Source organism: Pseudoalteromonas obscura (assembly GCF_030135505.1).
In the GTDB taxonomy this organism is placed as follows: domain Bacteria; phylum Pseudomonadota; class Gammaproteobacteria; order Enterobacterales; family Alteromonadaceae; genus Pseudoalteromonas; species Pseudoalteromonas obscura.
Window position 1 is genome coordinate 173,014 of record NZ_JASJUT010000004.1, and the last position, 115,343, is coordinate 288,356.

The window sequence follows — 115,343 nt, forward strand, 5'->3', positions numbered from 1 at the left end:
TGTTTTGGTGTTTTGATTACGCTTATTGGTTTGACTGCTGCTGGGATGATGATGTGGTATCCAAGCATAAATTCAATTTTAACGGCGGTGCTTTAAATTGCTTTCAGTGCGCTGAACTAAGGTGGTCAGCGCCATTTTTGATTAAAGGATGATGCTGAAGCGACTGTTTGAAATAAGTCTAAAACTTTGGGTTTTATTTTTAACTAATTTAATACCTTGAGGGTGAGTTAGTCATTGAGCTAATTTGCGTTAAGGAATAGCGATAATGCTACAGTAAACTTGAAGCTTACAGCCATGAGGTGGGATAAGGTGATGCACTGCATCACCCTGACTTATTGTTATAATTTGCCGTCATTAACTAGCTTATGAAGCTCCTCCAATGAAGCCGCAATTTTCACACCTGGTACATTGGTGCCAATGGTGGCTTCAAATGAGCCCTCAACTTGAGAGCGGAAAGAGGTGAATGAGATACGATAAACCCCTCTGACTAAAGATTCAGTCGGGTTGTTTAAATTGGTTGTTTGTCTTAAGAGCGAGTTGTAATAAGCCCCACTGGGGTTTGCTGGTAATTCTCGTGTGTCATCGTTGTAACCCAATGGCTGCAATACTTTACCGCCTTGCGCAATTTTTTTGCTGTCGATGATATTCATACGATCAAACACGATGTAAGTATCAAAATACTTTGCTTGGTCTTTTTCCATCCCCGGAGCAAAGTTTGTGTGCACAAAGTCTTTGTCAGTTGGCTTTGACTCAACGGGTGACTGCATTGAGATACCAATTTCGTCAACAGCCGCAGGTACCCATGCGTACAAATAGTACGTATCTTTCCCTTTATATACGCCCTCTGGTTTGACGGTGGCGTCAACATAGCCATAGTAGTTGACGTAATTTGCATAGGGGGCTCTTACCTCAAGTGGACCAATCCCCTCAGAGAGAGAACTTTTTAAATAAGGTGATTGAGATGTGCTCATACAAGCGGTAAGGGTGGCAAGAGAAAGGACAGCTATTACCTTTCCTGTTGTTTTAAGCGTCATTAAATAACTCCTTGTCCTGATAGAATTCAAGGCAAGTCTAGCCGTGATCGCACACTTTGCAATGTGAAATGAATAGATTTTTTTTCATTATGCAATGTTGAAGACGCGGCAAACTCAGCGCTTTGTTGTGTCTGTGATTTTGGGTAGTATAACGAACGATAAAGGCTCTAGATTTGGACTGATATTCTTTGATCTTAATGAGTTAAAAACCAGCAATTTTGATACTGTAGTAGAAGTAAGGATAGGCAATGTCAAAAAAGGTAATTATATTAGGTGGCTATGGTAATTTTGGTCAGCGCATAGCGAAATCTTTAGCTAGCCATGATATTACCTTGATAATAGCAGGAAGAAACCAAGAAAAAGCTGAGCAATTTGTAGAACTGCTGAAAAAATCCTCTAATGCAACACTTGAAACGTGGCAGGTAGATTTGCATGCAGACGCATTTTCACAGCAATTGAAAGCACAAAAGCCATTTATGGTGATCCATACAGGAGGACCGTATCAAGGCCAAGGCTACACAGTACCAAAGGCCTGTATTGACGCCGGAGCCCATTATATTGATTTAGCTGATGACAGACAGTTTGTATGTGATATTGGCTGTTTAGATAAAATGGCGCGGGAAAATGGTGTGTTAGTCGTAAGTGGTGCCAGTTCGGTACCCGGGTTATCTTCGGCGGTGATCGATCACTTTTTACCTTTGTTTGAAAATATAGACAGTATTGATATCGCAATTGCACCTGGGAATAAAGCCCAAAGAGGCACTGCGACAATTGAAGCCATTCTTACCTACACAGGGCATCCCTTTTCGGTATTTAGGCAAGATCGCTGGCAACCAGCCTATGGTTGGATGGATGCTAAAAATCATGACTTTGGCGATATTGCAAAGCGCCGTTTATTAGCCAATGTAGATGTGCCAGATCTGGCCTTATTTCCCGAGCGGTATGGTGTTTCCGAGCGAGTGAGTTTTCAAGCTGGATTAGAATTGCCTTTATTACACTGGGGGATGGTCACAATGGCTGCTATTGCCAAGTGGAACATAGTCAAAAGCTGGGCTCCTTTAGCTAAGCAACTCGATACTTTGAGCAATTGTTTTCTTAAATTTGGCAGTGATATTGGCGCGATGGAAGTGTCGATTAAGGGACGAGATTTAAACGTCCAGCCTCAGACATTGACTTGGCGACTGTATGCTCCAGATGGTCACGGGCCTTATATTCCCACTTTTTCAGCAATAATTATTGCCAAAAAACTGCTATCAGATAGCATCGATCACCGAGGAGCCACAGCGTGTGTTGGTCTGTTGAAATTATCAGAGTTTTACGCGCACTTTAATGCGTTTGGCATATATCAAAAAGAGCAGGTATTGAAATGATGGAACCATATTTTATCGCCAAGTTTATTCATATTTTAGCGGCGATTGTGGTGATGGGGACAGGTGCGGGCATCGCGTTTTTTATGTTCATGGCAAACCGCTCTAATAACCCTCAAGCAATTTATGTGACCACGCAACATGTTGTATTAGGAGACTGGCTGTTTACTACACCGGCCGTTGTGACACAAATCGTAAGTGGCCTCTATCTAATGCATCTACTAGGCTACTCTTATCAATCTCCTTGGTTTTTAATGGTTGCAGGGCTTTTTGGATTAATCGGTCTCTGTTGGCTTCCAGTATTGAAAATACAATATAGACTACGTCGACTAGCCAAAGAATCTATCGATAAAGGGCATGTGACTGGCGAATTTAAAGCCTTAATGCGGCGTTGGACCCTGTTGGGGATCCCGGCTTTTATCGCTATTTTAGCGTTATTGGTGCTAATGGTCTTTAAGCCTCTATCAGTGGTATAAAGAATGCGTTTACAGCACAAGAGATTGTATCACTGCGCCTGCTTTAGCCTCGCGTTTGTCTGGATATTTACCGGCTTAACTTCGGTGTTTTTTGCGCCCCATATTGGTTTTGATATTCTTGCAGAAGCACAAATTTATGGCACCTTAGCCAAGCTCGCTGTCTATGGTGGTGGCGCATTGGATATCGGATTGGGGCTTTGGTTGTTAGCTCAGAAAAAAGTCAAATTGTGCTGTATGGTGCAGGTACTTACAATTGTTGTATATAGTGGGCTATTATCGTGGATTGATGGCAGTTTTTGGTTGCACCCGTTTGGGCCCGTTACTAAAAACTTGCCAATTATTGTGCTTATCTTATGGGTCTATCACACTGACTCACATCAACCATAGAGTCGGTGTTTTATGTATCAAGCGCTCGGTTATTTTGAATAATACGCGCTGCCTATCTATATTTTAGTTAACTTATTCGGTGGAGAGGTGATGTGCGAGCTGCTGAGGTAATTGCCTTACTTAGTCTTATTACAGGTACGGTTGTGGCCGCTCCACTGGACGATAAGCTCAAAGAAGCGGAGGATTATCTTCGTGTTGACCCTTCTCGAACACTGAAAATTCTCAATAATATTCCTACGCCTCACGCCTTGACAGATGTCCAGCAAATTAGGTGGCATATTGCTGCAATGCGGGCGTCCGTATTTACTGGTGAACTGAAGCAAATCATTGATTCTATAGAAGCGATTTTTCATCATCAAACACACCCTTACTTTATTGATAAGCTCGTAACAGTTACAAGTGGTACAGGTATTTGGCTGCGTAAACACGATTACATCATTGATGCGCAAATCAGCTTAGAGTGCTCGGTGAAGTATGCGATTAATGATAGGCAAAGACTGACCATTACAAATAGTTTGGCACTGCTTGCTCGGCAACTTGATGAGTTGGAAAAAGCGAAAGCGCTTTATAGCAAAGCACAGAAATTAGCAAAACTTGCCGATAGAAAAAACCTGCTGGCAATCATTGAGAATAACCAGGGTTTGATTGCACTTGAAGAAGGGCGTATTGAACGGGCTGAGCAACACTTTAGGGCGGCACTGGCAGGGTATCAAAATATTGACAAACGCTCGGGCCAGATCTCTGCGGGCGTAAATTTACTTTTTGTCTTTGCTTTGCAGCAACAATGGGTCAATTTTCAAAGATTATATAGCCCAACTGAAACCTTGACGTTGGCATTTCCTAATGAGGGCAAGCAAGCTTTGCTACTGTGGCTCAATACACGATTTAAGCATATGCATGGAGAGCCTTTAACGGTAAAAGAGAAGAAGCGGTTGCTCGACGCCTACACGCAGTTAGATGATGACAGGATCCGCAAATTGGTAAGTGAACACTTGTCAACAGGCATGGATATGATACTGCCAGGGTTTAAAAAGCCGGTAACAAAGCGCTTTAATCGCCCATGGTTTGAAAAAGTGAAACGATGTGACTGGTAATCGTTTAAACGGGCTACTGTTTCTTGTGGGCTTATCAATGACTAAAAGCGAATTATAACAATGAGTGAATTGCTACTTATCAATGCCGTACTACCTAGATCGGCATTAATATGGGGAACCTAGTACAGATTATTAGCCTTGACACCAACCTCTGGTATTACAACCTTTATACGGGGTTGTGATACAGGGTCCATTGGTCCAACATGGCATTTGACCAGATTGACACCAATAGTCTTTCGAGGCAATAGCACCACCGCCAACTTGTTTAGTGACATCTGAGTTAAGTCGTTTTTGGCTTAGCTGTTTAATGCCTTTTTTATTTAGCTTTAATTTCATGTTATATCCTTTTTGTTTGTTTTTTGTACTGCATACTCAGAGTCACAATTAACCTCGCGTTAGTCAATTGCATTTTTTTTATACTGTGATTGTGTGCCTTAATGGTATGGGCTTTGCAGGATTCAACGGCGGGTTTTCAGTGTGAAGTCGGTCATCTCTTACTACGGTAATTAGTCGCAGTTGTTTTGAATAGTCCATTTGTTTAAGGCATCTTAGCACTGAACTGATAATTGATATATTGTAACAATACTCATTGACATTTATGTCGGTACAAACCGTGATGTTAAGGCGATGAGTTCAATACTAAGAGTCTGAATATGAAAAATAAAAACAAGCTAGGTTTAACGCTGTTGGCAGCTCATATGATAGCGCTACCAGTGATGGCTAAAGATACTCATCCCAATAATACGTGGCAGTATGAGGATGTGTTCAATATTGAGTACGCGGCATCCCCGCAGGTTCACCCTGACGGTTATAAGGTTGTTTACGAGCGCAGAGCAATGGACATCATGTCTGATAGCACCCGCATTAACCTGTGGGAGGTGGATTTAAAAACCAATACCCATCAACCATTATTGTCTGGTAAAAATCAATTTCGCGGTGCTAAGTATTCACCAGATGGTAAGCGATTGGCATATTTAGCCAACGCAGAGGGTGATAACCAGCTGTATGTACGCTGGTTAGACTCTGGGCAAACGGCAAGAGTAACCAATGTGCATCAAAGTGTGGGCAATATAAGTTGGTCGCCAGATGGTAAGTGGATTGCGTTCACCATGTTTAAGCCAAAGAGTAAAAGTGGTCTTTTTAAAGATATGCCAAAGAAGCCAAAGGGGGCTCAGTGGGCGGGTAACGCCACATATATAGATGACATGCTGTACAAGCGTGATGGCGGTGGTTTTATCAAACATGGCTATCATCATATTTATGTGGTGCCGGCGGAAGGAGGAACACCTCGACAGTTGACGCAAGGGGATTTTCATCACCGCTCGTCATTAACTTGGAGTAAAGATGGTAAAGCGCTTTATTTCAATGCAGATCGTCATGATGACTGGCAAAATAGGCCTCGCCAATCAGATATTTATCGTATCAATGTCGCTGATAGTCAAGTTACTCAAATCACCGATAACAATGGTCCTGAATATCGCCCTAAACTGAATCAGCAAAGAGATAAAATTGCCTATCTCCACTATGAAGATAAGCGCTTATCGAGCCAAAACTTTGATATTTACATGATGGACCCAGATGGCAAAAACCAGATCAATCTCACCGAGTCATTGGATCGCCCAATTAGTGCCCATCAATGGGATAAAAAAGGACGTGGACTTTACTTTAGCTATGTAGATCATGGCCAGCAGTATGTGGGCCATGTCACTTTAAAAGGCAAAGTGACAGAGAAAGTTGCTGAGCTGGGAGGCTTGTCACTTGGACGTCCGTATACTTCGGGCCATTTTGCTGTAGCTGGCAGTGGCCGCTTAGTGGTCACTACTGCTGATACACAGCGACCTGCAGACCTCGCATTGGTGGATAAAAGAAGAAAGTCGGTTCAACTTACAGACTTAAATGAAGATTTGTTAGGGCACAAAAAGACCGCTGAGGTAAAAGCTATCACCGTTAAGTCTTCAGTCGATGGCAGGGACATTCAAGCTTGGTATGCCTTACCGCCTAACTTTGACGGCTCTAAGAAATATCCCATGATTTTGGAGATCCACGGTGGTCCACACACCGCATATGGCCCGAATTACAGTACAGAAGTGCAATTGATGGCGTCAAAAGGGTATGTGGTGGTCTGGGCTAATCCAAGGGGTAGTACGTCTTATGGGCAGGAATTTGCAAATCTCATCCACCATGATTATCCATCAAAGGATTACAACGACCTTATTGATGTCGTCGATGGTATGGTGGCGAAAAAGTTTGTTGATGAAGATAACTTGTTTGTTACTGGCGGTTCAGGTGGTGGTGTATTAACAGCTTGGATCATTGGCAACACAGATCGCTTTAAAGCCGCAGTTGTGGCAAAGCCTGTGATTAATTGGATTAGTTTTGCACTGACAGCAGATGCGTATAATTACTATGCAAAGTACTGGATGCCGGGCATGCCATGGGAAGCAACCGAGCATCTATGGAAGCACTCTCCACTGTCGCTGGTAGGCAATGTTAAAACACCAACTATGTTGCTAACGGGTGAAAATGATTACCGCACACCAATGAGTGAAACTGAGCAGTATTATCAAGCACTACAGCTACGCGGTATAGATACTGCTATGGTGCGCATTCCCAAAGCGGGGCACGGTATTGCCGCAAGGCCCAGTAACTTGATCCAAAAGGTGGGTCATATCGTGGCTTGGTTCGAGAAATATCGAGATACCGAAAAGTAAAATCAAAGAGTAGGCAGCTTTAGAGCTGCCTTTTCTTTTTTTAACAGAGGCTAACTTGAGGTTTCCCTTCCACTGAAATACTGCGCTTTGCCACCAGCCATAAGCTGACGGTAATGGTAATACTCATCATGACAAAAATAGCGAGCATGATCATAAGCTGATATTTAATTGCCACCATGGGGGATGCTCCGCCTAGTATTTGCCCTGTCATCATACCAGGAATGGTGACCAGTCCCGTTGTTGCCATTGTAGCGAGTATAGGGGACATGGCTTTTTGTAATGCCTCTTGTACAAACGGTCGAGTTGCAGCACTGGGAGAAGCGCCTAATGCCAGCGCTCCTTGATATTCAGGCCAGCGTTCTTGCAACGCGCTATGGTAGCTTTGTAAGCAAATAATATTCCCAGAAATGCTATTGCCAAGCAGCATGCCAGCTAAAGGGATAACATAGCGCGCGTGATAAAAAGGTTCTGGTTGAATAATGCCCAAAGAGAGGATCGTCATTAACGGCAACAGTCCGGCAACTAAGCTGAGCGCAACGGGTATCAATACAATGTGTCTTGGGAAATGAAGTTTGTTGATGATTGCACTACTGCCAACTAAGACCATAGCTAACATCCAGGCTAAGTTGACCCAAATACTATTGAGATCAAACAACAGCTCTAGATAAATGCCGATCAAAATCAACTGTAAGGTCATTCTAACCAAGCTTACGACAGTTTCTTTCAACAAGCCTAACTGGTAATGCATATTGATGTAATAAGGAACGATTAGCGTTAGGCTAAATACCGCCAGCTGCCACCATTGAATATTTATGACGCTTTGCATACTTCAAACTACTGTAATTGAGTGCGTAAAACTAGGATTGTTGTTTACGATTATGCTCACGCTATCACGGTGATATGACACTTTTATTGATAGCCATAAAATGCGCTAGGGGAAGATCAATTGGTGAAAATATATGGCCGCGTTATTGAAGTCATCTAAATGTAGCGCCCATTCAGCGAGGGCAGTTAAAGCAAATTAACACTGAATGGACAATACGTTTTGCAAGTCGACACTAAACTTTAGCAAGGACAATATCATATCGATACTGATTGGCTTTTGATGTTGTTTTAGCGGTCATCAAGGCTTGCTCTTGGCGTGTTTTGCTTCTAAATAGTCCATCCTTTTGATTCAAAGGGTGGTCTGGAAAGTACATTTGAGTCAGTAGCGAATGATAGCCTCTTTTCGAAACTTTCAAGTGAATGTGCGGTGTACGTTGTTGTGAAGCATTCAACGGGTAGGCGCCAGGAAAGACGGTTTTAAAGCGAAAGTGTCCCCCAGCTTTTGTTTGTATTATCGCCCATGCCTGAAAGTTTTCGTCAATGGGGGCATCGCTATTATCGTGTGGATGATGATATTTTCCGTAGCTGTTAGCTTGCCATAAATCTATAGTTGTATCTTCTAATGGTACTCCCTGGTTGTCGAAAACTTGTCCGTATATTTCTATCGCGATGCCCTTTGCTTTACCTTTTTTACCAACAACTTTAGTAAGGTCTGCATCTTGATCTTTTTGCGGTGTGATCGGGTAATAGGGGCCTTCCATTTCGCTGGGGGTGAGAGTACGTGCGTGCACGTGCGTGCCTATTAAGCCCACAAGAGAGCCGAGTGTAATGTTTTTAATAAAGTGACGGCGATGTAATTTCATTGTGATTCCTCATGCAAAATGTTAAATCGCACCACACAAGATCATATCGTACACGGCCTATAATTACGAATAGGCAGGGTGCTCGAACGCCTGAGTCAGCTTATGTGGTGACGTGATATGAGTCTTTAATATCACGCCCCTCTCTGTCTTAATGAATATCTATTAATTGCTCAATAGAGTTTTAATAGATGCCTAATTGTATGATTTATAGACTTATAATTATCTTTCATCTGTGGCTATAAGGTGTTTTTGATAATTGCTAAATGTGGTTTTAGATGTTTCTTCGATTTCAATAAAGAAGGAGAAGGTACCGCTCATTTCCATCGTGTTATATTTGGGTAGTACGGTATTGTCTATGGTCATAAACTGCATGTGTAGCTTAAAGTGATCAATGTCAGCCAACGCAACTGGGCTGAACTCCTCGGTATTGTGAACAGATATGTGGTCAATATTCAAATTGTGTTTGTCTATCTGTATGCGACCCACTAACTTGCCGAGGGCATCGTCGCCCAGATCGGAGAGTTCAACGGGATATGTGAAGGAGATGTACTCAGGGGTTTCTCTATCAAGAGTTAATGCATCTGTTTTTATCAATTCTTTTATGCTGACAGAAAACCCTTCATTTTGTCGTTTTCTAGCAAATTCATCAGCTTGTTTATTTGATGGCTTTTTACCATTGAGTTGCAACAGCTGCCAGCGCTTACCTGCGTCTACGTGAGGTGTGTGTTGTGCTTGCAACTCGGTTTTTTCCCCTTCTTCAACTTCTACACTGTGTACTTGATAGGACCAATGTTGTTTATTGGTTTGCGTAAAGCGTTCAACAGCTTGGTTGACCATGTTTTGGTGAGCAATCGATGCAGCCAAAGTGGGTATCGAAAGCAGAATAAACGAAGTAACAACAACGGTACGAATGTGACTAAACATAAAGCGGCCTCCTTTTTTGCACTACTTTGCAGGCGATGATGTGAAGCCAATGTGAAACCAAAGGAGCTTATATATTTTAAAATTCTAATTGAGGGTCAATATCCGCATTAAAGTCACGTAAGGCGAGTAAAATTTCTTGCCTGATAACTTGAGTCAATTTGCCGTTTGGGTAGTGGCCTGCTAAATGTCTATCAACGCTAGTTGATGCGTGGGGATCGTAGCAATTGTCGCCACCAGCTAGCTGGTAAAACTGATTGACGATGCCTGTCGTATCATGTGGATCGGCTTCAATCATGATCATGGCTTGTGCTAATACGGCGCGGTAAAGCCCCAATTCATTGGCTGGTGAAAGTGCTACTCGCTGAGCTGTACCTGTCACTTTGAGAGCATCAATATTGAGATTAAATCGACCGTCGCAATATGCACCGGGAGTTTCTCCATACTCACTCTGCAAGCCAAGGTTGCGCAGTGCGTTACGAATAGGCTCACACAAGGAGATATAGATAGCATCTAAATCTAAAGGCTGGTCTTTGGTCTGTGCAAAGATGAGTGAAAAATTTAAAATACCAGGGCCGTGAGGAACTGCAGTGCCGCCACTTTCTCTGACCGAAACAGGCCACCCCAGTTGAGCTAAGGTGTCACAGGCGCTGTCAAAATCTGCTAACCTGGCTTCTTTGCGACTGACAATCAATGATTGAGGGCATTCCCACAAACGTATTGTTGCAGGCTGTTCACCTTTGGCGACCTGCTTTAGAAGCGTCGAATCCAGCGCTAGAGCACGTTGTGTACAAGCTTCGATGGGATCATTGAGCACAGACCATTGGTGTGCACTGTAGAATTGCTCTGCAAGCTGTTTTTCATTCATGGTTGTCCCTAATAAAATTGCTGCACTATATAAGTATAGACGCCAAAGCTGCGTAGCGATTTACTGTTAATCGACCTCTGAGTTTTGTGTCGTTGGCATGATCATACTCTGGTATCTGAGTTCACCTAAAAAAGTCCTGGCAGCAGGTCCTAGGCTATCTCCGTCGACAAAAGTCAGGTGCAGCTGGGCTTGACGTGTTCGCCCTGATTGTAAATTGAGCGCAACTAATTCGCCATTTTGAAGCTCTTTTTCTATTAATGGCACTGGCAACCAAGCAAAGCCAAAACCACTTTTAATCATATCTATGGAGGTACGCATATGGCTGACTGTCCAGCGTTGGCTTGCCTGTAGCCATCCTGAATCATGGCTTTTTGATACGGCAGAATCTCGTACTACGATTTGTCGGTGTGATTTTAAATCTTCTAAAGTCAGTGCCCTGCCACTTTGATGAAGGGCATGTTGTGGGCTCGCAACGGCGAGAAACTCTATTTGGCAGAGCTCCTCACTAAATAAGCCTTCAAGGGTAAATGCGGAAACAGCGATGTCGACGTTGGCATTTTGTAGCTGCTCATTGGCACCATTGAGGACGGACTCAACCAGTTCAATGCGTAAAAATGGAAACTCATGGGAGACTTTATCGAGCACCCGATAAAGCAAATGTGCGGGGAATATCTCGTCAATGGCAATTCGCAATTTGGTTTCAATACCTTCTGCAAGGTTGGCACCTATGGTCTCTACCTTTGCGGCTTCCTCAAGTAAATATTCGACACGGCGTAACATAAGCTCACCAGCAGCAGTCAATATTGTTTTTCGGCCTTCAACACGAAATAGTTTGACGCCGAGCGCAGTTTCAATTTTATTGACCGCATTGTGGATACTAGATTGGCTTTTGTGGATCTGGGCAGACGCCTGATTAAAGCCGCCATGCTCAACGACGGCTTTAAACATACGCCATTGCTCGAGAGTGACTTTGAGCATATTACACCTGTGTACTTTAGTTACTTTGACGATAGAGATATCAGCATGATACACGAAATGCTAAGAGACTAGCATACTGTTGAAGCAAAGCTATGGAGCAAAATATGGGCGAGTGAATGCGCAAAAGGTTACGATCTAAATTTATATTATTCAGGTACAGTCAATATTTCCTTCGTTAAAGTACTTATTCCCAAGCAGTGAGGCTCATTCATTTCTGAATGGGCTTTTTTAATGCCCTTTTTACTGTACTAAATAGGCGCGGATCCCCAATCTCGTTTTTGTCCTTTTTGAGCAAGCTTTTTAGCACGTTTGAGTTCACTTTTACGAACATGTTTTGCTATCCACTTAATCATTTTAGGGGCAAGTTCGGGTGGTAGGTTATGACCCATACCTGGGACTATTTTGAGTTTGGATTTTCGGATCTGTTGAGCTGTTTTGATACCTTCTTGACTGGGGATAATGGGATCTGACTCTCCGTGGATCACTAACGTAGGCGCTTTTACCTTAGTCATTAATTCTTGGCGGCTGCCGCTGGCGGCCATTGCGGCGAATTGTCTTTGAAAAGCATGCGGGTTATAGGCGCGTTCAACGGTTTCAACTGCCTGAGCTTTTAAGGTTTGCTCGTCTTGAGGGTAAGCTGGGCTGCCAATTAATTGATTAAGCCGAATATTGTAGCGGACCGCAGCATCACGATTGGGTTTATCGGGGCGCAGTTTTGCGAGCTGTAAAAATACTTTTAAGTTGGCGTGAGTCAATTTAAGTGAGGACGAGGAAGACATGATGGAGGTTAAGCTCAAGACCTTTTTTTTCTGCTTTGCTGCTATCAGCTGTGCAATCATGCCGCCCATGGAAGCACCCACCAAGTGTGCTTTTTTTATTTTGAGCGCTTTCATTAATGCTAATGTGTCTTCTGCCATCTCTTCTAATGTATAGGGGGCTTGGCTGCGAAGTGGCAAACGGGCGCTTAACCAAGATTTGAACAGGCTGGGTCTCCCGTATTGCTCTAAATGGGTGGATAATCCGGCATCTCGATTGTCAAAGCGTACAACTCTAAAGCCCTGATCAACTAAGCCATAAAAAAGCGCGTCGGGCCATAAGGTCATTTGTGCACCAAGCCCCATGATTAAGATAATAGCCGGGTTATTTTTGTTTCCCACGTCTTGATAACTAATGGAAATATTGCCGCTAACAGAGATTGATTTCATACAAATTTGCGTCGCGTTTGCTCTTTATGCAGTTTAGGCATAAAAATAATAAATGCGTATGAAATCGAACATTTTATGGTTACAGGCTGGTTGTTGGCACTGTGGTACTTATTTGGTTCGGGTTTTTACTTGCAGAGCTGAGTATGACAATGAATAATAAGTGCTCACCTAATTATGTCAGACACAAAAGGTCAAACTATGAGTAAAAAAACACAGCAAACCTGTGAACATCATCGTGGGGAAATTAAAGAAAATGCGCTCAAAGCATTGGTTACAAGCCCTGTGTTTAAAAGTAAAGTTGAAAAAGCAAAGAAGGGTAAAGGCAGCTTTCGCAGAAAAGCAAAACACCAAGGCCAAGAGCCTTATTTTATGGCAGCATAACTGAAGATGTTGTGGCGAGTCATAAAATAGGGTTTTTAGGTGAGAAGCACTTAACAATACACATGGAGAAATTGATATGAAATGGAAGTGTTTACTTACTTTTTTACTTGCTTTTGGGTTGATAGGTTGTCAATCTGCCCCATTTACTTACAACCCCGAAGGGTTGGGCCAACTTCAATTGTCGCGCATTTTGGTTGACCAAGGAGCGCGTAAGTATGCCAGCGATTATCGGGTAGAAATAGAATACATCTGGAATGAGCAAGGGCGAGAGCTTAGTGGGCGATTACCCTATGTCAGTGCCAAGTATAATCACCTGACACTCTCTGCTGGGGTGTATCGTATTCAAGCCAATTGTGCCAACAAACAGCATTCAGGTAGCGTAGAGGGTATTTTCAACTTTAGTTCTGGGCATCACTATCGCTTGTACTGTGAGTTGAAAAAAGACCGTCATACACTCGGGTTTGCGGTCTCAACACATGTGGCTTTAAAGCTAGAAATGACTGAGCCCTAATCAGGGAGTCGGGCATACTCTGTGGAAGTAGGTTGGTTATCCTCTTTTATTCTGCGCTTACTCCAATAACTCGCGAGCATTGATCCGCTGATGTTGTGCCAAATTGAAAACAGTGTGCCTGCAATGGCAGCTGCTGGCGAGAAGAATTTCATGGCTAAAGCAACAGCCAAACCCGAGTTTTGCAGTCCGACCTCAAAGGCGATGGTTCTGCAGATCTCTTCACCAAACCCACACCACTTTGCTACCCAGTATCCGCTTAACAGCCCGATCCCATTGTGCATGATAACCGCGATTAGAATAATGGGACCTATCGCGGTGATATGTGACTTATTTAGGGCCACAATAATGGCAATGATTGAGACGATCGCGAACATAGATACCAAGGGCAGAATACGATGCACTTTGGCAACTTGATTTTGCAAAAAAGTGTTGATCAATAATCCCAAAACAACAGGTGCGAGGACGATTTTTAATAGGTTGATGATCATCGCTTGAGTCGGAATATCGATCAGCTGTTGGGCGTACAGTGAAATTAAAAATGGCGTGATAAGCACTCCTAGTAAAGTACTAATAGCTGTCATGGTAATGGACAAAGCCACATCTCCTTTGGCTAAAAAGCACATCACATTACTTGCCGTACCACCTGCGACGCACCCTACGAGGATTATGCCAAGGCTGAGTGAATCATCTAGTTGAAGCATAAATACAATAACCAGCGCCACTAAGGGCATAACCAAATATTGTAGCAGTACACCAAGCAAAATAGCCTTGGGGGCCTGCATAACTTTATTAAAATCAGACCAAGTCAATGTCAGCCCCATACTGAGCATGATCACAGTGAGTAAAGGGATAATGGCAGATTTAAACGGTGTAAAGTGCTCTGGCGTGAGGTATGCGATGGTGCTAAGAAGCAGTGCCCACAGCGGGAAGAGTTGTATCGTTCGGTTTAACATGATGCTCTCAGAATGATTGATAGTTTTGGTATTGAACCGCTAAATTGTGGAACGAATATGTTGTAGTGCAACTGTACACACATTTGTATGTTTTTCATTCTGTTGTTATGTTAACAAGCAGTAACACATAGTCAATATTGTGCAGCTTAAAGCCCTGTCCTGAAGTGACTTTTTAGCTGCAATGCATTTACAGGGTAAATTTATGGTTGAGCAGGGTGTCGCATATATCAATCAAGTACTGTGGGGAGAAGGCCAGCTTCTTATTTATGTTCTGTTATTTGCTGGTGGATGGTTTACCTATCAGTTACGCGCTATCCAACTGGTTGACTTCAAACATATGTTTGGGTTGGTGAGACATAGCGCGAGTTCGGATCCAAATGGGATTAGCTCTTTTCAAGCTTTGTGTACCGGGCTCAGTGCAAGAGTGGGTACTGGTAATTTAGCTGGTGTGGCGATGGCCATTTCTTTAGGTGGAAGTGGTGCGGTTTTCTGGATGTGGGTGATAGCGCTGCTAGGTATGGCGACAGGGTTTGCTGAAAGTGTGCTGGGCCAGCTATACAAAGTGAAAGATAGTCAAAAGGAGTTTCGAGGTGGGCCAGCGTACTACATTCGTGCGGGCCTAAACAAGAAATGGCTGGCTGTATTATTTTCAATCTGTTTATTTCTTGGCTACGGTGCAAGTTTTAGCGCTATGCAAGCCAATACCATGGCTGAAGCACTCAATAACACCTTTGCAGTTCCGACTTATCTCAGTGGTTTGATGATTGCGATAGTCGCAGGTGTCATTGTGCTTGGTGGACTCAAACGTATCGCGCGTTTTGCTGAGGTGGTTGTGCCTTGGATGGGCGCGGCGTTTGTGATAACTGCGATAATCATCAGTGTTGTAAACATGGCTCAATTACCAGGGTTAATTGCAGACATCGTACTTTCAGCATTCGGTTTAACAGAAGCATCAGCAGGAGCACTGGGTGCGGCGATTAAAAGTGGTATTCAACGCGGTATGTATTCCAATGAGGCTGGTGCGGGAAGCGTGCCCCATGCAGCAGCAGGAGCAGCCCCAAATCCTAATCACCCAGTTGTTCAGGGGTATATTCAAATGTTGGGGGTCTTTGTTGATACTATCGTATTGTGCAGCTGTACGGCTGTTATTGTGCTATTGGCTGGGATTGGTGCCAGTGGCGAAATGGCGGGGATCAGTGTGACTCAGCAGGCAATGGCGATTCATTTTGGCGAGTATGGTGACGACTTTATCGCGTTGGCAATTACGTTATTTGCCTTTACTTCTGTGGTTGCAAACTATGCCTATGCAGAGAGTAACCTGCACTTCTTTAAGCTGGACAATCGGCTGGGTAGGCTCAGCTATACAGGCATCTATTTGACGATGGTGGTGTGGGGGGCAAATGCAAGTTTACAACAGGTTTGGAACTTGGCTGATATGTCTCTTGGGCTGATGACGCTCGTTAATGTATATGCCATTGTTTTGCTCACGCCTACGATAAAAAATCTAACGCAAGACTATCGCAATAAAAAGCAAGCCGGGAACAGTTTGGAGTTTCGACACGCAGACGTAGCGATCCAAGGCAAAACAGCTGAGGGAGTTTGGGAGTAAAAGACCGCCAAACAATGAAAAAGTGGCCAAGTTAGCCACTTTTAATTGTTTATCATGAATTAAACCAAGTCTTTAGTTGTGTTTGATAGGGAGTAATATCCCCAATGTGATTCTTGACCCACTCGGGATTGTAGTAGGTATCTAAATAGCGCTCGCCACTATCACAAATCAAAGTGACGATGGCACCGCCCTTACCTTGGCTGTTCATTTTTTCAGCAGCACTGAGGGCACCCCATAAGTTAGTGCCAGTAGAGGGTCCGGCTTTGCGACCTGTAAATTCTTCGAGCCATAGCATGGCGGCAATACTCGCGGCGTCAGGGACTTGCATCATATGGTCGATGACATCAGGCTGAAAAGATTTTTCCACTTTTGGGCGGCCAATGCCTTCGATGCGGCTAGAGCGACCTGTGCATATAGTGTCGCTATTTTGAGTATACCCTTCGTAAAAAGCAGAAAACTCTGGGTCGACGACCATTAATTCAGTTTCGTACCCTTTATAAAGAATATAGCGGCCAAGAGTTGCAGAAGTACCGCCAGTCCCTGCTCCCATCACGACGAGGTTAGGGACGGGGTGGGGCTCGAACTTCATTTGATTAAAGATGCTTTCAGCAATGTTGTTGTTGCCCCGCCAATCTGTGGCACGTTCCGCATACATGAATTGATCCATGAAGTAGCCATCAAGCTGCTGGGCAAGCTCAACGGCAGTGTCGTGCATATTTGTAGCGCAATCGACAAAATGGCACTGGCCACCATAAAATTGAATTTGATCTATTTTACTTTGTGCCGTGGATGCAGGCATTACTGCGACAAAGGGGACACCTATCATTTGCGCAAAATAGGCTTCCGAGACAGCGGTACTGCCAGAAGATGCTTCTATAACTGGGGTATTCTCTTTGATTTTGCCATTACATAAAGCATATAAAAACAATGAACGTGCTAAACGATGTTTTAGGCTGCCTGTGGGGTGGGTGCTTTCATCTTTCAAGTAGAGATAAATATCATTAAATTGAGGGAGCTGAAATTTAAACAAATGTGTATCAGCCGAACGGTTTTGATCCGCTTCTATTTTTGCAATGCTTTGTTTTACCCAGCTTTTCATTTTCTATCGCTCCTCTTATATGATGCGAGTTCCACCATTGAGTTTATATTCTTTTTTGTTATAACTTATTCTATATGTAAATTGGAGATATTTTAAGCTTTATTTTTCGAGCTGAGATAACAAGCGCATCTGTCTTGTTACGTTTTGTAGCACTCTAATGACTTAAAACCCGAGCTGTGTACTTTTTATTGATTGCTTGAATATGGCACACTTACTCTATAAACAGCGCATTTTATTTAGCCATAGGCTGTGTGGAACAGCCATATAGGAACTAATTTGAGTAATTCAAACAATCAAAAACCACAAAAGGCAATTGCGAGTTTATTGCCGATTGTTTCCTTTGTTAAACCCTATAAATGGGTTGCGATGCTGGCCCTATTGGTGCTGTTAATTACCGCAGGGCTCAACCTTTCTATCGGGCAAGGCGTTAAGTTTGTTATTGATAGTGGTTTTATCGCAGGGTCCAAAGCGCAGTTAACGCAGGCAATCACAGGCTTGGTGGTGCTGATATCTTTGGTTGCAGTAGGCACTTTTTGTCGTTTTTACTTAATGAGTTGGCTAGGCGAGCGGGTAAGTGGTGATATTCGTAAAGCGGTATTCAACCAAATCGTTCATCTTCATCCCAGTTACTTTGAAGAAAACCGCAGCGGTGAGATGATGTCTAGGCTAACAACAGATACGACTTTATTGCAGTCTATTGTTGGTTCTTCGTTTTCCATGGCACTGCGCAGCTCTCTGGTACTAATTGGTGGGCTGATCATGTTATTGATCACCAATTTAAAACTGACCTTGTTGGTGATCACCTGTGTACCACTTACTTTGGTGCCGATCATGATATTTGGCAAACGGGTGCGAAAACTCTCTGAAAATAACCAAAGCGCCATTGCGGATATTAGTACGTATGCCGGTGAAATTATTCAGCATATTAAAGTAGTCCAAAGCTATACCCACGAAGAAAAAGAAAAGCAGGCATTTGGTGGCGAAGTTGAAAAAGCCTTTAATGTAGCCAGACAAAGTATCAAACAGCGCTCATTTTTAATTGCGGCGGTGATTTTTCTTACCTTTGGCGCAATTAGCATTATGTTGTGGGTCGGCGGCATGGATGTACTAGAAGGACGCATGACTGGTGGTGAGTTAGGCGCATTTATATTTTATGCCATTATGGTCGCAATGTCTGTGGCAACCATCGCTGAGGTGTATGGTGAGCTGCAGCGTGCAGCGGGGGCCGCAAGTCGATTGCTAGAGTTGTTACAAATTGACAGTGAAATAAAAAATGCCGCCAACCCAAAACCGATGCAGCATGGCAATGAGATCAGTATTGCTTTTAACCAAGTAGACTTTTATTACCCGTCAAGACCTGATTCCGCTGCGCTAAAGGGAATTAACCTGTCAATTCCAAAAGGTAAAATCGTCGCTTTGGTTGGTCCTTCAGGTGCCGGGAAAACCACTTTATTTGAGTTGTTACAGCGTTTTTATGATCCGCAAAAAGGCGACATAATGTTCAACAGTGAAGCGTTAACGCAGTTGGCACTGACTGACCTACGTCATTGTATGGGGATGGTACCCCAACACCCGGTGTTATTTAGCTCTAATGTCTGGCACAACATTCGCTATGGCAACCCTGATGCATCGGATGAACAGGTAATTGAGGCGGCAAAGCGCGCCCATGCCCATGATTTTATTGAGCAGCTACCAGAAGGGTATGATAGTTTTTTGGGTGAACAAGGTGTAAGGCTATCTGGTGGTCAAAAGCAGCGTATTGCTATTGCCCGTGCGATTTTAAAAGATCCAGAAGTATTATTATTGGATGAAGCAACCAGTGCATTGGATGCCCAAAGTGAATTTCATGTTCAAGCAGCGCTCAATGAGTTGATGCTACACAGAACGACTTTGATCATCGCACACCGTTTGGCGACCGTGACCCATGCAGATCTAATTGTGGTGATGGACAAAGGGAAAATTGTTGACTCAGGGACGCATCAGGACTTGCTGGCACAGTCTGAGCTTTATCAACGTCTATGTGAATTGCAGTTTGATAAAGCGCAGACTGTGAATGCGTCAACCGCTTAGAATTGATAAATCAAATTGACATTGGTTAAGGTGTCATTTTTGTTTCTATTAAACCAATTTGAGCGATTATGCACCAACTCTACTGAGCCTAAAAAGTGATTGGTAAACGCATACTCAAAGCTGACACTGAGGCCATAGGCAGAGCCATCATCTTCAAACTTGCCTACCGCGCATTCTGGAATATGTCTCCCATCGCAGCGAGTGAATATTGAGCTGTAGTATGTGCCGTCAATTTCACCGGTTTGATAAAATATACTGCCGTACAGTAATGCATCTGGAGAAAAGCGGTAGCCAGAGACCCAAGCGATATCAATCAGGTCATGGTCCAATTTCCAATCGCTTCTATCATCTTGGTAAGAAATCTCGGCATTTTTGAAATAGGTACCAGACTCTTCGTCAGAGAGATAGGCTAATGTGATAGCATGAGAGATATTGCCTTTCTGTGCTGATTCAGCGTGCTGTCCGGAAAACTGGTATATCAAAGCGGTTTTGAGCGCTTTACCCGTTTGTACTTTGGCTGCAAAGCCGCCGCCTAATGACACCTCTAAACTGGCATAGCCGTCGATATCATCGGACTCCCGTGAGGTATCACTAATGGTAATGGGTTGTCCCTCATCTAAGCCAATTGCCATCTTTACATTCAGAGGTTGGCCGTGAACTTCTGGGTTATCGAAACGTACCGAACCTATATCTGACTCCGGTGGTGTTGTGAAACAGCCTGTCAGTACCAGTGTAGAAGCAAGAGCAGCTGCGCACTTTTTCATATTTTTTAGTCCCATTTTATATTAAGTAATAATTACTATTAGTAAGGCGGGATGGTATCTATATTTCCTGTAATAGCAACAATATTGAGAAAAAACTAATTGCTCCATGAAACTTCTCATTCTTTACTATGGGGTTGTGGGACTTATGCGAAGGTGCTGTTGAAGCCATATGCTTACTGACATTTAATGAAAGGATAAAAAATGAAAAAATACATTGCGTTTGCTTCGGCACTGCTACTTGCTGGTTGCTCAGACAGTGAGACTGGTGATGTATCTCTGGGGTTATTTACGCTCAAAGATATAAAACTGGATTCAATGATTGATCCTGTAGTGGCGGGAGTGACTTGTCATGTGGCCAGTGTCGAGGCGGACCTGAGCTTATCAGATCCCAGTGATAGTTCTATTGCTTGTCGTCAAACAGGTGAGATAGCTCCTGCCATGATAGCTAAATTGACAAGCCAAAATCAGACGAAGTGGCGTTTAAAAAATCCAAAAGTATATTTTTAAAAGCGATGAAAGTGCATCGTATTTATGGTGCAAAAAGTAAAACAATCATGTGCTTATCTTATAGTACTAAAGAAACCTCAGGAAGCTTTAAACACAGCTTGTCGACAGTGCTATTGTGGGGGACGCAAGCTTATGTGAAGCCGCCGTTGTCGTCCAAATAACCATTTTTGGCCGAGTTTAGCTCGGCCCAAATTAATGTCGCTACTTTTCACCTAACACTTCAAATTCATCATATATCAGGCGCGCGAGACCGTCCTGCTCTACAATCCAATGCCGTTTGTGCACCACGCCGTACGCTTTATTCATAGTCCACGTAAAGGTCAAAATATAGCCACTTTGAGGTGAGGGTTGCCATTCGATATCTCTATAATCGACACTGTGAAAACCTTGATCTATGATACCTTGCTCTGATCTTGGCTCAGCGACATATCAGGACATGCTGACACACTCTGAGCTTTATCAACGTCGATGTGAATTGCAGTTTGATAAAGCACAGACTGTCAATGAATCAACCGCTTAGAATTGGTAAATCAAATTACCATTGACCAAGGTGTCATCTTCATTTCTATTAAACCAATTTGAGCGGCTATGCACCAGCTCTAGGGATCCCAAAAAGCTTTTGGTAAACGCATACTCGAAGCTGACACTGAGGCCATAGGCAGAACCATCGTCAGAAAAGGTACTCTGGGCACATTCTGGAGCATGTCTCTCAGCGCAGCCACCAAATGTTGAGCGGTAGTATGTGCCATCAATTTCACCGGTTTGATAAAATATACTGCCGTACAGTAACGCTTCTGGTGAAAGGCGGTAACCAGTGATCCAGGCGATATCGATGAGGTCATGGTCTAGCTTCCAGTCTCTTTTACTGTCTTCATTGATATACTCGCCTGTCTCGAAGTCTGTACCTGACTCTTCGTCGGTGAGATAGGCCAATGTGATTGCATGAGAGACATTGCCTGCCTGTGCGGATTCCGCGTGCTGTCCTGAAAACTGGTATTTTAAAGTGGTTTTGAGCGCTTTACCCGTTTGCACTTTGGCTGCAAAGCCGCCGCCTAATGACATTTCCAAGCTGGCATAGACGCCGGTATCATTGGAACCTAGGGGAGAGTCGCTAATGGGAATGGGCTGACCTTTATCTAAGCCAATTGCCATTTTTACTTTCATAGGTTGGCTATGGACTTCTGGACTATCTAAACGAACCGAACCTGTATCCGCTTCAGGTGTTGAAAAACAACCCGTCAACATCAGTGTAGAAGCAAGAGCAGCAGCGCATTTTTTCATGGTTTAATCCCTGTTTTAAATAAGATTATTACTATTTTTAGAAAAAAATGATGGTATCGTTATTTCCTATAATAGCAACAATTTATATCAAAAATTAATAGTTTCATGAATCTTTCTAACAACTATTATGGGATTGGGAACCCTGTGATATGGTGAATTCATATTGATACGCTTACAGACATTTAATTAAGGGATAAAAAATGAGAAAACACGTCGCTTTTGCAGCCATATTGTTGCTTTCAGGTTGCTCAGACAGTGAGGTTGGTGATGTCTCTCTGGGGTTGTTTACACTCAAGGATATTAAGCTAGATTCTATGGTTGATCCTGTGGTGACGGGCGTAACTTGTCATGTTGCCAGCATCGAGGCGGATTTGAGTTTGTCTGATCCCAGTGACAGTTCTATTTCTTGCCGACAAACAGGTGAAATTACCCCGGCCATGATAGCTAAAATTGACAAGTCAAAATCAGGCGAAGTGGTGTTTAAAAAATCCAAAAGTATATTTTTAAAAGCGATGAAAGTACGTCGTATTTATGATGCCAAAAGCCAAACAATCATGTACTTATCTTATAGTACTAAAGAAACCTCAGGGAGCTTTAAACACAGTTTGTCGACAGTGCCACTGTGGGGGACGCAAGCCTATGTGACGCCGTCGTTGTCGTCCAAATAACCTTTTTAGGCCGAGTTTATCTCGGCCTAAATATAGTGTCGTTATTTTTCACCTAACACTTCAAATTCGTCATATACCAGACGTGCAAGTCCATCCTGCTCTACAATCCAGTGTTCTCTATGAACGACACCATACGCTTTATTCATGGTCCATTTAGAGGTTAAGATAAAACCACCTTCAGGGGATGGCTGCCAATCAACATCACTGTAGTCAACACTGTGAAAGCCTTGATCTATGATGTCTTGCCAGAACTGGGCAATTTGTTCTCTGCCATGAAATACGCCAAATGGTTTTGCTTCCATAATAGCGTCTCGGGTGTATTGCATTGCACAGGCTTGTGCATCTTGGCGGTTAAACGCTTGTTGCCAAGCAGCGATGCCAGCTTTACATTGGGCTAATGGTGTTGGGTCCGTGTTCATGATGATGCTCCGCTAATTTAAACTTGTTTAAGCTTAGAGGTTTAATTAAATTAGAAAAACAACGTAAATAGAACAAATTGTTTAGCTGAGAAGAACAATCAATGAATAAATTGCGCCATATGTCACTATTTGCCCATATCGTCGAATGTGGCTCCATCACTGCCGCAGCCACTGATTTGGGGCTGTCTAAATCGGTGTTAAGTCAGCACTTAAAAGTACTTGAGCAGGAGTTGGGCGTGACTTTGCTCAAGCGTACGACCCGAAAACAAAGCTTGACCGCAGCGGGGGAGAGTTTTTATGCGCAGTGTAAATTAATCAATCAAACCGCCCAAGTGGCATGGCTTGAAGCGGCACAGTTTAATCAAGAAGTAAAAGGGAAGCTAAGGATCACAGCGCCAAATGTATTGATGACTACGTTGGTAGCACCTGCACTGGCTCAAATATGTGTTCACTATCCTGAATTGCAGTTAGAGTTGATTGCCGATGATCAACAGTTGGATCTGCAGGCGCAAAATATTGATTTGGCGATCCGCGTTGGACGATCTCAAAATAGCGATGCTAAACAACGAAAAATCGGTGAGTTTAGAGATGTCTTATGTGGCGCACCACAATTACTTTCGGCCAACCCACCGCAGCAACTGAGATATATCGCCAATGTTTGGCAGGGAACGGACATTGAACATGTGTTCACCTCTTCTGAGGGGAGTGAAAAAAGGTTTTCAGCCACACCAAGCTGTGTTGCCAATTCATTTGATACATGTATGACTCTGATTTGCCAAGGCGCGGGCATTGGTTTGATCCCAGCGTTTAAGTTATCTGAGTATGCTGCGCACTTAGCTGAAGTTTTTCCTCACTATAAATTGCCGCTCAACCCTGTGTTTGCTTTGCATACGTTCGACAAACAAGTACCACTGAGTGTAAAAGTGTGCTTAGAAGCAATAGAAAGTCAGCTTGCACACGGGATGGGTAAATAGATGGCCGCACTGTAAGTCGTGTGGCCATTCATATTTAATTTTCTGGATAAGTCTGTAAGTCACCTTGTGGTACATAAATGGTGTAATCACGACTTGGTGCGCTAAAATAGCCCCTGCCATCTTCATAGATAGTGACAATATCATCGGAGTCAAAGGCATTGACTAAGGTTTGCCCGGCTAAATTACTAAACCCAGTGGCGTGTGTAGTAACCCAAAGCCCTTTGCGCTGAGTATCATGGTTGTTTAACACCACAATGGCCCCTTGTTTTTGTCGTTTTCCGAACCGCCTTGCAACATATACATGTTGGGCATCACCATAAGGAGCACCAATTTGTGATAAAACTGCTAACCCACCATCCATATAGGTATTGCGAGCAAACATGAGTTTGTTGATGTCTTGCTTTAAGCCTGCGGGCGCTGTGATGGTTTTGTTTGGATCATGATAATCGTATTGCTTTACACCATAATAATGAGAGTAAAACACCGTTGGTTTGCCTTCATGGCTGAGGATGTAGGCATAGGCAAGTTTGTGGTCTTTGCTCACCCATTTATCATGCTCTTTTCCTGTATCATGGTTTTCGACAAAGGTGACCACTGACGTGCCCGGCAATTGGTGCCCTCGGTCATTTCTTACTAGCCCAGCATGATTGAGTGCACGCATGTCAAAATTTTGGTTTTGATTGGTCATTTGTGTAAGCACGGACTTTAAGGGGAAGTCAAATGCATCGACATCGGCGCCAGCAATTTTTACTGCATCTACCCAAGATTTTATGCTGCTGTCACCGCCCCAGTATTCAGCGACAACAAATGGCTGTTTGCCATTGTGCTTAGGTAGGTTATTCACCCATTTTGCGGCAAACTCTGGTTGAAAGCCGCGTACGAAATCTAGGCGAAAACCATCAAAATTGTGCTCGGTTTTAAGCCATTTTCCCCAGTCGATCAGCTTTTGCTGCACTCGAGGTGAAAAGGTGTTGGTATCATTGCCAAAAAACTTGGTATTGGTGATCACTTCGTCATTACCCATTTCACCAAGCCAATCATCGCCATCAACAGGGTGAAAATCATGATACCGCCAGCCGTCATCACTGTTTGGGTAGTTACCGTCAGCCTCGCGCTGAGGAGGGGCTATACGTGTATTGGTATAAGCAAATAAATTGCTGTGAGTGATATTTATAGCTGGGCTATTGGGTGTACTTTGTTGCCAGACCTCAATGGGTAAAAAGCCGTTAGTTTGCGGTGCATCAGTCCAACCTAGTTGGCTGCTAGGATCGCCTTGTTTGGCACTGAGGCTAAGATATAAACTCTGTTTTTCAGGTACGTCTAGCCAGTATTCGTCGATATCTGTTTGATCAAAAATTTGACCTCTTATGGTTGTATTCAATCCAGAAAATGCATTGCTTCCGGGCCTAATTGCGGAGAAGTGACCATCATTGGGCTCTTGTTCGCGATGGATCGCATTTGAGGTGACGGAGTTCTTGGCATCTGTAATAGATAGGGTATACCCTCTGCTGGTGAGGTTGTGCTGCCATGGCATTGTTGATCCATAGCCTTGAATTTTAATGAACACCCTCCCTTGTACATCTTTGAGCTGCCAGCTGATTTCATTACTCGGGTAGGCCACATATTGGTGCTGATGGGCCTTACCAAGTGCGTAGGCTTTTACCGCCGGGTTTATTTCACTATCTTGTTCGTTGCTATAAATATGGTTCAACACTACATCTGCATATACGTGAATGTTGTGCTGTTGCAGTTTACCTATCATATTGGTGAGTTCAGCTTGGCTGCCAAAGCGGGTTTCGATGCTGCCCTTTTGCAAGTAGCGGCCTAAGTCATAGTGGTCGTAAACACCATAACCCATGTCAATGATCCCCCAATTCCCTTTTGATGGAGGTGGGATCCAAATGCTGGAAAATCCAGCTTTTTCTAGTATAGGAGCCTGTTCAGCAAGGTGATCCCACCAAATACCATTTTTGTTTTTTTCATCTACTGGCACATCCCAATAAAACCCTTGTAGCATCACATCGTCAGTGGCGATGCATAAGTGGGAGACGAGGGATAACAGAGTACTAGTTATTATATGTCGGGTCTTGAAGCGGGTGTGAAGTCTGAGTGACTTATTGGTAATTTCGAGCATGACAGTTCCTTGCAAAACAATGGTTGAGTTTTATCAGCAATGAAAATAACTAAAGTAGCATCTTTGTAAAATTTTTGTTGTGAATACGTATGCATGAGTGTGTTTTTACCAAGGAATAAAGGGGGTAGCACGTATGTAGCTAATCGAGAGAGGTTTGTTATGTTATTTTGGTTATGTTATACCATATCTATTGGTGGTGTTGATAAAGGGACTAATTATGTATTTCGTCGCATTGTTGATTGTGCTTTCTAGTTTTCAGTTAATGGCATTAGAGGTAAAGGATTTGAGGATCCCAGTTCGTGATAAAACTGAGTTGGCTGCAACGATTTACACGCCTACTTCTTCACCCAATCGCGATAAAAAGTTTCCAGTTATTGTACAGTTTACACCCTATGGCAAAAGTGAAGCGCAGCAAAGAGGGCGCTACTTTAGTAAGCATGGCTATATCTTTGTCGCTGTGGATAGTCGGGGTTTAGGTGAATCAAACGGCGTATTTACCCCTTTTATCGACGAAGGCCGTGATGGTTACGATGTAATTGAGTACCTCGCAAAACTTCCAATGAGTAATGGACTAGTGGGCACATTGGGTGGCTCATATCGTGGCTTTGCGCAATGGGCGATACAAAAATATCGACCACCCTCATTACAGTCAATGATTGCCATTGCCTCAGTTTACCCTGGATATGACTTCCCAATGGGTAATAATATTTTTTCTGACTACACAATTTCATGGTTAGATTTTGTTTTGTCCAATGGCCAAAACAAACGTTATGGCAATGGAGATAGGTGGCAACAAACTTATTTACGACAAAAAAATAGCGGTACAAGATTCAAGGATTTCGATAAAAATGCGACGCATTTATCTGATGTATATCAGACTTGGCTTGCGCACCCAAGCTATGATGAGTATTGGCAGACAATGGTGCCTAAGCAACAAGATTATGCTGCTATAACTACACCTATATTGTCTATAACGGGTCACTATGATGGCGATCAACGAGGCACGTTGCGGTATTTTAAAAATCACCAACAGTGGGGCAATCAGTTAGCCCGCTCTGAGCATTATTTGATAGTCGGGCCGTGGGATCACAGTGGCACTCGCAAACCAAAAAGCCATGTGCATGAAGCGTATTTTCTCCCTCCCAGTATGCTCGACATGTTTAAAATTCACTTAGACTGGTTTAATTGGACGCTAAAAGGCGAGGCTAAGCCCGCCTATTTGGACTCGCTTGTGATGCACTATATCCAAGCTTCTGGGCTGTGGGTTGGACAGACACACTTGAAGTCGGGATCTGATGTCGAACACTTACCTTTGCAATCGTTACAGATTCAAGGGGAAGTGCAAACTGTGAGTAGGTATAGCTATGACCCGACTAAGCCAATAGCATTACCACTGTCGTTAGATATGACAGGCTCAGTTAACTTGCCCAGTGAGTACGAGGGGTATGTGATATTTGAAACCAAACCTTTGGACCGTAATAAGGTACTTTTCGGTCGTTTGGAAGCTGAGGTTTGGTTAACAATGAACGTGGCAGATAGTGATTTTTATCTTGATGCATTTGAGGTGTGTACAAACAGTCGCCCTCGGTTATTAAGTAAGGCACGTAAACGGGCAAAATATCGTGACAGTTTAACTAATCCCGTTTCAACGCCCAGTAATGTGCCTTTTTTGATTAAGTTTAAAGACTTTGATTGGGTGGCACGCAACATAGAAAAAGGGTGTAAATTGCAATTTGTTATACGCTCATCACAGTGGCATCGACAAAAGCATTTTAACAGCGCCTTACCCGTTGCATTTCAGACAATGAAACAAGCGCACGTTGCTGACATACAAATATTACATCAGCCGCAATATCCGAGTTATATTACAATACCTTGGTTAAAGCCGGGCGATGTAGGCAAACCTGTTGTCTTGCCTTTGAGTCTATAGCACCTAGGCGGTAGGTAAATTAACAAAGACAGAAGTGCCTATTTGTTCATCACTACGATACTCAATGTAACCCTTTTGCTGTTCTGCAAGTACTTTGGCTGTATAGGTGCCCAGACCTGAGCGCGTACCTTTACCGTATGAAACAAACTTATCAAAAAACTGGTTGCGTATCTGTTTAGCTATGGGGTCTGGGTTTTGGATTGTGATAGTGTGGAATTGGGCGTTATTTTCACTTTGTATACTGATGGAGACTTTTTTGTCTCGAGATGTTGCTTCTAAGGCGTTTTGAATTAAATGAGTAAACAAGGCAAATAAAAGCTGTTGCTCTCCCTTTACATGCAAATTGTTTGGCACTGTGTTGGCAATATTGATCTGATGCTCTGAGATAATGTGGCTCAGCCCCATTAGAACCTTCTCGAGCAGCTCATGCAGCGCATGGGGGGAGGGCTCAAACACATACTCATCACGTTCAATTTTTTGCAATGTTTGCATATTGTCCAAATGAAGTTGTAATTGTTGGCAGTTTTGTTGGATAAAATCTAAATATTGCTGTGCTTTTGACGGGTTATTTAAGTTATCAGACAATTGGTGGCTAGCAGTTTGAATTTCTTTGATTGGATTGATCACTTCCTGTTGGTTTACAGTATCAAACTGATCTCTGAGTTTGGCATTTTCCATCATGGTATCAATTTGGGAACGCATTAACCGATTTGAATCAATTGCACGGCAGTGCGCTTTGACTCTCGAGCGCACAATTGAGGGGTTTGCCGGCTTGGTTATATAGTCTACAGCTCCTAGCTCTAACCCTTTAACGATATGCTCTGTTTGCTCTAGGGCTGATAAAAATATCACGGTAATATGCTGAGTATTAGGGTCTGCTTTAAGTCGTTTACATACTTCAATGCCATCCATGTCTGGCATCATAATATCTAACAGTACCAAGTCAGGCTGGGGGTCCATCGCGCATATTTGCAACGCTTTTTTTCCATTTAAGGCTGCCTTTACTTTGTAATCTTTGCGCAAAATATCGCTGATAACCTTGATGTTATCTGCAACATCATCGACCACTAGAACCTGAGTAACGTGCTCACTTTGTGCCGCCTGTTCAGTTGCATTGGCTTTCATTGGCCTTACTGGCTTACTCAGTGCGCGCTGCAATCGAGATAACAAAATTTGGCTAGAGAATGGTTTGACAATGTATTCAGATACACCACTTTGAATGGCTTGCATCACATTACCTTGATCTATCGTGGCCGACGTCATAACAAAAGGGATCTGAGCTGTGCGGGGTGTACTGCGGACATACTGTAGGAGAGAAATCCCATCTAATTTGGGTAATTGCCATTCTGAAATGATGAGTTGCACATCGTTATAAGTAAGTTTTTCTCGAGCATCTACGCCATTCGAACTCTGTACGACAGTGACATTTGCGGCGAGTTTTTTGGCTGTACTGGCAATCATGGAACGAATGGATTCATGCGGTTCCACAAGAAGAATGGTGATTGGCTGGGGGTTGTCACTCCAGGTCATAGCGCTCTCCGCGTCAAGTTTGCTTAATGGAAGTTAAAGGCTAATTGGCTGTCCTTGGCACGCGACTGCATAACTGAGTGATTGATAGACAAAAATTAACTCTTCTTATTTTGCACATGTTATCGAAAAGTGTCTAATAATTATGCATACACTCATAATGTTTGAACTGGCAGCGCATATTTCCTGCTGTGGTGCTATTGAGTGTAAATGTTTGCAATCCAGATATCTCAAGGAGTCAGATATGCGCCTTTGGCGGCTGTTTTTGTTTTTAATAAGTTTGTGTATGTATGTCGCAAGTGTCGACGCCTCACAAGTGAAGGTGGAAGCCATTTCAGCATACAATGGTTTAGCAAACCCACAAATTTACGCGGTGTCAAAGGATCCTCAAGGGTTCATGTGGTTTGGTAGTGCCGACGGCGTTAAACGCTATGATGGATATCAATTCGTCAGTTTTAATCATGACCCAAACGATCCTTATTCGTTGTCTGCAAACAGTGTTGGGGCATTACTTTTTGATAATCAAGGTCGATTATGGGCTGGTACATGGGGTGGCGGTCTCAACCTGTTTATTCGTGAAAAACAGCATTTTGTGCACTTTAAACATGATGCCAGTGATCCCAACTCCCTCGGTGCCAATAAAGTACAAACGCTATTTGAAAGTCGTGACGGTACACTGTGGGTTGGCACCAATGGGGGAGGGTTAAATCGATTGAAGGGAGATCTGCAAGGTTTTGAACGGTTTGTACAGCAGAATAATAACCCACATAGTCTAGGCAACAACCGAGTGTGGAGTATCAGCGAGGGGGAGCAGGGGGGGATTTGGGTTGGGACGTCGAATGGGTTGTATCGACTTGATAGAGATACCGGGCAATTTCGTGCATTTGGTGTAGCACCTCACTCTTTAGATCACGCTGAAGTACGTCAAGTGTCAGTGGATGATATGGGCCGGATCTGGGTCGCAACGCGGACAAGCTTTGGTTTGTTTAACCCTGACACTTCTGAATACCGCACTTTTAACTTACCCACAGGTACCTTACCGAGTGTCACTCGGCTACATCATTTTAATGACGATATTCTATTGGCCACATTTGCTGGTGTGTATCGCTTTTCACCTCGCATAAATCAGTTTGTGCCTGTGATAGATAATGGTGAGTTGACGCTACTTCAAAACCGCGACGTGAGGCAAATCTTGATAGATGACAGCGGGTTACTGTGGGCGGCGACACGTTACTCTGGTGTGCAAAAGGTGTTTCCAAATCCTCCTGCTTTCGTGTCTTGGCAGAACTTTTTAAACGAGCAATTGCTCTCTGGGCTGTTTAATCAAGTACTGGCTATTGAGCGTGCCAAAATGGGTGGAGTTTGGCTGGGGACGGGTCGTGGATTAGTGCACTTTGATGGTAAATCGCAGTTTACCCCTTTTGCTGATGCTGAGACTTTACAGGGAAATTATCGATTGCGTATTCACAGCATGGCCCGAAATGCACAGGGTCAGCTATTTGCGGCAACCAGCTTTGGATTATATCAAGTTGATGAAAATGAAAAATCGCTAAGCTTAGTGCCTCTATCTTGGTTGGATGATTCTCGTCGCTCTGTAGAACACGTCAGCTTTGATAAGCAAGGGCAAATGTGGCTTGTGCTGGCAGGGCGCAGCGGGTTGACGCGATTAAATACGACAAACAATGCGGTAACACATTTTTTAGCGGGGCAAGACTTGGAGTTTACTTTCCATGACAGCGAAGGCTTGGTGTGGGCTGGCACTGATGGGGAGGGCGTATTTCGAATTAATCAACAGACCTCAGAGTTTGTGCAATATACAGCGCATGGCGAGCAAGTGGGCCCCAATGGCAACTATGTGACCCATGCAATGCAGCAAGGCGAATACATTTGGCTGGCTACCAACCTAGGGATAACGCGTTTTGATATGTCCAGCAGGCGTTTTAAACAGTATGACAATACCGCATCACAAGTGAACTTTGCGGTGAAGTCTATTGCGCAAGATAAAGAAGGCTTTTTGTGGTTTGCCAGCGCCAGTGGTGTGTTTAAATTTGATCCGACCTACGGTATTTTTCATCAATTTACGACAAATGATGGGCTGATCAACCATCATTTTTTAGCCCGTTCATTTATTGTGATGGATGAGCAAATATTGTTTGGCAGTATTGATGGGATCACAGGTTTCAACCCCAAAGATGTCAAAGTAAATACTAGTGCGCCGCCAGTTGCGTTCACTCAAGCTTTTATTGATGGTCGCCCTACGGCAATAGACAACGGTGAAATCCGTCTGAGTTATCGCGACAAAAACTTGTCCATTCATTTTGCAGCACTAGATTATCAAGCCACTGACGACAATCGTTATCGTACTTGGTTGGATGGGTATCACGATAAGTGGAGTGCGATTACACCTGAGCATATCGTTAATTATCGAGAGCTGCCGCCAGGCACCTATCGCTTTCGCGTTCAAGGCAGTAACAATCACGGTGTGTGGAATCAAGTTGGGATTGAGCTGAAAATTATTAGTGTACCCGCATGGTATCAAACCCTTTGGTTCCGTATTTTAATGCCATTGCTTGGGGTGTTAATTCTGTTAGGTGCATTTTGGCTCAGAGTAAGACAGTTGCGAGAAAACAGCATTGAACTTGAACGCAAAATTGCCCGCAGAACGCGAGATATTGTGGTGTTGGGGGAAGTTGGTAAGGAGGTCGCCGCAACCTATGATATGCATGTGATAAGCGAGACCATATACACACACTTGAGTGATATATTGCACTGCGAGTTTTTTGCGGTCGGGGTCTTTTATCCGGAAAAGCACTATGTCGATTATATCTATGCGAACCAGCAAGGAGAGCTATATGAGGCATTGGAAAGCCATACTAAAGTGATTAGTAGTGCCGACGTATACTGTGTGTCAAATGGTCAAGAGTTTTATGCTGCCTGCGAAGAAGAGTGGCAAAGCGTCGATTTAAAAGCATGTAATAATCTCTATGGTGAACAAACTAAGTCGGTATTTTGCGCGCCTTTGGTGGTAGACGGTAAAGTTATCGGGGTATTTACCGTGCAGTCCAACAAGCCTCGCGCTTATAAAGAAGTACATTTAAATGTGTTACGGTCCGTGGCCAACCACATTGCCGTTGCGTTGGCGAATTCTTTGTCTTATAGCGAATTAAAAGAGGCTGAACAGCGTTTGGACTTGGCGATGCAAGGGGCAAATGCAGGCACCTGGGAATGGGATTGCCAGAGCGATTTATTGGTCACAAACGCGATTTGGTCAACTATGTTGGGTTATCAAGAAGGTGAGTTGGAACTGAACTATGGAAATACCATAAAGCGCTGGCGAGCGCTTATTCACCCAGATGATCTTCCCCTTGTCGAAAATGCACTTCAAGCTCACTTATCAAAACAAACAAAAACTTACCGCTGTGAGTTGCGGATGAAAACAGCCACAGGAGAGTGGAAGTGGATATTAAGTATGGGCCAAAGTGTCTTTGTGAATCAAGATAGCCGACGCAAGGAAATGTTTGGAATTCACATGGATATTTCAGATTCCAAAGACTTAGAAGCTGCGCTGAAACAGGCCAAAGAACGTGCAGAAAGTGCAACGCAAGCCAAGTCAGATTTTTTGTCAAATATGTCTCATGAGATCCGTACTCCGATGAATGCCATTATAGGTATGAGCTACTTGGCATTAGAGACGGAGCTTAACTTTAAGCAACGTAATTATGTTCAAAAGATCCATCGTAGTGCTGAATCTTTGCTTGGCATTATCAATGATATTTTAGATTTCTCTAAAATAGAGGCTGGCAAGCTAGATATTGAGCAAGTTGAATTTTGTGTGGAGGAAACGCTACGTAGTTGTTTAGATTTAATAGCAGTCAAAGCCAAAGAAAAAGGCTTGGAATTGTGCGCGCATATAGATCCTGTTGTACCGAGCAAGTTAATTGGCGACCCGCTGAGATTGTCGCAAATTCTGCTTAATTTAGGTAGCAATGCGGTGAAGTTTACAGAGCAAGGTGGTGAGGTGTTAATTGACGTGCGCGTTGAGCAGCAGCTTGGCGGAGAGATCACATTACAGTTTGCTGTGGTAGACTCAGGAATAGGTATGTCTGAAGAGCAGCAAGCCAAGTTGTTTAGCTCATTCTCCCAAGCTGACACATCAACAACACGAAAATATGGCGGCACGGGACTAGGGCTCGCGATTTGCAAAAAGCTGGTGGAACTTATGCACGGAGAAATCCATTGTCAAAGTGCATTGGGTGTCGGCAGTACTTTTAGCTTTACGTTAGTTTTGGATGATGCGCTGTATGAACATGAAGCGCGGGACGATATACCTGCAACTCAAGCTGTGATCATAGATGATAACTACAGTGCCAGTCGTAATCTAGTTTCTTATTTATCTAGCTTTGATATTCAAGCGCACAGTCTAACTTCAGTTGAGGTCAAGGATGTGGCGAGTTTAGTTGCAGATAATGACATTATTTTTATTGATATGAGAATAGAGTCGCAATGTGGATTGGTACAACAGCTCAATCGTGCTGGGTCTCAAATCCCGATAATTTTAATGCCACTGTACGATGCGCAAATAGTAGAACCTTTTCTTCAAAACCAGCAAAAACTGAGTTTTGTCGTTAAACCTTATTTGGCGATTGATATCTACAGCGCTTTACAGCGAGTTTTTGGGTTAAGTCATGAGGGTGGCCCAGGCGCTGTTATTCAGCAAGAGAGTGTTCATTCACTGGCGGGAGCGCGTTTGTTATTGGTTGAGGACAATGACTTAAATCAAGAGTTAGCAATTGCCCTTTTGACCGGAAAGGGCATTGTAGTCGATGTCGCAGAACATGGGCAGCAGGCCTTGGATATGTTGGCGCAAGCGCAATATGATGGTGTCCTTATGGATTGTCAAATGCCCGTAATGGATGGGTATACAGCTACACGTGAGATCAGGGCGCAAAGTCAATTTGAATCCTTGCCTGTTATTGCAATGACAGCCAGTGTGATGATGGATAATCAAGAGGCAGCATTGGCTTGCGGCATGAATGATATAATCAGTAAGCCGCTCAACGTGGACAAAATGTTCGCGACATTGCAAAAATGGATTAAGGTATCAGAGCACAGCCAGCACTTTGCTGAGCAAGTAGTACCAGCGAGCGATGAGGTTCAATACCCGAAAATCCCTGGCGTTGACGCAGGCATTGCCAAGTCTATATCTCAAGGGGATGTGGCACTTTATATGCGTTTACTGCAACGGTTTGTAGATAGACAGCAGCATTTTCACGCACACTTTGAGGAAGCATTAGAGCAGGCCCACACAGATCCTGATGGGCCTATGCGTTGCGCACATACGCTAAAGGGGACCGCAGGTAATATTGGGGCAACGCAGGTACAGTCTGTTGCGGGAGAGTTAGAACAAATTTGTGCAGATCAAAAAGCACACGCGGTGGCGCTGAATCAAGTGCATGAACAGCTTGAGCCGTTAATATTTGCGATACAGCAAGTTCTCAATAGCACGGACAAAGAAGAACAGATCACCCCTAGTAACTCTGTCCTGCTGACAGAGCAGCAAATTGCCGAAAAATTGAGCCAGCTTACAACCTTGCTGGAAGATTATGACACAGACGCAATTGATCTGGTTAGTGAGCTACTGCCAATGTATCAAGGGACGCGGTTTTTTGATGTCTTTACGCAATTGGTGACATTGATTGATGACTATGATTTTGATGCAGCAAATGAATTGTTAAGTCAAATCAAACCTGAACTACGCGTGTCAGAGCAAGTTTGAAGTAGATGTGTTAACACCACATGGCTGGTGTATCGGGGTCACTCTACGCTTAAAAAAATGCTGAGCGTGCCGGTCAAGGTATGTTGGCAAGGATTGACATTTAGGCACGCCCAGCAAAAAAGTTGGCTAATTAAACTCGCCTATCTTGTTAGAGGTAATCTGTTAGTACGCAGATTGCGTCACGTAATGATGGTTATTCAGCTCGTGTCGCAATACCGAATCGTTTAAGTATGAAAAGGTTTTTGGGCGGCCAGCTGCATCTACTGAGCCGTCGCTTTCTATGCTATTCTCAATAATTCGGTGTGCAGATGCGGTATTGATGGCATACAACTTCAATGCATAACTCCCAGGGTGAATAATCAAGTTTCCTTTGTAGTCGTGCGGCAAGCCATTTTGAATACTAGCGTCCTGCTGTGCCATGTTTCGTGCAAAAATGCCATTTTCTCCAGCATAGATAATGTGGTTATTGAGCACTCTAACCGCATCTCCCTCGATCATCATGCCATTGCCACCGCTGCGATAGATGAGGTTGTCTCTGACTTCAACGTCATTACCACCAATTTGAATCCCGGTATTTTGCCAATGGAGATCGAAAGGGCTGACACCTGTGCGGTAAATGGTGTTGTTGTTGACAAATGTGTTGCCTTGGATGGAGTTAACTTGAATACCATCCGCTCCGATGTTTTCTAACTTATTGTCAAAAATATGTACATCTTGTAGTTTGTGCGGATAGACAGTCGTCAATGTGTTATCACACAATAAGGTACGTGATCTTCCTGTATATCCGATATACATACCTTCTCCACTTTCAGTATCGTGGATGTAGTTATTGTGAATGCGGATCCCTGTCATAGTAAAGTTTTCAGCCCAGGTGGCTGCGTCGCATGTGGGATCTGTTTTTATCAACATACCAGCAAATCTGGCGCGATAAATTTCAATATGATCAATTTCTATTTGTTCACTCAAAGTGCCAACACCCAGTGTGCCACCCAATCGAAGTCCATACTCGGACACATCTTCTACAGGTTTTGAGGTGATCCGCAGCCACTGACTATTTTCTACCGCAATACTGTATTCATAAGGAGCAAATGTCACTACGCTATCTTGGTTGCGAATGATGATTGGCGCTGATGCACTTCCTTGCACATTGCGTACTCTTAGTGGTCCTCTTGTGCCGCCTTCGAGACATAAAGTTTGGCCAGCATTAACTCCCATGCTTTGGCCGTCTATTAAGTGCTGATTACGACTTATGTAATGATCACACTTTAGATTTGTTATCTGTTCGTGGCTATTATTTTGCAAGTCAAGATTTGCAAAACTAGGGGGGGCGAAGAGTATATTACATACTACTAAAGCGATTTTTGAGGATTTAGTTGCATTCGTCATTGGACACTCCATTATCAAATGTTTGAATATATTGTTGATTCAAAGTGAATAAGAAATTGCGTTGATCTTGATGAGCATGTTCAGAAAACACTAGAAAAATAGGGTAAATAAAGAGTAAAATTACTTTTACCGGATATGGGTAAGTGTTAGTTATTGATATTTATGGATAAGTTTTTTATGGATGAAGAAAAATTAAGTTTAGAAAAATGTAAAGGGTTCTGGGTTGGTAGTGTTTATGCCGATTTGAACACTAAAACTTTGAGCAAAAATGAACTAAAACAACCTTTATCGGAACTGTCCTTCTCGCTTCTTTTGACCTTGATTGAGCATCAAAATAATCCATTGCCAGCAGAGCAATTACAAAATATCGTCTGGCAGGGTGTGATCACAGGTAATGAGAATGTAAAGCAGCGGATAAGTATTCTCAGAAAAGCCTTTCAAGCACTGGATGAACAAGAACAAATAAAAAATATCCGCGGCAAAGGGTACTTGTTAGCACAACCTGTCAAATTGGATTATGTCGATCACACATTTAAGGGGTGGCCATATGTGATTGCCGGAAGCGTCGCTGTAATCGCTATCTTGGTTTGGCTGAGTTGGATATATACTTCAACCTCTAAAGTTTTAAAAAGCGAACAATATCAATTGTCTGTTTTGAAGGGGGAGATTATCAAACTAGCCAACAAGAAGCCCGATGTGGCTTTCTGCTTAGATGGTTTCGACGACTATGTTGAGGTTGTTGATTCCGAATTGGATGTGAGTACCGGCGACTTTTCAATCTCCACTTGGATACAAACTTCATCAACAGGTCAGCATATTATTGTCGATAAGCGATATGAAGACCAAGTCTCTGATGTGCAGGGCTATGTGTTTTATATTGACGATGGGTATTTGGCACTTCAGCTCGCTGACGGAGATGGCAGTTGGTATTGCCAAGAGCAAGACTCGTCTTGTACTTTTTACGATTCGCAGGCGTTTGTTGCAGATGGGCAATGGCATCATGTTGCAGTCAGCATTGATAGAGATCGTAGTAAAGGCATTCGATTTTATCTCGATGGCCAGTTTAACAGTGCGTTCGACCCGACAGGCCGTCAAGGTTCGTTGAGCAATGAAAAGCCACTGCGCATTGGCAGCCGTTCCTCGTTTAAAACTGGCTTATTTAAGGGCGCAATAGGTGAAATTCAAATACACCACAATGTGATGACACCATCACAAATACGAGAGCAATACAAGCAAGGTAACTACCGAAGTTGCAGCGGATCTGGCAGCAAAGGTGGGATATGAAACGAGCTTACGTTCGAACTACTATTGAGTAAAAGAGCGTTTCAGAGGGGATCAAAATATGTTGCTGAGTATATTCCCAGCAACATATCGTTAGGTTAATACGCTACTTTTTGTACATCTCAAACCATGCAATGGTATGTTCAATTTTAGAGATCATACGAGAAGGTCGGCCAGCAATACCGTGCGGTGCACCAGGTACACGTACTAGCACTGTATCAACTTTACGTAATTTTAATGCTTGATAAAACTGCTCTGACTCCGACATTGGCGTACGTCTATCCAGCTCACCCGTCATGATTAAAGAAGGCGTGGTGACATTGCCAACCAATGAGAGTGGCGAGCGCTGCCAGTAATGAGCCAAGTTTTCCCAAGGGAGGCCTGGGAACTGATTGCGAATTTGGCCAAGGTAACTATCTGCTGTGAGCACTTTACTGATCCAGTTAATCACAGGTTTGGTGATAGCCGCTGCGTTAAATCTGTCTGTCAAACCAATCGCATAAGCCGTTGCAATACCGCCTGCTGATCCACCAGCAATGAAAAGGTTTTTCTCATCGATAAAACCTTTGGCGATCAATGCGTCCACTGCAGAGTTGTGGTCGGCAAAATCTTCTTTTGAGCTATATTTGCCATCGAGTAACAATGCAAATCGCTCGCCATAGCTGGTTGAGCCGCGGTAGTTAACGTAAACAACAACGTAACCTTGTGCTGCATAACGCTGCAATTCAGCACTAAAATGCGGGCCATAAGCGAGATGTGGACCACCGTGGATCTCGACCAAAAGCGGGTACTTTTTTGATTTGTCGAAATTCGGTGGTGTAATGTACCAACCTTGGATCTGTTCACCGTCAAACTCTGACTTGTAATTGAGTTCGTGAACTTCTCCTAGAGTTCTGTGGGCCAACAAATCTGCGTTTAGCTGCGTCAGTGTTGCCGTTTTCCCCTTGCGCCAATAACCCACATCAGCCGGAGACTGGCTGTTGCCTTGCGTATAAGCAATCGTGCCATTATTGGCCATCGTAAAGTTACCGCTGACATAAGGACGGCCTAGGGTCGTGCCTGAGACATCGTCAATTAATGGGGATACTTTGCCACGGGTAGACACCTTTGCCAGTACTCGCTTGCCAGTGTCATCATATTGGATCACAAAGTCGCCTTTGCCTGCCCATTGGTAGTCAGCTACTGAGCGGTCTAGATCATCTGTCAGTGACGTCAGCTTTTTGTTCTTTATTGACAACAACGTTAGCTGGTTATTGATATAGGGTACCGGGGCATTGCCACGACTAATAAAGGCTAGCTTGTCGCCTTTTTTGGAAAATGTCGGGTTGTACTCTGAACCGGGTAAATCTGTTAGCTGTGTCAGCGACTGATCTGTGACACTGACTTTGAATAGATCCGATTCAGTTGTGCGGTATTCCCAATCAGGGTGTTGATCTGATGAGAATACGATACTTTGATTATTAGGGCTCCAAGCGAGAGGGCCCCGGTGTTGAAAATCCCCTTTAGTTAGCTGTCTTGGCGTACCACCATTAGCAGGTAATACAAAAACATGCCTAAATGCAGGTTCTAAATAGCCTCGGCCATCGGCTTGATAGCGTGCTTTTTCGAAGATTTTAACTGGCTCAGACCACTCAGCGCCTTTGGGCTTGCTCGGTAGTTTGACTGATTTTGCGAACTTGGATTTGCCTTGTGCTACATTCATCGTGAATGCAATCTGTTGACCATCTGGTGACCATGTAATATCACCGATAGCTTTGGGGAGTTGTGTTAAAACGGCTTGTTTATCTTGCGCTAACCAATAAACATGTAATTGACGAGAGCCACTGCTGTTACTGGTAAATGCGATTTTTTTACTGTCGGGAGACCAGCGTGGTTGACTGTAATTAAACTGATCAGCAAATAGTGGGTAATGTGCTTTTTCAGCAATGTCATATAACCATAATGTACGTTTGGGTTTGTCACGCATAATGTCGTAACTGCTTCTTTCGTAAACTATTTTCTTGCCATCAGGGCTTATCTGTGTGCTTGCTGCATACTCAAGCGCAAAGATGTCATCGGACTTAAGGGTTGAGCTGGCGACACTTTCAGTGGCTGCAAAGCCAAATAAGGCACCAGTTAAGGCGAGCGTTGTTATTGGTTTCATAAAGAGAGTCTACCGTTTTTAATTTGCTTTACATTAAAAGTGATTCGTTGGATAAACAAGCGTTATGAGATGGGCTCACGCAGTGCTTGGTCGAATGGGTGTGTATGGTTTTGATTTAAATCAAGTAATATAAAATCAGGATTATTGCTAAGACTAAAGTAGTAATAATTGGGAGGGTAGACCTAGTGTGCTCCGTACCGCAAGTATGTTCAAGCGTTGAGCCAATTTTAATTTTTATCATTATTTAGGATTGTGCATTTTTCTGTTTCATTACTAATCATATATTCTATTTAAAAGGTAATGTTGGGGTAAATAATTCCTTGATATTGGGTGAAAAAAGGATACTTTATGCATGCCAGACAGAGCTGGTACATAAGTTATATTAAATAAGGAGATAATGATGAAACTAAATCTTAAAACAAAGAAATTGGCTAACCTCTCGAACAAAGTGGTTACTCAGCACCTAACCGACAAAGTAGCGGGCGGAGCAGTGATCACTGGGTGTTATTTTCCATGTAAACCGCAAACTCATACGGGTAAATAGCCCATAAGAAACGGTGCCATATCGGGTCGGAAGGCGATGAATGGCACCTACTCATTATGAAAAACAGAGTCTCCTTGTGGCTATGAGTGCTGGCGGGTAAAAGAAGATTGAGCAAGACGTTCCATTAAGTATTGAGGCGCTTTAACACTGTCAAAGCCAAATTGTTGGTACAAGGTATGGGCATCATGTGTGGCCAGCGAAAATCGTCTAAGTCCCTGCAACTTTGGATGTGTGACCACGGCATCTAGGAGTTGTTTAGCATGACCAACACCGCGAAATGGCTCTAATACAAACACATCTAACAGATTGGCAAATGTCGACTGATCCGTGACAACTCGTGCAAAGGCAATAAGTTGATTATTTTGCACTAAAGCAAAGCACAATGAATTCTCAATGGCAGTCTGTAACTTCTCTTTTGAGATCCCTTTACTCCAATAGCTGCGCTGCGACAAAAATGTGTGTACCTCATTGAACTGAGATTGAGTAAGCTGATTCACTATGTGCATGGGGTGAACTCCTGTATCTAATTGAGGTGTATTAGCGGAAGGCAAGCGAGCAATAGGCTGGCCATCAGATAATTGAACTTTTGCATGTGAGCTTGGTTTTGCAGTTTTGTGCTGATCACCTTGCCAAAGTAGGTCCAGCTTAGCCCACTGCCCAGCGCAACAATGTTGAATACCAGCACGCCAAGTATTGCTGAGTGCCAATAAAAGTCTCCGGGCAAAGTAAGTGCAGTGGTTAGTGATAGCAGGGTAGCCATGGTTTTTGGATTAATAAGCTGAAATAACGCAGCTTGCATAAATGATAATGGCTTTGCCTGCTGAGGTTGGAGGCTGTTTTTCGCGTGTTTAAATGCAATCTTATATGCTAGGTAGATAATGTACCCACTTGCCAAAAATTTAAAGGTTAAATGTAATTGTGGGTTTGCTAACACCAGATGACCCAGCCCCATTAACATGATGATATGAATAACGGTCATTCCGGCGCGAATACCTATGAGATGCGGCATGGTTTTTTTAATACCAAATTGAGACCCTGAGTGAGTCAATAAGATGTTGTTAGGCCCTGGTGTAATCGATGCCGCAAAGCTGAATAGCATCAAAGCTGGCAGTAAGGTAAAAATTTCCACTGATTGCAAAGTGAACTCCTTATATTGTATCAATACAATTGTTGCTATTTGTTCTGTTTTTAATTATTGTCATAAGTACAAATAGGCATCAATTTATTTATTGTTATGGATACAATTTGGCAGGCTAATTGTGAACAGTTTTCACAATTAGCAAGTACTCAACCTAAATATATGGCACTTGCTGAGCTTATAGAGCAAGCAATAGATAATAAGCAGCTGGCTTTTGAGCAGCGTTTACCTGCACAAAGGGCATTGGCAGATACGTTGCAGATAACACATGGCACAGTGACGCGTGCCTATGAGCTACTGGAGCAACGAGGTTATGTTCAGGCAAAACTAGGTGCTGGTACTTATGTAACTAAAAACAATAGCCTACATCATCAAATGCAAATAAGTGACCTAGCATCAAGTGTGCAGCCACTGATGGGACAAGAAAGCATTATTGCACGAGCCATGCAGTCGCTAGCGCACAGCCATACTGATCTATCGGAGCTGTTAACTTACAAGCTGAATGGTTTACCTCGCCATCAAAGTTTTTTCCGTGAATGGTTAATACAGCGCGGATTTGCATGCGAAAAACATGAAGTGATTTTTACTCAAGGCGCACAGCAAGGGATTTATAGTTGTTTATCAACGCTTTGTGAACCTGGTGATGTTGTTTTACATGAAGCTTTAACGTATCCCGGATTTTTCAAAGCATGTAAGAGTTTAAAGGTACATACCAAAGGTATTCCTGTTAACAGCGAAGGCATTGATTTAGCGGTGCTTGAATCAGTTTGTCAAACTCAATCGGTAAAGGCGATTTACATTACACCAAATTGTCAAAACCCAACCAATGTGCGCTATAGCGAAGCGAGGTTGCAAGCGTTGTTGGCTTTGAGCCGAAAATACCATTTTTTCATCCTAGAAGATGATGTGAATTATTGCTTACCTGAAAACTGGCGATTACCTCTTTGGCAGCAAGCGCCTGACCGGGTGTTTTATCTAGCCAGTTTCTCCAAGTATTTTAGTGGCGGCTTGCGCGCAGGTTACTTGCTTGCACCTATATTGTGGCAACAACAGGTGATCAATGCGGTTCATGCGCAATGCTGGTCGGTTTCGATGACGAACTTTGAGCTGTTGATGCGTGCGCTACAAAGTAAAGAATACCAATATGTACAAACAAAGCTGGAGGACGAAATTCGTTATCGTCAAGCTGCGTTGAAAAATGTGCTAGCTCAGTTTTCGTTTTCAGCTGAATTTCAGGGCTTGAATGTTTGCTGGCAATTACCCGTGAATTTGAACATGCACTATGTAGCTGCTCAGTTTAAATCCCACCAAGTTGAAGTTCGAGCTTTAGATGTATTCTCATCTCCATCAGAGACATGTGAGGACAATGGAATACGGTTTACTTTGGGTGGGCCTGCAACCAGAGAGGCGTTTAATTTTGCGATGTCACGGGTTGAAACGGTGTTACAAGAGCTATTAATGCAATCTGATGTGGTCATTTAAAGGACATTTGCCGACCTTGGTCGGCAAATGCGATTGATCAGTCTTTTTTCACAGCAGCAACCACAGAGACTTCAACGAGCAGTTCAGGTCTGGCCATCGCCGCTTCAACGCAAGCTCTGGCAGGCGCGTGGCCTTCAGGTACCCAAGCATCCCATACTTCATTCATTTGCGCGAAATACTGCATGTCACTGATATAAACGGTTGCACTTAAAATGTGTTTTCGGTCACTGCCTGCTTCTTCAAGTAGGGCGTCTACTTTGTCGAGCATGGTTTGCGTTTGCTCTTTAATACCTTGTGTCGCATCTTTACAAACTTGTCCACATAAGTAGATGGTATCGTTATGTACGACGATACGGCTCATTCGTTGGTTTGTATGTTTGCGCGTAATGGTCATATTTATTCCTCGGTAGCAGGCCTATATTTCAGGCTTGGATAGTTAGGTTGATGTTCGCTTGTCATACATGTTCAGGGTAAATGTCCATGTGTGGGCGTGTCGTATTTGTCCAGTAGTATATTGCAATTGAAGCGCTTAATTAAGCACGATTGTAAGATGTTGTACCTGTATTATTACTAAATAACTGTTTAACAAGTGGGGGGGTTTAGATAAAACGCAAAACGCTTGAAGTTAGCGTGAAGAGGGTTGCTGATATGATGAGAAAAGGCCATTGTTGCACTGGCCTCTTCTGTCCAATCCTATTTACACAGAGATCATGATTAAGCCTATGGCGCAAATAATGGTTAGGCCGATGAATATGTTGGCTAAGTTACCAGTATCAGCAATTGGCTCTGGGATGATTTCAGGTTGTGGGACCTCTTGTTGCGTCATGCGATAATAAAAGTTATCACCATAGCGTGCTTTTAGATCTTCACGTGTGGTCCACTCCAATTGTGTGGTGAGAAAGATCAGCACTTCGCTGGTGACCATTTCTTTATCATTTTGGCAGGATTTTTGGTGTGCTAGCACCCTATCAAATATCAGAGCGGCTAAGTCTTGCCTGAGCTCTACCTCCTGGCATGCTGGGTGATCTATAAGTAACTGCCATGCAGAAACTTGAGTATGCCTATGTGCATTGCCCAGTAACTCCATTAACTCTTCATTAAACTCGCTAAATAACGGGTTAGATAAGCTCTGCTGTGAAGGCGTGAATGGCTCGGTCAGTCCGCTGATCACCGACTGATAGGCAGCATTGAGCTGCGTTTCTTGTTCGGCTCGGGTTTCTTCTGGGGACGTTTTTAAGTTTTCTAGCTTTTGTTGATACGCCGCTTCAATTTGTTGCTTATCTGAAGTTGGAGTTAGTTCTAGTACATTCCAAGGATCTTTTGACACGGTTTAGCTCACCTTTCTTACTCTGTCAGTTTAATCTGTCACGTTTAATGACATAAAGACTACAGTCATGTGGTTGAGTGTAGCAGACTCCCTCTACTTTTCTAAACCATAGGCGATGGTTTTGTTGTTACTTTGGGTAAGTTTAAAAGGGGAGACGGTTTAAGGATGTATATAGATGACGTGTTTATCGCATTGCGAACGAAAGCATGCTGATATAATGGTTTTGCCCAAGTATTGATCTAGCTTCAGCTCCGGCTTTTTTTGCGGAGCATGATTGATAAACCAGTTGACATCAACTTGCCGTGAAGATCTTAACGGCAAAACGTCCAATTGAGAGCGATAGTAATGTTGTCCACTGCGCAATGAGGTGATTGCGATGCCGGTATCTACAGACGCGTTGGCAGCGCTTGGGCTAGATTGGCTAGGGCGTTGTTTGGTGTTAAGCCAATGAGAGAGTTTTTCTGGCCAAGATGAGACTGTCGTAAAGTCACCATCAATATCCATACTTGGTGGCGTAGTTTGGTTTATTGTCCAAGCTTGGTGTTGTGAATCACAGCTTTCTTTCGGCACTTGAACTCGCGCTAAACCACTTGGCCAACATATGATGGTATTGGTCACTTGCTTAGGTCGAATGAGTTTACGACTATCAGGTGGCAACAAATCAAAGGCATCAAACATCAAAGGTGTAGCTTGTGTTGCTCCGAGGTAGCCAAGCATAGGACTTGCATCTGGACGGCCGACCCAGACTGCAACAGTGTAATCAGGGCTGACGCCCACCGACCAGAAATCGCGATATCCATAACTTGTGCCTGTTTTCCATGCAATTTTTCTGCGCACTGATGGGACCACCCGGTCTGGGGCACTTTGGGCGCTGAGCATTTGGAAGGTGATCCAGCTACTTTGCGCAGAGAGGATAGGTGTTGGCGGTTTGAGATTGAAATCATGGCTGAGTATCTTGAGCGGGGCGACATAACCGTTGCTGGCCAGTGCTCGATATAGTTTTGCCAAAGTAAGTAGTTGGGTACCTGTCCCTCCTAGGCCCACAGACAGATTGGCTTTTTTATGACTGAATTCAATACCAGCACGGGAAAGGTTTTGCTCAAATCGAGCCGGTGTAATACGGTTTAATAGCTGAATTGCAGGTACATTCAATGATTTTTGCAAAGCGCGCTCGGCACTGATCGGGCCGTTAAAATGGCCATTTAAATTTTGCGGCTTGTAACCGTTGAAGTTTGCGGGAATATCACTCAATAGGCTTTTACTATGAATAAGGCCCATATCAAGCGCTTGGCCGTAAATAAATGGTTTTAGTGTCGAGCCTGGTGAGCGTGTGGCTCGCACCATATCAACGTGTGCAAATCGACTGGCATTTTGGAAGTCGATAGAGCCTTGGTAGGCGCGGATCTCTGCACTGGGATTATGTAAGACAACGACTGCTGCGGAAGCTTTGTGTGGCAAATGGTTGCTAGTGTTACGCAGCAGCGCAGCCAAACGTTTTTGCAGTGAATAATCTATCGTGGTATTGAGTTTGTGTGCATTGAAGTAACGTTGTTTTAAATAGCGACTTAGTAATGGTGCCAATGTGGGCTGCGGGTTGTTGTGCAGCTTAATGGGTTCTTCCCGTAATAGTTGGTACTGCTCAGTACTTAACAGCCGTCCTTGCTGCAAACGTGCGAGCACTTTATTGCGCATGGTTTTTGCGCGTTCTAGATATCTGTCTGGTCGATATAGAGAGGGTTTTTGTGGCAACACAACCAACAATGCGGCTTCATTTTTATTGAGTAATACTGGTAATTTATCAAAGTATTTAATAGATGCTGCGGCGACACCTTCAATGTTGCCGCCAAACGGCGCCAAATTGAGATAAAAAGTGAGGATCTCTTTTTTACTATAGTGCCACTCCAATTGGATTGCTCTTGCAATTTGATGAAGCTTTCCGCCAATGGTTCTAGAGTGGGGATCAATTAAACGTGCGACTTGCATAGTGAGTGTAGAGCCACCTGATATGACTCGTCCATAACGTAACCACTGTCCTGCGGCGCGCAGCAATGAAAAAGGATTAACGCCATAGTGATAGTAAAACCATTGGTCTTCGTAGTGAAGAAGCGCACTTAAATAGAATTGATCTACGTCCTTTGGCGCGACTTGGTAGCGATGTACACCCAGCTGATCACCAAAAGAGCGCAAAGTCCGTTCGTTACTAGCGGTGACAAGTGTCGAGGGCCCATGGGGGTAAATAGCTGGCAGTGGGTTATGGGTATGCCAGACAATCGCTGCCATGATAATAGCAAGGATTGTGGCTGCGACTGTGAACAAAGCTTTTTTCAAAATCATCTAATTCTAATTGGCAGGCGTAAAGCCCCATCAGGAGCTTTTTAGTTACCGTTCGATTGTGATTGTAGAAGGAAACTGTGTGTACAACACATGTTTTTGAGGTCGATACATAGACTCCATAAAGCTTGCTGGATTTGCATAGACTCCCGGTACCTCCGCACGCAATAAATAAGCAAATTGCTGTCTTGGGGTTGCATCATTAAAGCGAGAATATGATCTGGGCTTAAGATCTGTCACTGCAACATATCTATCGCTGCGGTATTCTTGGTGCTCTACATCGCTTAAAATAACGCCTTTAGGAAGCAGGTTTTGAATGTCTAAATCTTGTAAAAGAGCTGGATTTTCGAGTACGAACCCCGCTGGGATTTGATCGACAATCATGGCGTCATGGATCCGCTCTTTGGTCTCGACATCTAGGATGACCAGTATGCGTTCACCGACCTTGATAGGTGCTTTATAATTTAGAGGTTCACCATTTAAATTAAACCAGCGCCTCACAAAATGTTTCATTTTAACTGTGTTAAATGGATTGATTTTGTTTGCGATGGAGCTATCAAATTCGACATAGCCAGTATGTAGCTGTTGAATATAAAGTGGTGAATCAGTGTTGTTTTTCAAATGCAAGTCTGGCGTGAGTGGGTGTTCCAATACGCCGTGGTGAGTGATTGATTGACCATTGATAGTCACGTTTAGAGGCGCTTGATTTTGGCTACTTGCGGATACAGCGCTTCGCAATAAGGCGGCACGTTCTTGTGTGCTCAACCAGGTTTTATTTGCCGCCAGTTCTGGTAGCTGCTCGACGAGCCTATTGGCAATTTTTTGTGCTTTAGAATTTAGGCCTCGTAGTTTTTTTATATCGTTTAAGGTGTTAACAACCAGCGCTATATCGCGGATATTACTGCCATAATCGTAGATGTAGTCTTCGACCCTAGTTTGACTATCAAACTGGTTGAGCAGTTTTGATGCTTGTGCAATGGCTCCGGTATTAGCCAGTGCAGCAACAAATTGGATCAAGCTTAACTGGGTCGGATAAGTGGTGATGTCTAAGGCCTCTAGATCACTGTAGCTGAGCTTACCTAAACGACTTGAAAAATAAGCGGCATAGGTCGTAGCGGCGATAGCGGCTTCTGGGCTAAATGTGAGCTCGTCGACAAAGTCACCTCTGGCATAGCGCAGCACGCGATACTGCGCTTCTTGCAACATATCTGAGGGTACCAGTTCAGGGTATTGCTGATGTACTTGGGTAAGAAAGTCAGTTACATAGACGGTGAGCCAAGGAGACTCTTTGCCGTAACTTCCCCAAGTGGCAAATCCCCCAGTGGTTTTTTGCATAGTCTTTAATCGGCCCACCGCCATGCTTAGGTATTCTTTATTGGTCTCGAGTTGAGCATCTTGGCGTAAAGCTGAGTGTTGGAACTTGTCCAACTGTGGGTGTTGTAGTGTAAATGGCCAAGCTTTACTTGTGGTCTGCTCGGCGCAACCATAGGGGTACGCGTGCAGCCCCGACGCAAATTGGGCAATGTTTAGGATTGGAGAATGGCTGATCAGAAGCTTACCTTCTTTCCCTGCGATAACTTTAAGCCCACGCCATTGTGTATTATCAACTGTTATGGATTGCTTAGGGTCGAGCTGGCTGTTTACTGTATTGGTTGCCCAAGGTTCAATGTAGTTGATGGGTACTCGCCAGCTGCGTTCAAGGTCGAGGTTTTCGCCCGTGACTTTAAGCGTAAACGTCGTAATGCCAGACGTGTTGTTATCTAATGTATTCACTGACGTACTCACACTCCAATGTTGACCATCATTGAGTGCAACTGTGTGTTCAGCCTGATCTGTCAGTTCAACAGTGTTATCGGCACTCAATTTGACTGTTAACGCTTGGCTTTGACCACTTAAATTATGAATATCTAGTGTGACGGAAGAGGTATCTCCAGGGATCAAAAAGCGCGGTACACTGAGTTCTGCAACAAGGGGCATACGGATAATCTGGTCTTGTATCAGTTGACCAACTTGATGTTCGTTGAATGCGGTGACAATGATCTGTGCTTCACCATTGTAGTCCGGTAATGTAAGTTCTACCGATGCTTTACCGGCATGTAGCTGCACAGGTTGAGACATCAATTGGATGGTTTTGCTTTCGACTAAGTCATCATTGCGGTTAGTATTATTGTCGACACTGTCACTACCAAATCGTGATTGTGCAAATGGGTTTGGACGCGGATCATATTGACGAGAATACAGGTCTACAATATCTCCACTGTAACGTCGTTGAGCGAAAAAGTAGTCAAATGGGCTTTTGGGTTTAAAGCGACTGAGGTTCACTATCCCTTTGTCGACCATAGATACAGTCACCCAGGTTTCTTGATCAGCCATCACCCCTGTTGCTTTTATAGGAATTTGAATCGTTTGTAGTGGTTCAATTTGCTCAGGGAGAGTGGCTGATAATTGGATTTTTCTCTTGCTTCTATCCAGTGAAATTGGCATGACACCTAAATAGCGTTTCGGTGCACCTTGTTGCTGTCCAAATACACTGGCTGTGATATATAAATCGTGGCGAGCGAGATTTTTCTCGATAGGAATGTTGATATGCGATTGTCCTTTTTTTACTGGTACTTTTTTGGACCAAAGGACACGATCGGATTCAAGAGTAACCAACAGCTGACCATTTATGGGGGAGGTCAAAGTTACCTGCGCCTGCTCTCCTGCTCTGTAGGCGTGTTTATCTAGAGAAAGCTGTAAATGTTCAGGTTTAACCGCTGGTTGGCCATAGCCACGGTACCAGCCTGCATAAAATTCATAGTGTGTTTTTGCTCCACTACTTAGATCTGTGGCTTCTAGACGATAATTCCCCCAGCTTACGGGCAACTCTATACGCATTGTATCGGCGGTTAAATCAATGACACTTTGATGATCTTTACGCCATCGATCTTGTTTTTTTTGTTGCCAGCCTATGCCGTCTTCATACATCCAGTAGTATCGACCCTGATCATAATAGAGCTCAAGTTTTACACTGCCACTGGACAGCGTTTGTCCGTCAGCAGACAAAAGAGCCACTTCGAAAGCAGCATCGGAGTTGTATTCAATCGTTTTAGTGAGTGGCTTTAAGCCGGGGATCGTATTGTTCTTCCAACTTGTGAAATAGACTGAGCGCTGCACGGCGGCGCCACCTGACTCTTGTAGTGCAAAATACACTTGTGTTTTAACGGGGCTTTTTATCTTGCTTGCATCTGGTGTTGCAACTTTTACTTGTGCAGCACCTTGCTCAGATAGCTGTTTGTCCTTCAGGTATTTAAAATTGTTGTACAAGTAAAAATCTTGGCCGACAATGAAGTCTTTATAGGGGCCTAAGAAGTGTCTTACTGGCTGGTGGAGGATATGTGTGGTGAAAGTATTGCCAGCAGCAGGACTGCCAAATAAGTATTTACCTGAGAGGTCGACGCTATTTTCTTCACCCGAAATGACAAAGTTAGCCGCAGGTTCGGCCTTCAAGTCCATGCGCTCAGGTACAAATTCCTCGAGTTGAAAATTAAATTCTGCGATTGTTTGCTCCGCACTAGGGTCTAGCTTTACACCCACGGTATAGCGCCCAGTAGGCCAATCTTTGGCGGTTTTTAGTGATTTACTAAAATAGCCGCCTGCATATGAGTGTAATGTCTCTTTGACAACCTCTTCCTGACGCGGATTTTTTACCGACAGGGTGAGAGCATCGGTATCTATAGTATGTCCATCAAAATCACGCAGTAATATATTAAGAGGGAGGGTATCGCCTGGCCTGACTAAGTCTCTATTACTGTAGATAAACGCTTCAATATCTTGATATAAACGACCTCCTAATTGATATGCTGAGAGGTCGAGCGGCGTTTCCCTAATTGGAAGCAATGCTATTTGCGGGGGATGGCCTGCTTGCTCTAGTTCAGCAATAACGATGTCGCTTTGTTCTAATGCCACAAAAAAATCAATGTTACCTTGTGTGTTTGTATGTCCTTGACGTACTAGTTCATGATTGCGATAGATACTGACTTTCGCATTGGCTACACTAGCCCCGTTTTGCAATCGGCTAATGGTAAAGGTTGCAGCATTTTTTTGTATTCTTGCTTGGATCCCTAACTCAGTCAGCAGCATGTGCTTGACTTGCAGCTCATCAAATTGCCCAGCCGCTTTAAGTGTGACTATGTACCAACCAGATGCAAGGTGAGCCGGAATAGGTAGTTTTGCTGAATGAACGGCATCTGAGACTTTGTTTGGCAGTGTATACCTGTCTGCAAAAACGCTTTCGTAGCTGTAACTTAACCTGTCAAGTGAGCTTGGATAGATTGAACCGTTTAAATAATGGCGCTGCAAAAAGTCATGAGGACTGGTCAATCGTAGGATTTCAATGTCCACTTCGGTGGTATTTTTATAGCTAATTGGAATAGCTTGGTCTACCCCTTTGGGTACGAGTGGTCCGGAACCGACAATGGCCACTTGGGGTGTTTGCTGTTTTGTATTGTTTGCATTTGCAAAATTGTGCCAGCCAACTGAGAGCAACAATATCGATAAAAATGCACAGTACGTTCTCACGCTCCATGTGTTCATTATTTTCCCCTAATAATACTGATTTTAAATAAGTTTAAGTCACTTATCATGAATATAGTGTGATTATCTTACTTCTTGCCTATCAGCGCAAAGGCTTAATATCAATTTGACAAGTTGGAGAACGAGGACTGAATAGTCTTGGCACAGGCATGTGCCTTTTGTCACTACGTGACGCTAGATTTTAGTGTTTAACTTGAGCAGATTGCGGCGCAAAAATACTGGTGTCCGTGCCTATAAAGTTAAGTAATGGTTTTTAATTAGCCACTATATATAGTGGCTAATTAAGTGTGTGTGTACTAACTATTTAACTAAAAAGTTGATACGAGTTAGTAAGTCTTTAGGCGCTGTATTCTTAAGATCATTTAGATACTCTTCAAAGGGAGGAAAGTCAGCAAGCTCGAATTGACTTTGTGGTAGCCACTGACCGTACAGCCAGTTGTATGGCTTTTCAAGTTCAGCATAATCGCCTTTAAATAAAATGCTTACGGTGTCCCCTGCTGGGATAGTTAACAACTCAAAGTCGTGCTGCGGCGGCAATTTACTTTTATCAATGGTAATGCAGGCCATAGACTTGAGTTTATCTTGAGGCACAGATTCTGGATCATCAAAGTAAATTCCAAAAAAACGAGTGGTGTCATCAATCAGCGCAGATTTACCAGCCATCAATGATAATTTTTCAAATGCCTGACCAATTTGCATATAGTCGCCGTGGTGGTTGAGGCCAATTAATTCGATGGTGGAAATCGATTGTTGCTCTACTGGATACATGGTGTGGTACTCCTTGGTTGACTTAGGATAAAGCGCAGTGACAGAAGAGGCTGATTCAGCACGTTGTTGGCGATACTGATTCGGTGTTTCTCCATAATGTTTCGTGAAAGCTCGGTTAAATGCTTCAACGCTGCCATAGCAGACCTTTTTAGCTATTTGCTGCTGGCTTAAGTCACTGCGGATCAAATAAGTCGCCGCTTTCAACATGCGCATTCTTCTTACTGTGACATTAATTGTCTCCCCGGCATATTCACGATAAATACGATGAAAATGGTACGCTGACATACAGGCAATATCAGCCAAGGTGTTCACGTCTAATTCGGACTGTGCATGCTCGTATAGGTGATCAATGACGCGCAGCAGTCGGCCTTCATAGTAATTTTGTTTGCTCAGCTTATGTTTCATCATTTCGCTACTCAATTCGGGTTTGTCTAGTAGTACGCCTAGTTGATTGTGACGACAAGGCTAAAGTAGCGCAAGGTGGATTGATAATGTTTGCGAATTTTGAATTGGAGAAAAGGGGCCTGTGATGTGGCCCTTTATTGAAACTACAGACGTTCATTAAAAAACGGTAGCATATGATGTTCTAAGCGTGCTAGTGCTTGGTCGCTGTGGCCGCCAGAGAATACATCAAATGTAATGGGCACTTTATTGGCTTGTGCTTTTTGCTTAAGAGCAAGTACGCCCTCTGAAATCCAAATATAGTCATCTTTGTCGCCTACATCTATACGCACCGAACTAAGTTGCGCTACCACTGATGGCGTCGAGTACAGGTCAATAAGCTCGCCAAACCCTCTGTACCATAGAGGTTTCTGTGCAGGATCGATACTATAGTGCACGCCAAAAGGTTGTTCTGCATTGCCTGCAAAAGCACCTGCATAGGCCATGAGGTAGGCGCTATAACTATTTGCTTGGCCATTGTTCCAAATTTCACGACCTTGAAATGAAGCAAACTCTGCTTTCATAACCGCTTGAGGGTCTTTAGCTGTTGCCAATTCTTTCTTAAACGCTTGATAGCGTTTAATGGCGTCTTTAGAGGTTAAATATGATTTCGCCATGCCTTTCTCATCGAACATGCCTGGGCTTAGCGCATAAACATGACCAAATAGATGTGGGTTTTTAGCTGCGAACCTTAAAGCGCCAGTTCCACCCATCGAAAAGCCCGCAATCCCCCGGTGTTTTGCCGAAGCTTTCGTACGATACTTGCTGTCTATCCAAGGCAGTACCTCCTTGATCACGTAGTCGCTAAAATTACCATGAACCGCAGAGTTGACATAAAAGCTGCCTCTTAGTGGTGTATTACCTTCCAACATAACAATGATCATTTCCATATTTCGACCATTTTTTTTATGGTTATCGAGCATGGTTTCAATGTGTTGGCTGTATTTTATTGGCCAGCTATAAGCGCCCAACAAATATAATACCGGGTACCTTTTGTTGCTTTGCTGATAACCTTCAGGTAGGTAGATATGGATATCTCGAGTACTTTGAGTACCAATCAAACTGTTTTCAAGTGCTTTCGAGTGAAAAGGCTGTTTGACGATTTGTGCGTGCAGTTGGCTACTTGCTAAAACAAGCAATAAAAAGATTATATTTTTCATGATGATGACTCCTGCTGATAAAGCTTGCAGTTAACTTACAATGTGCCTAAATTAATAACAAATATAAAAATAGATTGATTTATATGTAATGAATATAAATTGGATGGATATTAAAAAGCTAAATTATGTAGTGACAGTTGCGCAGGAACTGAGCTTTAGCAGAGCGGCACAGAAACTCCATATGTCTCAGCCGCCATTGAGTCAGCAAATCCGCCAAATAGAGCAGTATTTAGGTACGCCACTATTTGAACGCTCCACACGCTCAGTCAGTTTAACGGCTTTTGGTGCATTATTTGTGAGTAAAGCCCAGCGGGTTCTAGCTGCGCATAATGATTTGGGGGAGTGCGTAAAAAGTTTTCAAAATGGCGTCCAACAGCCTATCAAGTTGGGTTGTATTGGATTGGCATTTGAAGCATTAATGGCGAAGAAGATGGCGGTTTTGTCTGAGTGTTCGCCAAAACTTGATTTAGTTTTGGAGGAAGGGAGCAGTGCAGAATTGGTGACGCGGTGCCAGTCAGGGCAATTGCACGGCGCAATTATTCGTCTCTTTGCTCCCGATTTACCCGCAGAAAATATTCATTACCTTTGCAGTGAACGATATGTTTTTGCTTGTCCGAAACAGTGGCATTTGGAGCGTTCGAGTTCATCAATAAAGGCATTGTCTGGCAAGCCGTTTATTCACTATCCAAAGGCATTGCAACCTAAACTGTATGAAGCAATAGAGGAGGTTTTTCATCAAGCTAATGCAACAATGAATGTAGTACAAGAAGTTAAAACCAAATCGACCACACTATCTTTAGTTGCCGCTGGTCTAGGCTTTGCGATTGTACCGCAATCAATGATGAACAAATACCAATCACAGGTAGATTTTATTGCTATTAAGGAGCACCTGCCAAGTGTAGATTACTATTTGTATTGCCAAGATTGGCAAGCGCATGATCAAATTAAAAACTTATATCAATTACTGAGCGAACCATAAGTTATTTGAAGAAATCATCGTCATTTTTAGCCAGCATGGCTTCAATGTCTTCAATGAGTGCTTGCGGGTCTGGTTGAGCGAGATCTGTGCTTTGCACTGGGCTCGAGATTTTATTGTTTTCTTCTGACCACTCACCTAAATCTATAAGCTGACAACGCTTTGAACAAAATGGACGGTGTGGGCTTTGTGCCGACCAGATCACCTCTTTTTGACAGGTTGGGCATTGGACAGCTGTTGGCATAGTAATTACTCATATTGTAGTGGAGCGGTATAGTTTACTGCTTTGAAGTAAACTATACCAGCATCGCAAAGAAACTCGATTAGTAGTTTGTGACGCGATTGATTTCAGCTAAAGAGGTGACACCGGATGCGGCTTTTTTGAGGCCTGACTTTCGTAAATTATCAAATCCAAGCTGATCAGCTAATTCGGCAATTTCTAGAGAGTTGGCACCAGCCATTATCTTATGTGACATTTCAGGGGTTATTTTGACGACTTCATAAACCCCAACTCGACCTTTGTAGCCGTCAGTGCAGTGGTCGCAGCCTTTTGGAGAAAATAAAGTAAGCTCTTTTATCTGTGTGTCGTTGAAACCTTGTCGACGCAGCTCTTCCTCTGGTAGTTGTTCTGGCTCTTTGCACTTAGGGCACAACCTTCTCGCTAACCGTTGTGCAATGATCAAGCTAACTGAGCTGGCAACATTGTATGCAGGCACGCCCATATTGAGTAGTCGGGTAAGTGTTTCAGGGGCTGAATTGGTATGCAATGTACTCATTACCAAGTGGCCTGTTTGTGCCGCTTTTATTGAAATTTCTGCGGTTTCTAAATCACGGATCTCACCAACCATGACAACATCCGGATCTTGTCTTAAAAATGCTTTTAGTGCATTGGCAAAAGTCATATCGGCTTTCGTGTTTATCTGTACTTGGTTGATCCCTTCAAGGTTAATTTCTACCGGATCTTCTGCTGTACTGATGTTTCTCTCTGGCTTATTTAAAATATTAAGACCAGTATAAAGCGACACGGTTTTACCAGAGCCTGTTGGGCCCGTGACTAATATCATCCCTTGTGGCTGCTCTAGTGCATTTAAGTACAGATCTTTTTGTTCCGGTTCATAACCCAATACATCGATGCCCAATTTGGCGGCAGATGAATCGAGTATACGCATTACTATCTTCTCTCCCCACATAGTTGGGAGGGTGCTCACACGAAAATCGATACTTTTACGTTCAGAGATTTTAAGCTTAATGCGACCATCTTGTGGTTTTCGCTTCTCGGCAATATCGAGGTGCGACATAACTTTAATACGTGCCGAGAGGCGGCTTGCCAATGTGTTAGGTGGGCTGGCCATTTCATGCAAAATACCATCAATACGAAAACGCACTCGGTATTTCTTTTCATACGGTTCAAAGTGTAAATCAGAGGCGCCTTTTTTTATCGCGTCCATCAATATTTTATTGATGTATACGATGATAGGGGCATCATCTTTTTCCTCATCTTGCTGCTGAGTTTGAGGTTCATCTTCAACATCTAAGCTCGCAAACTCTTTAAACTCATCCTCACTGAGAGAGAGTCCTGAACTTGAGTCAAAGAGCTGGTCAATCTTCTGTTCAAGCAGTTTGTGATCGACGACTACGATTTCGCATTGAAGGCCGGTGCTAAACTCGAAATTTTCGAATGCGCCATAATCAGTGGGATCAGATGTTGCGATAAATAACTTGCGATCTTTTTTCACCAGTGGCAGCAGATAATGCTGACGAATTAACTTTTCTTTGATCAGATCTTTGGGCACATTGGCGACATCAAAGCCATTGAGATCAAAATAAGGTACACGAAATAAGTCGAGACATTGTTCCGCTAACTCTTGACCAGACATACCGCTACATAAGCAAATGAGCTCAGCAGTAGTGGTCGCATCAGTTTGCTTCGCCTTAATTTGATCTGGCGTAACCCTACCTAAGGTAATGAATTTTCTCAGTAATGGAGAGTGATGTTCCATAATGTCCTTTAATACTTCAACAGCTTACATTAATGTAGCAAATAAACAGTAAACCTGCTCAGCCTTAGCTAAGCTAGTCTATATCTAATCATTCTAAAGAATCATATAAAATTCAAGAAATAAAGCGTTTAAATGGCCTTGCTCGCATCTAAAAATTTTTTGTGCAAGTGGTCCAATTCTGCATGCACATCTACTAAAGGCCGATTATTATCGACAATATAGTCTGCTTTTTGGCACTTATCTTCTCGGCTCATCTGCGCGGCGATGATATTTTTAACTTGCTCTTGAGGTACGTTGTCCCGATTGCATGTGCGGGCAATTTGCACGTCTAGTGGCACGTCTATCAAGAGAGTTTTTTGACAGTAACGCTCTAAACCATTTTCGAACAGAAGCGGGGCACAGAGAATACAGTAGGGGCTTGTTGCTTGCGCGAGCTGCGTCAAGATTTGCGCTCTTATTATTGGATGCAATAGGGCATTGAGCCAAGCTTTGTGTTCTTTATTATCAAAAATAATACTTCGTAGTTTCGTTCTATCAAGCGTCCCGTCCGCTGATAAAATATCGTCTCCAAAATGAGCGACAATGCTGTTTAGCCCTTGTGTACCGGGCATTACGACTTCTCGGGCAACGATATCGGCATCTACAATATCTATGTTGAGGCTTTGAAAGTAGTTTGTTGCTGCTGATTTTCCCGCACCGATGCCACCAGTCAGACCCAGTATCCAAGATGACATGTTACACCCCTAATAAATTCAAATACCAATTTTTCAGCGCATCACCATAAAACAAACATAACCAACCCGCGATGGCTAAATATGGACCAAATGGAATAGGTGTCGCTTTGTCTTTACCTTGTATGCTTAGCTGAGCACTGCCGATCACAGCGCCAACGACACTCGACAATAATATTATGGTGATAAGCGCTTGCCAGCCTAGTAGCGCGCCAAAAATAGCTAATAGCTTGAAATCGCCATAGCCCATACCTTCTTTCCCAGTCAGTAACTTAAACAACCAGTAAATACTCCATAGGATCAAGTATCCGATGGCTGCACCCCACAAGGCTTCAACGGTGGGGATGGTATATCCTGCTGCCGAGGATAAAAGTGCCAACCATAACATGGGCTGGGTGATTTGATCTGGAAGCAGCATTTTATCTATATCGATAAAAATGAGCGCAACTAGCCCCCAAGTTATTAGAATATAAAGCAAGGCGATTGAAGTCGCGCCAAAATGCCAGGCCACCCATAAAGAACTCATTGCAGTGAGCATTTCTATACTAGGGTATCTGACAGAGATTTTGCTGTCACAGTATGCACAACGCCCTTTGAGCATAAGCCAACTCAAGACTGGAATATTGTGGTGTGCTTTGATTTGTGTTTTGCAGCTAGGGCACGTGGAGCGTGGTGTTATCAGGTTGAATTTACTTGTGTTAGTTGTGGCAGTGTCAGGGCTCTGTTGGCCGAGAATAACTTTACACTCTGATTTCCATTCGTTTTCCATCATTACAGGAAGACGGTAAATGACGACATTTAAAAAGCTGCCGATACAGGCGCTGATTAAGCCAACCGATAACATAAAAAACCAAGGTTGTTGCTGCATTAAATGCCAAACATCTTGCATAGGGTGCTCTTATTATTGTTGAATTTATCGTCCGTTAAATCACGGAACCGAGTTGGAATATAGGCAGATACATAGCCACGATTAAGCCGCCAACCAAAACGCCCAAAATAGCCATGATCAGAGGCTCTAACAAGGTCGATAGGCCATCTACAGCATCGTCAACTTCTTGCTCGTAGATACTCGCGACTTTGCCAAGCATACTATCTAAAGCGCCAGATTCTTCACCAATCGCGACCATTTGGACGACCATATCAGGGAATATTTTTGAATTGCGCATGGCCCAGTTCATTTGGTTACCTGAGCTTACTTCGCCTTTGATATCTAATATCGCATTTTTGTAAATTACATTACCCGCGGCACCAGCTGCAGAATCAAGGGCATCCACTAACGGTACACCTGCTGCAAAGGTGGTTGAAAGTGTTCGGGCATATCTGGCAACGGCTGCTTTTCTGAGTATTTCACCAATTACCGGCAGTCTTAAAATAAGCCGATCATTTGCATGTTTAACATTTTGATTGCGGATCAGCATTTCTTTATATGTGTACAATCCGCCTCCGATGGAGAGCAGTATTATCCACCAAAACTCTTGCATAAACTCAGAAATAGCGATCACTAGTTTGGTAAATGCTGGTAATTCAGCGCCAAAGCCTGCAAAGATATCTTCAAATTGCGGGACGACAAAAATAAGTAATATTGACGTCACAATGAGTGCAACTGTAATGACCGCAATGGGGTAGAACATGGCTTTTTTAATTTTCGATTTGAGTGCTTCGGCTTTTTCTTTATACAAAGCGACTCGGTCAAAAATTCTATCTAGTGCGCCAGACTGTTCGCCGGACTCAATTAGGTCGCAATATAAGTCATCGAAATAGCGAGGGTGCGCGCGTAGACTTTTAGCTAAAGGTTGCCCTGCTTTAACTTCATCTGCAATAGCGCCTATGAGTTTGCTGACACTTTTATTTTTTGCACCAGAGGCAATCATGTCGAGTGATTGGACAAGTGACACACCAGCGGTGAGCATGGTTGCTATTTGTCTGGTGACAATTGAAATGTCTTTTGCGGTGATTTTTTGGACGCTTTTAAAACCAAATAGAGGCTTTGGTTTACGCTTGACTTTCGAAGGGGTGATACCTTGCTTTCGCAATTGAGCTTTTACTAACGCAACACTGGTGCCAGTCATTTCACCTTCGAGTTTTTTCCCTCGTGCACTGACGCCAACCCACACAAAAGTGTCTACTTTATTTGAACTGTCTTTAGAGGTGAGAGCCATAGAGTCTTTTCACATAAAAGGAACTGGCATTGCCAGTTCCTTTTTAAGTTAGTCGGTGTTAATTAACTTAATCTATTAAGTTGTTTTCTTAGTACAAGTGCTTGGGATCCAGTTGTCTTGTCCCGTACCAACTGTCATTTCACATTTCCACTTAACGATATTAACACCAGCAGCTGAAGCACCTAAAGTAATAGCTGCACCTTGATCATTCAGAGGAGTCAACGTCATAACCATGCCATTTAGCGCGCCAGCACCTGTTACAGTGATCAAGCCTTCATCACTTGCTGTCATTGCTGATACATAATCGGTCGCTACGAAGCCTGTGATACAGCCAGTTGCTTTAGAACCAAGCTGCGCTTTTTCTTCAATACACGCCTTAGGCATACTTGCCAATGAGAACATTTCAGATGTTCTAGCGCGGTTAACATAGTCAGTGTAAGCAGGAAGTGCTACTGCTGCCAAAATACCGATGATTGCAATCACAATCATTAATTCGATAAGGGTAAAACCACCCTGTCGTTGTTGCGTCATGATGTGTCTCCTAAGGGATGTTAGACCCGGTGGCAGTTGATACTTACACCAGGATTTATTAAATTATCGTAATGGCGCTGTCTATTAATGTTTAAATTTACACTAATAGCCAACTGCAGTATGTAACACGTTTAACCGTAAAGAATTAATCTAAATCATTAATTTAATTCTTTTTTATTAAATATGCTTTGTAAATAAATGTCAACGAAATAAATGAATATTTAGTTACATTTTTATTACACGGCAAACTACATTATTCAAATCGCATTGATAAATCTATGCTGCGTACGTGTTTAGTTAACGCACCACTTGAAATGTAATCGACGCCCGCTTGTGCATACTGTGCCAGAATGTCTAATGTCATATTACCCGAGACTTCGAGCTTAGCTCTACCTGAGGTTAGTCTAACGGCGTTTTGAATGTCTTCAACGGTAAAATTGTCCAGCATGATGATGTCACTGCCCGCAAGCAACGCTTGTTCTAGCTCATCTAAATTCTCAACTTCCACTTCGACAGGCTTGTCTGGGTGAGTACTTTTTGCTTGTTTAACCGCTTTGTCGATCCCGCCGCACGCAGCAATGTGGTTTTCCTTAATCAGGAATGCGTCAAATAAGCCAATGCGGTGGTTTTTACCACCACCACAAGTCACCGCATACTTTTGCAGTGCTCTCAAGCCAGGAATGGTTTTTCGTGTGTCTAGTAATTGCGTGTTACTGCCATCCAGTGCTTGAACATAGTGTGCAGTTGTTGTTGCTGTACCGGAAAGTGTTTGAACAAAATTCAGAGCGGTTCTTTCTGCGGTTAGGATCGCTCGTGCCGAACCCTTAGCAGTAAAAATTCGTGCGTTGGCGCTGAGCTTGTCTCCATCGTTGGCTAATACTGTCACTTCAACACTAGGGTCTACTTGTCTAAAGACCTCTAAGATTAAATCTTTGCCACAAAATACACAGTCTTCACGTGTAATAACATACGCGTTCGCCTGCTGTTGCTCCGGGATCAGGGCTGCGGTGATATCACCTTGTGCAGCGGATTGATGGTTAAGGTCTTCATCGAGTGCAAGTTTTACAAGTTGTGAAATAAGTTCAGGTTGCATAGGTGAATCATCATTGTTTTTTATACTGTAAATTCTACTGTGATTAGTGCAATGAAACAATTTTCTTTCATAAAAGGATGTATGCTTTCTTAAAATAAATTTGCAATAGTGCTGAGAAGTAATTCTTGTTAAGGTAGTGAGGTGACAATTGAAAGCTAATTTTTTATGGAAAATCAAGATCAATGGCTGAAGTTTGCCAAACACAGACCTTCACCCCATCATGATGAACGACCTAATGAGTGCGATATCGAGTTGCTCGTCATTCATAATATTTCTTTGCCTGCGGGCCAATTTGGCACGAGTTATGTCGATGACCTTTTTATGGGAACCATTGATTGTCATGCGCATGAAAGCTTTGCATCTTTGCAAGGGGTAAGAGTGTCAGCTCACTGTTTTATTCGTCGAGATGGTGAAGTGATCCAATATGTGCCTTTTTCAAAGCGAGCATGGCATGCGGGTGTATCGAGCTATCGTGGACGTGAAAAATGTAACGATTTCAGCATCGGCATTGAATTAGAGGGAACGGATAATGACGCATATACACCTGCGCAATATGAAGCACTTGTGGCTGTAAGCCGCGCAATCATAGTGCGCTACCCGAAAATTACCACTGAGCAGATTGTTGGTCATTGTGATATTGCGCCAGTACGCAAGACAGATCCTGGAGAGGCATTTGATTGGTCGTACTATTTGGATCTACTACAACGTGAATTAGAAATATTTGAGTAAAAATCATGATATTAATTTCGATATTATTGGCACTGATCATTGAGCGTTTAGGCGCTAGGTCAACACACTGGCAAATCGACTACTATTTGTCTCATTATCAGCAATGGAGTTATCAACAAAGTGCAGTTAGCTGGTTGTATAAGTCCAGTTTAGGCGTCATGTTATGGCTTACTATTCCAGCGTTGCTGATTGCATTTTTATATAGTTTGTTTGAATTTGTGCTGTGGCAAATCGCGCTTAATGTTTGTATTTTGCTGATTTGTTTTGGATGTGCGAAATACCGTAAATCTTACAAGGGATACCTCAATGCTCTAGCAAGAGATGATAAGGAAGCTGCCACTTTGTACGCTTTGCAAATGGGCCAAACGAAAACCGAACATGAACCAGGAGGGGAGACCTTCGGCCAAACATTGGCGTGGATAAATTTCACACATTATTGTGCGGTGATGTTTTGGTTTGTATTGCTTGGCGCGCCAGGGGCTGTGTTATACGCCACAACACGTGCAGTTGTTGAGATACTAAAAGATAAAGTGAATGGCGAGCCGTCAATAAGCGAGCAAAATTGTATTGAAGTTATGTCTGCGCATACTCAGCGGTTTAGTACACTATTTCACTTTCTAAATTGGCTACCAGCAAGGCTTGCGGGCTTTGGTTACTTGATTATCGGCAACTTTTCAAAAGGCACTGGCAGCTGGCTTAAATACTTATTGGACTTTCAAGCTTGTAATCGCAAAGTTGTCGCAGAAACAGCACTTGCTGCCGAGCAGATAGAGCAACAATATTTTGGTTGCACATATGAGGCTGCATGTATGATGCGCTTGGTAAAGCGCAATGTTTTATTTTACTTGTTTTTAGTCGCTGCATTGACTTTATTTGCAGGACTCAGCTAAACGAACCTCAGGTGGCTGACTAAAAGTGCTTAGTTAGCCACTCGCGTTTTCGATTTTTCATGCGCTCAATCAAATGATTCTCCAGTCCTAAAACGGGCATCATTACATCTGTTACATCGACGACATCACAAACGCCGTTAACCGACCAAAGCGCTTCTTCTAAGCCTTTTGCTTTGTGTAGAGCGTAGTGGCTTACATAGCGCAATTCATTGGCGAGATGATCCATATCAGGTCGGCCTGTTTTGGACACATACAAATGGCAGATAAACAAAATACCATTCTTTAGGGCTTTTTTTGCAAATAAAAACAGCGGCTCAATAGGTTCACCAAAAGGAATGCATTGGGACTTAACACCGTGGTTTGATTCATCTGATTGTTTTTCATCGTAGTGAACAAACAGCGTAAACCGCAGCGGTTTGTCTTGTCTGGACTTTTCTTTCAATTGTTCCGTTAAAGAGTCGCCAATGAATTTGTTGGGAAATAACTTATTTGGGAAAAGGAGTTCTTGTCCATTGTGGTTGATGAGGTGCGGCAACAATATATTGTGTAATGGTGAAGGGTAGAGTCCATGTCCTACCGCGCCAATTTCCATATGAGATGCTTTTTTATGAAGGTAAAGCGGTAGCTGACAGATGCTTTTGGTTACCATATTTCTGAGCGCAGTCGAGAGCCCTGGTATTTTAGGCGCTTCCTCACTGGGCTGGAGCTTGTCTTTATTATTATCGATCAGCGCAGTGAAAAATTCGATGGCCGTATGAGATGCATTAGTGACTTGCTTTACTTTAAGGTTGATAATAGTTTTTGATTTGCTAACAGCCATGACCTCGTATCGCAAACCTGACAGCACATGCTGTTTGGTGATCTTTTGCAAGTCGGGTAAATCGACAGTAACGAGATCTCCTTTGGCTACATCCACAGCGTGTTCAACTTCAATTTGCAGGCCCATAATCGAAAAGTCCCGGGTATTGCCACTGAATACCTGGCTATCAGATATATTCAACGCGACTCCGGTGCGATATAAAAATCGCTTGTGGGATCTTAAATTCACATATTCCAACGCGACCTTTTCCAGTGGTGGCGGGTTTTTAGATTTGCCATGGCCAAACTCTTTTAAGCGATTGATGCTCTCTTGTGGATAGGTTAACTTGCTGCAATGTGATTTATGTTCAGGTGTGGTTATCTCAGTGAGCAGCATGAGGTGATGCACAGGCTCAATTAACCCTTGCGCACGAGGGGGCGGTCGTCTGTTTAGCTTTTCAACATTCTTTCCTGCGCTTTTAGGCAATGATAGTGGAATATAGGCGTCTTCATGGTGGCTTGGCATCAACTGTACTTTAAATACTCGCCAGCTTTCTTTTTCGCTACCAAACCCTAAAAATAGGCTTTTTAATTCTGGATTTTCTTCGAGTTCGTAATCAAAGGCTGAGTAAAAGTAGATCTTGCCACCATTTGAGTGGGTAAATGTGTAGCAGTAGGCCTCTTTTACTGGTGCGGACTGCAATAGTAATTTTTGTAGCCGCTTATTGTTGAAGATACTGTATAAACAAGATGTTTTTCGCTCATCTTCAAAATAATAATTAATAAAAGCATTGTTCTCATTAGTGAGCGTCATACTCGGCAGTAACATGTTGTTTATGCGACTAAAAAACACAAATAATGAGCTGACACGTGGCAAGTAATATTGCTCATACCCTTTGCATACAACGGCATCCATAGTGTTGTCTAAATTTATCTTATAGCGTCGTTTGTTGCCGTGAATGAAGCTTTCTAAAAATTCGTCAAACCCTGAGTTGTTCTCTACGAAGGTTCTTTTTAAACGGACATAGTTGTAATCTGAGTTAGACTCTTCAACAGCGACCACTTCGTATTGGATACCCTCTTTTAAGCCGAGCTCGAAATCTTGTTCCAATCCCACTAAACGCAGCGTGATGACGTTTTTTGGGTGTACATGATAGCTTTTTCCCAATTTTATTTTTGCGCCACTTAAAGAGATGTCAGAGGTACTTGCGGGGATCGTGGTACCGCTTTTTAACTCAACCGTGATCTTGATAGAGTAATTCATGCGCTCTTCAATACGGCTTTCATAGGAAGCAAAACGAATTAATTGGGCTTCATGCTCAAATACGACCTCGGGTTCTGTGTCATCTTGGACCTGAGCTTGTTTTTGCATTACCTTATAATTATTGTCGGTATGCATGACTGCTTCATATACCGCCATCGTATAGCCACCGTGCTGCGCAACCTCACGTTCAAATACACTAATAGCAAGATCATCCATAAAGTGTTGCTTACCGTCATGCTCGTATGGTTTTACATCGCCAGATACCTGTCCACGCAAATCAATAAAGCGCGCAACAGGTTGCGAAAGGCGTGTCATTTCCATTTTTAACAAAAATTGGTCTGGTTTGCTCAGTTGTGCTGTTTTTTGCTTGAAGATAAAATCAAAATTTGGATCGCCTAAATCTCCTTTTAGGTCATTAATAAGGTCTTGATGTAGTTCTAGTTTATCTTCACTCATAGCCGTTCGCAGTTTGTCCGCAGACAATGTCTCTTTGTTATTATTTCAGCCTTCGCCAATTTTATGTCAGTATAGCTTCATTCTTAACTTGTAGCTTAACTGGGTTTTCCTTTTAAGCAATAACTATGCCTTGATATATATGGGAAAAAAGAAAACCGCATTTGTATGTAGTGATTGTGGAGCGGAATTTGCTCGTTGGCAAGGGCAATGTTCTGAATGTAAAGCTTGGAACACTGTAACAGAGTTTCGTGTACCTTCTGTGAAAACGGCTCCACGTAGTGCTGGTACCACCGGGTATGCCGGTGTGGTAGAAGCAAAAATTCAAACCTTAGATGAAGTAAACCTTGAATCGTTACCTCGATTTTCTACAGGCTTTAAGGAGTTTGATAGAGTGTTGGGTGGTGGTGTGGTACCCGGTAGTGCCATATTAATTGGTGGTGAACCGGGCGCGGGTAAAAGTACATTACTTTTGCAAACTATGTGTTTACTTGCGCAATCTATGCCGACGTTATATGTAACTGGTGAAGAGTCATTACAGCAAGTCGCTATGCGCGCAAAACGTCTGGGTTTGCCAACAGATAAGCTTAAAACTTTAGCTGAAACTAATGTTGAAACGATTTGCCAACTTGCACTGAGAGAAAAGCCCGCCATTATGGTCATCGACTCGATTCAAGTTATGCATATGGCAGACGTTCAGTCAGCGCCTGGAAGTGTCTCTCAAGTACGCGAAAGTGCAGCTTATTTGACGCGCTTTGCGAAGCAAAACCAAGTTGCCATTGTCATGGTAGGTCATGTGACAAAAGATGGTACGCTGGCAGGCCCAAAAGTGTTAGAGCACTGTATTGACTGTTCAATCCTATTGGAAGGCAGCAGTGACAGCCGATTTAGAACATTGCGAGGCAATAAAAACCGTTTTGGTGCAGTTAACGAACTGGGTGTTTTTGCGATGACTGGGCAAGGCTTAAAAGAAGTCAACAACCCTTCCGCTATTTTTCTTAACCGAGGTGAAGAGCAGACGCCTGGCTCACTGGTTATGGTAATTTGGGAAGGGACCCGCCCTCTGTTAGTGGAAGTTCAAGCTTTAGTCGACTATTCGCAATTGGCAAACCCGAGACGTGTAACTGTGGGTCTAGAACAAAACCGATTAGCTATGTTACTGGCAGTGTTACACCGTCATGGTGGGTTGCAAGTCGCTGATCAAGATGTATTTGTCAATGTAGTTGGTGGTGTAAAGGTCAATGAAACCAGTGCGGATTTGGCTCTGATCACCGCCTTGGTATCCAGCTTTAAAAATTATGCATTAGATAAACAGTTAGTTGTTTTTGGTGAGGTAGGACTGGGAGGTGAGATCCGTCCGGTGCCTAGTGGTCAAGAAAGATTGCGAGAAGCTGCGAAACATGGTTTTAAACGTGCTATTGTACCTGTCGCAAATAAACCAAAAGAAGATATCGAAGGGATGGAAGTGATAGGGGTTTCCAGCTTAAACGATGCATTAGAAGCGCTATTTTAAGGAGTTATTATGAATAAAGCAGCTCTTACAGGTGTCGCACTTGCTGTTGCAGGTGGCGTTGCAGGTGTTAACTGGTATGCAAACAAAACTGCAAGTGAAGTTGTTGCAGAGCAGGTACAGCAATTCTCAGAGCAGACTGGGTTTGATGTGAACTATCAAAATGTAGATTATAGCCTGCTGAGTAATACGGTTGTACTCGAAAACATTTCATTTAAAACACAAGAAAGTGAACACGCATTGGTGGATATTGCGCGTTTCTCCTTAAAAGGGTACGAGAGTGGTAAAGTTAGCCCTCTCACTGAGTTGGAGATAGAAGGGTTATCTTTGACAGATGAACTAAAAGCTCTTTCTTTAGAAGCACTTCCTACCACACTAGCAAATGCGAAATATAACTTAAACTCGACAATGCGCTACGATGAAGCCAGCGGAGACAGCCAGTTTAAATTTGCCGTTTCGGCTGAAAAAGTGGTTAACTTTGGTATGGACATCGCCTTAGCAAATAGCCAAAATTTGATGGATTTACAGCAAGAAATCCAGAAAATGCATGAGCAAGGAGAGGTATCTCTGGAAGCTGAGTTACAGATGCAGAGTAAAATGCTAAGCGCATTACAATCACTTCAACCAGTCGATATGGCCTTTGCCTTGAAAAATGAGGGAGAATTAAAGGCCTTAGTTGATGAAGTATTGCAACAAAGCGGCTTAGATCACGAACAATTAAAAGCGTTATTGGCGGTACAAATGGAAAATGTACCTGCAAGTGATAATGCTAAGCAGGCAATTCAGTCTTTTGTATCTGGCCTGTCTTTACTTGAAGTCAGTATGCAGTTTCCAGAAAAAACGAGCTTTATGCAGCTAGGTATGCAGCTTCAACCGTTAGCAGGCAATCCTCAAGCGCTGGAAGAGTTTTTGAAGCTCCGGATTGTAGGTAGATAATTAGATAGAAAAAAGGCGAGGAATACCTCGCCTTTTTTATTTAAACTTCGTTATTTGTTGTTCAAAGCTAACATCAACTCACGTTTGCGCTCTAATCTCACTAACATTTTGTCAGCAAGAGGTCTGAACTTAGCAAGTTCCTGATTTGGAAGCGGAAGTGACTTAGGTAGTTTGACTGTTTTTGGATTGCGGTGGTTGCCGTTGACCAAGAATTCGTAATGCAGATGTGGTCCTGTTACCCGCCCTGTGGCTCCAACAGTACCAATTTTTTGTCCTTGCTTAACCTTTTGGCCCGCTTTTACATGCAACTTGTGCAAGTGCAGGTATTTTGTAGTGTATTGGCTACCATGCTCGATAAAAACGTAATTACCATTGAGCCTATGATAGCCAGCTTTGGTTACTCTACCATTACCCGCAGCAACGACTGGTGTACCAACCTTTGCCGCATAATCTATACCTCGGTGTGGGCGAACTTGTTTGGTTACGGGGTGTAACCTTCTTGGATTAAAGTTTGAACTGATATACTTGAAATTCACCGGTGCGCGTAAAAACGCTTTTTTCATACTGCGTCCTTCGGGAGTGTAAAACTCACCGTTGGTATGCCTAATTGCAGTATATCGATCACCTTGGTTTATAAACTCAGCGGCAATGATTTTTCCATTGCCAATTTCTTCGCCATCCACATAGTGAGATTCGTACACAAGAGTAAAGGTATCACCTTTACGTATGTCGTTTGCAAAATCCACATCCCAGCCGAAAATGTTAGCAAAGTTCATAATTTGTCTTTGTGTCAGACCTGCTGAAATGCCAGCTGTCCAAAAACTCGAACGAATTTTTCCACCGGCGGTTTTTTCACGAGTCTCAATTTCTTTGCTTGCTATTTTGGTTTCGTAGCTGCCATCGTCTATACGCGTTACGTACAAAGTATCTGTTTTAGAGAGTACATATTTTAATTGCGCAAGGTTACCCTGTTTATCGCTGGCAAAGCTCAGGGTTTCACCAGGGTGTATTTTTGTTAATTTACGCGTTTCTTCATTAGTGTTAACCAATTTATGAAGTGTTTGGGCAGAATATCCGGCGCGCTTAAACAAAACAGCCAAGCTATCACCTGAGCGGACTTTGTGATCTACGTAATCATAAGTGTGTGTATTCTCTTGCTCTTTAGTGGGTTCAGCTTCTGCACTTAGGATAGTGAGCTGCTCAGGCTGTTGTTCTTCAACTTTGATAGGGAGTTCATAACGCTTGCCAACTTCCAATGCATCGTCTTTATGATCTTTGGATGCAGTGGCCTTTTCTGAAGGCAACAAGGCAATCCCAGTCATCGCAGCTAACAAACCGACAATAAGCATTTTGTGTTTTTTGGGAAGCTTATTTACTGCAGGTACCATAACGTGCCTTTTTCGCTGTCAAGAAATTTTATGAATAATAGTGCAGCATATACGTAATAAAGCGTTAATACCAGTATTTTGTGCATTTAAACTCCGTGAAATATAGGCTAGAATCGGGCGATAAACTGAATTTAGAGTTGGAGTGATAATGGTGGACATAGAAACTGCATTTGCTGAGATAAAGCGCGGTGCAGAAGACATATTGGTTGAAGATGAGCTAAAAGAGAAATTAAAGTCAGGCAAAAAGCTGCGTATTAAGGCAGGATTTGATCCAACAGCACCTGATCTACATTTAGGTCACACAGTACTAATTAATAAATTAAAAACTTTCCAAGATTTAGGTCACGAGGTCATTTTCTTAATTGGTGATTTCACCGGTATGATCGGAGACCCAACTGGCAAAAATGTCACGCGCAAGCCACTTACCCGAGAAGACGTACTTGCAAACGCTGAAACATATAAAGAGCAAGTATTTAAAATTCTGGATCCGGAAAAAACCACTGTTGCATTTAACTCGCAATGGATGGAGAAATTAAGCAGTGCAGAGATGATTAAGCTTGCATCGCGACAAACTGTAGCTCGAATGCTAGAGCGTGATGATTTTAAAAAGCGTTATGCTGGCGGTCAGGCAATTGCCATCCATGAATTTTTATATCCGCTAGTTCAGGGCTGGGACTCAGTTGCACTAGAAGCTGATGTTGAGCTTGGTGGTACGGATCAACGCTTTAACCTATTGATGGGTAGAGAGTTACAGAAAGAAGAAGGTCAAAAGCCACAAACAGTCTTGATGATGCCATTACTTGAGGGTACAGATGGTGTTCAAAAGATGTCTAAGTCATTAGGTAACTATATCGGTATTACTGACGCTCCAACTGAGATGTTTGGTAAAGTTATGTCGATTTCCGATGATCTTATGTGGCGTTACTACGAGCTATTGAGTGCTAAATCATTGACTGACATTGCAGCGTTAAAAGAAGAAGTTGCAGGCGGTCGCAACCCTCGCGATATCAAAATTGACTTTGCTAAAGAAATGATTGCACGTTTCCATAGTGAAGATGATGCGCAGGCAGCCCATCAAGATTTTATTAAGCGCTTTCAAAAGAATGCTCTACCCGACGAGATCCCTGAAGTGACTGTAAGCATTGAAGGTGATACAACATTTATTGCCAACTTACTAAAAGAAGCAGGCCTTGTGGCAAGTACTTCAGAAGCAATGCGGATGATCAAACAAGGTGCGGTGAAGCTTAATGGCGAAGAGAAAATCACTGATACTAAGCTAGAAATAGCAAAAGGCAGTACTGAAATTTACCAAGTAGGTAAGCGTAAGTTTGCTAAAGTGACAGTAGCTTAAGTTATCCACCCTGTAGCCAAGTGATAAAGCTCACTTGGCTACACTAAATTTATTGCGAACCAAATTAACACGGTTAAGCCCAACCAAAACCACCTCATACTGTTTAATAGTTTTAGCATATGCTGCATATCTTCGACAGTCGGTTGGCGATCGCTTCCTATTCTAATGTTGTCAAAGCGCTCATCATGGTAAAAGCGGGGACCTGCGAGCTGCACATTTAAGCTGGCAGAGAATAACGCCATGATCCATCCTGAATTTTTGTTTACGTAGTGCTGTGCATAATGTTTTAAGTAATGTTGCGTCTTCGCGAGGTTTTGGGTTAACGCCATAATTAGGACGAAACATCTAATTGGAAGCCATTCGAGTAGGTATATGATTTTTTGTACGGCAGTCATGAAAGGGTGTTGTACGCAAAGCTGTTTTCGCCAACTTTGGTCGCATAATAGTAATAATTTATACGTCAGCGCTAAATAGGGACCCGCAATCAGATAAAAAATAATAATTAGATAAAAATGACGGATTGTATTAAGTGCCAGAGAATCTAGCGAAGCTTTTATGATGCCCACTTCTGATAACTTTGTAGTGTCTCGGTTTACAATGCTGGCCAGCAGCTGTTTAGCTGAACCTTTTTGACCTTGAGATAACAGCCTCGCAATGCGTTTGGCCCGTCCTTCAAAGTGGGTATCCAAACATAAAAATAAAATTAACCCGCCAAACCACTGAGGATAAAAAGAGATGTAAGACAGTGTGTATAGCAACATGATAATCGTGAGTGTAGGTAATATACAGGCGAGCGCGCCTGAGAGCTTATGCTGAGTTACTTTATTACCTTTACGAACTACACGCTTGGCCAAATTGCTGGTTATAAGTGTAAAAATGGTATTGGGGTGGTAGAGCTTAGATAGATTCAAGCTAAAAGCACAAATTACTGCTAAGCAAAAGATGAGCAAGCCCTCTTGGGCTTGCAATAAAGTGATAAACACTTACAGGGTTACCTGTGTTAACTCTTCAAGCAATGCCATAACTAGCTTAGACGAATTAACCGATGCTACTTCTAGGTACTCTTCAAATGACTGAGGAGATTCCTTACCTGCAATATCAGATAGAGAGCGGATCACAACGAACGGAGTATTTAACACATGACAAGCTTGTGCAATGGCTGCTCCTTCCATTTCCACAGCTAGCATATTTGGAAAATCTTGACGTGTTTTCTCAATACGTACTGGATCACACATAAATGAATCGCCAGTACAGATTTGACCTACCATTGTCTGGATATCTTTTACAGCATGAATGCTCGCTTCCGACGCTTTAATTAAAGCCGGATGAGCTGCGAAACCTGCTGGCATTTGAGGTACTTGCCCTAATTCATAGCCAAAAGCTGTGACATCAACATCATGGTGACGTACTTCACTTGAGATAACAACATCACCAACATTTAGTGAAGGTTCAAATCCACCAGCAGAACCTGTGTTGATCACGCAATCAGGTGAAAAATTATCGATAAGTAGGGTTGTTGCAACGGTTGCGGCAACTTTACCGATACCAGACTGCACCAATGTTACTTCATGGCCGCCTAGTTCACCTGTGTAAAATGTAAATCCGCCTTTTGTAAGTGTTTTTGGAGACTGCATGGTGTCACGTAAAATCGTAACTTCTTGCTCCATCGCACCAATAATGCCAATTTTCATAATTATTCTCTTTGTATTTTAGTTACTGCTCATTATATACATTCTTCTTTTGAAAGCATTCTTTTGGCGGCAAAACAATGAAGCAAGCTGCTTGAATAGCTCAAGCAGCCAAATGGAATCTAAATTTCTGCCAGTTGTGTACTTGCGGCTTTGGCCTGAGATGGGGAGAGAACAGCCGGCTTGTAACTGCGGTTACGTACTGGTTTGGTTTGCTCAGGTTTCTGGCCAAGCTTGAATAGGATAGCTGCTCGCACCTCTGGGCTTTTATAACCTGATTTGATTTTCATGCGTATATGAGGGATCCCTGCGGACTCTAACGCACCACTTACAAACCAATCTTTTTGTGCTTTGTGGCCATTCTTATTTGAGTTATTGACTAAATCTACAGCCGCTACAATATTGAGCGTGCTTTTATCTACTAACACATAATCAAGCTGTTTGTTTTGTGCTTTGGTAATAGCAGAACGGCGCGCTTTTTTAGATAGGCCAGGTTTGCATTCTATGACATCGACAAGTTTAACACGGCTGACTATCTTAAACTTATCGCCAACGGCACGTTCTAGTAACTGTAAAAATGATGCTTCTACGGTTGTAAAAACCGAATCTTTACGATTAAACGGATATGGATTGCCGCCCACATCGGTATATTTTGAAATTACGATAGAGGCAATGACTACAAGCGCTAAAATAGCTAAAAGTGTTAATTCCATAAATCACTCCACGACAACAAATTGACTTTGGTATTTATTAAGCAAGGAGTGTGCCGGAAGTGGTTTTTAATCGGCGTTAAGGTAAGGATACTTAACGCCGATGTGGCAGGTTAAACTTGGTAACCGCCCTCTACGCCTTTAACTGCATATGCTACTGCGTCGTGTGCATGCAGTGACTCATAGTGATTAATTTTAACGTAAAAGTCGTCAAAGTTATTTTGGTTCAGCAGTGCTTTTAGCTTTCTTGCCGCATCTTCACAAAACATCAAGTTTTGGCCATTTAATCTGGCAAACTCTTGCTCGTCTTCGCGTTTAACCGCGGCTTGTACAGGTGTTTTTAATTCTTGCTCTGCGATATCTATTAAACCTTTAATATCAAACTCTTTGGCACCTTGCGGTAACTTTACTTTAATATTGGCGATAGAGCGCTGTGAGTGAGGGGTGGCTACGATCCCTTCCGTTGTGCCTAGCCAAGCATGAACACTGTCATGGTCCAAGGTTTTACCTGAAAAGTTTTCTTCAAATGCATTTTGAATAAGCTGTCTGGCAAGCGCAGCAGAACATGGGCAAGTTGACGAATAAGTTACATCAACTGCAAGCTCAATACTTAATGCTTGATCTTTTATTGTTGCCGTGATGGTTACAGGGTAGCTCTTCCAGCCTTGTTTCCCACTTAATAACGAAGCGCGGCGCAAAGGTAATTCAAAATTGAGAACAACTTTTGCCGCATTGCTTAGATCTTTATGTGTTGTCACAAATTGATCAAGTAATGATGCTAGCGTGGCAGGTGTCAGAGTTTGTTCGCAAGATAGTGTATCTAACGCCAAAAACAGCCTCGACATGTGAATGCCTTTTGCTTCGGGCTTATTTAAACTGACGAAAGCGTCAGCCTTGGCATTAACAGGAAGTTCTTGAAGGCCCTTACTTGCTAATTGTAGAGGCAGCTCAATGTCCCCCATTCCTACCCAGTCTAAGGTTCCGGTTTGAAGCGCATCTGCATTGTGTGCAATGTCTGGCATTGAAGTTGGCATTTAAACTCTCTTTAATCACGACATCAAAAATGCTCTCATATTACACTAAAATGAGTTTTTTTTCTGTGGATATTCTTAATTAGAATAAACAAAAACAGATTGAGTGTGCATTATTTGATACGTTATCACACTATTTGTGTGGTTACTCAGTGCTGCCTTATTTCAAAAGTTTGAGTTTTTTCAACAAAGTTACACTATTTGGTCGCTCGCATATGTGCTCAGCTGAGGTATAATGGCCTGGTTAACAAGGTGACTATTATTATGCTTGATTCTTCGTTTGGGTCTTGGGCTCGAATTCTCTCTAATTTGGTTCGAAAATACGGTGAACGCAAAGCTGGCGCAATCGCTTATGTTCTGGTGCTCGTGGCGTCATTGGTTTTATCCTGTATGTTCTATTATGTGGCATTAGGATCAGTCACTTTGGTAAATGTATTGTCTGTTGTTGTATTTGCAGCACTGACTTCGCCTTTACTTATCTCAGTTGCTGTTTTTGCTATTCGCCAATTGGAGAGCTCGAAAGAGTATTTAGAGTCAGCCACTCAACAAGAAAAATTGTTGAACCAAACACTAAAAGACAATATCAATCGGCTTAATAATGAAATAGATGAACGAAAAATGGCATTGCATGCAAAACACCGTGCCATTGCAGAGCTGCGAAATGAAATAACTGAACGTCGTAAAGCTGAGCAAGAGCTTGCACAGCAAAGCATGTTGTTGCGCTCAATTGTTGATTCATCCCCTGATTTATTTTATTACCGCGATGAACATGGTGTGTTTGCTGGGTGTAATAAAAAGTTTGAACAAGTTATTGGGAAAGATAGCGAAGGTTTAATTGGTAAAACTGCTGATGAGATTTTTGTCGATCAGGTCGTGCCCAAAGTACTAGAGACAGATGCCCAAGTTAGTGCCACTCAGCAAACCATTTCGTTGGATGTAGAATACCCTGTTAAAGATGAAAACCGCTGGTTTGAGATGCGCAAGTTGCCCTTTATTAATAATGAAGGCGAATATATCGGGTTATTGGCGTTTGGTCGTGATATCACCAGCCGTAAAGAAGCAGAGCAAGCATTAGAAACTGCATATAAAGACAAAGGGAAATTTATTGCCACGTTAAGTCACGAACTTAGAACGCCGCTTAACGGCATTGTCGGTTTAACACGCATGCTTTTAGATACCGAGCTCACTCAGCAGCAAAAAAGTTGGTGTAACACGGTTTTTTCCAGCGCTGAAACCTTAGGTAATATTTTTAACGATATTATTGATCTGGATAAGATTGACCGAGAGCAACTAGATATAGCAACGGACAGTATCAATGTATCTGATTTTATCAATGACGTGGTCAACTTTTCTGATCTGATTGCAGGCCAAAAAGGCCTCGAGTTCAAAATCCAACGCTCAGGTGTGCTAGATGTTTACGCATTGCTTGACCCTACACGTTTACGTCAAGTGCTCTGGAATCTTATCAATAATGCTGTGAAATTTACCCACCGTGGCTGTGTAACTCTTGAGTGCCGTAGAGAAAACCGCGACAGTGGTGCTTGGTTAAGTATGAGCATTATTGATACTGGGGTGGGGATCTCAGCAGAGCAACAAGATAAAATCTTTGATATGTACTACAAGGCGCCTGATGCTGAAGGCAATAATGCCATCGGTTCTGGGATCGGATTAGCGGTGACCAAGGCCCTGGTGTTAGCTATGAAAGGGCGTATAGCGGTCAGTAGTATGCCAGGTAAAGGAAGTCGATTTGATGTTGAGATCCCGTTGGAACTTTGCAGTGCGCCTAACCAACAAAGTTATGCCGGTCGTGGTTTATACATATTACTTGTAGAAGATGTTCCGCTAAATGCTGAAATTGCGACAAATTTACTTGAACAGCGCGGTCATGAAGTGATTTGGGCTGAAACAGGTGAAGATGCATTGTCCCTTGTTCAAACCGAGGATGAACTTGATCTTATTTTGCTTGATATGCAGTTGCCTGATCTAAATGGTGACGAAGTTGCTAGACAAATTCGTGACGATAGTCATTTTGACGCTTTGCCAATTGTTGCTTTGACAGCAAATGTCAGAAGCGCAGAGCAAGAACTACAAGGAATAAGCATTCAAGGTGCATTGGCAAAGCCAATTAATACGACCAAACTAGACAAGATGTTGGCTGAATTATTTGGCATTGATAGTGTTAAAGAAGACGCTGGCGCGATTCAGCAAAACACGGTAGAAGTCTTAGAGGTAGAGCGCAATCTACTCGACATTGAAACTATTACGGACTTTGTGGCGTCTATGGGCGTTGATACCTTTAAACGTAGCTGTGAATTATTCGCTAAACTAAACCCAACGTACTGTAACGAGCTTACTGTCGCAAACCGTGATGATGATGTGGCTGAGTACGGCTCTGTTGCGCATAAATTAAAAGGTGCAGCAGGCTCTGTTGGACTTAAACTAGTACAGCAACACGCGAAGGTAATGGAAACTGAGTGTGAATCCGTTGATGTTGAGGTGCGTGAGCTGTGGATATCAGAATTGGAAGAATTAATAAGAGAAGGGCAGTTAACCCTTCACTCATTAATTGCAAAACTCGCTGAAAGCTCTTAGCGAACTATGGTTGAGTGTTATCGATTTTACCAATGAAGCGATAACCTTCACCGTGGATAGTACTAATCAGCTCAGGTGTGTTACTGTCAGTCTCGAAGTGCTTACGAATACGACGGATAGTAACGTCTACAGTACGGTCATTTGCACGAAGCTCACGGCCCGTCATATGCTTGATAAGCTGCTCACGGCTGAAAATGCGACCTGGAGAGTCAAGCATTAAGCGTAGCGCTCTATATTCACCTTTTGGCAGGCGTTTAGATTCACCTGTAGGTGATGTAAGACAGCGACTATTTTCGTCTAATTCCCACCCGTTAAACGTGATTACACCGTTGCTGTCGATTGTCGACTCTTCAGGTGTTGATCCTGTACGTGAAATAAGATTACGTACACGGATTGTTAGTTCACGTGGGTTGAACGGTTTTGTAACGTAGTCGTCTGCACCGATCTCTAAACCTAAGATTCTATCGACATCGTTGTCACGACCTGTTAAGAAAATTAAGCCTACATTTTTTTTCTGGCGTAACTCACGAGCCAAAATTAGGCCGTTTCTACCAGGAAGGTTTATATCCATGATTACACAGTTGACATCGTCGTTTGCTGTCAATTTTTCATGCATATCATCGCCATCAATGGCTTCAATTACCTTATGACCTTCGGCTTCAAATAAACTAACGAGGTTCAGTCGAGTTACGTCTTCATCCTCAACAATTAGAATGACTGGCGTTTGCATTATTAATTAACCTTTTCGGAATGTTTTATTTACAAAAACTTCGGTGTTATATAATAAAACCGAATGTTAACGATTATAGGAGTATATTCAATTGTTAACAAGTAAAATCAGTCAGGATAGAACTTAGAAACTGCGAGTAGCCTAGAGAGCACTTTAAAGTTATGTTGAGCAACTTCTTGTCTGTTAATATATAACCGAATTTTACTCCCTTCTTGGACCAAGGAAGCAATCCCACCCCCTTCCAAAAATTCGATACTTTCGCCTACAGTCACCATATTTAAGGTAATTGTATCGGTCCAAGAGGATAGTATATCATCTTCCATTGTTTCATCAATGTATGTGATATCACAGCGCTTGGAAAGTTCCCTAAAAGGGTCAGAAAGATTCACTTTTATTATATCTATAGGCTTACCACGTATTTTTAAGTTATTATTTTTATTTAAAATAGCGCCTGGACCATGATTTAAATCATAAAAACAAAACCTGGTTACTTGTTTATTTTTTTGCTCCGGAAAATCGATTAGCTTAGCCATTTGATATAAAAAAGCGGAACGAATTTCATGTGGTGATTTTGCGTCAACGTTTAAACTACAAAAAATAAAAATAAATGCAGCTATTAGGTACATTATTTTCATTAAATTACCCCTTTTAGAGGCAGAGTTATAATAAATTCCGTACCTTTTTTATTGTCATCTGATAGCGTTATAGTGCCGCCTAAAGCTTGAGTAATTAAATTGTAAACTAAATGCATGCCAAGCCCGCTGCCACCTTCTCCACGCTTTGTGGTGACAAAAGGGTCGAAAATACGTTTTTTGATTGCATTTGATACACCCACCCCATTGTCTGTGTAAATAATCTCAAGGGATTGGCTACGCTGTTCAACATGAATGCTTATTTGGTTGTCTTTAAGGTCTAAAAAGCCGTGGATGAGTGAATTAGATAGCAACTGTTCAAAGACTTGCTGAAGGAGTCCCGCTTTTGTTCTAACCGTGAGCTGCTCGGGGCAAGAGAGTTGCCAAGTGACATTCTTAATGTCAATTTCAGCACGCATACTGCTAATAATTGCACTGAAAAGCTTGTTGATATTTACTTCGGAACTTACTTCGACGTCTTGGCTTACTGCGACCTTTTTGAAACTGGAGATTAGCTCTGCCGCGCGATTGAGGTTGCGATAAATGAGATCTAAGTTTTCAATGCCGTCATGGATAAAACGTTCTAATTGTTTTGAGGTTAGGGTTTTTTGCTCAAAAGCTGCGTTGATATCTGCAAGTTTGTCTCTCAATAAAGTCGAGCCGGTAACTCCTAATCCGATAGGCGTATTTACTTCATGGGCAACACCGGCAACCATTTGACCCAATGAGGCCATTTTTTCATTCTCAACAATTTGATTTTGATACTGGTGCATCCTCTCTAAGGTGTTGAGAAGCTCTTGGTTGGCTTCGCGCAAAGCGATGGTGCGCTGATTGACCTTTTCTTCGAGGTTTTGGTTCAGTTGCTTTATTTCAAGTTTGTCAGCTTGATGACGTGCCAACTGATTTTGCGTACGGGCGAGCATAATATTGAGGTTATTAGCCAGCATGTTAACTTCTTCAATATCACTTTTGGTTGCTCGGGCTGAGTAGTTGTGATTTTTAGAAACGTCTTGGAGCAGCAATGATAAGGAATCTATTGGGTTGGCTATACGCTTTTGAATGGCACGGGCAACAAATAGTACAAGGATAAGAACAATTAACGTCAGCGCTATATCTACGAGTATTTTTTGGTTGATATATTGAGACAGTCGCTCTAGGCCCCCTCTGACATAAACATACCCTTCTATTTTCCCTTCGTATTCGACAGGAATGATTAGCTCGACATAGTCTGTGGATACTTTTGGCTTTTTAAGTGTTTCAATTTCATTGACTTTGAGGGGAACCGGGGGAGTCTTGCTGGCGTTATAGCTGGTAAAAAACACAGGTTTATTGGTTACATCATCAATGGCATAAATATGGATATTTTTAACCAGTTCAACCTTGTTGAACGATTTGAGCCGTTTTTCTTCGGTTTTTCTATCGTCAAAAATCAGCGTGATCTGTGCGTTAAATGCGATGATCTCCGCAATCATTTGTAACTTATTGACAATCAGTTTCTTCTGCTCTTTTACATCGAGGTAAGTTGAGATTGAAATGGAAAGTGAGAGCGACAAAGCCGTTACTAACATAACAGCACTTATCAAAACTTTTCTTATACTTGTTTTTGTTGCGTGTTTTCCCATTGTGCGCTCATAGGTGGACCTCTTAACAGCTAATCTTAGTTTAGCAGCTTAGTTAAGTAAGTTAACAAAAAAGCAGAGAATTCCCATTAACTTGTTATCAGCTAAAGGTTTAACGCAGTCTTTAGCTGAAATAAAAAGTGAAATTTTAAGCTTTTTGTGCTCGATATACGGCGAACTTCGAGTTTTTAACTTCTGTTTTGAACTGACTGAAGTGTTGGTCAATAATAGGTGGGTACTTTAAGAAGCTATTTGCAACAATTTGTAAGTTAGCACCCTTTTTCATTTTATGTTTCGCATTTGCTATGAAGGCTCCTGCAATGCTGTAATCAGTATTCAGGCCAGTATGAAATGGCGGGTTACTCACGATTGCATCAAATTGATGTGTTACTTGCCCCAAGCCATCGCTCAAAATGAATGTCCCGCTATGACCATTAAGCTCTAAAGTTTGTTCACTGGCGTATAAGGCCAGCGCACTGACATCTAGGCAATGCAGTGATAAGCTTGGCTGCGCATTAAGCATAAATGTTGCAATCAGGCCAGCTCCACAACCAAAATCTAAAACAGCTCCCTTGGAAGGGATTGACAGGTTGTTAAGCAACAGTTCGGTGCCCATGTCTAGTTTTCCGTGGTTAAATACGCCCGGTACACTGACTGCATTGAAATTTTGTTCTGCGACTTTGACACTGAAGATTTGATGATAGTCGGTAATATCAAAGCGCTCTTGGGCCTCTAGGTCGTTAAACTCATATAAAATACAATGTTTAGCACTGTCTAATTTGTAACTAGCTTGTGCATATGGCTTGAGCTGCTTTTCAACAGACTTGACACCACCTTTATTTTCTCCGACAACCAAAAGCCGAGTTGCCTTACCTAGGTTTGCCCTGATGTTCGACAACATCATATTGGCTTCAGGCTTTGACTTAGGGTAATAATAAATAACTAAGTCTAAGTTTTCGATACTCGGCAAACTGTGGCCAACAAAGCTATTTATACTGGAGTGCTTAGACGCAGCTAGGTGATCGGCAAAGTTGTAACTGAAGGCATAAATTTGTGCTGATGAGTTAAGATTGGCTAACTCAGATAAAAAACCATCATCGCTGTGATTTATGACCAGAACTTTATTGCCATGGAGCTCTTCTTCATTGCGCAGTAAAAGTAGGCTAGGGTTAGATAGTTTTTGCATTTTTTATCTCAAAAATGTTAGCTGGTAGAGCCGTGTGGTTAGATTGAAAAGGGGCTGTTGTGCCCCTCAAAAAAGCGCTTAAGCTGTGCGTTCAAACATAAGGTCCCATACGCCGTGGCCCAAACGGTGACCACGCTGTTCAAATTTTGTCAGCGGTCTGAACTCAGGTCTAGGTACGTAATCGTTAGTTTCAGATTGATTAGCATAGCCTTGTGCTTGTTGCATCACTTCCAACATATGCTCAGCATAATTCTCCCAGTCAGTTGCCATGTGGAATACGCCACCAACTTTTAATTTTGCGCGGATCTTTTGTACAAATTCAGGTTGTACAATGCGGCGTTTATGGTGGCGCTTTTTATGCCATGGATCTGGGAAGAACAATTGCAGCTTACTTAGGCTGCTATCTGCAATGCAATCTGCCAAAACTTCTACAGCGTCGTGCTCAAAAACACGCAAGTTTGTTAGGCCGTGCTCGTCTGCTTCCATTAAACATGCACCTACACCTGGACGATGAACTTCAATACCGATGAAGTTTTGCTGTGGGTTGTTCTTAGCCATTTCAACCAAAGATTTACCCATACCAAAGCCAATTTCTACGACAACATCATTGTCATTGCCAAATACTTCACTGAAGTTGAGTAGGCCTTGGCTATGCTCAAGCCCAAGGGTTGGCCAGCACTTTTCTAGTGCAGCTGCTTGGCCTTTAGTAAGGCGACCTTCACGTTTTACAAAGCTGCGCACTTTACGGATATATTTACCTTCCTGCTCAGCTTGCTCTAGTGCTTGTTTACTCGATTCGTTCATTGTCATCATCTGCGGTGTAAAAATTGGGCGCACATTATCCCTGTTCACGCTGATAAGTACAAGGGCTTGACGTTTTTAAAAAGCTTCTTACACTGGCGGCTGAAGCAAGTAGACAGAGAATAAAGATGGCCGTTGATCGTCAAACAGCAGACTGGTTTGCAACAAATGTTGTAGATTGGTACCACGTCCATGGTAGGAAAACACTGCCGTGGCAAATAGATAAAACACCTTATAAGGTATGGGTGTCCGAAGTAATGTTACAACAAACTCAAGTCGTAACTGTGATCCCTTACTTTGAGCGCTTTATGTCTCGATTCCCTACAGTAATGGATTTGGCTGATGCACCGGAAGACGAAGTTCTTCATCATTGGACGGGACTAGGCTATTACGCGAGAGCAAGAAATTTGCACAAAACGGCTAAAATCATTCGCGACCAATATCAAGGAAAGTTCCCAGAAACATTTGAGCAGGTTGTTGATTTACCGGGCATAGGGCGTTCAACCGCAGGTGCAATCCTCTCTTTAGCACTGGGTCAACATTACTCTATACTCGATGGCAATGTAAAACGCGTCTTGGCGCGCTTTTTTATGGTAGAAGGGTGGTACGGCGTAAAGAAAGTTGAAAATCATCTGTGGGAGCTAACGAATGCTGTGACGCCTTCTGGCGATGTACGAGAGTTTAATCAAGCTATGATGGATTTAGGTGCAAGTCTTTGCTCGCGTTCAAAGTTTCAATGCGAACCTTGTCCTTTGGTTGAAAGGTGTCTTGCACATAAAAACAATAAAGTTAAAGAGTTTCCAAACTCTAAACCAAAAAAAGAAAAACCTAAAAAGTCGGCATATCACCTTATGCTTAAAGTCGATGAACAGGTGTTGATGGAAAAGCGACCAAGCAGTGGTATTTGGGGCGGGTTATTTGGATTCTTTGAATTTTCAGAGTTATCTGAGTTGAACGCTTTTTTAGTTCAACAAGGAATAGAAGCGACAACATATTCGTTAGCGCCTTTTGTACATATATTTACGCACTTTGAACTGACTATTAACCCTATTTGTGTCGAGTTAGCGCAGATACCCGATTGTGTACATGACAATCAGCTGCTCTGGTACGATATAAATCAGCCGCCTGAGGTTGGACTTGCCGCGCCAACAAAAAAGTTAGTTAAAGTATTAAAGGCAATGGGGTAAACTTGTCGCATCATACGAGACTGAATTATAGGTGAGAAGATGGCACGTACAGTTTTTTGTCAGAAGTTAAATAAAGAAGCTCCCGGTTTGGATTTCCAATTGTATCCAGGTGAGGTAGGCGAGCGTATTTTCAATAATATTTCGAAAGAAGCGTGGCAGCAGTGGCAGCATAAACAAACGATGCTGATCAATGAAAAGCATTTAAATATGATGGACCCTGAGCACCGCCAACTGCTTGAAGAGCAAATGGTTGGATTTTTATTCGAAAATAAAGAAGTAGAAATTGAAGGCTATAGACCGCCAGAAAAGTAAAAAAGCTGCCTAGGCAGCTTTTTTATTAGGATATTAATACTCTCTATCTACCGAAAGTCTAGCAAGGGCAATTAGTGCTTCTTTGAATGTAGAGTCGTCCAAACAATTTAATTGTGTAATTGCTTTTTCAGATTCTTGTTGGGCTTTTTCCATCGTTTTTTGCAGTGCTTGAGTATCTTCAAGTGTTTGCAAGATATCAGCTAAGTTATCAATGCCGTTGCCTGATTCGATCGCTTCTCTAATTTGTGCAACTTGAGTATCTGTGCCAGATTTCATCGCGTAAATAAGCGGTAATGTTGGTTTACCCTCTGCTAAGTCATCCCCGATATTTTTGCCGAGCAGCTCTGCGTTAGCACTGTAATCTAGTACATCATCTACCAGCTGAAAAGCTGTTCCAAGGTGCATGCCGTATAGTTTCAGAGCGTCTTTGATGTTTTGAGGTTGCTCAGATACGACGGCAGGGAGCAAGGTTGCAGCTTCAAACAATTTTGCTGTTTTGCTATAAATGACCTGCATATAACTTTGTTCAGTTGTATCTGGATCATTGCAATTCATAAGCTGCAGTACTTCGCCTTCAGCAATAATGTTGGTCGCATCGGCTAATATTTGCATGACCTCCATATTGTTGAGGCCAACCATTAGCTGAAAAGAGCGGGTATAAATAAAGTCACCAACAAGTACGCTCGCAGCGTTGCCAAATTCAGCATTGGCAGTTGGCTCTCCGCGCCTTAAGTTAGACTCATCGACAACATCATCGTGTAACAAAGTTGCTGTATGAATAAACTCTATAATAGTTGCTAGCGTGATGTGTTTGTTCTGGTGTTCTGCTTCAAGTGCCTTTGCAACAAGTAAAGTCAACATTGGCCTTACACGCTTTCCACCGCTGTTGACAATATACAAACCCAATTGATTTACCAATGCAACATCTGACTGCATTTGCTCAAAAATAAGTTGATTTACAGACAGCATGTCTTGCTCAATCAATGATTGGATAGTCTTAATATCCATAGTATACCGTGCTAAAGCCCCTGTTAGAGATAAACGCCGCAGATTGTACATTAAAATTTCAGCCGACTCGAATTTTATGAGTAATGATAGAGAAAAAAAAAGCATTTGGATTAAATACTGATCAGTTTCGTGGTTGTTATGTGTACTGCCATGAACTGTCAAGTGTTTTTATTGAAAGTTTTTGCAGTAAAAAACAGTTTGGCAATGCGAACTTTTTAGCTAGAATAGGCAAAAATGAATTAATGCTCTCAAACAAGCCAATTTTTATTCATTATTTTATCCTTAGGGTATTGCGCGCAGTTCGACATTAGCGTAAACTTCGCGCCCTATTGAAGAATATTAAGTTGCGTCGATTTGAGGGCGCACAACGGAGTTAATTATGTACGCGGTTTTCCAAAGTGGTGGTAAACAGCACCGTGTGACTGAAGGTCAAACAATTCGTCTAGAGAAATTAGACGTTGAGACTGGTGCATCAATTGAATTTGATTCAGTACTTCTAGTTGCTGATGGTGAGAAGATCGAGATCGGTGCACCATTCGTAAATGGCGGTAAGGTAACAGCTGAAGTTGTTTCTCACGGTCGTGGCGAGAAAATTAAGATTGTTAAGTTCAGACGTCGTAAGCATTCTCGTAAGCAGATGGGCCACCGTCAGTGGTTCACTGAAGTTAAAATCACTGGCATTAGCGCTTAATTTTTAGAGGTACAGAAAGATGGCACATAAGAAGGCAGCTGGTAGTACTCGTAACGGTCGCGATTCAGAAAGTAAACGTTTAGGTGTTAAGCGTTTCGGTGGCGAATCAGTTTTAGCGGGTAACATCCTTGTTCGTCAGCGTGGTACTAAGTTCCACGCAGGTTCTAACGCAGGTATCGGTAAAGACCACACTATCTTCGCGAAAGCAGATGGTAAAGTAGTTTTCGAAACTAAAGGTCCTTTAAACCGTAAATACGTTAGCATCGTAGCTGAGTAATCGGTAAAAGATTTAAAAAACCCCGCTTAGGCGGGGTTTTTTGTTTTTATAGCTACATATTATTTATCAGCAGCTAAGCGTACCTTGCTATAATAGCTGTTGCTATTCTAATCCAGTAAGAGAGTAACCATGAAGTTTGTCGATGAAGTAGAGATCCGTGCTGAAGCCGGCGATGGAGGGAGCGGTGTTGTTTCGTTCCGTCGAGAGAAGTTTGTCCCAGATGGTGGTCCAGATGGCGGTGATGGTGGCGACGGCGGCAGTGTATTTTTAGAAGCCGATGAAAACCTCAATACTTTGATTGACTATCAATTTGAACGCTTTCACAGAGCTGAACGTGGTACAAATGGTCAAGGTCGCAATTGTACTGGTAAAAAAGGTACTGACTTAGTCCTAAAAGTCCCTGTGGGAACGCGTGTAACTGATGTGGATACACAGGAAAGCCTTGGTGATTTAACCCGTCATGGGCAGAAGCTTTTGGTTGCTAAAGGTGGTTACCATGGTTTAGGTAACACTCGCTTTAAATCAAGTACCAACCGTGCTCCTAGACAAAAAACTCTGGGTACACCTGGAGAAGTTAGAAACTTAAAGTTAGAACTGATGTTATTGGCTGATGTCGGCCTGCTTGGACTGCCTAATGCAGGTAAGTCTACCTTTATTCGCAGTGTTTCAGCTGCAAAACCGAAGGTTGCAGATTATCCATTTACGACATTGGTGCCTAACCTTGGAGTTGTGAGACCTGAGGCAAACAAGTCATTTGTGATCGCCGATATTCCTGGGTTAATTGAGGGTGCTTCAGACGGTGCTGGACTGGGTATTCGGTTTTTGAAGCACTTGGAGCGTTGTCGAGTGCTATTACATGTTGTAGACGTGATGCCAATTGATGGCACAGATCCAGTTGATAACGCGTTTGCCATTATTAATGAATTGCACCAATACAGTCCAAAACTAGCAGAAAAACCTCGCTGGTTAGTACTTAACAAGATTGATTTACTTGCTGAAGATGAACTTGAGGAAGTATGTGAGCGCATCGCTCAAGAGCTTGATGCAACAGAAGTATATCGAATTTCAGCTGCGAATAAATTCAACACACAGCAATTGTGTTACGATATACAGGGTCTTCTAGACACCTTGCCAAGAGATAAATTTGACGAGGAACAGCAAGAAGAAGTTGAATTCAAGTGGGATACTTATCATCGCCAAGCAACGCAAGAAAGCAATGACGATTGGGATGATTGGGACGAAGATGACTACGATGTAGAAGTTATCTACGAGCGATAATAGAGGGCCACGAGGCCCTTTTTTAATACAAAAATATTATTGGAGTTAATTGTGCTTATATCAATGATAGCAGCGATGGCAAAGGATCGAGTGATCGGTGATGACAATAAAATGCCGTGGCACTTACCGGCGGATCTTCAGCACTTCAAAAGAATAACCATGGGTAAACCAGTTATCATGGGACGTAAAACTTTTGAGTCAATTGGACGTCCATTACCCGGAAGAAGAAATATTGTTATAACGCGAAATGAACAGTATCAAGCTGAAGGCATTGAAACTGCATCTTCAACTGAGGAAGCCTTGGCTTTAGTAGATAAAATAGACGAAGTTATGATCATTGGAGGTGGAAATATTTACGAACAGTTTCTACCATTATGTAATAGGCTGTATCTAACTCATATCGATCTAGAGGTCGCAGGGGATACGCAATTTCCTGATTATTTGCCATTTGGCGAGTGGGTAGAGAGTGAAGTTGAAACTTATGAGCCTGATGAGCGAAATAAATATCACTATAAGTTCGTAACTTTGAATAAAGGATTATGACTTTGTTGCTAACAGTTGTCTGTGTTGCTACAATAGTGTTTGTCCTTATGTAATAAAAAAGTGCTAGGTGAATTGGCAATGAAATTTGTACCTGTTTTGTTAAGTGTTTCTATTGGTTTGGGCGCGTTTTCTTTAAGTTTTGAAACTAAAGCAAACGATCAATTAGCTGTGACGCTATGCGAATACATCGCAGTAGATGACAAGGGGCGTGTGCGTAAAGCCTTAAAGAGTTCTCGTGTTAAAGTTCGTAATATCTTTGGCTCAATTCAGTGCAACGGCAATAATATTTTACGCCATGCAATTGCAAGCAATGCAGTTGAAACGGGTAAACTTATTGTCAAAGGTTTACCTAAAAGTGCACTAGCAGACGGTGCTGACATTGCTTGGGCAGAAAGCAATGGCCACGGCTCTTCACCGCTTATTGCAGAAATTAAGAAAAGAGCTGGCTTGTAATAAGCTAATTTGCTCATAGAAGGCTCCCTGATGGGGGCTTTTTTTGTGCCCAGTACACCGTGCTTTTATATGCAACTTATAAGCACATATGAGTGCCTTCTTGCCCCTTTCTTTGTATTGTTCAGCCAACAAAGTTATATGACCTAAATCAAACGTATAACGGCATGATGACAATTTTCTTAAATTAGGCCTTGAGAATTGGGGCTTATGCTCCAATACTTATTTATAGGGTAAATAAAAAAAGGAAGATCCTATGAAGATTAATCTTTCTGGTCATCACGTCGATATGACAGATTCAGTGAAGCAGCATGTACAAGAAAAGTTTGCAAAGATTGCGAATCACTTTCCTTCTTTGTTATCACTGGACATTATTATCAGTAAAGAACACAAAAAGTTTTATACGGAAATTAGCACCAACTATGCGGGGTCTAGGATCTCAGTTAAGGGGGAAGATGGTGTAATGTATCCAGCAATCGCAAATGCAGCGAAAAAGCTTGATGCTTCTTTAAAACATAGGAAAGGGCAATTAAAAGCAAATAAACATGAGAAGCCAGTAAGTACAACTCCACCAATAGCCCATGAAATTATTCAAGAAATGAATCTCAATTAATATTTAGAGGCCTTTATAGGCCTCTTTTTATGCTGTTCATTCCAATGACATGATTAGTAATCTACAATCAATTTCAAAGTTAAATTATATTTTTTAAAGCGAACATTTATGAAAGCTGTGATACCAGTTGCGGGCTTAGGGACTCGCATGTTGCCTGCGACAAAGGCAATTCCAAAGGAAATGCTCCCCATTGTGGATAAACCTCTTATTCAATATATCGTTAAGGAATGTGTGTCTGCTGGTGTAAAAGAAATTGTTTTAGTGACTCACTCTTCGAAAAATGCAATTGAAAACCATTTTGATACAAGCTTTGAGTTGGAAGCTACGTTAGAGAAACGTGTCAAAAGAAAACTGTTAGATGAAATCCACTCGATTTGCCCTGAAGACGTGACCATTATGCATGTTAGGCAAGGTGAGGCTAAAGGCCTTGGGCATGCCGTATTGTGTGCAAAGCCTATTGTCGGCGATGACGACTTTATTGTTGTACTGCCTGATGTCGTGTTGGATGAGTATAGTGCAGATCAGAAAAGCGAAAACTTGGCTGCCATGGTCAAACGGTTCAAAGAAAATAATAGTAGTCAAATTATGTTAGAGCCTGTTCCTGCTGAAGATGTTAGTAAGTACGGTATTGCTGATATTAATGGTGTGGACTTGGCACCTGGCCAGAGCACAGCTATCAACTTTATGGTAGAGAAACCAAAGCAAGAAGAAGCGCCTTCGAACTTAGCTGTAGTTGGTCGTTATGTGCTTTCAAGAAAGATTTGGCCTTTATTAAAAAGAACACCGGTCGGTGCCGGTGGTGAAATACAGCTTACAGATGCGATCGATATGCTTATGGAGAATGAAACTGTAGAAGCTTTTCATATGAGTGGTGTATCTCATGATTGTGGTGATAAGCTAGGCTATCTAAAAGCAATCGTTCAATATGCAATGAGGGATGAATCTTTGGGTAGTGAATTTACTCAGTATATTAAATCTCTCTAGTGTGCAAAGATCAAGCAGGTTTCAGATGCCTGCTTGATAGATATACCCAACGTCTATATTCTCATTCTAGTGGCGCTCAACAAATCTTTGCCAGTTAATGTGGTTGTTGACCACCCTAACAGGTTTTATTACCCGGGATAGTAATTCAAGGTTGAGCTTTTCAACAGCTGCTCCGTCCTCTTTTAGGCCTAGTAAATAGCTCATTGCTGGACGTTTTCCTAGCTGAATTGCCGAGATATAAATTTGCTGCTCGAAGTTTAATCTTAAGCTGCTGATTGCGGTTTTTAAACCTTGCTGATCAATATTAGGTAGACCACACTTTTGTAAATAGCCTAGACGCTCGCCTTCTCCAGAAAACCAAATACGCACTTTTTCGCTATATCTTCCTGACTTTGAGGGTAAATCAAAGAGCAGTCGATCATGGCCTGAGTCTTCTACAAGCTGTATATAGTGCTCAAGCCCGGCTTCCCACAAGGCGCTGTGAATAGGAACTAGTCTAGATTGAATTTTTCCATGAGTGTGAAAATCGAAGGTGTGAATGGAGTCGACTTTCTTTATATCATTTAGAGTAAGGTTGCCCAGCTCATCACTGTATGCACCGGTATAATAAGCCAATAACGGCAACCAAAAATGCCAGTGTTTGGGCTGCTCTCGTTTGAGTTTTTCGTCACCATAAATGTAGCCATTGAATAGGCTATATAGTTCCATGTGGGTAAAGGCGCGCCTACCAAACTGAGATTTCATGGGTAACTGCTTTAACTGTCTGACATTTGGTAGACAAGTCTATAGCGTTTATATGGATTGATAAAGTTATTTATAAATCCTTATGTAGTAATAGGTTACTACCAGTCGGTTTTTAATTTTGTGTACCATTTTCCAAATAGGTAAGACAGGATATACGCAGCAAAGAGGCTAGGTTACTAACAGCACCATGTCTTTCAATTGATTCCTGATAGAGCATAGAAATGAACTTCGCAACACTGATCTGCTCTTGTGCTGCGATCTGTTCCAATACTTGCCATACCTTATTTTCAAGCGCCAAGCTGGTCACGACCCCCTGTACGCGAATGGATTTTTTGCTGACTAAATATAGATCTGGTGACTGGGAGGCGTAGAGTTCGCACATTTTTGGAGGCTCCAATGGCTAAAATGATACATTCAATGATCCGTGTACAGGATCTCGCAGGCTCAATTAAATTCTATCACGAACTATTTGGGTTTGAGGTGAGAAGAACAATTGAGTTTGATCAATTTTCATTGACTTACTTAGGTAATAGCGAAAGTCATTTTGAACTTGAATTGACACATAACTTTGCCAACACCGCTCCCTATCAGTTGGGTAACGGGTATGGTCATTTGGCCCTGAGCTCGGATAACATCGAGTTTTTGTGGCAGAAAGCCAAAACACAGGGGTACCAACCCTCTGAAATTAAATCTTTAAATCAACAAGAACAACAGGTTGCTAAGTTCTTTTTTGTGACTGATCCGGATGGTTATCAATTAGAGGTAATTGAACGAAACCATATTTTTAATTAAGCCATTGCAAATTCATCACGGTTGCCCATCCAGCGAAGAATAAGTGGGTCTACGCACTCCTCATGTTGATTGAGGAGTGAGAATGCAAGACCTCTAATACTGGGAAGCATATGCTTGTCTCGGGTCAGATCAGCAATTTTTAGATCAGCAAGTCCAGTTTGTTTAGTCCCTAGTACTTCACCTGGGCCTCGGATCTCCAAATCCTTTTCAGCAATAACAAACCCGTCATTACTATCTCTTAGCACACCAAGCCTTTTTTGTGCGGTATTTGACAGTGGTGCGTGATATAGCAATAAACAGTGAGACGCTATGGCGCCACGGCCAACTCGCCCCCTTAGCTGGTGTAGTTGAGCAAGCCCTAATCGTTCAGGGTTTTCAATGATAATCAGGCTGGCGTTAGGTACATCAACCCCGACTTCTATGACTGTTGTTGCGACCAAAACATGATAATTTCCGGCCTTAAAGTCAGTCATGATCTGCTGTTTTTCTTGTGCTTTCATCCGCCCATGCACTAGCGCAATTTTGAGTTCAGGTAATTGTTTTGTGAGTTGCTCAGCTGTATCTTCAGCCGCTTGACACTGAAGCACCTCCGATTCATCAATCAGTGTACATACCCAATAAACTTGCCTATTTTGTTCTATACAAGCACTTTTAACACGTTGAATAACTTGATCTCGGCGTGTATCAGGCACTGCAACTGTGGTAATAGGTGTTCTTCCAGGTGGCAACTCATCAATGACGGAAGTTTCCAAGTCGGCATACGCTGTCATAGCAAGGGTACGGGGGATCGGTGTGGCTGTCATGACTAACTGATGAGGGTAACAATCGCCAAATTTACCTTTCTCCCTTAAGGAAAGTCGCTGATGTACACCAAACCTGTGCTGTTCATCAATGATGATTAATGCAAGATTTGAAAAGTTAACCTGCTCTTGAAAGAGTGCATGAGTGCCAACCACCATTTGCGCTTTACCTGATGCTATTTTTTCGAGGGTTTCCTTGCGCTCTTTGCCTTTTGTTTTACCACCTAGCCAACAGGTTTCTATATTTAATTTAGCAAACCAGTTTTGAAAATTGAGCGCATGTTGCTCTGATAGTATCTCTGTAGGTGCCATGAGCGCGACCTGATAACCTCTTGCGATGGCTGTGAGTGCACTCAGTGCAGCAACTAGGGTTTTACCTGAGCCTACATCGCCTTGTACTAAGCGCAACATGGGTTCGGGTTTTTGCAGATCTTGTTTTATTTCACTGACAACCCGGCCTTGCGCATTTGTAGGCCTAAAAGGAAGTTGCGCGAGAAATTCAGGCTCTATTGAATTGGTCGGAGGAAGGGCGACGGCTTTAACGGCTTGGCTTTTTTTCCTGAGTTTTAATAGGCTGAGGTTTTGTGCCAAAAGCTCCTCAAAAGCTAAACGCTGTTGTGCTGGGTGTTGCCCCAATTCCAGTTGAGTTAAATCGACATCTTGTGGCGGGCTGTGTAAAAGCAATAGTGCATCTTTCAAGCTCAGCTGGTTGGGCCTAAATTGCACTGGCAAGTGGTCATCAATATCGTACTTTCTCAGTAGCTCGACTGCTTGTTCAGCAATTGCTCTGATACTTAATTGTTTAAGCCCTTCGGTGGTCGGATAAACAGGGGTTAAGGACTCATCTACACTATCACTTGCTTCTGCTGAGCTGTGAATGTGGTACTCAGGGTGAGCCATTTCAAGACCTACCCTACCACGTCTAGCTTCTCCGAAACAGCGCATGATTTTACCTGGTTGCATGGCATTTTTTTGCGCCGCAGAGAAATTGAAAAAACGCAGAGTGAGTCGTCCTGTCCCATCATTAATTTGGCAAACCAGCATCCGTCGTTTACCAAAAGTGATGTTCGCTTGTTCTATTTCACCTTCCACACTCACATGCATATGCGGCATAAGAGACGCAATACTATATGTTTTGGCCCTATCTTCATAACGCAAAGGCAAGTGGAATAGCATGTCTTGTACTTGTGCGATACCTAATTTAGCCAATCGCTGCGCCGCTTTAGGGCCCACACCTTTTAGGTCTGTGATTGGGTAGTGCGCCAAATTAGGAGAAGACATAAGTATCCTTACTGTTTGCTAAATTTTAGCGTGTTCCAAAATGTATCGTCGGCAATAATTTCACCATTGTCATCTAACTCAGGGTAGGGTAATCCCTTTTCATTGCAACGGTTTGCGATAATTGGATGGCAGCCTTCGAAAAGTAACTTGTGTTTTACTTTTGGGTCTAGCATATCTTTTTGTTGGTACATGCCTGCGGCTTCGCGCTGTCTTTGCGCTTCATACAAAATCAATGCAGCAGCAACAGACACATTTAAAGATTGCACCATACCAGCCATCGGAATAACAATATGTTGATCGGCATGTTCAAGTGCTCTATCTGAAATACCTAAACGTTCTTGCCCAACAATTATCGCAGTTGGTTTTGTATAATCGATTTCTCTAAAGTCTACTGCGCTGTCACTTAAATTGGTGGCCAATAGTTGGATACCTGGGTTTTGCTCTCTAATTGTAGTGACAGCTTGATCGATATCATCATGCATTTGTGTGTCAACCCAATTTTTGCTGCCACCAGATGTGTTATTGGTCAAACGACGCTGTTCTTGAGGCCATACCGCATGAACATAGTGACAGCCAACCGCGTCGGCGGTACGTACAATCGCTGACAAATTATGATGTTTATGCACCTCATCCAAACATACAGTTAGGTCTGTTTGTCTCTGCTCCAAAATGCGTTTAACGCGCTGAAAGCGATTTTCTTTCATCGAGAACTGCTCTTAAATTCAAAATTGCAGCGCATTATATCAAATTAATTACTGTATAAGTACACACCTATTTATTTCCCAAATTGGCTAAGCTTAGGGCTGTATCTCGCGTTTGATAGGGGCTTGCAAAGAGATCAAGGTTTCAGTGGACTGTATTGCTTCAATTGATTGTATTTTATTGACTAGCACATCGTGTAAGTGGTCCATCGAACAGCTCAGTACTTTGATAAATATACTGTAATTACCCGTTGTATAATAAGCTTCTACAACCTCTTCAAAGCTTTCCAGCTTGGCGATGGTGTCTTGATAATCTCTTGCATGTTTGAGGTTAATACCGATAAAACAGCAAACATCATAGCCGAGTTTTTTAGCATTGATACATACTTTTGTGCCTTCAATAATACCTGCCTGTTTCATTTTCTCCACTCGCACGTGAATTGTTCCCGCACTGACGGCGAAACGTTTGGCTAATTCAGCATATGGAGTACGGGCATCGGTCATTAATGCGTTAAGAATAGATTTGTCGAGATTATCGATCTGATAATTTTCCATGGCTTATAGGGAGTGAAATTGTTGATTCAATAAATATACAGATATATTTTTGATGATTAAAGTTGTTATTGGTTATTTTTACTTTTGAATATTGAATTTATCTCGAAATTTGTTGACGATGAGTACATCAGATAAATCACAACACAGAATCATCGACAATTTGGAATGGGGATAAATATGAAATCACAATACTTAAAAACACAGCAGCAAATAGCACGTGTCAAAAGCGTTTTCTCAGCGCAACTAACTGAAAAGTTGGGGCTAGTAGAAGTACAAGCACCTATCTTGGCAAAAGTTGGTGATGGCATTCAAGACAACTTGAGCGGTACAGAGAAAGCAGTGGCTGTAAACGTTAAAACCCTTGCTGATAGTGAGTTTGAGGTAGTTCATTCGCTGGCTAAGTGGAAACGAAAAACATTGGGTGACTATGGCTTTGGTGTTGGAGAAGGTCTCTACACACATATGAAAGCACTGCGCCCAGATGAAGAGCGTCTATCTCCAATTCATTCAGTATTTGTTGATCAATGGGATTGGGAAAAGGTCATTTGTGGAGATACACAGCGAGATCTTTCAACTTTAAAAGAGACTGTTAGCACGCTTTATCAGTGCATCAAACACACAGAGCAGGCAATTGCAGATGAGTTTGGTAGTCAGCCTTTTTTACCTGAGCAAATTACTTTTGTGCATGCCGAAGCGCTGCGTAAAATGTACCCTGACTTTAGCGCTAAACAGCGAGAAAAAGCGATTGCGCAAGAATACGGTGCTGTGTTCTTAATTGGTATCGGTGGTGAGTTAGGTGATGGTGAAATCCATGATGTTAGAGCGCCAGATTATGACGATTGGTCAACGGCAACATGTGACCAGTATCAAGGGCTAAACGGAGATATCCTTGTTTGGAACCCTGTGTTAGAGGACGCTTTTGAAATTTCATCTATGGGGATCCGAGTATCACCGGAGTCTTTGGCTCATCAGTTAAAGATCAGTGATGCGCAGGAGCGACTCGAATTTGACTGGCACAAGGCACTATTGGCGGGAGAACTGCCGCAAACGATTGGTGGTGGAATTGGCCAGTCTCGATTAGTTATGCTGTTGCTGCAAAAGCAACACATTGCCCAAGTTCAGGTCGGCGTTTGGCCCGAAGAGCTCAAAGAGACTATTGAAGGCGTTTTATAATTGGTAATTGTAGGGGGAAATGTCCCCCTAACTTTTAAACTCAATTTCAATTTGGCCGTCTGTTAATTTTGCCGTGCACGGAGGGTAGCTGCGATTTGTTGTATAAGTTTTATCAAAAATATGGATCTCAACACCAGAGTGAAGTGCCGAAGTCGCCTGCAGATGTGTGCCTTCAAGTAATTCATGCAATGTATGGTCGAGTTCGCTGAGTTTGTTTTCCAATGCTTCAGCCTGTTGACAATAATGAGTTTGAGTTGCACTGATTTTTGCCATGAGCACTTTCTTTTTTTCGACATCTTTAAGCTGATCTGCTTTTTCAACAGCCTTTTGGAGGTTATCAAGTTGCTCGTCAGTTTCACCCAAATCTCTTATGCATTGGTCAGTTTTACTGGTAATTTCAACACCTGAGTTAGCAAGATAGACAGACATGGTTGCACCTGATGGGCTGCCTATCTCTCCCGCTGTAATTGATTGGGCATCAAATACTGTACCGCCTATAAGTTTCCCGCGAGGGTTATCTTCTAAACCTATTCTGACAGTTCTCAAGGCCTTTATATCACAGTGGTTTGCTTGTTTTTGAATGTAGATATTTCGCGCTTCCAAATAGGTGTACTGTCCGTGCACGATATCAATGTTGCCCTCGGCAATGAGCTTGCAAGTTAAGCTTTGGTCGTTATCACTGTGATCTAAGTGGCCAATAACGCCTCCACGCACCTCAATATTGCCTTCACTGATAATTTCTCCTGACTCAACGGTGCCCATGATCGTAATATCACCAGATGCTTTTACGCGCATACCTGGTTCGACATTGTGAGTAACAATGACACTGCCGCTAAATTCAATATGTCCGGATTTAACATTGACGTCAGCAATGGTAAAAATATCATCTACGCGCATACCATTTTGAATATCGGAAGGGCAGCCGGCAATGGTTGCAATGAGTTCTAGTGGGTTTGATGGAGAAATTTCTGTGCCTTCTCCTGCAACCAGCTGAAAAGAATCACCGGGCTTAGGCTCTATGCTATCTCCTGTCACTGTAAACCCCTCTTTGCCCGGCGTCGCTGGACGTTGAGTGATCAACAGTGTGCCTGGTGAGACGCTGGATAAAGCGCCAAAATCACGCATATCTACTGTGCCATCTTCTCTGAGTTTTGGTTGCTTCAAGCGTTCTTTTAGGGTCAAAACATGCGAGATCAGTTTGGCTGGAAGGCCATTTTCTGGTGGTCTACCCTGTGCGATAACGCCGTGATGCTCAGAGCCCGGGGGGGCATCAAATTGTTTGGAGAGAATGTTTTCTAAGAAGGCTTGTTTATACCCTCTACATACGCCGGACTTTACAATGATTTTTTTAGCTTGATCTAGGCTAATGAGGCTGCCACCTTGCGCTGTCGTTAAAGTGGCTGAAGCCTGCATTTTATCTTCTGAAACGGAGATCCGTAACTGGGCGTTTTTTTGTTTTGCGACCAACAATTGTTGCTCAGCAGCTTGGCTCTGGAAATAGGCGGCAATGGAGTCGTGATCTACTTCACAATCGGCATAGGGTGAGCACTCAAGCGCCTCGACGATGAAGGCTTGGCTAGGTGGCGTAGCTGACGCAACGTCCATTAATATTTGGCCATCTTTAGTGACTTTAAACACAGACTATTCCTTATAGACCGAGCGGCTCTATAAAAGAGTCCGCACTTCAACTTACCCTTTTTATTTGCAGTGGCGCAAAAAATATCTCACACACAACATATTATTTGTAGTTAGTATGACAACCAAATGCTTAATAAATTCCGACATTCACCTTAAAGCTGCAAAGCCAAGCTTTGATTGACTCATTTTAATTAGGTTATACGTATGTATGTGTTACCAGCTTGCTTAATTAATATTATGTAGTCAAGCTGTTAAGATCAAAGTTCGCTGGAGAATTTTAGGCTTTTTGTGTATTTGCTCTCTTCATTTAACACATAGAAGCAAAAACGGCCCACTTTTAGCGGACCGTTTTGATGTGAGTGCTACAACGAAAAAATTAATTCATTGAAGGCAGCTCCATAATGCCGTCAATTTCTATCTGTACATTTTTTGGCAACTCTTTTACACCTATTGCTGCTCTCGCAGGGTATGGGGTTTTAAAGTATTGGCTCATAATCTCATTGACGGTTGCAAAGTTACTCAAGTCCGTCATGAAAATGTTTACTTTCACCATATCCTGAAGTTGTCCGCCAGCCGCTTCACATACAGCTGATAGGTTTTTAAATACTTGGTGTGTTTGCTCACTAAAATCTTCTGAAACGATTTCCATCGTGTTTGGCACCAATGGAATTTGGCCAGATAAGTAAACAGCCGTGCCAACCTTAATGGCCTGATTGTATGTACCGATTGCGGCAGGAGCTTGATCGGTAGAAATAATCGCTTTGTTCATAATAACTTCCTTTAGCGTTTTCTATACACGCGTTGCACGTCTGGCATAACGCGAATCTTACGCATAATATTTGCGACGTGGATCCTATCTTTAACGGTCACGCCTAAATCTATAATATATAAATTACTTTCTTTTTCTTCAGTGGCGATTTCAACAATATTCGCTTGTGCACTGGCAACCACATTGGTCAGCTTAGCTAGCGCACCTTGGTGATTGATGATTTCAACGCGCAGGGCTGCAATGTATTCTTTTTCTGGGTTATCTTCCCATTTTACAACACAATATTTAGCGCGCTCGCTTTCCCAGCCTTTGATGTTGCGACACTCTTGTCTGTGTACCATTAAGCCTTTACCTTGGCTAACGTAGGCTGCGATGGCATCACCGGGAACAGGGCGGCAGCATTTAGCATAGGTGACAAGCATACCTTCAGTACCAATTATTGCTGCCTTTGCTTGTTTAGCAAGGCTTTCAATACCATCGTCCGCTTGCAGTAGGCGTTTGGCTATGAGCACACTCATAATATTACCGTTGCCAATCTCGACTAATAGCTCAAGCAGGGTATTGAGGTCGTGTTCTTCCAGTACGCGCTCAATTTGCTCGGTTGGAATATCATCCAGTTTTTGTTCGCCTAACGCAGAGTCGAGCAGTCGTCGACCAAGTTGAATGGACTCTTCTTGATGTTGGCTTTTCAGGTAGTTTCTCACGCCTAAACGCGCTTTACCTGTGACGATGAAGTTAAGCCATGTCGCATTGGGGTGCGCCCCAGAACTGGTAATAACTTCAACCGTTTGACCTGTGTCTAGTGCTTTGCTTAGCGGATAAGGTTTGCGGTTAACTCGAGCTCCAACGCAGGTGTTACCAACATCGGTATGAACGGCATAAGCAAAATCAACAGCAGTCGCGCCCATGGGGAGCTCGACGATTCGGCCATCTGGCGTAAACACATAAATCTCTTCAGGGAAGAGCTCTGTTTTGACGTTTTCGACAAATTCAAATGATGAACCGGCACTTTGCTGTAATTCAAGTAAGCTTTGCATCCACTGACGCGCGCGTTGCTGAGCTGTATGTCCCGCACTGTCACCTGATTTTTTATACATCCAATGTGCCGCAACCCCTTTGTCTGCCATATGATCCATATCATGGGTACGGATCTGAATTTCAACAGGGATACCGTGTGGGCCGACTAGCGAGGTGTGTAAAGATTGATAGCCATTGGTCTTAGGTACCGCGATATAGTCTTTGAAGCGTGTTTCAATTGGCTTATACAAGTTGTGAGCTACACCGAGGACTCGATAACAGGTATCTATGTCGTCGACATTGATGCGAAAAGCATAAATATCCATGACTTCATTAAAAAGTAGCTCTTTATTGAGCATCTTACGGTAAATGCTATAAAGGTGTTTTTCACGCCCTTTGACAGAAGCCGTGATGCCACTTTCTTCTAAACGAGATTCAATCTCTGTCTGAATATTGCTGATCACCTCTTTACGGTTACCACGCGCTTTGGCAACTTCAGATTTTAACGCTCGATGGCGCATCGGATACAAGGCTTGAAAACCTAAGTCTTCAAGTTCATTTTTGATATCGTGGATACCTAAACGATTGGCAATAGGCGCAAATATTTCGAGTGTTTCTCTGGCAATGCGTCGACGTTTTTCAGGTCTTAAAAACCCTAATGTGCGCATATTATGTGTTCTATCAGCCAGTTTGATAAGAATAACACGTATATCTTGTGTCATTGCCATGATCATCTTGCGATAGTTTTCAGCTTGAAACTCTTTTTTATCTTTAAAGTCGAGTTTGTCTAGCTTACTGACTCCGGCAACGAGTTCAGCAACGGTTTCACCAAATATCTCAGCCAGATCCGCCTGACTAAAATCGGTGTCTTCGATAACATCATGCATCAGTGCAGCCATGAGGGTTTCATGGTCTAACTTCATGCTGGCAAGTATCTGTGTCACTTCAACCGGGTGAGTGATATAGGGTTCACCACTTGAGCGAGTCTGACCTTCATGCGCTTCACGAGCGACAACATAGGCTTTTTGTACCAGCTCGACGTCTTCTGGTGATAGGTACTCTGAGATTTTTTTCTTGAGGCCTTCAAATAGATACATTCACACTCCAATGTTCCAGTGAAGTTAATAGACAGTTATTATTGAATATACGATGAATTGGCTCGGAAGCCAACGCATACGCGTATAGCTTTTGCAATATAATGAAAAAAAACGCCAGCTAGAAGCTGGCGTTATCTTAAACTTTGCTTAGATTCGGCTTAAAAAGCCGTCTAGAAGTTTATTTTAGCGGTTACCACCAACGATAGCTGCTACAGCTGCAAGCTCAGCGGCCTCTTGGTTTTGTTGCTCTTCACGATCGATCATATCTAGAGAGTCTGTTGTTACCAGACCTTCTTCAATTTCACGTAGCGCAATAACGGTTGGCTTGTCATTTTCAGCATCAACCATTGGATCTTTGCCACCAACAGAAATTTGACGAGCGCGACGCGCTGCAACAAGGATTAAATCGAAACGGTTACCAATTTTATCTACTGCATCTTCTACAGTTACGCGAGCCATCGAAGCACTCCAAAAAATTATACATTTAGCAAAGGGCTAGTTTACTTGAAACCACCGAGTTCGCCAAGTGAATGGTTAAAATTTATCGTTAATCTACACAGTAATAGGGAACAATGCAGGTTTATTCTGCTAACAGTTCCGCTATTAGGGTCTGATGACGTACTTGTTGTGCTTTAGTTTGTAGTCTCGCAGCAACAACGATGTGCTCAAGTTCTGTTAAAGCAGTCTCAAAATTGTCGTTAACAATGACATAGTCAAACTCGTTGTAATGACTACTTTCTGATTTTGCTTCGGCCATTCTTGCTGCGATTACTTCTTGAGAATCTTGGCCGCGATTGTTTAAGCGCTGCTCCAGTTCACTTTGAGAAGGAGGTAAAATAAATATTGTTTTTACTTCAGGTAAAAGCGTTCTAACTTGTCTTGCACCTTGCCAGTCGATGTCTAGAAAAACATCAATACCATTGTTTAGTTGATCTTCAATGGCCTGTTTTGATGTGCCATAGTAGTTTTCAAATACTTGCGCCCACTCAAAAAAGTCCCCTTTATCGATCAACGTTTTAAATTCATCCACTGTGACAAAGTGGTAGTGCTCACCATTATTTTCTCCCGGACGAGGGGAGCGTGTTGTATGGGATACTGAAACTTTAATGTTGGCTTGTTTGTCCAATAAAGCTTTGATGAGGCTAGATTTACCTGCTCCTGAAGGGGCAGATAAAATAAACAAGTTACCGCGTGTCTTTGTCATAGTGGAACCTTTGTGTACGCAAAAGGGAGCAATAGAGCTGATTACTGCCCGTAAAAAGCCCTATTTTAAATCTTTGTGCGTCTAGTTACCAGTTTGACTAACTACGTAATCTAAATCGACTCACTAAAACAGCCAGCTCTTCGGCTTGCTTGTTAAGCTCTTGTGCAGAGTGCGCTGCGACTTGCGTGTCTTGCAAGGAGCTCTGACTCGATTGCTCAATTTGTGAAATATCACGTGCCATTTCGCTTGCGACAACAGATTGCTCCTCGGTGGCAGTTGCGATTGACTGGATCATGGACGCAATTTCACTGGCACCTGTAACAATGCCTTCGAGTTGTGTTCCCGCATCTTCAGCCATAGAAACACTATGATTTACTTGAGCAACACTGTTTTCCATGGACTTAACAGCATGCTCGGTTTGAGATTGAATTGACTGCACAGTACTGACAACTTCTTCAGTGGCTTTTGAAGTGCGCTCGGCTAAGGTTCGAACCTCATCTGCTACTACGGCAAACCCGCGGCCCTGTTCGCCTGCACGTGCAGCTTCAATTGCAGCATTGAGCGCCAGTAGATTAGTTTGTTCTGCAATGCTACCTATCACGCCAATCACATTGCCTATTTGGCTACTGAGTTCACCGAGATGGGTGACATTTTCAGCGGTGTCTTGCACCTCATTGGAAGCTGACTTTATTTTCTCTACCGTTGATGTAACCGTTGATCCCCCTTCAGATGCGAGGCTGCGCGCGCCATCTGCATGACTGGCTGCGACCTGACTTTGCGATGCTACCTCTGATACCGTGGCGCTCATTTGTTCGATTGCCGTAGCAACCTGAGTGGACTGATCTGCTGACGCCTGACTGCGAGACGCTATCTGGTTATTGGTCTCTGCAATGTTGTCGCTGGAAGTTTTGACATCATTCACCACATTGCTGATGGCTTGCAATAACGTATTCAACGAGTTCGACATTTTGTTAGTGGCTTCGGCCAAGCTATCAATTTCATCCTTACCTTCATGAGACAGAAGTGGTCTTGAAATATCACCTTCACTTATTCTTTCGGCTATCGTAAGCACTTGGCTCAATCTGGTTACAATCGAACGGCTGATCACATAGGCAACCGCAATCGCTATGATGGCCGCGATTAAAGTGATCATAATAATAATCACCAAGGTGGTATTGAGACCTTCTACGAGTAGGTCTAATGCCCTTATGGCATCGTCTTTTTCTTCTTCGCTCGATACATCAAGGATTTTAGACAGCTCAATCATTTGCTTTGACGTCAAATCAGCGAGTTTACGCTGTGCTGTCACATATGCCGTAGAGTCATAGCTTTCAAATACATGTTTAGCTTCGCTTTGAATTGTGCCGAACATCTCTTCAATACGAGCGATATCTCGCAGCTCATTCGGTTTTTGTTCAAGTGGCTTGAGTAAATTTAAGTAGTGCTTAAAGCTCTCTGCATCGTCATTAAAATCAGCTTCTGCACCGGTTGCTCCTGTGGTATGAGAAATGATGGCCGCTATCATATCGCCAGCTTCATCGACCAGTTCTAGATAGTATCTGACCCCCGGTAAGTCATCGTTGAGAGACTCTTGTAAATCGGTAGATTTAAGCGCGTCATTGAACTCTTGCTCTTTTAAAGAGTCCAGTAAACTTTCCAACTGTTCACCCGTTTCTTGATCAAGCTTATCTACGCGTCGCTTCACCTGTTCATAAGCTCTTGGGTCATATTTGGCGAATATTTCGTTGTTAACTTCACGGTGGAAGGTTTCAGCAAGGGTCATGATCCGCGCCATTTTCTCGCGGTCAGCTTGTTTTGCCGACTCATATCCATATAGCTCTTTTTGGGTAGATTTGAACCGCTCAAACAGTTGGTTAAATTGCCCAACTTTACTGATATCTCCATTTAGGTATTCCAGTGCGATGTTGCTTAATTGATACTCTAAGTGCAGCAGTCGGTTGTACAAAATCATGCCCGGCAAATCGTCGCCTTTTACTTCAAATGCGCGGGCAGTTTCGGTGGAAACTTTAAACCAAACGACAGTACTGGAAAACACCATCAATGCAATGAGGCAGCCAAAGGCCAAATAAAGCTTTTTACTCAAGTTCATATTGTTACCCAAGAAAGTTACGTACTCCGATTCCCTGGAATATCAAATTTGCCTTCCCAAATTATTATTTAAGGATACGAAAATTGCGAATTTCAGAATTAATTTGAGTGATTGTTTCTTATCCGGATATGAAGAAGTTCATAAATTGGAGTTGCTTGGTTAAAGTACAGGTTTTAAACGTCAAACAACCAAATACTCGATTTGAACAACTATTATCGAATTGTGATATTGGGCTTTCTGCATTTTTGAAACATAGCAGTGCTTAATTGGGCTGCAATAACGTTGGTAAGTCAGGCTAAAACGCAGTGTGGCTAAAGAGTGTTCAATTAAACTATTTATGCCCTCTCGATTAATAGTGGTGTTGCAAAGCACGACTGCTGTTTAAGCTTTTTTGATAAAGGCGGGTGGATAACTGGTACTCATATTACTCAAGCAAACACGTTTTTAGCAAACAAAAGCCAGTGCGCTAGCCACTGGCAATCAATACAAAATAGTTTATAGCGCTAAAACTTATTCCAAAGTTTTTGGATTTTACCTTTAAACAACCAGTACACCATAAGGCCGAGTACGAACTTTTCTGGCAAGCTTAACCATACCGAATATTGTAGGCTCTCAGGGAACAACTTGGCTTGCCCTTCGAAAAAAGCACTGCACGCGATATATAAAGTAAAGGCCATTCGCCAAATGTGTTGGCTAATGCGCTGCTTATTGTTTTGAGCCTTCCCAAGTCCAAACAACAAGTCATAACCAAAAGCAATTAAGGTGGCTAACGCAAATTCATAGTACTTGATCGCTGGAATTTGGAAGTGGCCAAAATCATCGGTGATGCCATTCATGGCAAGGTAGCTTAAATAACTGGCATAAACAAAAACGGGGAAACCCAAAAATATCGGTAAGTACCTTGTAACTATTAGATATTTAAACTTTTTCTGAACATATAACCAACTGGTTGCAACCAGATAAGCTGTCAACACCGCGGCAAACATAGAAATATGTACAGCTCTTATATAGGCGTAATAAAACCCAGTCACAGCCATTAATATCATGGCTATCACGTATATTCGGCCAATGAAGATGTGGTTAAGCGACCCCTTTTTAGCAATAAAGGCTGAAAAACCCGCAATTAGTCCCGCACCACCAAACACCATGTGGCCAACCATTCCCACTGTTAAACTCATTATTACCTCTCTTTGCTTTAACAAGGATATCGCGTTAAATCTGCACTATTTGTTGTAACGATGCGTCCGAGAAAGCTAGGTAGGACTAAAAACTGCTTCAAAATGAATGATTAAAAGCGTGCGCTGCGGTAAATTAGGAGTAACTATAAAGCGCTCAGGAATACCATTTAGTACCGATGGCAAGTCTAGATATTTGGAAAGTCATAATTTCGTCAATGACCATTGCAATGTGTTTTTTATCAATGGCAATAGTGCTGACTAAGCAATCTGGACGAAGTGATCAAGAGCGATTCCTTGCGCTATTTTTGTTTATTTATGGTTTGGTTAAGTTTGACCAACTTTACATGCACACTAGCAGTTTTGAAATATGGCCGCATCTTGCGGGGATCATGTTCTCGCTCAAGCTATTTTTACCTTCTGTTATGTACTTTTATACTAGGTCGTTAACCGAACAAAAAGAGCAATGGTTTAAGCGCCAAGATACTTTTGCATTATGCGCTCCTTTTATCGCAGTGTTAGTTGCTACGCCTTATTATGTGTTGTCGGCAGAGCAAAAGGTGGCGCTCATGAACCCGTTAATGCGCGATCCTGTGTTGTATGAGCGTGCTGTATTAGGGTGTCAGATAGGTTTGGTTTTATTTGTAGTCACTGCTTTTACATACTTGGGCATGTCTTTTAAGTTGTTCAGAGCCCATACATCGCGACTGAGAATGTTGTTTTCACAAATTGAAGATAAACAAATTAGTTGGTTGCGATGGGTAATTATCGTTATCACATTGGCTTGGATTTGGTACGCAATTTGTGAGCTATGGCTGCTGACAGGTAAGCAACCGGGCAGTGTTTATTTAACCAATATGGTTATTGAAATGTTCTTTGTTGGTTTTATTGCACTTCAGGGCATCAATCAGCAACCAGTGTATCAAGAGTCTAATGCTGAGTTGGGTTGGGTCGAAACAGCCTCAAACTCAAATAGCGAGTCGGTGTATACAAAGTCGAGTTTGACACAAGAAGTGCGAGTGGAGATCGCCAAAAAGCTGCATCATGTTATGGATGTTGAACAACTCTATAAAGACAGTGAGTTATCGCTGCGGACTTTGTCTGACAAAATTCAAGTCTCTGAAGTGCGAATATCAGAAACCTTTAGTCAGCATATGAAGACAAGCTTCTTCGATTTTGTGAACCAACACCGAGTGCGCGAAGCATGTCGATTACTTCAACAAACGGATCACAAAATTGTCGCAGTTGCTTTTGACGCGGGTTTTAATTCACGTTCGACATTTGGTGCTGCATTTAAAAAGCATATAAAACAAAGTCCTAGCCAATATAGAAAGCAACATAGCGCAAACGCTGCATCAAGGTGAGGTTAAAAGAGATAAGTAAGGTGCGTAATCCATAATGTGTCCAGATAAGCTGGGTCGGTCGCTTGCATACTATTTCGGTGAAAATATAGCGTTTCATTGACCAATGTTGTTTGGTCCAAATTTAACGACAAGATTTAAGCCAAAATAGGATTAATATGTACAGATTCTTTATTTTATCTCTTTTATTTTTTTATCAGCACCTTGCATGGGCAAACCTTGATGCAACAAGCAAACTTCCTGCATTTTCATTACCCAACTCGTCTGTTTATGAAATTAAATCAGAGAAATTGGGTAGAACCTATCCTGTTTTTGTTGCTGTTCCCAAAGGTTACTCAAAAACAGCGAAGACCAAATACCCAGTGGTTATTGTGAACGATGGTCCTTATGCATTTCCGTTAGCCGTCAGTTCACTGAGTGTCCCCATGAGTGCTGGTGTGCTCGAAAAAGTCATTTTAGTGGGTATTGGATTTTCGAAGGGAGACAATATGATGCATAGCCGCATTCGAGATTATACCCCTTCGATTGATGCCAATTGGAGTGCTTTCAAACCCGGTCAAGCTCAGCAGTACCTAAGCTTTATTGAAAGCGAGTTACTGCCATTTATTGAAGCTAGATATTCAATTGACCAAGACAAACGCACCTTGGTAGGGCATTCTGCTGGTGGCTTATTTGCAAGTTACGTATTACTCAATAAACCAGATTTGTTCGAGAGCTATGTGGTATTAAGCGGCGCTTTTTTCTGGGATAAACGACTTATGTTTAAACAAGAGCGCCAATACGCCAAAAACCACGATGACCTAGCAGCTCGGGTGTATTTTGCCGTAGGCACGCATGAAACATCAAAAAGGTATCCTTTCCAATGGCTGGAAGATCAAACTGAATTTGTAAAACAGCTGTCAGATCGGCGCTATGCAAACTTAAACATTAAACAGGATGTGATCGAGGAGGGGCTGCATGAAACAACCTTCCCAATTGGGTTTATGCGCGCAATGCAGTGGCTTTATTCTAGGTGATATAGCTATCAGTTTAAGATAGCTGGTTTTAAATTGCTTAGTTGAGCAACTGTCTAGGAACCCTTGCAATCGTATTTGCCAATAAACACAAAAAAGCCCAGCAATGCTGGGCTCTTATCAAAAATTCAGTTTTACCAAAATATCACTCAATATTCTGGATCTGCTCACGCATTTGCTCAATTAATACTTTAAGCTCAACGGCGGCGTTGGTGATCTCTGAGTTGATTGACTTAGAGGCTAGGGTGTTCGACTCGCGGTTAAACTCTTGCATCATAAAGTCCAAACGACGGCCGCATGCGCCGCCTTTTTTCAAGATTTTATGCGTCTCTTTAACGTGAGACTTTAAGCGGTCTAGCTCTTCTGCTACATCTTGCTTTTGTGCAAGGTAGATAAGCTCTTGCTCTAGGCGTGACTCATCGATATCAGCTTGTAGCTCTTCAAGTTTTTGCGAAAGTTTGTCGCGCTGCCACTTGGTGACTTCTGGCATATGGCTTTCAACGATAGATACTTGCTCAAGTATGCCGTCTAAACGTGTGGTGATCATGCTTTCAAGGTTTGCACCTTCTGATGCTCTGGCTGCTTTAAAGTCTTGAACTAACTCATCAAAGCCAGCTAACAAAGCGCCATTGACTTCGTCTAAATCAACTTCTTCCGCTTCCATAACGCCTGGCCAGCGCAAAATTTCGGTCGGGTTAATATCGCCACCGCTGATAGATTGCACCCACTTTGCGTTTTCAAGGATTTGTTTTGCAAGGGTTTCATTGATAGACAGCTGACCAACGTGAGCTGGGTTTGCTGCAAATTTTAAATAGACTTCCACTTTGCCTCGCTGTAATTGCTTGCGAAGGCGTTCACGTACTACTGGCTCTAGTGCCCTGAATTGCTCCGGCGCGCGGATAAATGTTTCGAGATAGCGTTGATTAACTGAGCGGATCTCCCAAACCCCAGTGCCCCAATCGCCTTTAATCTCTTTTCGAGCGTAGGCGGTCATACTATGGATCATATAAAGTTCCTATTTAATTTGGTTTGCGTGGCCATTATAGCCTAAGAAAAACGCTGCTCGATAGGTAAAGCTAAGATTTCTTTTGGTATTGCGTGGCATAGCGCAAAGGATCCCTTTATAATATTGCGAAACTTTGATGATAGGGGAACGTGGATGCGTCCAAGCGAAAGAACTGCAAATCAGATTAGACCTGTAACATTTACCCGTAACTATACAATGCATGCCGAAGGGTCGGTGCTTGTAGAGTTTGGCAATACAAAAGTGCTGTGTACAGCCACTGTGGAAGCGGGCGTACCGCGTTTTATGAAAGGACAGGGTAAAGGTTGGATCACTGCAGAGTACGGTATGCTTCCTCGCTCTACTCATACCCGTAATGGTCGTGAAGCTGCAAAAGGCAAGCAAGGCGGTCGCACTATGGAAATTCAACGCCTGATCGCACGAGCTTTACGTGCCGCTGTTGACCTATCTGCACTGGGTGAAAACACCATTACTATTGATTGTGATGTACTGCAAGCAGATGGCGGAACGCGTACTGCATCTATCAGCGGTGCTTGTGTTGCCCTTGTTGATGCACTGACGCATATGCGTGCCAAAGGTATGATCAATGCCAACCCACTTAAGTTTATGATTGCGGCGATCTCAGTTGGTGTATACAACGGCGAAGCCATCAGTGATTTAGAGTACCTTGAAGACTCAGAAGCTGAGACTGACATGAATGTGATCATGACAGAAACAGGTAAGTTAATTGAGGTTCAAGGCACTGCTGAAGGTGAGCCTTTCTCATTCGAAGAACTTGACGAGTTACTGGCGCTAGCCAAGCATTCAATTCGTGAGATCATCGATATTCAAAAACAAGCATTAGCGTAAACAAAAGGTTAGTTATGAAACAGTATCAAAAAGATTTTATCGAGTTTGCTCTTGAAAAGCAGGTACTTAAGTTTGGTGAGTTTACGCTTAAATCAGGTCGTACAAGCCCTTACTTTTTTAACGCTGGTTTATTTAACACTGGCCGCGACCTTGCGCGCTTAGGTCGCTTTTATGCTGCGGCACTAGAAGATGCGGGCATTGAGTATGATGTGCTGTTTGGCCCTGCGTACAAAGGTATTCCAATTGCAACAACAACAGCGGTTGCACTTGCTGACCACCATGACAAAGATGTGCCTTACTGCTTTAATCGTAAAGAGAAAAAGCAACACGGTGAGGGTGGCAACCTAGTAGGTTCTGAGCTCAAAGGCCGTATCATGCTAGTTGATGATGTAATCACAGCAGGTACCGCGATCCGTGAATCCATGGAAATCATCAAGGCGAACGAAGCGGACTTAGCGGGTGTGTTAATTGCGCTTGATCGCCAAGAAAAAGGCAAAGGCGAGCTTTCAGCGATTCAAGAAGTTGAGCGTGACTTCGGCACTGCAGTGGTATCCATTGTTAAGCTAGCTGATTTAATTACTTACCTTGAGCAGCAAGGTAGTGCTTCTGAGCACTTAGCAGCAGTGAAAGCTTACCGCGACCAATATGGTGTTGCTTAATCAGCTTCACTCGATTTGAAAAATACCAGCCAAGTGGCTGGTATTTTTTTGTCTGTGCAAAACTGTTTTGCATATAAAGTCAGCCTAGGCTCATTGGAGTATGTTACTCTTACTGCAATTTTCCTAACTAGCTGAACTTATGCATATTCATATTCTCGGGATCTGCGGCACCTTTATGGGGGGCATTGCAGCCATTGCACAATCTTTGGGCCATAAAGTAACAGGCTCAGATCAAAACGTTTACCCGCCAATGAGTACCCAACTAGCGTCTTTGGGGATTGAGTTAACCCAAGGCTATGATCCAGCTCAGCTAGAGCCCAAACCGGATGTGGTGGTGATTGGTAATGCTATGAGTCGTGGCAATCCGTGTGTTGAATATGTGCTAGAAAAAGGCCTACCATATACCTCGGGGCCTGAATGGTTAAAACATCATGTGTTGCAAGACGCGTGGGTATTGGCAGTTGCCGGCACCCATGGCAAAACCACCACGGCAAGTATGCTCGCATGGTTATTAGAATACGCAGGCCTTAAACCCGGATTTTTAATCGGTGGAATTGTACAAAATTTCGGTCTGTCAGCACGTGTCACGGATACGCCATTTTTTGTGATTGAGGCGGATGAATACGACACCGCTTTTTTTGATAAGCGCAGCAAGTTTGTACATTACCTCCCTCGTACTTTAATTTTAAATAACTTGGAGTTTGATCACGCCGATATTTTTGCGGACTTAAACGCCATTCAAACTCAGTTTCACCACCTAGTAAGGACTTTACCAGGGCAGGGGAAAGCCATCTATCCAGCACAAGATAATGCAATAAATGAAGTACTTGAACGCGGATTTTGGAGTCAAAAAGAATCGCTCGGCGGGGATTGGTCGTATCAATTAATCAGCTCAGATGGCAGTCGCTTTAAAGTACTGCTTGAGAGTGAGGTTGTTGGAGAGGTAAGCTGGTCTGCTATTGGTGAGCACAATGTGAAAAACGCCATGATGGCGATAGCGGCAGCGCGTCATGTCGGGATCCCGGTGGAAGTAAGTATCGAAGCATTGCAAACCTTTAAGTTGCCAAAACGACGTATGGAGCTCAAAGCTGAGATTGGCGGAGTGCGAGTTTATGATGACTTTGCACACCATCCGACCGCGATAAAAACGACACTAGCAGGTCTTCGTGCAAAAGTGGGTGACGATGAGATTATCGCCATTTTAGAGCCGCGTTCAAACACCATGAAGATGGGCGTACATCAAGATACATTGATGAATGCGTTACAAGCGGCAGATAGCGCGTTGGTATATGAACCTGATGGCCTAGCTTGGTCACTCAAAGAGGCGGCGCAAAAAGCTGGGCTACAGTGTTTTTCAAGTACTGACGAGATCATTGCTCAAGTCATTGCGCAGGCCAAACCAAATCAACATATTTTAATTATGAGCAACGGTGGTTTTAATGGTATCCATGATGCCATAACGACTGAGCTAGAAAAGGTAATGTCATAAACATATGTCACAATATAAAGATCCTATCACATTAGCATTTAGTGGTGCATCCGGTGCGCCCTACGGTTTAAGGCTATTAGAGGTTTTAGTTGCACTGGACTATCAAGTGTATGTACTTATTTCCAGCGCGGCGCGAGTGGTACTAGATACCGAATCTAATGTTAAGCTTTCTGGGAATGAGGCTAAGGCAACTGAGCAGCTCAGTGCTTTGTGTAATGCCAAAGATGGCCAAATTCAAGTGTTTGGTAAAGACAATTGGTTTAGCCCTGTGGCATCTGGTTCTGCGGCGCCGAAAAAAATGGTCGTGTGCCCGTGCAGTGCAGGGAGTGTTTCGGCCATTGCGTTAGGGGCCTCGGATAATCTACTTGAGCGCGCAGCTGATGTGGTAATTAAAGAGCGTGGTCAATTAATTTTAGTACCTCGCGAAACGCCGTTTAGTCCAATTCATTTAGAAAATATGCTCAAACTGAGCCAGCTGGGTGTCACTATCATGCCTGCAGCACCTGGTTTTTATCATCAGCCTCAGTCTATAGAAGACTTGGTGGACTTTATGGTTGCGCGGATTTTAGATCATCTGAACATAGAGCATAACCTCGCCAAACGCTGGGGTTACGGGGATTAAATTGATTCAAAACACATTATGGGGATTGGGGATCCGAAGTACATGACAACTGCATTAAGTATAAAAGGCTTAAGAAAAGTCTATAAAAACGGTGTTGAAGCCGTCAAAGGAATCGATTTGGAAGTCGAAGAAGGGGATTTCTTTGCGTTATTGGGCCCAAATGGTGCGGGTAAATCAACCACCATAGGTGTAATAGCTTCTTTGGTAAATAAAACTCAAGGTGACGTCAAAGTTTTCGGTCATTCTATTGATACCGCATTGGAAGATGCTAAATCTGAATTGGGATTGGTACCGCAAGAGTTCAACTTTAGTCAGTTTGAAACCCTCAACCAAATATTGGTGAATCAGGCGGGTTATTATGGTGTACCTCGTCAAGTGGCGCACCAGCGAGCGGAAAAGTACCTTAAGCAGCTCGGTTTGTTCGATAAAAAAGACAAACAAGCACGCACCTTGTCAGGTGGTATGAAGCGTCGTTTAATGATCGCACGTGCATTAATGCATGAACCTAAGTTGCTGATACTGGATGAGCCAACAGCCGGTGTCGATATTGAACTGAGACGTTCAATGTGGGACTTTTTACGTGAGATTAATAGTCAAGGCGTGACGATTATACTAACGACCCACTATTTGGAAGAGGCGGAGCTGCTGTGCCGTAATATTGCCATTATTGATAAGGGAGTCATTGTTGAGCACACTACGATAAAAGCGCTACTGGCAAAACTAGACAAAGAAACCTTTGTCTTGGATTTGCACGCGCCGATAAAGCCCGTAAACCTATCGGGTTATGCGTATTCCTTGGTAGACGATCATACGCTTGAAGTTGAAGTTGAAAAATCACAGGGATTAAATGGGGTTTTCGCTCAATTAAGTGAGCAGGGAAACACTGTATTAAGTATGCGCAATAAAGCTAACCGCTTAGAGGAGTTATTTGTGGGGTTATTAGAGCAGGGGCGTAATCAATGAGCATATTAAAGTACCGTGTTGCGCTAAAAAGTATTTGGATCAAAGAGTGCATTCGTTTTTTGCGTATCTGGGTTCAGACTTTGGTTCCGCCAGCGATCACCATGACGCTCTATTTTATTATTTTTGGTAGTCTGATAGGCTCACGCATTGGTGAAATGGGTGGTTTTGGCTATATGGAATTTATCGTCCCAGGCCTAATCATGATGTCGGTGATCACTAACTCATACTCTAATGTGGCGTCGAGTTTTTATTCCACCAAGTTTCAAAAAAGCATTGAAGAACTGCTAGTTGCACCCGTACCAAATTACGTCATTGTACTTGGTTATATGGGCGGCGGTATGGCGCGGGGCATTCTGGTGGGGTTGATTGTCAGTATAGTCAGCTTATTTTTTGTCGATATTCAAATTCACAATATAGCAGTGATTATTGCCACTGTGGTTTTAACCTCTGCGGTGTTTTCTTTGGGTGGACTTATTAATGCCGTTTACGCAAATAGCTTTGATGATATTAGTATTATCCCAACATTTGTATTGACGCCTCTCACATACTTGGGCGGAGTTTTCTACTCAATTCAACTGTTGCCTGAGTTTTGGCAGGGGGTATCGCAGATCAATCCAATCATCTACATGGTCAATGCGTTTAGATTCGGCTTTTTAGGGGTTTCGGATGTCAATATCTATGTTGCTTTTGGCGTGTTAATTGGCTTTATTTCAGTGTTATTTACGATTGCATTGACGCTTATTAAACGTGGTGTTGGGCTAAGACACTAATAGCGATATAAGAAAACAGTTGAAAGGCCTCATGTTCTTTTGGCTTGTTTCAATAGAAACCGGTATCAGCGATGGTATCGGTTTTTTATTAGGGCAATACAGAGCATGAATGCGTGCGCGCTTTTTGGCGTGTTAATGTGTTTCGAGTTGCATTAAGGGGGAGTGTTCTAATACGCTCAGTTTAATTGGCAATTGCGTCGTTTGATAAACGCGCTCAGCGCTTTATGTTTTTCTTTTTATGCAGTCATGTTCTGTCCAATATAATCATACACGGCGAATAGCTGCTCGCCGTGTATGCAAATTGAGTCTAGACAGCAAGCTTAGCTTTTAAAGCAAAGTAATATATTGAAGTAAGCAAGTTACGTCGCCGTCCATTTTTTTACTGTCGTCTATAGTCATTAATATTTTTGAGTTAGACGCTTTGGCCATTAGAGCAATGCTCAAGGCGCTATCGTCGCCCTTAGCAACGGCAACTGCGTATTTGTTACGGTATTTTACGCAGCTCGGGTTTTTATCTGGGTTTTCTAATGATATCCAAACAACCCCATTCCAATGACTACCAGCCGTTGACTGAGTTGAACCGTGAAATCGAATTTCACCAACATTTGCTGTTATGTCATATCGTGCAGCGTTTGCAGAGGTGGCAATTAATAATGTGAATAAAGCGATGATAAGTGTTTTCAATTTTATATCCTTAAACGTTGTTATAAATTATTGATATTAAAGCTGTAATTTTTCTCATTTCATTACGCTTGTGCTTATTGTACCCAAGTAAGGCATGAAAATAAGCATAGAATGAAGCGGGATTGGAGCATAATGAAGCGCTGTTGATATTTTTGGTGGGGGCGTTAGCTTATACGTATTGAAATGTTGATTGTCGCTGTATTGCTATACCTTAGGTACAAGCCTATTAAAATTGGCAATCCCCTATTTACTTTACTTTTCAAACTTCTAAAATTGCTCCATTTAAAGTTAACGATACGAGCAAAATGGCTGACGCAAACTCTCGGAGTATCACCTCAAACCAAACTGGCTTGCACGAAAAATTAGATGAAATCGTGCAAAAGCACCTGGAAGCTGAGTTCAAAAAACCCATTGCTGAGCATACTTTAAAGGCATTCAATGAAGTAAATGACAAGGTGCAGGCATTCTCGGGCCCGATTATTTTGGATTCATGTTGTGGGGTTGGAGAAAGTACAGCTAATCTGGCTAAACGCCATCCTAATGCCTTAGTGATTGGGGTTGATAAGTCTTCTCACCGTCTTGATAAGCACGATATTGAATACAAGCAAAGTGAGCATGGGCAATACATTTTAGTTCAAGCCGATCTAAACGATTTTTGGCGCTTAGCCGTTGAGGCAAAATGGCAACCAAGCCACCACTATTTGTTATATCCAAACCCATGGCCAAAGTCTAAACACATTCAAAGACGCTGGCACGGCGCAGCAGTATTCCCTTTTATAGTTAAGCTTGGTGGCGTGTTAGAGGTGCGAAGCAACTGGTCAATTTATGTTGAAGAGTTTGCTAGGGCTTTGCAATTAGCCGGAGTTGACGCAGCAGCTGAAGCGTATGAAAGTGCACAAGCTATCACGCCATTTGAGCGCAAGTACTGGGCCAGTGGGCAGTCCAGTACGCGCTTGGTTGTGAGTTTAACGCCTTAGTAATTCGAAGCAATGCCCTTTTATGATACATCCAGTATTGGCGGGGCCAAGTTATCTTTAATATGCGGCGCTGCGGCGCCGATATACTCCCCTTCAAACAAGGTAATATGCGTATTAGCTAGCTGCTGCAATTGCGCTTTGCTTTTTATGCCTGAAACAATCAATGCGATCTGACTGTTTTTACACTGCTCTCCAATATGTTGAACGAGTCCTTTTACTTGTGGGTTGTCAGCCAGCTGCTCAATAAGCGTTTCTTCGAGTTTTACCGCATTAATAGACATTTTTAACACTCGGCTGATAGTAAGTAAGCCACTATTACGTGAATTCACTAAAATATTAACCCCTTTACTGCGCAATATACTGATAATGGCAGTCATATCATTAAACTGGCTGATCAGGGCTTGTTCATCTAGCTCAAAGGTGATCAAGTTGGGTTGTGGGTAGCGGTTAATGGATTGTGTGATGCATTCCATCATTTGCGGGTCACGCAGATCTTGAGGCGTTAACGCCAAGCTCCACGCGATATTGGTTTTTCTAAACTGGGTCACGCATAGTTCAAGCATCTGTTTGGTTAGCTGAGAGTTCAAACGCGAGTGCTTAATAACCTCGCCAAAGGCTTGAGATTTTAAGATCACGCCTTGCTCGGTGAGCACTCGAGGCGCACAGTGGTATTGCACTATTTGATGATCGTCGATGCTGGCCCGAGGGGTAAAATATGGAATAATACGATGCTGATCAAAGGCACTTTGCACTGTTTTAGCAATGGCTAAGTTGGACTCTTGTAACAACTTTGTTTTTTGTGTCTGCTGACCGTAAATATAAGTCGT

The 115,343-nt window shown here is 42.7% G+C and carries 104 protein-coding genes and 1 pseudogene (2 of these 105 only partly in view); 46 read left to right on the top strand and 59 right to left on the bottom strand.

Annotation, left to right across the window (positions count from 1 at the left end; genetic code table 11):
* On the top strand, positions 1-96 hold the 3' portion of the coding sequence (locus QNM18_RS12145) for a DUF2306 domain-containing protein (RefSeq protein WP_284137376.1). 753 nt of this gene lie to the left of the window's left edge; only the last 96 of its 849 coding nucleotides appear in the window; its start codon lies off the left edge, out of view; it ends in the stop codon at positions 94-96.
* 242 nt (positions 97-338) lie between these two features.
* On the opposite strand, the gene QNM18_RS12150 is transcribed toward QNM18_RS12145, so the two are convergent.
* Positions 339-1,034, bottom strand: a complete 696-nt coding sequence (locus QNM18_RS12150) for a LipL32 family surface lipoprotein (RefSeq protein ID WP_211011314.1) — start codon at positions 1,032-1,034, stop codon at positions 339-341.
* Positions 1,035-1,282: 248 nt separating this feature from the next.
* On the opposite strand from QNM18_RS12150, the gene QNM18_RS12155 reads away from it, so the two are divergent.
* The 4 genes from QNM18_RS12155 (at position 1,283) to QNM18_RS12170 (ending at position 4,358) form a co-directional block, all read left to right on the top strand.
* Positions 1,283-2,404 (top strand): saccharopine dehydrogenase family protein, encoded by a 1,122-nt coding sequence (locus QNM18_RS12155; RefSeq protein ID WP_284137377.1) that lies wholly within the window; start codon positions 1,283-1,285, stop codon positions 2,402-2,404.
* Positions 2,401-2,877 carry a DUF2269 family protein gene (locus tag QNM18_RS12160; protein ID WP_284137378.1) on the top strand — a complete coding sequence of 159 codons (477 nt, stop codon included), beginning with the start codon at positions 2,401-2,403 and terminating at the stop codon, positions 2,875-2,877. Before QNM18_RS12155 ends, QNM18_RS12160 begins: the two co-directional genes overlap by 4 nt.
* 3 nt (positions 2,878-2,880) lie before the next feature.
* Positions 2,881-3,264 (top strand): DoxX-like family protein, encoded by a 384-nt coding sequence (locus tag QNM18_RS12165; protein WP_211011312.1) that lies wholly within the window; start codon positions 2,881-2,883, stop codon positions 3,262-3,264.
* A gap of 92 nt (positions 3,265-3,356) precedes the next feature.
* Entirely contained in the window at positions 3,357-4,358 is a 1,002-nt protein-coding gene (locus QNM18_RS12170; RefSeq protein ID WP_211011311.1) for a tetratricopeptide repeat protein, read from the top strand.
* Positions 4,359-4,490: 132 nt separating this feature from the next.
* Here QNM18_RS12170 and QNM18_RS12175 read toward each other — a convergent pair whose 3' ends face one another.
* Complete coding sequence (locus tag QNM18_RS12175; RefSeq protein ID WP_211011309.1) at positions 4,491-4,694, bottom strand: hypothetical protein; 204 nt, start codon at positions 4,692-4,694, stop codon at positions 4,491-4,493.
* Positions 4,695-5,011: 317 nt separating this feature from the next.
* On the opposite strand from QNM18_RS12175, the gene QNM18_RS12180 reads away from it, so the two are divergent.
* Positions 5,012-7,069 (top strand): S9 family peptidase, encoded by a 2,058-nt coding sequence (locus QNM18_RS12180; RefSeq protein WP_284137379.1) that lies wholly within the window; start codon positions 5,012-5,014, stop codon positions 7,067-7,069.
* 40 nt (positions 7,070-7,109) lie between these two features.
* Here QNM18_RS12180 and QNM18_RS12185 read toward each other — a convergent pair whose 3' ends face one another.
* The 6 genes from QNM18_RS12185 to QNM18_RS12210 form a co-directional block, all read right to left on the bottom strand.
* Positions 7,110-7,895 (bottom strand): ABC transporter permease, encoded by a 786-nt coding sequence (locus QNM18_RS12185; protein WP_284137380.1) that lies wholly within the window; start codon positions 7,893-7,895, stop codon positions 7,110-7,112.
* A gap of 232 nt (positions 7,896-8,127) precedes the next feature.
* Entirely contained in the window at positions 8,128-8,757 is a 630-nt protein-coding gene (locus QNM18_RS12190) for a protocatechuate 3,4-dioxygenase (RefSeq protein WP_284137381.1), read from the bottom strand.
* Between the two features lie 219 nt (positions 8,758-8,976).
* Positions 8,977-9,681, bottom strand: a complete 705-nt coding sequence (locus tag QNM18_RS12195) for a hypothetical protein (protein WP_284137382.1) — start codon at positions 9,679-9,681, stop codon at positions 8,977-8,979.
* 76 nt (positions 9,682-9,757) lie between these two features.
* Positions 9,758-10,546, bottom strand: a complete 789-nt coding sequence (locus tag QNM18_RS12200) for a lipoate--protein ligase family protein (protein WP_284137383.1) — start codon at positions 10,544-10,546, stop codon at positions 9,758-9,760.
* Positions 10,547-10,612: 66 nt separating this feature from the next.
* Complete coding sequence (locus tag QNM18_RS12205; RefSeq protein ID WP_211011298.1) at positions 10,613-11,524, bottom strand: LysR family transcriptional regulator; 912 nt, start codon at positions 11,522-11,524, stop codon at positions 10,613-10,615.
* A gap of 248 nt (positions 11,525-11,772) precedes the next feature.
* Entirely contained in the window at positions 11,773-12,729 is a 957-nt protein-coding gene (locus QNM18_RS12210) for an alpha/beta fold hydrolase (RefSeq protein WP_211011296.1), read from the bottom strand.
* Between the two features lie 198 nt (positions 12,730-12,927).
* Here QNM18_RS12210 and QNM18_RS12215 point away from each other — a divergent pair, with 198 nt between their 5' ends.
* Entirely contained in the window at positions 12,928-13,110 is a 183-nt protein-coding gene (locus QNM18_RS12215; protein ID WP_284137384.1) for an alternative ribosome-rescue factor A, read from the top strand.
* Between the two features lie 76 nt (positions 13,111-13,186).
* Positions 13,187-13,621 carry a hypothetical protein gene (locus tag QNM18_RS12220; RefSeq protein ID WP_284137385.1) on the top strand — a complete coding sequence of 145 codons (435 nt, stop codon included), beginning with the start codon at positions 13,187-13,189 and terminating at the stop codon, positions 13,619-13,621.
* Here QNM18_RS12220 and QNM18_RS12225 read toward each other — a convergent pair.
* Positions 13,618-14,574, bottom strand: a complete 957-nt coding sequence (locus tag QNM18_RS12225; protein ID WP_284137386.1) for a bile acid:sodium symporter family protein — start codon at positions 14,572-14,574, stop codon at positions 13,618-13,620. The two genes, QNM18_RS12220 and QNM18_RS12225, sit on opposite strands and share 4 nt — an antisense overlap.
* A 202-nt stretch (positions 14,575-14,776) precedes the next feature.
* On the opposite strand from QNM18_RS12225, the gene QNM18_RS12230 reads away from it, so the two are divergent.
* Positions 14,777-16,183 carry an alanine/glycine:cation symporter family protein gene (locus QNM18_RS12230; protein ID WP_284137387.1) on the top strand — a complete coding sequence of 469 codons (1,407 nt, stop codon included), beginning with the start codon at positions 14,777-14,779 and terminating at the stop codon, positions 16,181-16,183.
* 52 nt (positions 16,184-16,235) lie between these two features.
* On the opposite strand, the gene QNM18_RS12235 is transcribed toward QNM18_RS12230, so the two are convergent.
* Positions 16,236-17,282: a PLP-dependent cysteine synthase family protein gene (locus QNM18_RS12235; RefSeq protein WP_211011286.1), complete on the bottom strand. Its 1,047-nt coding sequence runs from the start codon at positions 17,280-17,282 to the stop codon at positions 16,236-16,238.
* 276 nt (positions 17,283-17,558) lie between these two features.
* On the opposite strand from QNM18_RS12235, the gene QNM18_RS12240 reads away from it, so the two are divergent.
* Positions 17,559-19,352 carry an ABC transporter transmembrane domain-containing protein gene (locus QNM18_RS12240; RefSeq protein WP_284137388.1) on the top strand — a complete coding sequence of 598 codons (1,794 nt, stop codon included), beginning with the start codon at positions 17,559-17,561 and terminating at the stop codon, positions 19,350-19,352.
* On the opposite strand, the gene QNM18_RS12245 is transcribed toward QNM18_RS12240, so the two are convergent.
* Positions 19,349-20,116, bottom strand: coding sequence for a hypothetical protein (locus tag QNM18_RS12245; RefSeq protein ID WP_284137389.1), 768 nt, complete (start codon positions 20,114-20,116; stop codon positions 19,349-19,351). The two genes, QNM18_RS12240 and QNM18_RS12245, sit on opposite strands and share 4 nt — an antisense overlap.
* Positions 20,117-20,317: 201 nt before the next feature.
* Here QNM18_RS12245 and QNM18_RS12250 point away from each other — a divergent pair.
* Positions 20,318-20,784 (top strand): annotated as a pseudogene (locus tag QNM18_RS12250) (CreA family protein).
* A 233-nt stretch (positions 20,785-21,017) separates the two neighbouring features.
* The gene (locus tag QNM18_RS12255) at positions 21,018-21,143 is read left to right on the top strand and encodes a hypothetical protein (RefSeq protein ID WP_284137390.1); all 126 of its coding nucleotides are present in this window, start codon (positions 21,018-21,020) and stop codon (positions 21,141-21,143) included.
* On the opposite strand, the gene QNM18_RS12260 is transcribed toward QNM18_RS12255, so the two are convergent.
* Positions 21,140-21,904 (bottom strand): hypothetical protein, encoded by a 765-nt coding sequence (locus QNM18_RS12260; RefSeq protein WP_023399690.1) that lies wholly within the window; start codon positions 21,902-21,904, stop codon positions 21,140-21,142. The genes QNM18_RS12255 and QNM18_RS12260 overlap by 4 nt on opposite strands.
* A gap of 200 nt (positions 21,905-22,104) precedes the next feature.
* Here QNM18_RS12260 and QNM18_RS12265 point away from each other — a divergent pair, with 200 nt between their 5' ends.
* Entirely contained in the window at positions 22,105-22,572 is a 468-nt protein-coding gene (locus tag QNM18_RS12265) for a CreA family protein (protein ID WP_284137391.1), read from the top strand.
* A 41-nt stretch (positions 22,573-22,613) separates the two neighbouring features.
* On the opposite strand, the gene QNM18_RS12270 is transcribed toward QNM18_RS12265, so the two are convergent.
* Positions 22,614-22,991 carry a YybH family protein gene (locus QNM18_RS12270; RefSeq protein WP_211011279.1) on the bottom strand — a complete coding sequence of 126 codons (378 nt, stop codon included), beginning with the start codon at positions 22,989-22,991 and terminating at the stop codon, positions 22,614-22,616.
* 101 nt (positions 22,992-23,092) lie between these two features.
* On the opposite strand from QNM18_RS12270, the gene QNM18_RS12275 reads away from it, so the two are divergent.
* The gene (locus QNM18_RS12275) at positions 23,093-23,965 is read left to right on the top strand and encodes a LysR family transcriptional regulator (RefSeq protein WP_284137392.1); all 873 of its coding nucleotides are present in this window, start codon (positions 23,093-23,095) and stop codon (positions 23,963-23,965) included.
* Between the two features lie 34 nt (positions 23,966-23,999).
* Here QNM18_RS12275 and QNM18_RS12280 read toward each other — a convergent pair whose 3' ends face one another.
* Positions 24,000-26,099 (bottom strand): alpha-amylase family protein, encoded by a 2,100-nt coding sequence (locus QNM18_RS12280; RefSeq protein WP_284137393.1) that lies wholly within the window; start codon positions 26,097-26,099, stop codon positions 24,000-24,002.
* Positions 26,100-26,316: 217 nt separating this feature from the next.
* Between QNM18_RS12280 and QNM18_RS12285 the strand changes: the two genes are divergently transcribed.
* Positions 26,317-28,029, top strand: coding sequence for a CocE/NonD family hydrolase (locus QNM18_RS12285; RefSeq protein ID WP_284137394.1), 1,713 nt, complete (start codon positions 26,317-26,319; stop codon positions 28,027-28,029).
* Between the two features lie 3 nt (positions 28,030-28,032).
* Here the strand turns inward: QNM18_RS12285 and QNM18_RS12290 are convergent, their stop codons facing one another.
* Complete coding sequence (locus QNM18_RS12290) at positions 28,033-29,559, bottom strand: ATP-binding response regulator (RefSeq protein WP_211011271.1); 1,527 nt, start codon at positions 29,557-29,559, stop codon at positions 28,033-28,035.
* A gap of 241 nt (positions 29,560-29,800) precedes the next feature.
* Between QNM18_RS12290 and QNM18_RS12295 the strand changes: the two genes are divergently transcribed.
* Positions 29,801-35,332, top strand: coding sequence for a two-component regulator propeller domain-containing protein (locus QNM18_RS12295; RefSeq protein ID WP_284137395.1), 5,532 nt, complete (start codon positions 29,801-29,803; stop codon positions 35,330-35,332).
* Between the two features lie 162 nt (positions 35,333-35,494).
* Here QNM18_RS12295 and QNM18_RS12300 read toward each other — a convergent pair whose 3' ends face one another.
* Complete coding sequence (locus QNM18_RS12300; RefSeq protein ID WP_284137396.1) at positions 35,495-36,547, bottom strand: right-handed parallel beta-helix repeat-containing protein; 1,053 nt, start codon at positions 36,545-36,547, stop codon at positions 35,495-35,497.
* A gap of 333 nt (positions 36,548-36,880) precedes the next feature.
* Here QNM18_RS12300 and QNM18_RS12305 point away from each other — a divergent pair, with 333 nt between their 5' ends.
* Positions 36,881-38,002, top strand: coding sequence for a LamG-like jellyroll fold domain-containing protein (locus tag QNM18_RS12305; protein ID WP_284137397.1), 1,122 nt, complete (start codon positions 36,881-36,883; stop codon positions 38,000-38,002).
* A gap of 103 nt (positions 38,003-38,105) precedes the next feature.
* Here the strand turns inward: QNM18_RS12305 and QNM18_RS12310 are convergent, their stop codons facing one another.
* Positions 38,106-40,142 (bottom strand): S9 family peptidase, encoded by a 2,037-nt coding sequence (locus QNM18_RS12310; protein WP_211011263.1) that lies wholly within the window; start codon positions 40,140-40,142, stop codon positions 38,106-38,108.
* A gap of 397 nt (positions 40,143-40,539) precedes the next feature.
* Here QNM18_RS12310 and QNM18_RS12315 point away from each other — a divergent pair, with 397 nt between their 5' ends.
* Complete coding sequence (locus QNM18_RS12315) at positions 40,540-40,686, top strand: hypothetical protein (RefSeq protein ID WP_155735414.1); 147 nt, start codon at positions 40,540-40,542, stop codon at positions 40,684-40,686.
* Between the two features lie 80 nt (positions 40,687-40,766).
* Here the strand turns inward: QNM18_RS12315 and QNM18_RS12320 are convergent, their stop codons facing one another.
* Both QNM18_RS12320 and QNM18_RS12325 read right to left on the bottom strand, forming a co-directional pair.
* Positions 40,767-41,192: a GNAT family N-acetyltransferase gene (locus QNM18_RS12320; RefSeq protein ID WP_211011261.1), complete on the bottom strand. Its 426-nt coding sequence runs from the start codon at positions 41,190-41,192 to the stop codon at positions 40,767-40,769.
* Between the two features lie 17 nt (positions 41,193-41,209).
* The gene (locus QNM18_RS12325) at positions 41,210-41,815 is read right to left on the bottom strand and encodes a LysE family translocator (protein WP_284137484.1); all 606 of its coding nucleotides are present in this window, start codon (positions 41,813-41,815) and stop codon (positions 41,210-41,212) included.
* Between the two features lie 105 nt (positions 41,816-41,920).
* On the opposite strand from QNM18_RS12325, the gene QNM18_RS12330 reads away from it, so the two are divergent.
* A complete protein-coding gene (locus tag QNM18_RS12330) occupies positions 41,921-43,306 on the top strand; it encodes an aminotransferase-like domain-containing protein (RefSeq protein WP_284137398.1) in 1,386 nt (461 codons plus the stop codon).
* 37 nt (positions 43,307-43,343) lie between these two features.
* On the opposite strand, the gene QNM18_RS12335 is transcribed toward QNM18_RS12330, so the two are convergent.
* From QNM18_RS12335 to QNM18_RS12360, 6 genes are all read right to left on the bottom strand, one after another.
* Positions 43,344-43,700 (bottom strand): RidA family protein, encoded by a 357-nt coding sequence (locus QNM18_RS12335; RefSeq protein ID WP_211011257.1) that lies wholly within the window; start codon positions 43,698-43,700, stop codon positions 43,344-43,346.
* 303 nt (positions 43,701-44,003) lie between these two features.
* On the bottom strand, positions 44,004-44,633 hold the full coding sequence (locus QNM18_RS12340; RefSeq protein WP_211011256.1) for a hypothetical protein: 630 nt from the start codon (positions 44,631-44,633) through the stop codon (positions 44,004-44,006).
* Positions 44,634-44,792: 159 nt separating this feature from the next.
* Complete coding sequence (gene pbpC / locus QNM18_RS12345) at positions 44,793-46,967, bottom strand: penicillin-binding protein 1C (protein ID WP_284137399.1); 2,175 nt, start codon at positions 46,965-46,967, stop codon at positions 44,793-44,795.
* 45 nt (positions 46,968-47,012) lie between these two features.
* Positions 47,013-51,539: an alpha-2-macroglobulin family protein gene (locus QNM18_RS12350; protein WP_284137400.1), complete on the bottom strand. Its 4,527-nt coding sequence runs from the start codon at positions 51,537-51,539 to the stop codon at positions 47,013-47,015.
* 300 nt (positions 51,540-51,839) lie between these two features.
* Complete coding sequence (locus QNM18_RS12355) at positions 51,840-52,715, bottom strand: AraC family transcriptional regulator (protein ID WP_284137401.1); 876 nt, start codon at positions 52,713-52,715, stop codon at positions 51,840-51,842.
* A gap of 140 nt (positions 52,716-52,855) precedes the next feature.
* Positions 52,856-53,908: an alpha/beta hydrolase-fold protein gene (locus tag QNM18_RS12360; RefSeq protein ID WP_284137402.1), complete on the bottom strand. Its 1,053-nt coding sequence runs from the start codon at positions 53,906-53,908 to the stop codon at positions 52,856-52,858.
* A gap of 88 nt (positions 53,909-53,996) precedes the next feature.
* Between QNM18_RS12360 and QNM18_RS12365 the strand changes: the two genes are divergently transcribed.
* Positions 53,997-54,887 carry a LysR family transcriptional regulator gene (locus QNM18_RS12365; RefSeq protein ID WP_211011253.1) on the top strand — a complete coding sequence of 297 codons (891 nt, stop codon included), beginning with the start codon at positions 53,997-53,999 and terminating at the stop codon, positions 54,885-54,887.
* Position 54,888: 1 nt separating this feature from the next.
* On the opposite strand, the gene yacG is transcribed toward QNM18_RS12365, so the two are convergent.
* From yacG to nadC, 7 genes are all read right to left on the bottom strand, one after another.
* Positions 54,889-55,128 (bottom strand): DNA gyrase inhibitor YacG, encoded by a 240-nt coding sequence (gene yacG, locus QNM18_RS12370; RefSeq protein ID WP_023399712.1) that lies wholly within the window; start codon positions 55,126-55,128, stop codon positions 54,889-54,891.
* A 79-nt stretch (positions 55,129-55,207) separates the two neighbouring features.
* The gene (pilB, locus tag QNM18_RS12375) at positions 55,208-56,884 is read right to left on the bottom strand and encodes a type IV-A pilus assembly ATPase PilB (RefSeq protein WP_211011252.1); all 1,677 of its coding nucleotides are present in this window, start codon (positions 56,882-56,884) and stop codon (positions 55,208-55,210) included.
* Positions 56,885-57,012: 128 nt separating this feature from the next.
* Complete coding sequence (coaE, locus tag QNM18_RS12380) at positions 57,013-57,618, bottom strand: dephospho-CoA kinase (RefSeq protein WP_284137403.1); 606 nt, start codon at positions 57,616-57,618, stop codon at positions 57,013-57,015.
* A 1-nt stretch (position 57,619) separates the two neighbouring features.
* Positions 57,620-58,504, bottom strand: coding sequence for a prepilin peptidase (locus tag QNM18_RS12385; RefSeq protein ID WP_211011250.1), 885 nt, complete (start codon positions 58,502-58,504; stop codon positions 57,620-57,622).
* 34 nt (positions 58,505-58,538) lie between these two features.
* Positions 58,539-59,774, bottom strand: coding sequence for a type II secretion system F family protein (locus tag QNM18_RS12390; protein ID WP_284137404.1), 1,236 nt, complete (start codon positions 59,772-59,774; stop codon positions 58,539-58,541).
* A gap of 75 nt (positions 59,775-59,849) precedes the next feature.
* Positions 59,850-60,305 carry a pilin gene (locus QNM18_RS12395; protein WP_211011246.1) on the bottom strand — a complete coding sequence of 152 codons (456 nt, stop codon included), beginning with the start codon at positions 60,303-60,305 and terminating at the stop codon, positions 59,850-59,852.
* A gap of 253 nt (positions 60,306-60,558) precedes the next feature.
* Positions 60,559-61,398 carry a carboxylating nicotinate-nucleotide diphosphorylase gene (nadC, locus tag QNM18_RS12400; protein WP_211011245.1) on the bottom strand — a complete coding sequence of 280 codons (840 nt, stop codon included), beginning with the start codon at positions 61,396-61,398 and terminating at the stop codon, positions 60,559-60,561.
* A gap of 165 nt (positions 61,399-61,563) precedes the next feature.
* On the opposite strand from nadC, the gene ampD reads away from it, so the two are divergent.
* Positions 61,564-62,127, top strand: a complete 564-nt coding sequence (gene ampD / locus QNM18_RS12405; RefSeq protein WP_211011243.1) for a 1,6-anhydro-N-acetylmuramyl-L-alanine amidase AmpD — start codon at positions 61,564-61,566, stop codon at positions 62,125-62,127.
* Between the two features lie 5 nt (positions 62,128-62,132).
* A complete protein-coding gene (gene ampE, locus QNM18_RS12410) occupies positions 62,133-63,017 on the top strand; it encodes a beta-lactamase regulator AmpE (RefSeq protein WP_284137405.1) in 885 nt (294 codons plus the stop codon).
* A gap of 19 nt (positions 63,018-63,036) precedes the next feature.
* Here ampE and QNM18_RS12415 read toward each other — a convergent pair whose 3' ends face one another.
* Complete coding sequence (locus QNM18_RS12415) at positions 63,037-65,535, bottom strand: PilZ domain-containing protein (protein ID WP_284137406.1); 2,499 nt, start codon at positions 65,533-65,535, stop codon at positions 63,037-63,039.
* A gap of 139 nt (positions 65,536-65,674) precedes the next feature.
* Between QNM18_RS12415 and radA the strand changes: the two genes are divergently transcribed.
* Positions 65,675-67,045 carry a DNA repair protein RadA gene (gene radA, locus QNM18_RS12420; protein WP_211011237.1) on the top strand — a complete coding sequence of 457 codons (1,371 nt, stop codon included), beginning with the start codon at positions 65,675-65,677 and terminating at the stop codon, positions 67,043-67,045.
* Between the two features lie 9 nt (positions 67,046-67,054).
* Positions 67,055-67,978 carry a hypothetical protein gene (locus QNM18_RS12425; protein ID WP_211011235.1) on the top strand — a complete coding sequence of 308 codons (924 nt, stop codon included), beginning with the start codon at positions 67,055-67,057 and terminating at the stop codon, positions 67,976-67,978.
* 50 nt (positions 67,979-68,028) lie between these two features.
* Here the strand turns inward: QNM18_RS12425 and QNM18_RS12430 are convergent, their stop codons facing one another.
* Positions 68,029-69,366: a peptidoglycan DD-metalloendopeptidase family protein gene (locus QNM18_RS12430; RefSeq protein ID WP_284137407.1), complete on the bottom strand. Its 1,338-nt coding sequence runs from the start codon at positions 69,364-69,366 to the stop codon at positions 68,029-68,031.
* Between the two features lie 151 nt (positions 69,367-69,517).
* Here QNM18_RS12430 and tyrS point away from each other — a divergent pair, with 151 nt between their 5' ends.
* Positions 69,518-70,717: a tyrosine--tRNA ligase gene (gene tyrS, locus QNM18_RS12435; protein ID WP_211011463.1), complete on the top strand. Its 1,200-nt coding sequence runs from the start codon at positions 69,518-69,520 to the stop codon at positions 70,715-70,717.
* A 38-nt stretch (positions 70,718-70,755) separates the two neighbouring features.
* Here the strand turns inward: tyrS and QNM18_RS12440 are convergent, their stop codons facing one another.
* From QNM18_RS12440 to folE2, 4 genes are all read right to left on the bottom strand, one after another.
* Positions 70,756-71,700: a cobalamin biosynthesis protein CobD/CbiB gene (locus QNM18_RS12440; protein ID WP_284137408.1), complete on the bottom strand. Its 945-nt coding sequence runs from the start codon at positions 71,698-71,700 to the stop codon at positions 70,756-70,758.
* Complete coding sequence (gene mtnN, locus QNM18_RS12445; protein ID WP_211011231.1) at positions 71,701-72,408, bottom strand: 5'-methylthioadenosine/S-adenosylhomocysteine nucleosidase; 708 nt, start codon at positions 72,406-72,408, stop codon at positions 71,701-71,703.
* Between the two features lie 119 nt (positions 72,409-72,527).
* Positions 72,528-73,118, bottom strand: a complete 591-nt coding sequence (locus QNM18_RS12450) for a DUF2726 domain-containing protein (RefSeq protein ID WP_211011229.1) — start codon at positions 73,116-73,118, stop codon at positions 72,528-72,530.
* A gap of 110 nt (positions 73,119-73,228) precedes the next feature.
* Entirely contained in the window at positions 73,229-74,149 is a 921-nt protein-coding gene (folE2, locus tag QNM18_RS12455) for a GTP cyclohydrolase FolE2 (protein ID WP_284137409.1), read from the bottom strand.
* A 261-nt stretch (positions 74,150-74,410) separates the two neighbouring features.
* On the opposite strand from folE2, the gene arcB reads away from it, so the two are divergent.
* A complete protein-coding gene (gene arcB / locus QNM18_RS12460; RefSeq protein ID WP_284137410.1) occupies positions 74,411-76,738 on the top strand; it encodes an aerobic respiration two-component sensor histidine kinase ArcB in 2,328 nt (775 codons plus the stop codon).
* Between the two features lie 4 nt (positions 76,739-76,742).
* Here the strand turns inward: arcB and arcA are convergent, their stop codons facing one another.
* From arcA to trmB (QNM18_RS12485), 5 genes are all read right to left on the bottom strand, one after another.
* Positions 76,743-77,468 (bottom strand): two-component system response regulator ArcA, encoded by a 726-nt coding sequence (gene arcA, locus QNM18_RS12465; protein ID WP_023399731.1) that lies wholly within the window; start codon positions 77,466-77,468, stop codon positions 76,743-76,745.
* 107 nt (positions 77,469-77,575) lie between these two features.
* A complete protein-coding gene (locus QNM18_RS12470; protein WP_023399732.1) occupies positions 77,576-78,103 on the bottom strand; it encodes a YfiR family protein in 528 nt (175 codons plus the stop codon).
* Entirely contained in the window at positions 78,103-79,722 is a 1,620-nt protein-coding gene (locus tag QNM18_RS12475) for a sensor histidine kinase (RefSeq protein WP_211011223.1), read from the bottom strand. The genes QNM18_RS12470 and QNM18_RS12475 overlap by 1 nt, the downstream gene beginning before the upstream one ends.
* A gap of 145 nt (positions 79,723-79,867) precedes the next feature.
* Entirely contained in the window at positions 79,868-80,905 is a 1,038-nt protein-coding gene (locus tag QNM18_RS12480; protein ID WP_284137411.1) for a methyltransferase, read from the bottom strand.
* Positions 80,906-80,983: 78 nt separating this feature from the next.
* Positions 80,984-81,709, bottom strand: a complete 726-nt coding sequence (trmB, locus tag QNM18_RS12485) for a tRNA (guanosine(46)-N7)-methyltransferase TrmB (protein WP_211011461.1) — start codon at positions 81,707-81,709, stop codon at positions 80,984-80,986.
* 125 nt (positions 81,710-81,834) lie between these two features.
* Here trmB (QNM18_RS12485) and mutY point away from each other — a divergent pair, with 125 nt between their 5' ends.
* Positions 81,835-82,893 (top strand): A/G-specific adenine glycosylase, encoded by a 1,059-nt coding sequence (mutY, locus tag QNM18_RS12490; protein WP_284137412.1) that lies wholly within the window; start codon positions 81,835-81,837, stop codon positions 82,891-82,893.
* Positions 82,894-82,932: 39 nt separating this feature from the next.
* Positions 82,933-83,205, top strand: a complete 273-nt coding sequence (locus tag QNM18_RS12495; RefSeq protein ID WP_023399737.1) for an oxidative damage protection protein — start codon at positions 82,933-82,935, stop codon at positions 83,203-83,205.
* A gap of 33 nt (positions 83,206-83,238) precedes the next feature.
* Here QNM18_RS12495 and ispB read toward each other — a convergent pair whose 3' ends face one another.
* Positions 83,239-84,213 (bottom strand): octaprenyl diphosphate synthase, encoded by a 975-nt coding sequence (ispB, locus tag QNM18_RS12500; protein WP_211011217.1) that lies wholly within the window; start codon positions 84,211-84,213, stop codon positions 83,239-83,241.
* A gap of 379 nt (positions 84,214-84,592) precedes the next feature.
* Between ispB and rplU the strand changes: the two genes are divergently transcribed.
* The 7 genes from rplU (at position 84,593) to galU (ending at position 89,049) form a co-directional block, all read left to right on the top strand.
* The gene (gene rplU / locus QNM18_RS12505) at positions 84,593-84,904 is read left to right on the top strand and encodes a 50S ribosomal protein L21 (RefSeq protein WP_023399739.1); all 312 of its coding nucleotides are present in this window, start codon (positions 84,593-84,595) and stop codon (positions 84,902-84,904) included.
* A gap of 19 nt (positions 84,905-84,923) precedes the next feature.
* Positions 84,924-85,181, top strand: a complete 258-nt coding sequence (rpmA, locus tag QNM18_RS12510) for a 50S ribosomal protein L27 (protein ID WP_023399740.1) — start codon at positions 84,924-84,926, stop codon at positions 85,179-85,181.
* Positions 85,182-85,310: 129 nt separating this feature from the next.
* A complete protein-coding gene (cgtA, locus tag QNM18_RS12515; protein ID WP_023399741.1) occupies positions 85,311-86,459 on the top strand; it encodes an Obg family GTPase CgtA in 1,149 nt (382 codons plus the stop codon).
* Between the two features lie 51 nt (positions 86,460-86,510).
* The gene (folA, locus tag QNM18_RS12520) at positions 86,511-87,002 is read left to right on the top strand and encodes a type 3 dihydrofolate reductase (protein WP_211011215.1); all 492 of its coding nucleotides are present in this window, start codon (positions 86,511-86,513) and stop codon (positions 87,000-87,002) included.
* A gap of 78 nt (positions 87,003-87,080) precedes the next feature.
* Positions 87,081-87,455, top strand: coding sequence for a DUF3718 domain-containing protein (locus QNM18_RS12525; protein WP_023399743.1), 375 nt, complete (start codon positions 87,081-87,083; stop codon positions 87,453-87,455).
* A 253-nt stretch (positions 87,456-87,708) separates the two neighbouring features.
* Positions 87,709-88,065 (top strand): ribosome hibernation-promoting factor, HPF/YfiA family, encoded by a 357-nt coding sequence (gene hpf / locus QNM18_RS12530; RefSeq protein ID WP_211011207.1) that lies wholly within the window; start codon positions 87,709-87,711, stop codon positions 88,063-88,065.
* 108 nt (positions 88,066-88,173) lie between these two features.
* Positions 88,174-89,049: a UTP--glucose-1-phosphate uridylyltransferase GalU gene (gene galU / locus QNM18_RS12535; protein WP_211011205.1), complete on the top strand. Its 876-nt coding sequence runs from the start codon at positions 88,174-88,176 to the stop codon at positions 89,047-89,049.
* Positions 89,050-89,115: 66 nt separating this feature from the next.
* Here galU and QNM18_RS12540 read toward each other — a convergent pair whose 3' ends face one another.
* Together QNM18_RS12540 and QNM18_RS12545 are read right to left on the bottom strand one after the other, a co-directional pair.
* The gene (locus QNM18_RS12540; RefSeq protein WP_284137413.1) at positions 89,116-89,793 is read right to left on the bottom strand and encodes a site-specific integrase; all 678 of its coding nucleotides are present in this window, start codon (positions 89,791-89,793) and stop codon (positions 89,116-89,118) included.
* A gap of 112 nt (positions 89,794-89,905) precedes the next feature.
* Positions 89,906-90,175, bottom strand: a complete 270-nt coding sequence (locus QNM18_RS12545) for a ribbon-helix-helix domain-containing protein (RefSeq protein WP_211011201.1) — start codon at positions 90,173-90,175, stop codon at positions 89,906-89,908.
* Between the two features lie 14 nt (positions 90,176-90,189).
* Here QNM18_RS12545 and QNM18_RS12550 point away from each other — a divergent pair, with 14 nt between their 5' ends.
* A complete protein-coding gene (locus QNM18_RS12550; RefSeq protein WP_284137414.1) occupies positions 90,190-90,585 on the top strand; it encodes a VOC family protein in 396 nt (131 codons plus the stop codon).
* On the opposite strand, the gene recG is transcribed toward QNM18_RS12550, so the two are convergent.
* From recG to asnC, 3 genes are all read right to left on the bottom strand, one after another.
* Positions 90,582-92,666, bottom strand: a complete 2,085-nt coding sequence (gene recG / locus QNM18_RS12555; RefSeq protein ID WP_211011197.1) for an ATP-dependent DNA helicase RecG — start codon at positions 92,664-92,666, stop codon at positions 90,582-90,584. The genes QNM18_RS12550 and recG overlap by 4 nt on opposite strands.
* Before the next feature lie 8 nt (positions 92,667-92,674).
* Positions 92,675-93,370 carry a tRNA (guanosine(18)-2'-O)-methyltransferase TrmH gene (trmH, locus tag QNM18_RS12560; protein ID WP_211011195.1) on the bottom strand — a complete coding sequence of 232 codons (696 nt, stop codon included), beginning with the start codon at positions 93,368-93,370 and terminating at the stop codon, positions 92,675-92,677.
* Between the two features lie 93 nt (positions 93,371-93,463).
* Positions 93,464-93,922, bottom strand: coding sequence for a transcriptional regulator AsnC (gene asnC, locus QNM18_RS12565; protein WP_284137415.1), 459 nt, complete (start codon positions 93,920-93,922; stop codon positions 93,464-93,466).
* Positions 93,923-94,099: 177 nt separating this feature from the next.
* Between asnC and asnA the strand changes: the two genes are divergently transcribed.
* Positions 94,100-95,095, top strand: a complete 996-nt coding sequence (gene asnA, locus QNM18_RS12570) for an aspartate--ammonia ligase (RefSeq protein ID WP_211011191.1) — start codon at positions 94,100-94,102, stop codon at positions 95,093-95,095.
* Between the two features lie 27 nt (positions 95,096-95,122).
* Here the strand turns inward: asnA and QNM18_RS12575 are convergent, their stop codons facing one another.
* The 7 genes from QNM18_RS12575 to QNM18_RS12605 form a co-directional block, all read right to left on the bottom strand.
* Complete coding sequence (locus tag QNM18_RS12575) at positions 95,123-96,733, bottom strand: DUF342 domain-containing protein (protein WP_211011189.1); 1,611 nt, start codon at positions 96,731-96,733, stop codon at positions 95,123-95,125.
* Positions 96,734-97,109: 376 nt separating this feature from the next.
* Positions 97,110-97,502: a RidA family protein gene (locus QNM18_RS12580; protein WP_023399754.1), complete on the bottom strand. Its 393-nt coding sequence runs from the start codon at positions 97,500-97,502 to the stop codon at positions 97,110-97,112.
* 11 nt (positions 97,503-97,513) lie between these two features.
* Positions 97,514-99,616 (bottom strand): bifunctional GTP diphosphokinase/guanosine-3',5'-bis pyrophosphate 3'-pyrophosphohydrolase, encoded by a 2,103-nt coding sequence (gene spoT, locus QNM18_RS12585; protein WP_211011187.1) that lies wholly within the window; start codon positions 99,614-99,616, stop codon positions 97,514-97,516.
* A gap of 183 nt (positions 99,617-99,799) precedes the next feature.
* The gene (rpoZ, locus tag QNM18_RS12590; RefSeq protein WP_211011186.1) at positions 99,800-100,075 is read right to left on the bottom strand and encodes a DNA-directed RNA polymerase subunit omega; all 276 of its coding nucleotides are present in this window, start codon (positions 100,073-100,075) and stop codon (positions 99,800-99,802) included.
* Positions 100,076-100,196: 121 nt separating this feature from the next.
* The gene (gene gmk, locus QNM18_RS12595; protein ID WP_284137416.1) at positions 100,197-100,820 is read right to left on the bottom strand and encodes a guanylate kinase; all 624 of its coding nucleotides are present in this window, start codon (positions 100,818-100,820) and stop codon (positions 100,197-100,199) included.
* 97 nt (positions 100,821-100,917) lie between these two features.
* Positions 100,918-102,930: a methyl-accepting chemotaxis protein gene (locus QNM18_RS12600; protein WP_284137417.1), complete on the bottom strand. Its 2,013-nt coding sequence runs from the start codon at positions 102,928-102,930 to the stop codon at positions 100,918-100,920.
* A 503-nt stretch (positions 102,931-103,433) separates the two neighbouring features.
* Positions 103,434-104,108, bottom strand: coding sequence for a hypothetical protein (locus QNM18_RS12605; RefSeq protein ID WP_284137418.1), 675 nt, complete (start codon positions 104,106-104,108; stop codon positions 103,434-103,436).
* A 227-nt stretch (positions 104,109-104,335) separates the two neighbouring features.
* Here QNM18_RS12605 and QNM18_RS12610 point away from each other — a divergent pair, with 227 nt between their 5' ends.
* Both QNM18_RS12610 and QNM18_RS12615 read left to right on the top strand, forming a co-directional pair.
* Entirely contained in the window at positions 104,336-105,469 is a 1,134-nt protein-coding gene (locus QNM18_RS12610; RefSeq protein ID WP_284137419.1) for a helix-turn-helix domain-containing protein, read from the top strand.
* 155 nt (positions 105,470-105,624) lie between these two features.
* On the top strand, positions 105,625-106,482 hold the full coding sequence (locus tag QNM18_RS12615) for an alpha/beta hydrolase (protein WP_284137420.1): 858 nt from the start codon (positions 105,625-105,627) through the stop codon (positions 106,480-106,482).
* 142 nt (positions 106,483-106,624) lie between these two features.
* Here the strand turns inward: QNM18_RS12615 and QNM18_RS12620 are convergent, their stop codons facing one another.
* Complete coding sequence (locus tag QNM18_RS12620; RefSeq protein ID WP_284137421.1) at positions 106,625-107,485, bottom strand: YicC/YloC family endoribonuclease; 861 nt, start codon at positions 107,483-107,485, stop codon at positions 106,625-106,627.
* Between the two features lie 153 nt (positions 107,486-107,638).
* On the opposite strand from QNM18_RS12620, the gene rph reads away from it, so the two are divergent.
* From rph to QNM18_RS12650, 6 genes are all read left to right on the top strand, one after another.
* Entirely contained in the window at positions 107,639-108,352 is a 714-nt protein-coding gene (gene rph, locus QNM18_RS12625) for a ribonuclease PH (RefSeq protein WP_023399777.1), read from the top strand.
* 14 nt (positions 108,353-108,366) lie between these two features.
* The gene (pyrE, locus tag QNM18_RS12630; protein WP_023399778.1) at positions 108,367-109,011 is read left to right on the top strand and encodes an orotate phosphoribosyltransferase; all 645 of its coding nucleotides are present in this window, start codon (positions 108,367-108,369) and stop codon (positions 109,009-109,011) included.
* Between the two features lie 139 nt (positions 109,012-109,150).
* Positions 109,151-110,500, top strand: coding sequence for a UDP-N-acetylmuramate:L-alanyl-gamma-D-glutamyl-meso-diaminopimelate ligase (gene mpl, locus QNM18_RS12635; protein ID WP_284137422.1), 1,350 nt, complete (start codon positions 109,151-109,153; stop codon positions 110,498-110,500).
* 4 nt (positions 110,501-110,504) lie between these two features.
* On the top strand, positions 110,505-111,122 hold the full coding sequence (locus QNM18_RS12640; protein ID WP_239424793.1) for a flavin prenyltransferase UbiX: 618 nt from the start codon (positions 110,505-110,507) through the stop codon (positions 111,120-111,122).
* A 42-nt stretch (positions 111,123-111,164) separates the two neighbouring features.
* Positions 111,165-112,085 (top strand): ABC transporter ATP-binding protein, encoded by a 921-nt coding sequence (locus QNM18_RS12645; protein WP_023399781.1) that lies wholly within the window; start codon positions 111,165-111,167, stop codon positions 112,083-112,085.
* 2 nt (positions 112,086-112,087) lie between these two features.
* Complete coding sequence (locus QNM18_RS12650) at positions 112,088-112,855, top strand: ABC transporter permease (protein WP_211011460.1); 768 nt, start codon at positions 112,088-112,090, stop codon at positions 112,853-112,855.
* A 327-nt stretch (positions 112,856-113,182) separates the two neighbouring features.
* Here QNM18_RS12650 and QNM18_RS12655 read toward each other — a convergent pair whose 3' ends face one another.
* Positions 113,183-113,539: a hypothetical protein gene (locus tag QNM18_RS12655; RefSeq protein ID WP_211011169.1), complete on the bottom strand. Its 357-nt coding sequence runs from the start codon at positions 113,537-113,539 to the stop codon at positions 113,183-113,185.
* 305 nt (positions 113,540-113,844) lie between these two features.
* Here QNM18_RS12655 and trmB (QNM18_RS12660) point away from each other — a divergent pair, with 305 nt between their 5' ends.
* Positions 113,845-114,516: a tRNA (guanine(46)-N(7))-methyltransferase TrmB gene (gene trmB / locus QNM18_RS12660; RefSeq protein ID WP_211011168.1), complete on the top strand. Its 672-nt coding sequence runs from the start codon at positions 113,845-113,847 to the stop codon at positions 114,514-114,516.
* A 20-nt stretch (positions 114,517-114,536) separates the two neighbouring features.
* Here trmB (QNM18_RS12660) and QNM18_RS12665 read toward each other — a convergent pair whose 3' ends face one another.
* Positions 114,537-115,343: the 3' end of an EAL domain-containing protein gene (locus QNM18_RS12665; protein WP_211011167.1), read on the bottom strand. Its footprint extends 1,083 nt past the window's final position; only the last 807 of its 1,890 coding nucleotides appear in the window; its start codon lies off the right edge, out of view — the gene reads right to left on this strand; the stop codon is at positions 114,537-114,539.

Bases quoted from the DNA above. Each gene is read 5' to 3' on its own strand.
- QNM18_RS12215 (WP_284137384.1), top strand. From the start codon at position 12,928: ATGAGTAAAAAAACACAGCAAACCTGTGAACATCATCGTGGGGAAATT.
- arcA (WP_023399731.1), bottom strand. From the start codon at position 77,468: ATGCAAACGCCAGTCATTCTAATTGTTGAGGATGAAGACGTAACTCGA.
- QNM18_RS12470 (WP_023399732.1), bottom strand. From the start codon at position 78,103: ATGAAAATAATGTACCTAATAGCTGCATTTATTTTTATTTTTTGTAGT.
- pilB (WP_211011252.1), bottom strand. From the start codon at position 56,884: ATGGAACATCACTCTCCATTACTGAGAAAATTCATTACCTTAGGTAGG.
- QNM18_RS12350 (WP_284137400.1), bottom strand. From the start codon at position 51,539: ATGAACACATGGAGCGTGAGAACGTACTGTGCATTTTTATCGATATTG.
- trmB (WP_211011461.1), bottom strand. From the start codon at position 81,709: ATGAACGAATCGAGTAAACAAGCACTAGAGCAAGCTGAGCAGGAAGGT.
- QNM18_RS12265 (WP_284137391.1), top strand. From the start codon at position 22,105: ATGAGAAAACACGTCGCTTTTGCAGCCATATTGTTGCTTTCAGGTTGC.
- QNM18_RS12390 (WP_284137404.1), bottom strand. From the start codon at position 59,774: ATGGCTCTCACCTCTAAAGACAGTTCAAATAAAGTAGACACTTTTGTG.
- QNM18_RS12255 (WP_284137390.1), top strand. From the start codon at position 21,018: ATGATACCTTGCTCTGATCTTGGCTCAGCGACATATCAGGACATGCTG.
- QNM18_RS12300 (WP_284137396.1), bottom strand. From the start codon at position 36,547: ATGGGAGTTAATGCTGGCCAAACTTTATGTCTCGAAGGCGGCACAAGA.
- QNM18_RS12155 (WP_284137377.1), top strand. From the start codon at position 1,283: ATGTCAAAAAAGGTAATTATATTAGGTGGCTATGGTAATTTTGGTCAG.
- QNM18_RS12580 (WP_023399754.1), bottom strand. From the start codon at position 97,502: ATGAACAAAGCGATTATTTCTACCGATCAAGCTCCTGCCGCAATCGGT.
- QNM18_RS12290 (WP_211011271.1), bottom strand. From the start codon at position 29,559: ATGACCTGGAGTGACAACCCCCAGCCAATCACCATTCTTCTTGTGGAA.
- QNM18_RS12230 (WP_284137387.1), top strand. From the start codon at position 14,777: ATGGTTGAGCAGGGTGTCGCATATATCAATCAAGTACTGTGGGGAGAA.
- QNM18_RS12225 (WP_284137386.1), bottom strand. From the start codon at position 14,574: ATGTTAAACCGAACGATACAACTCTTCCCGCTGTGGGCACTGCTTCTT.
- cgtA (WP_023399741.1), top strand. From the start codon at position 85,311: ATGAAGTTTGTCGATGAAGTAGAGATCCGTGCTGAAGCCGGCGATGGA.
- QNM18_RS12150 (WP_211011314.1), bottom strand. From the start codon at position 1,034: ATGACGCTTAAAACAACAGGAAAGGTAATAGCTGTCCTTTCTCTTGCC.
- QNM18_RS12480 (WP_284137411.1), bottom strand. From the start codon at position 80,905: ATGCAAAAACTATCTAACCCTAGCCTACTTTTACTGCGCAATGAAGAA.
- QNM18_RS12285 (WP_284137394.1), top strand. From the start codon at position 26,317: ATGTATTTCGTCGCATTGTTGATTGTGCTTTCTAGTTTTCAGTTAATG.
- QNM18_RS12540 (WP_284137413.1), bottom strand. From the start codon at position 89,793: ATGAAATCTCAGTTTGGTAGGCGCGCCTTTACCCACATGGAACTATAT.
- pyrE (WP_023399778.1), top strand. From the start codon at position 108,367: ATGAAACAGTATCAAAAAGATTTTATCGAGTTTGCTCTTGAAAAGCAG.
- rpmA (WP_023399740.1), top strand. From the start codon at position 84,924: ATGGCACATAAGAAGGCAGCTGGTAGTACTCGTAACGGTCGCGATTCA.
- rplU (WP_023399739.1), top strand. From the start codon at position 84,593: ATGTACGCGGTTTTCCAAAGTGGTGGTAAACAGCACCGTGTGACTGAA.
- QNM18_RS12640 (WP_239424793.1), top strand. From the start codon at position 110,505: ATGTCACAATATAAAGATCCTATCACATTAGCATTTAGTGGTGCATCC.
- trmB (WP_211011168.1), top strand. From the start codon at position 113,845: ATGGCTGACGCAAACTCTCGGAGTATCACCTCAAACCAAACTGGCTTG.
- QNM18_RS12175 (WP_211011309.1), bottom strand. From the start codon at position 4,694: ATGAAATTAAAGCTAAATAAAAAAGGCATTAAACAGCTAAGCCAAAAA.
- QNM18_RS12600 (WP_284137417.1), bottom strand. From the start codon at position 102,930: ATGAACTTGAGTAAAAAGCTTTATTTGGCCTTTGGCTGCCTCATTGCA.
- QNM18_RS12525 (WP_023399743.1), top strand. From the start codon at position 87,081: ATGAAATTTGTACCTGTTTTGTTAAGTGTTTCTATTGGTTTGGGCGCG.
- folE2 (WP_284137409.1), bottom strand. From the start codon at position 74,149: ATGCCAACTTCAATGCCAGACATTGCACACAATGCAGATGCGCTTCAA.
- gmk (WP_284137416.1), bottom strand. From the start codon at position 100,820: ATGACAAAGACACGCGGTAACTTGTTTATTTTATCTGCCCCTTCAGGA.
- QNM18_RS12615 (WP_284137420.1), top strand. From the start codon at position 105,625: ATGTACAGATTCTTTATTTTATCTCTTTTATTTTTTTATCAGCACCTT.
- mpl (WP_284137422.1), top strand. From the start codon at position 109,151: ATGCATATTCATATTCTCGGGATCTGCGGCACCTTTATGGGGGGCATT.
- QNM18_RS12185 (WP_284137380.1), bottom strand. From the start codon at position 7,895: ATGCAAAGCGTCATAAATATTCAATGGTGGCAGCTGGCGGTATTTAGC.
- pbpC (WP_284137399.1), bottom strand. From the start codon at position 46,967: ATGATTTTGAAAAAAGCTTTGTTCACAGTCGCAGCCACAATCCTTGCT.
- QNM18_RS12430 (WP_284137407.1), bottom strand. From the start codon at position 69,366: ATGGTACCTGCAGTAAATAAGCTTCCCAAAAAACACAAAATGCTTATT.
- mtnN (WP_211011231.1), bottom strand. From the start codon at position 72,408: ATGAAAATTGGCATTATTGGTGCGATGGAGCAAGAAGTTACGATTTTA.
- galU (WP_211011205.1), top strand. From the start codon at position 88,174: ATGAAAGCTGTGATACCAGTTGCGGGCTTAGGGACTCGCATGTTGCCT.
- rpoZ (WP_211011186.1), bottom strand. From the start codon at position 100,075: ATGGCTCGCGTAACTGTAGAAGATGCAGTAGATAAAATTGGTAACCGT.
- QNM18_RS12210 (WP_211011296.1), bottom strand. From the start codon at position 12,729: ATGAAATCAATCTCTGTTAGCGGCAATATTTCCATTAGTTATCAAGAC.
- QNM18_RS12360 (WP_284137402.1), bottom strand. From the start codon at position 53,908: ATGAAAAATATAATCTTTTTATTGCTTGTTTTAGCAAGTAGCCAACTG.
- rph (WP_023399777.1), top strand. From the start codon at position 107,639: ATGCGTCCAAGCGAAAGAACTGCAAATCAGATTAGACCTGTAACATTT.
- QNM18_RS12645 (WP_023399781.1), top strand. From the start codon at position 111,165: ATGACAACTGCATTAAGTATAAAAGGCTTAAGAAAAGTCTATAAAAAC.
- QNM18_RS12270 (WP_211011279.1), bottom strand. From the start codon at position 22,991: ATGAACACGGACCCAACACCATTAGCCCAATGTAAAGCTGGCATCGCT.
- QNM18_RS12195 (WP_284137382.1), bottom strand. From the start codon at position 9,681: ATGTTTAGTCACATTCGTACCGTTGTTGTTACTTCGTTTATTCTGCTT.
- QNM18_RS12295 (WP_284137395.1), top strand. From the start codon at position 29,801: ATGCGCCTTTGGCGGCTGTTTTTGTTTTTAATAAGTTTGTGTATGTAT.
- QNM18_RS12385 (WP_211011250.1), bottom strand. From the start codon at position 58,504: ATGCAAGATGTTTGGCATTTAATGCAGCAACAACCTTGGTTTTTTATG.
- QNM18_RS12245 (WP_284137389.1), bottom strand. From the start codon at position 20,116: ATGAAAAAGTGCGCAGCTGCTCTTGCTTCTACACTGGTACTGACAGGC.
- ampD (WP_211011243.1), top strand. From the start codon at position 61,564: ATGGAAAATCAAGATCAATGGCTGAAGTTTGCCAAACACAGACCTTCA.
- QNM18_RS12235 (WP_211011286.1), bottom strand. From the start codon at position 17,282: ATGAAAAGCTGGGTAAAACAAAGCATTGCAAAAATAGAAGCGGATCAA.
- coaE (WP_284137403.1), bottom strand. From the start codon at position 57,618: ATGTCATCTTGGATACTGGGTCTGACTGGTGGCATCGGTGCGGGAAAA.
- mutY (WP_284137412.1), top strand. From the start codon at position 81,835: ATGGCCGTTGATCGTCAAACAGCAGACTGGTTTGCAACAAATGTTGTA.
- QNM18_RS12160 (WP_284137378.1), top strand. From the start codon at position 2,401: ATGATGGAACCATATTTTATCGCCAAGTTTATTCATATTTTAGCGGCG.
- QNM18_RS12395 (WP_211011246.1), bottom strand. From the start codon at position 60,305: ATGACGCAACAACGACAGGGTGGTTTTACCCTTATCGAATTAATGATT.
- QNM18_RS12415 (WP_284137406.1), bottom strand. From the start codon at position 65,535: ATGAGTGAAGATAAACTAGAACTACATCAAGACCTTATTAATGACCTA.
- ispB (WP_211011217.1), bottom strand. From the start codon at position 84,213: ATGGATATTAAGACTATCCAATCATTGATTGAGCAAGACATGCTGTCT.
- QNM18_RS12475 (WP_211011223.1), bottom strand. From the start codon at position 79,722: ATGGGAAAACACGCAACAAAAACAAGTATAAGAAAAGTTTTGATAAGT.
- QNM18_RS12180 (WP_284137379.1), top strand. From the start codon at position 5,012: ATGAAAAATAAAAACAAGCTAGGTTTAACGCTGTTGGCAGCTCATATG.
- recG (WP_211011197.1), bottom strand. From the start codon at position 92,666: ATGTCTTCTCCTAATTTGGCGCACTACCCAATCACAGACCTAAAAGGT.
- QNM18_RS12330 (WP_284137398.1), top strand. From the start codon at position 41,921: ATGGATACAATTTGGCAGGCTAATTGTGAACAGTTTTCACAATTAGCA.
- QNM18_RS12425 (WP_211011235.1), top strand. From the start codon at position 67,055: ATGAATAAAGCAGCTCTTACAGGTGTCGCACTTGCTGTTGCAGGTGGC.
- QNM18_RS12220 (WP_284137385.1), top strand. From the start codon at position 13,187: ATGAAATGGAAGTGTTTACTTACTTTTTTACTTGCTTTTGGGTTGATA.
- QNM18_RS12450 (WP_211011229.1), bottom strand. From the start codon at position 73,118: ATGGAATTAACACTTTTAGCTATTTTAGCGCTTGTAGTCATTGCCTCT.
- nadC (WP_211011245.1), bottom strand. From the start codon at position 61,398: ATGCAACCTGAACTTATTTCACAACTTGTAAAACTTGCACTCGATGAA.
- QNM18_RS12355 (WP_284137401.1), bottom strand. From the start codon at position 52,715: ATGATGAAACATAAGCTGAGCAAACAAAATTACTATGAAGGCCGACTG.
- ampE (WP_284137405.1), top strand. From the start codon at position 62,133: ATGATATTAATTTCGATATTATTGGCACTGATCATTGAGCGTTTAGGC.
- QNM18_RS12200 (WP_284137383.1), bottom strand. From the start codon at position 10,546: ATGAATGAAAAACAGCTTGCAGAGCAATTCTACAGTGCACACCAATGG.
- trmH (WP_211011195.1), bottom strand. From the start codon at position 93,370: ATGAAAGAAAATCGCTTTCAGCGCGTTAAACGCATTTTGGAGCAGAGA.
- QNM18_RS12165 (WP_211011312.1), top strand. From the start codon at position 2,881: ATGCGTTTACAGCACAAGAGATTGTATCACTGCGCCTGCTTTAGCCTC.
- QNM18_RS12310 (WP_211011263.1), bottom strand. From the start codon at position 40,142: ATGAAACCAATAACAACGCTCGCCTTAACTGGTGCCTTATTTGGCTTT.
- QNM18_RS12190 (WP_284137381.1), bottom strand. From the start codon at position 8,757: ATGAAATTACATCGCCGTCACTTTATTAAAAACATTACACTCGGCTCT.
- QNM18_RS12205 (WP_211011298.1), bottom strand. From the start codon at position 11,524: ATGCTCAAAGTCACTCTCGAGCAATGGCGTATGTTTAAAGCCGTCGTT.
- QNM18_RS12260 (WP_023399690.1), bottom strand. From the start codon at position 21,904: ATGAAAAAATGCGCTGCTGCTCTTGCTTCTACACTGATGTTGACGGGT.
- QNM18_RS12275 (WP_284137392.1), top strand. From the start codon at position 23,093: ATGAATAAATTGCGCCATATGTCACTATTTGCCCATATCGTCGAATGT.
- QNM18_RS12545 (WP_211011201.1), bottom strand. From the start codon at position 90,175: ATGTGCGAACTCTACGCCTCCCAGTCACCAGATCTATATTTAGTCAGC.
- radA (WP_211011237.1), top strand. From the start codon at position 65,675: ATGGGAAAAAAGAAAACCGCATTTGTATGTAGTGATTGTGGAGCGGAA.
- QNM18_RS12610 (WP_284137419.1), top strand. From the start codon at position 104,336: ATGTGTTTTTTATCAATGGCAATAGTGCTGACTAAGCAATCTGGACGA.
- QNM18_RS12605 (WP_284137418.1), bottom strand. From the start codon at position 104,108: ATGAGTTTAACAGTGGGAATGGTTGGCCACATGGTGTTTGGTGGTGCG.
- QNM18_RS12495 (WP_023399737.1), top strand. From the start codon at position 82,933: ATGGCACGTACAGTTTTTTGTCAGAAGTTAAATAAAGAAGCTCCCGGT.
- QNM18_RS12320 (WP_211011261.1), bottom strand. From the start codon at position 41,192: ATGCACATAGTGAATCAGCTTACTCAATCTCAGTTCAATGAGGTACAC.
- QNM18_RS12315 (WP_155735414.1), top strand. From the start codon at position 40,540: ATGATGAAACTAAATCTTAAAACAAAGAAATTGGCTAACCTCTCGAAC.
- QNM18_RS12280 (WP_284137393.1), bottom strand. From the start codon at position 26,099: ATGCTCGAAATTACCAATAAGTCACTCAGACTTCACACCCGCTTCAAG.
- arcB (WP_284137410.1), top strand. From the start codon at position 74,411: ATGCTTGATTCTTCGTTTGGGTCTTGGGCTCGAATTCTCTCTAATTTG.
- spoT (WP_211011187.1), bottom strand. From the start codon at position 99,616: ATGTATCTATTTGAAGGCCTCAAGAAAAAAATCTCAGAGTACCTATCA.
- QNM18_RS12365 (WP_211011253.1), top strand. From the start codon at position 53,997: ATGAATATAAATTGGATGGATATTAAAAAGCTAAATTATGTAGTGACA.
- QNM18_RS12305 (WP_284137397.1), top strand. From the start codon at position 36,881: ATGGATAAGTTTTTTATGGATGAAGAAAAATTAAGTTTAGAAAAATGT.
- QNM18_RS12550 (WP_284137414.1), top strand. From the start codon at position 90,190: ATGGCTAAAATGATACATTCAATGATCCGTGTACAGGATCTCGCAGGC.
- hpf (WP_211011207.1), top strand. From the start codon at position 87,709: ATGAAGATTAATCTTTCTGGTCATCACGTCGATATGACAGATTCAGTG.
- yacG (WP_023399712.1), bottom strand. From the start codon at position 55,128: ATGCCAACAGCTGTCCAATGCCCAACCTGTCAAAAAGAGGTGATCTGG.
- asnC (WP_284137415.1), bottom strand. From the start codon at position 93,922: ATGGAAAATTATCAGATCGATAATCTCGACAAATCTATTCTTAACGCA.
- asnA (WP_211011191.1), top strand. From the start codon at position 94,100: ATGAAATCACAATACTTAAAAACACAGCAGCAAATAGCACGTGTCAAA.
- QNM18_RS12620 (WP_284137421.1), bottom strand. From the start codon at position 107,485: ATGATCCATAGTATGACCGCCTACGCTCGAAAAGAGATTAAAGGCGAT.
- QNM18_RS12335 (WP_211011257.1), bottom strand. From the start codon at position 43,700: ATGACCATTACGCGCAAACATACAAACCAACGAATGAGCCGTATCGTC.